This is a genomic window from Mycolicibacterium brisbanense, from assembly GCF_001570425.1.
Classification (GTDB): domain Bacteria; phylum Actinomycetota; class Actinomycetes; order Mycobacteriales; family Mycobacteriaceae; genus Mycobacterium; species Mycobacterium brisbanense.
In genome coordinates this window covers 230,687-315,430 of the sequence record NZ_BCSX01000053.1, presented here as the reverse complement: position 1 = coordinate 315,430, position 84,744 = coordinate 230,687, and the positions used below count along the sequence as shown (strand labels likewise).

Annotated in this window: 69 protein-coding genes and 1 pseudogene (1 of these 70 running past the window's edge); 19 read left to right on the top strand and 51 right to left on the bottom strand. The window is 67.5% G+C overall.

From position 1 onward, the window contains the following. The 3 genes from RMCB_RS37020 to RMCB_RS31605 form a co-directional block, all read right to left on the bottom strand. Positions 1-171, bottom strand: a 171-nt coding sequence (locus RMCB_RS37020) for a hypothetical protein (RefSeq protein WP_407662163.1), incomplete at its 3' end; no start/stop codon positions are given. A gap of 5 nt (positions 172-176) precedes the next feature. Continuing rightward, entirely contained in the window at positions 177-4,910 is a 4,734-nt protein-coding gene (locus RMCB_RS31610) for a type I polyketide synthase (RefSeq protein ID WP_062831886.1), read from the bottom strand. Further along, complete coding sequence (locus RMCB_RS31605; protein WP_062831885.1) at positions 4,907-6,649, bottom strand: AMP-binding protein; 1,743 nt, start codon at positions 6,647-6,649, stop codon at positions 4,907-4,909. The genes RMCB_RS31610 and RMCB_RS31605 overlap by 4 nt, the downstream gene beginning before the upstream one ends. Positions 6,650-7,434: 785 nt before the next feature. Between RMCB_RS31605 and RMCB_RS31600 the strand changes: the two genes are divergently transcribed. After that, a complete protein-coding gene (locus RMCB_RS31600; protein WP_234792305.1) occupies positions 7,435-8,223 on the top strand; it encodes a thioesterase II family protein in 789 nt (262 codons plus the stop codon). A gap of 109 nt (positions 8,224-8,332) precedes the next feature. Beyond that, entirely contained in the window at positions 8,333-9,217 is an 885-nt protein-coding gene (locus RMCB_RS31595; protein WP_062831884.1) for an SDR family oxidoreductase, read from the top strand. Here the strand turns inward: RMCB_RS31595 and RMCB_RS31590 are convergent. From RMCB_RS31590 to lspA, 5 genes are read right to left on the bottom strand one after another with little or no spacing between them, the layout of a single operon-like run. Further along, the gene (locus RMCB_RS31590; protein WP_407662162.1) at positions 9,210-10,391 is read right to left on the bottom strand and encodes an RNA polymerase sigma factor; all 1,182 of its coding nucleotides are present in this window, start codon (positions 10,389-10,391) and stop codon (positions 9,210-9,212) included. The two genes, RMCB_RS31595 and RMCB_RS31590, sit on opposite strands and share 8 nt — an antisense overlap. A gap of 26 nt (positions 10,392-10,417) precedes the next feature. Beyond that, complete coding sequence (locus RMCB_RS31585; RefSeq protein ID WP_062831883.1) at positions 10,418-10,795, bottom strand: YciI family protein; 378 nt, start codon at positions 10,793-10,795, stop codon at positions 10,418-10,420. Between the two features lie 32 nt (positions 10,796-10,827). Continuing rightward, positions 10,828-11,778, bottom strand: coding sequence for an EamA family transporter RarD (rarD, locus tag RMCB_RS31580; protein WP_234792303.1), 951 nt, complete (start codon positions 11,776-11,778; stop codon positions 10,828-10,830). 2 nt (positions 11,779-11,780) lie between these two features. Further along, positions 11,781-12,704, bottom strand: a complete 924-nt coding sequence (locus tag RMCB_RS31575; RefSeq protein ID WP_062831882.1) for an RluA family pseudouridine synthase — start codon at positions 12,702-12,704, stop codon at positions 11,781-11,783. Beyond that, the gene (gene lspA / locus RMCB_RS31570) at positions 12,704-13,417 is read right to left on the bottom strand and encodes a signal peptidase II (protein WP_062831881.1); all 714 of its coding nucleotides are present in this window, start codon (positions 13,415-13,417) and stop codon (positions 12,704-12,706) included. The genes RMCB_RS31575 and lspA overlap by 1 nt, the downstream gene beginning before the upstream one ends. Before the next feature lie 43 nt (positions 13,418-13,460). Between lspA and RMCB_RS31565 the strand changes: the two genes are divergently transcribed. Continuing rightward, complete coding sequence (locus RMCB_RS31565; protein WP_109784486.1) at positions 13,461-14,408, top strand: asparaginase; 948 nt, start codon at positions 13,461-13,463, stop codon at positions 14,406-14,408. Positions 14,409-14,430: 22 nt separating this feature from the next. Next, entirely contained in the window at positions 14,431-14,898 is a 468-nt protein-coding gene (locus RMCB_RS31560; RefSeq protein ID WP_062831908.1) for a hypothetical protein, read from the top strand. Positions 14,899-14,996: 98 nt separating this feature from the next. Here RMCB_RS31560 and RMCB_RS31555 read toward each other — a convergent pair whose 3' ends face one another. Beyond that, positions 14,997-16,361: a DNA polymerase IV gene (locus RMCB_RS31555; protein ID WP_062831880.1), complete on the bottom strand. Its 1,365-nt coding sequence runs from the start codon at positions 16,359-16,361 to the stop codon at positions 14,997-14,999. A gap of 33 nt (positions 16,362-16,394) precedes the next feature. Between RMCB_RS31555 and RMCB_RS31550 the strand changes: the two genes are divergently transcribed. After that, positions 16,395-16,613, top strand: a complete 219-nt coding sequence (locus RMCB_RS31550) for an RNA-binding S4 domain-containing protein (protein WP_062831879.1) — start codon at positions 16,395-16,397, stop codon at positions 16,611-16,613. Between the two features lie 95 nt (positions 16,614-16,708). Here the strand turns inward: RMCB_RS31550 and ileS are convergent, their stop codons facing one another. Both ileS and RMCB_RS31540 read right to left on the bottom strand, forming a co-directional pair. Beyond that, positions 16,709-19,831, bottom strand: coding sequence for an isoleucine--tRNA ligase (gene ileS, locus RMCB_RS31545; protein WP_062831878.1), 3,123 nt, complete (start codon positions 19,829-19,831; stop codon positions 16,709-16,711). 267 nt (positions 19,832-20,098) lie between these two features. Beyond that, complete coding sequence (locus RMCB_RS31540) at positions 20,099-20,653, bottom strand: hypothetical protein (RefSeq protein WP_063979693.1); 555 nt, start codon at positions 20,651-20,653, stop codon at positions 20,099-20,101. A gap of 136 nt (positions 20,654-20,789) precedes the next feature. Here RMCB_RS31540 and RMCB_RS31535 point away from each other — a divergent pair, with 136 nt between their 5' ends. Further along, complete coding sequence (locus tag RMCB_RS31535; RefSeq protein WP_062831907.1) at positions 20,790-21,146, top strand: transcriptional regulator; 357 nt, start codon at positions 20,790-20,792, stop codon at positions 21,144-21,146. A 45-nt stretch (positions 21,147-21,191) separates the two neighbouring features. Further along, positions 21,192-21,929: a hypothetical protein gene (locus RMCB_RS31530; RefSeq protein ID WP_062831876.1), complete on the top strand. Its 738-nt coding sequence runs from the start codon at positions 21,192-21,194 to the stop codon at positions 21,927-21,929. A 5-nt stretch (positions 21,930-21,934) separates the two neighbouring features. Here RMCB_RS31530 and RMCB_RS31525 read toward each other — a convergent pair whose 3' ends face one another. The 11 genes from RMCB_RS31525 to mutA all read right to left on the bottom strand — a co-directional run bounded on the left by RMCB_RS31525 (position 21,935) and on the right by mutA (position 45,203). After that, on the bottom strand, positions 21,935-25,030 hold the full coding sequence (locus RMCB_RS31525) for an MMPL/RND family transporter (RefSeq protein WP_407662160.1): 3,096 nt from the start codon (positions 25,028-25,030) through the stop codon (positions 21,935-21,937). 9 nt (positions 25,031-25,039) lie between these two features. Further along, positions 25,040-26,785 (bottom strand): AMP-binding protein, encoded by a 1,746-nt coding sequence (locus RMCB_RS31520; protein WP_062831875.1) that lies wholly within the window; start codon positions 26,783-26,785, stop codon positions 25,040-25,042. A gap of 15 nt (positions 26,786-26,800) precedes the next feature. Continuing rightward, on the bottom strand, positions 26,801-28,189 hold the full coding sequence (locus RMCB_RS31515) for a WS/DGAT/MGAT family O-acyltransferase (RefSeq protein ID WP_062831874.1): 1,389 nt from the start codon (positions 28,187-28,189) through the stop codon (positions 26,801-26,803). Positions 28,190-28,195: 6 nt separating this feature from the next. After that, entirely contained in the window at positions 28,196-29,536 is a 1,341-nt protein-coding gene (locus RMCB_RS31510) for a wax ester/triacylglycerol synthase domain-containing protein (RefSeq protein ID WP_062831873.1), read from the bottom strand. 2 nt (positions 29,537-29,538) lie between these two features. Next, positions 29,539-30,978 (bottom strand): condensation domain-containing protein, encoded by a 1,440-nt coding sequence (locus RMCB_RS31505; protein WP_165606353.1) that lies wholly within the window; start codon positions 30,976-30,978, stop codon positions 29,539-29,541. Positions 30,979-31,039: 61 nt separating this feature from the next. Continuing rightward, positions 31,040-37,315 carry a sulfolipid-1 biosynthesis phthioceranic/hydroxyphthioceranic acid synthase gene (gene pks2, locus RMCB_RS31500; RefSeq protein ID WP_062831871.1) on the bottom strand — a complete coding sequence of 2,092 codons (6,276 nt, stop codon included), beginning with the start codon at positions 37,313-37,315 and terminating at the stop codon, positions 31,040-31,042. A 1,081-nt stretch (positions 37,316-38,396) separates the two neighbouring features. Next, on the bottom strand, positions 38,397-39,665 hold the full coding sequence (gene lipL, locus RMCB_RS31495; protein WP_062831870.1) for an esterase/beta-lactamase LipL: 1,269 nt from the start codon (positions 39,663-39,665) through the stop codon (positions 38,397-38,399). Between the two features lie 74 nt (positions 39,666-39,739). Beyond that, positions 39,740-40,069 carry a DUF4333 domain-containing protein gene (locus RMCB_RS31490; RefSeq protein ID WP_036422606.1) on the bottom strand — a complete coding sequence of 110 codons (330 nt, stop codon included), beginning with the start codon at positions 40,067-40,069 and terminating at the stop codon, positions 39,740-39,742. A 37-nt stretch (positions 40,070-40,106) separates the two neighbouring features. After that, a complete protein-coding gene (gene meaB / locus RMCB_RS31485) occupies positions 40,107-41,081 on the bottom strand; it encodes a methylmalonyl Co-A mutase-associated GTPase MeaB (protein WP_062831869.1) in 975 nt (324 codons plus the stop codon). Continuing rightward, positions 41,081-43,339, bottom strand: a complete 2,259-nt coding sequence (gene scpA / locus RMCB_RS31480; RefSeq protein ID WP_029367203.1) for a methylmalonyl-CoA mutase — start codon at positions 43,337-43,339, stop codon at positions 41,081-41,083. The genes meaB and scpA overlap by 1 nt, the downstream gene beginning before the upstream one ends. Before the next feature lies 1 nt (position 43,340). Further along, positions 43,341-45,203, bottom strand: coding sequence for a methylmalonyl-CoA mutase small subunit (gene mutA, locus RMCB_RS31475; RefSeq protein WP_109784483.1), 1,863 nt, complete (start codon positions 45,201-45,203; stop codon positions 43,341-43,343). Between the two features lie 132 nt (positions 45,204-45,335). On the opposite strand from mutA, the gene RMCB_RS31470 reads away from it, so the two are divergent. From RMCB_RS31470 to RMCB_RS31460, 3 genes are all read left to right on the top strand, one after another. Then, entirely contained in the window at positions 45,336-46,082 is a 747-nt protein-coding gene (locus tag RMCB_RS31470; RefSeq protein WP_036422609.1) for a TVP38/TMEM64 family protein, read from the top strand. A gap of 71 nt (positions 46,083-46,153) precedes the next feature. Further along, positions 46,154-46,789, top strand: a complete 636-nt coding sequence (locus tag RMCB_RS31465) for a TetR/AcrR family transcriptional regulator (protein WP_062831868.1) — start codon at positions 46,154-46,156, stop codon at positions 46,787-46,789. Between the two features lie 8 nt (positions 46,790-46,797). Then, on the top strand, positions 46,798-47,268 hold the full coding sequence (locus RMCB_RS31460; RefSeq protein WP_201028375.1) for a nitroreductase family deazaflavin-dependent oxidoreductase: 471 nt from the start codon (positions 46,798-46,800) through the stop codon (positions 47,266-47,268). Positions 47,269-47,277: 9 nt separating this feature from the next. On the opposite strand, the gene RMCB_RS31455 is transcribed toward RMCB_RS31460, so the two are convergent. Together RMCB_RS31455 and RMCB_RS31450 are read right to left on the bottom strand one after the other, a co-directional pair. Further along, on the bottom strand, positions 47,278-48,477 hold the full coding sequence (locus tag RMCB_RS31455) for an SPFH domain-containing protein (protein WP_029367206.1): 1,200 nt from the start codon (positions 48,475-48,477) through the stop codon (positions 47,278-47,280). A gap of 21 nt (positions 48,478-48,498) precedes the next feature. Beyond that, complete coding sequence (locus RMCB_RS31450) at positions 48,499-48,933, bottom strand: NfeD family protein (protein WP_062831866.1); 435 nt, start codon at positions 48,931-48,933, stop codon at positions 48,499-48,501. Positions 48,934-48,990: 57 nt separating this feature from the next. On the opposite strand from RMCB_RS31450, the gene RMCB_RS31445 reads away from it, so the two are divergent. Continuing rightward, entirely contained in the window at positions 48,991-49,845 is an 855-nt protein-coding gene (locus RMCB_RS31445; protein ID WP_062831865.1) for an Rv1486c family protein, read from the top strand. Positions 49,846-49,858: 13 nt separating this feature from the next. Here RMCB_RS31445 and RMCB_RS31440 read toward each other — a convergent pair whose 3' ends face one another. The 9 genes from RMCB_RS31440 to RMCB_RS31400 all read right to left on the bottom strand — a co-directional run bounded on the left by RMCB_RS31440 (position 49,859) and on the right by RMCB_RS31400 (position 58,964). After that, complete coding sequence (locus RMCB_RS31440; protein ID WP_062831864.1) at positions 49,859-50,866, bottom strand: ferrochelatase; 1,008 nt, start codon at positions 50,864-50,866, stop codon at positions 49,859-49,861. A 64-nt stretch (positions 50,867-50,930) separates the two neighbouring features. Next, entirely contained in the window at positions 50,931-51,740 is an 810-nt protein-coding gene (gene inhA / locus RMCB_RS31435; protein ID WP_029371262.1) for an NADH-dependent enoyl-ACP reductase InhA, read from the bottom strand. A 62-nt stretch (positions 51,741-51,802) separates the two neighbouring features. Next, positions 51,803-52,555: a 3-oxoacyl-ACP reductase FabG1 gene (gene fabG1, locus RMCB_RS31430; protein WP_165606357.1), complete on the bottom strand. Its 753-nt coding sequence runs from the start codon at positions 52,553-52,555 to the stop codon at positions 51,803-51,805. Between the two features lie 157 nt (positions 52,556-52,712). Then, positions 52,713-53,720, bottom strand: coding sequence for a VWA domain-containing protein (locus RMCB_RS31425; RefSeq protein ID WP_029371260.1), 1,008 nt, complete (start codon positions 53,718-53,720; stop codon positions 52,713-52,715). Positions 53,721-53,765: 45 nt separating this feature from the next. Then, positions 53,766-54,713, bottom strand: coding sequence for a DUF58 domain-containing protein (locus tag RMCB_RS31420; protein ID WP_029371259.1), 948 nt, complete (start codon positions 54,711-54,713; stop codon positions 53,766-53,768). Then, a complete protein-coding gene (moxR1, locus tag RMCB_RS31415) occupies positions 54,710-55,885 on the bottom strand; it encodes a chaperone MoxR1 (RefSeq protein ID WP_062831862.1) in 1,176 nt (391 codons plus the stop codon). Before moxR1 ends, RMCB_RS31420 begins: the two co-directional genes overlap by 4 nt. Before the next feature lie 128 nt (positions 55,886-56,013). Further along, positions 56,014-56,721: an NlpC/P60 family peptidoglycan endopeptidase RipB gene (gene ripB, locus RMCB_RS31410; protein ID WP_062831861.1), complete on the bottom strand. Its 708-nt coding sequence runs from the start codon at positions 56,719-56,721 to the stop codon at positions 56,014-56,016. A gap of 15 nt (positions 56,722-56,736) precedes the next feature. Then, on the bottom strand, positions 56,737-58,155 hold the full coding sequence (gene ripA, locus RMCB_RS31405; RefSeq protein WP_062831860.1) for an NlpC/P60 family peptidoglycan endopeptidase RipA: 1,419 nt from the start codon (positions 58,153-58,155) through the stop codon (positions 56,737-56,739). 200 nt (positions 58,156-58,355) lie between these two features. Next, positions 58,356-58,964, bottom strand: a complete 609-nt coding sequence (locus RMCB_RS31400; RefSeq protein ID WP_029371255.1) for an Rv1476 family membrane protein — start codon at positions 58,962-58,964, stop codon at positions 58,356-58,358. A gap of 219 nt (positions 58,965-59,183) precedes the next feature. Here RMCB_RS31400 and RMCB_RS31395 point away from each other — a divergent pair, with 219 nt between their 5' ends. Both RMCB_RS31395 and RMCB_RS31390 read left to right on the top strand, forming a co-directional pair. Further along, complete coding sequence (locus tag RMCB_RS31395) at positions 59,184-62,012, top strand: aconitate hydratase (RefSeq protein ID WP_029371254.1); 2,829 nt, start codon at positions 59,184-59,186, stop codon at positions 62,010-62,012. Positions 62,013-62,076: 64 nt separating this feature from the next. Beyond that, entirely contained in the window at positions 62,077-62,661 is a 585-nt protein-coding gene (locus RMCB_RS31390; RefSeq protein WP_062831859.1) for a TetR/AcrR family transcriptional regulator, read from the top strand. Between the two features lie 28 nt (positions 62,662-62,689). Here RMCB_RS31390 and RMCB_RS31385 read toward each other — a convergent pair whose 3' ends face one another. The 15 genes from RMCB_RS31385 to RMCB_RS31315 form a co-directional block, all read right to left on the bottom strand. Further along, positions 62,690-62,884: a helix-turn-helix domain-containing protein gene (locus tag RMCB_RS31385; protein WP_029371250.1), complete on the bottom strand. Its 195-nt coding sequence runs from the start codon at positions 62,882-62,884 to the stop codon at positions 62,690-62,692. A 125-nt stretch (positions 62,885-63,009) separates the two neighbouring features. Then, a complete protein-coding gene (locus RMCB_RS31380) occupies positions 63,010-64,638 on the bottom strand; it encodes an ABC-F family ATP-binding cassette domain-containing protein (RefSeq protein WP_062831858.1) in 1,629 nt (542 codons plus the stop codon). 77 nt (positions 64,639-64,715) lie between these two features. Then, complete coding sequence (locus RMCB_RS31375) at positions 64,716-65,546, bottom strand: enoyl-CoA hydratase (protein WP_062831857.1); 831 nt, start codon at positions 65,544-65,546, stop codon at positions 64,716-64,718. Positions 65,547-65,598: 52 nt separating this feature from the next. Next, positions 65,599-65,964 carry a thioredoxin gene (gene trxA / locus RMCB_RS31370; protein ID WP_029371246.1) on the bottom strand — a complete coding sequence of 122 codons (366 nt, stop codon included), beginning with the start codon at positions 65,962-65,964 and terminating at the stop codon, positions 65,599-65,601. A 45-nt stretch (positions 65,965-66,009) separates the two neighbouring features. Further along, the gene (locus RMCB_RS31365) at positions 66,010-67,107 is read right to left on the bottom strand and encodes an oxidoreductase (RefSeq protein WP_407662159.1); all 1,098 of its coding nucleotides are present in this window, start codon (positions 67,105-67,107) and stop codon (positions 66,010-66,012) included. A 39-nt stretch (positions 67,108-67,146) separates the two neighbouring features. Next, positions 67,147-68,046 carry a bifunctional helix-turn-helix transcriptional regulator/GNAT family N-acetyltransferase gene (locus tag RMCB_RS31360; RefSeq protein WP_062831855.1) on the bottom strand — a complete coding sequence of 300 codons (900 nt, stop codon included), beginning with the start codon at positions 68,044-68,046 and terminating at the stop codon, positions 67,147-67,149. Between the two features lie 59 nt (positions 68,047-68,105). Then, on the bottom strand, positions 68,106-68,804 hold the full coding sequence (locus RMCB_RS31355; protein WP_062831854.1) for a DUF8548 family protein: 699 nt from the start codon (positions 68,802-68,804) through the stop codon (positions 68,106-68,108). A gap of 92 nt (positions 68,805-68,896) precedes the next feature. Continuing rightward, on the bottom strand, positions 68,897-69,424 hold the full coding sequence (locus tag RMCB_RS31350) for a hypothetical protein (RefSeq protein ID WP_062831853.1): 528 nt from the start codon (positions 69,422-69,424) through the stop codon (positions 68,897-68,899). A 27-nt stretch (positions 69,425-69,451) separates the two neighbouring features. After that, complete coding sequence (locus RMCB_RS31345; RefSeq protein ID WP_029371236.1) at positions 69,452-69,793, bottom strand: metal-sulfur cluster assembly factor; 342 nt, start codon at positions 69,791-69,793, stop codon at positions 69,452-69,454. Then, a complete protein-coding gene (gene sufU, locus RMCB_RS31340) occupies positions 69,790-70,248 on the bottom strand; it encodes a Fe-S cluster assembly sulfur transfer protein SufU (RefSeq protein WP_062831852.1) in 459 nt (152 codons plus the stop codon). Before sufU ends, RMCB_RS31345 begins: the two co-directional genes overlap by 4 nt. Beyond that, entirely contained in the window at positions 70,245-71,492 is a 1,248-nt protein-coding gene (locus tag RMCB_RS31335; protein WP_062831851.1) for a cysteine desulfurase, read from the bottom strand. Before RMCB_RS31335 ends, sufU begins: the two co-directional genes overlap by 4 nt. 28 nt (positions 71,493-71,520) lie before the next feature. Further along, positions 71,521-72,288, bottom strand: a complete 768-nt coding sequence (gene sufC, locus RMCB_RS31330) for a Fe-S cluster assembly ATPase SufC (RefSeq protein ID WP_029371230.1) — start codon at positions 72,286-72,288, stop codon at positions 71,521-71,523. Continuing rightward, complete coding sequence (sufD, locus tag RMCB_RS31325) at positions 72,285-73,457, bottom strand: Fe-S cluster assembly protein SufD (protein ID WP_062831850.1); 1,173 nt, start codon at positions 73,455-73,457, stop codon at positions 72,285-72,287. Before sufD ends, sufC begins: the two co-directional genes overlap by 4 nt. Next, a complete protein-coding gene (gene sufB / locus RMCB_RS31320; protein WP_029371227.1) occupies positions 73,457-74,887 on the bottom strand; it encodes a Fe-S cluster assembly protein SufB in 1,431 nt (476 codons plus the stop codon). The genes sufD and sufB overlap by 1 nt, the downstream gene beginning before the upstream one ends. After that, the gene (locus tag RMCB_RS31315) at positions 74,884-75,630 is read right to left on the bottom strand and encodes a helix-turn-helix transcriptional regulator (protein ID WP_234792310.1); all 747 of its coding nucleotides are present in this window, start codon (positions 75,628-75,630) and stop codon (positions 74,884-74,886) included. Before RMCB_RS31315 ends, sufB begins: the two co-directional genes overlap by 4 nt. 189 nt (positions 75,631-75,819) lie before the next feature. On the opposite strand from RMCB_RS31315, the gene mptB reads away from it, so the two are divergent. The 4 genes and pseudogenes from mptB to RMCB_RS31295 form a co-directional block, all read left to right on the top strand. Continuing rightward, positions 75,820-77,604, top strand: coding sequence for a polyprenol phosphomannose-dependent alpha 1,6 mannosyltransferase MptB (gene mptB, locus RMCB_RS31310; protein WP_062831849.1), 1,785 nt, complete (start codon positions 75,820-75,822; stop codon positions 77,602-77,604). Further along, positions 77,601-78,548 carry an ABC transporter ATP-binding protein gene (locus RMCB_RS31305; protein WP_062831848.1) on the top strand — a complete coding sequence of 316 codons (948 nt, stop codon included), beginning with the start codon at positions 77,601-77,603 and terminating at the stop codon, positions 78,546-78,548. The genes mptB and RMCB_RS31305 overlap by 4 nt, the downstream gene beginning before the upstream one ends. 9 nt (positions 78,549-78,557) lie before the next feature. Continuing rightward, positions 78,558-79,352: an ABC transporter permease gene (locus RMCB_RS31300; RefSeq protein WP_084388656.1), complete on the top strand. Its 795-nt coding sequence runs from the start codon at positions 78,558-78,560 to the stop codon at positions 79,350-79,352. Between the two features lie 55 nt (positions 79,353-79,407). Beyond that, a pseudogene (locus RMCB_RS31295) lies at positions 79,408-80,361 on the top strand (COX15/CtaA family protein); the annotation flags it as partial. Here the strand turns inward: RMCB_RS31295 and RMCB_RS31290 are convergent. Next, entirely contained in the window at positions 80,314-81,273 is a 960-nt protein-coding gene (locus RMCB_RS31290) for an ATP-grasp domain-containing protein (RefSeq protein WP_062831846.1), read from the bottom strand. The pseudogene RMCB_RS31295 and the gene RMCB_RS31290 sit on opposite strands and share 48 nt — an antisense overlap. A gap of 105 nt (positions 81,274-81,378) precedes the next feature. Here RMCB_RS31290 and RMCB_RS31285 point away from each other — a divergent pair, with 105 nt between their 5' ends. Beyond that, positions 81,379-82,353 (top strand): quinone oxidoreductase family protein, encoded by a 975-nt coding sequence (locus RMCB_RS31285; protein WP_029371216.1) that lies wholly within the window; start codon positions 81,379-81,381, stop codon positions 82,351-82,353. A gap of 12 nt (positions 82,354-82,365) precedes the next feature. Here the strand turns inward: RMCB_RS31285 and RMCB_RS31280 are convergent, their stop codons facing one another. Both RMCB_RS31280 and RMCB_RS31275 read right to left on the bottom strand, forming a co-directional pair. After that, the gene (locus RMCB_RS31280) at positions 82,366-83,301 is read right to left on the bottom strand and encodes a DUF1254 domain-containing protein (RefSeq protein WP_062831845.1); all 936 of its coding nucleotides are present in this window, start codon (positions 83,299-83,301) and stop codon (positions 82,366-82,368) included. A 9-nt stretch (positions 83,302-83,310) separates the two neighbouring features. After that, positions 83,311-84,243 carry a heme o synthase gene (locus RMCB_RS31275; RefSeq protein WP_062831844.1) on the bottom strand — a complete coding sequence of 311 codons (933 nt, stop codon included), beginning with the start codon at positions 84,241-84,243 and terminating at the stop codon, positions 83,311-83,313. Between the two features lie 234 nt (positions 84,244-84,477). Here RMCB_RS31275 and tkt point away from each other — a divergent pair, with 234 nt between their 5' ends. Beyond that, positions 84,478-84,744: the 5' portion of a transketolase gene (tkt, locus tag RMCB_RS31270; protein WP_062831843.1), read on the top strand. The gene runs 1,827 nt beyond the window's last position; the window shows 267 of its 2,094 coding nt (coding positions 1-267); it begins with the start codon at positions 84,478-84,480; the stop codon falls past the right edge of the window.

Sequence of the window (84,744 nt, the reverse complement as noted above, 5' to 3'; positions counted from 1 at the left end):
CCAAAACTGATCCGCAGAACCCACCCCACCCGGCAACCGACAACCCAACCCCACCACAGCTACCGGCTCAACATCAGCACGCTCAGCCACCGCCAACCGCGCCGTCAACTCATCAATCCGATGCAACGCCTCAGCAATAATCGCCCGACGATCCGCCCCAGCACCAACCATAAAAATCAACCCAGCCTCTGCGAGAGTTGTTGCAGGAGTTCGTCTTCGCTGAACTCACCATAGGTGTCGACCTCGGCGTCGTCGGCGACCTCGATCAACTCGGGCAGGATGGTGGTCAGGTACTCGGTGAGCGCGTCGACAGTCGGGTAGTCAAAGATCACCGAGGCCGGTACCGCCTGCCCGAGGCTTTCCGCCAGCGCCCGCTGAAGGGTCACGCTCATCAGCGAGTCCATCCCGAACTGGAAGAACCCCTCCGACCGGTCGAGAAGTTGCGGCGAAGCCAGGCCCATCACCCGTGCGACCAATGTGCTGACGTGCTCGGCGAGCTGGTCATAGCGCTGTTCGGGTGCGCACTCGCGCAGTGCTTTCCGGAATTGGGTGGTGGGCACCGCGGGCGCGTCGGCCGCGGCGGGCTCGTCGTTGTCCACCGGCAGGAGGTCGTCGACGATATGCAATGGCGCCCTGGTGCGGTAGGCGGCCGCCAGACGGGTCCAGTCGGCCGCCACGACAGTCGAGCGCACCGGAGCACGCGATCCGCACAGCGACCACAGCGCCTGGATCGCGACCTCGTCGGGCATCGGTTCGAGCCCGGACCCGAGGGTGATGTTCCGCTCGTGCTCGATCTGGCTGTTGGCCAACGATTTCCACAGCCCCCAGTTGACGGTCGCGGCAGGCAGGCCGGCGGCGCGCCGCGCATAGGCGAAGGTGTCCAGGAAGGTCGTCGTCGCCGCATAGTGCGCCAGCCATCGCGAACCCAGCAGTCCCGATATCGAGCTGAAGAGGACGAATTGCCGCAGCGGCGTGTCCAGCGACAGCTTGTGCAGTACGGCGATCGCATCGAGCTTGGGCCGGAACATCGCCGCGACGTCGGCGTCGGTCATATCCGTCACGGTGACCGGACCACCGCCGAAGGCAGCCAGGTAGATCCCGGCCAACGGGGGCAGATCGCCCCCGAACCGGCCGAAGAGCTCTGTCATGGCCGCTTCGTCGGCGGCATCCGCAGCGACCGGCACCAGCGTCGTTCCTTGACCGGCCAGTGTCGCGGCCAACGCGTCCAACCGGGCACCGGGATTCCGTGACACCGCCACGACGGTCCCGGCGCCCATGTCGGCCAACTGTTGGATCAGCTGTGGACCGATGTTGCCGGTCGCGCCCACCACCAGATAGCTGCCGTTGCCGTCCAGCCCATCCCCCGACGTGGTGGGCGGCAGCGCCCGGCGTAGCCGGGCTACCCGGCGGACACCCGCCCGGTAGACGATTTGATCTTCCTCATCACCGGCGTGAGCCTCCGTGACCGCGTACTGGGCGACCAGACCGGCGGGCACCGACTCGTCGACATCGATCACCGCGCCCCAGATGTCGGGGCATTCCAACGCCAGCGTGCGGCCCAGGCCCCACAGCACCGCGTGGGACGGATTGGCGCGATCCCCGTCGGAGATGGGCTGCGCGTTGCGGGTCAGCAGGATCACGCGCGTCGGCAATCCGGCGTCGGCCAGCACGACTGCCACTCGGCGCGCGGCGGTGAACACGCGGTAGCCGGAGGCCGCGTCGAACGCCGGACACACAGGTGGCGCGTAGAGCACGTAGTCGGCATCGGCCGCGGCAGCCCGCAATGTGCTGGCATCCGCGTCCTCATCCAACTCGGTGACCCGGTTGTGCCCGGCACGAGCGATTTCTGCCGTGAGGCGGTGGTCGCCGATCACCACCCACGAGCCCGTCGCGGGCACCGGTTCGGCTTCGACGGGCCGTTCGGGCCAGGTCAGCTCGCAATACCACTCAGCGGGGACCACGCCGGACGTCGCGGACGGGGTACCGCCGCGGGATCGCCTGCTCATCGGCATGAAGTCCGCCCAATGGCTCGTGTGCAGCCACGGCGTCGTCGGCAGGTCCGGATGCGGGCCGGCGGGGTGTGGTGTGACCGGCGGCTGCGCCGTGTGCATGGCGTTGAGGTTGGTGTGGAAACTGACCGTGTCGTCGCCGTCGCGCGTCAGGGTGCCGATGCTGTGGTGGTGGATGTCCCCCAGGGTTTCCGAGATCGCGGTTGCCAGCATCGGATGCGCGCTGATCTCGACGTAGCTCGTATAGGTTTCGCCGGCAGCGGTGACCGCCTGGTGCAGCCGTACCGGCTGGCGGACGTTGGCCGCCCAGTAGTCGGCGTCGAGCACAGGGTCCGTGGCGCAGTCGCGAACCGTGGAGAGGAACGGAATCACGGGTCGCCGAGGCGAGAGATCGGCCAGCGCGGCGCGCAGGTCCGGCAGGATCGGATCCATCAGGGCGTTGTGGGACGCCACCTCCATGTTGACCCGCCGGGCGAACCGGCCGAGGCGCTGCACCTCCGAGATCAAGCTGTCGACCGCGGCCGGCGGCCCGGCGATCACCGTCTGGCGCGGCGAGGTGTACACCGCCAGGCTCACCTCAGGATGTCCGGCGATGAGTTCCGTTGTCGCCTCGGCGTTCAGAGCCAACAGCGCGACGGCGCCCTGGCCGGCCAGTCTCGACATCAGGCGGGATCGGGTGGCGATCACCCGCAGCCCCTCCTGAGCCGTCAGCGCCCCGGCCACCACGGCTGCCGAGACTTCGCCCATCGAGTGGCCGATGACCGCATCCGGCGTCACGCCGTGATGGCGCCACAGCTGGGTCAGCGCCAGCTGCAGCCCCACGGTTACGGGTTGCACCTGGGCATCGCCGCGCATCGGCAATCCGTCTGCAAGCACCTGCCGCAGGGAGAACCCGACCTCCTCGACAAATATCGGTTCCAGTTCGGCAACCGCTGCGGCGAACGCCGGTTCGTCGATGAGCAGTTGCCGTCCCATGCCCGCCCACTGCGAACCCTGACCGGAGTACACGAACACCGTTCCCGCGCCGCAGGAGCCCTCGTGCGGGCCGACGACGCCAGTAGCGGGCTGCCGCTGCGCCAACGCGATCAAACCCGCGACAGCCTGCTCGTGATCGCGGGCACACACGGTGGCAAAAACCGGGTGATTGGTGCGGTGATGGTTGAGCGTATGGGCAACATCGGCCAACGCGATCCCCGCGCTTGCGCCGGTCATCCACCCGGCCAAGGTCTCGGCGGTGCGTTCGATCCGCTCGCGATCCTTGCCCGAAATCACCAGCGTTGTGACAGCCGCATCCTGTCGGGGCGACACCGGGGCCGCATCGGGGGCCTGTTCGAGCACCACGTGCGCATTGGTGCCGCCGAATCCGAACGACGAGACGCCGGCCCGCCGCACCCGCCCCACCGACGGCCAATCCTGGTTCTCGGCAACTACTTTCAGCCGCAGCGCGCCGAACGGGATGTGCGGATTGGGTGTCTCGAACCCGACGTTTCCCGGGATCCGGGCCTGCTGCACCGCGAGCACCGCCTTGAGGAAGCCCGCGATACCGGCCGCAGCCTCGAGGTGACCCAGATTCGACTTGACCGCGCCGATCAGCAGTGGGGACTGCTCGGGGCGTCCGCGGCCCAGTGCGGTTCCCAGTGCGCGCGCCTCGATCGGATCCCCGAGGAAGGTTCCCGTCCCGTGGGCTTCCACGTAGTCGACGTCGTGCGGCGTCAGGCCGGCATTGGTGTACGCGGACTTCAACACCGCCATCTGGGCGGCCGGGTTCGGCGCCATCAACCCGTTGGACCGGCCGTCCTGGTTGACCGCTGATCCGCGGACCACGGCAAAGATGCGATTCTCGTCACGCACGGCGTCGCCGAGACGCTTCAGCACGACCGCCCCACAACCCTCACCGCGCACGAAACCGTCTGCCGCAGCGTCGAATGCGTGGCACCGGCCACTCGGTGACAGCGCACCCGCCTGGTCGAAACCGTGGAAAACCGCGGGCGACAGCAGCATGTTCACCCCGGCGGCCAGCGCCGTGTCGCAGTCGCGCATCCGCAGGCTCTGGCACGCCAGATGGATCGCGACCAGTGACGACGAGCAGGCGGTGTCGATCGTCACCGAGGGTCCGCGCAGGTCGAGGAAATATGACAACCGGTTGGCGATGATGCTCAGTGCCCCACCGGTATTGCTCCAGGCATCGACTGTCGGAAGATACGTCGACCCCAGGTAGCCGTACTCACTGAAGCACGCTCCCGCGAACACCCCGGTCTGCGAACGGCGCAGTGAACTCGCCGGAATTCCCGCGTGTTCGAAAGCCTCCCAGGCGACTTCGAGCAGCAAACGCTGTTGCGGGTCCATCTTCGCGGCCTCACGCAGGGAGATCTCGAAGAAATCCGCGTCGAAGGCGTCGATATCCCCCAGGAACGAACCCCAGCGGGTGGTGGCCGCGAGAGCCTCCGCAACTTCGGGTGACCCGTCGTCGAAGGGCTGCCAACGCTGCGGCGGAACTTCGCTGACCGCACAGCGGCCATCCCACAGGAAGTCCCACAGAGCCTCCGGGCCGGCGATCCCGCCAGGGAACCGGCATCCCAGGCCGACGACGGCGATGGGTTCGTCGAGCGACCCGCGGTCGAATCCGGGCGCCGGGTCCCCAGCGGATTCCGACTCACCGTCTACCAGAAAACCGACGAGCGAGTTGATGGTCGGGTGCTGCCAGAAGTCGACCGGTGACACCGGCCGGTCCAGGAGTTCGGCCAATTCACCGGAGAGCACCACGGCGTCCTTGGATCCGACGCCGAGGTCGTTGAGCGACAGATCGAGGTCGATCTCTTCGGGCTTGCAGCCGACGGTCGTGACCAGGTAGTCGATGAGCCAGCGCCGGAGTCCGGCGTCGTCTCCGATGGTGGCAGTCATCGTGGTCCGTCCAATCGCTCGAACCCGTCGTGTCGATAGCTCTCGGCGCAGGCCGACCGGCGCACCTTCCCACTGGTCGTGATCGGAATCGAACCTGGCGCCACGAACACCAGATCGGCGGCTCGTACCCGGTGTGTCGTCGAAATGGCGGCTGTCAGTTCGCGTTTCAACACCCGCAGCCGCTCTGCCCAGTCCTCGTCGGATTCGCGGCGGCGTTTGACCTCCACGATGGCCACCAGCTTCTCGGACTCGCCGTCGGGCACCGATATGGCTGCCGCGCGGCCGTTGCTCAGCTCCTGGATGGTGGCCTCGATATCGTCCGGATAGTGGTTCGAGCCGTCGACGATCAGGAGGTCCTTGATCCGGCCGATGATGAACAGCTCACCGTCGGATATGACACCGAGATCACCGGTCTTCAGCCACGGCCCGGTTGGCGTGCCGGGTGAGGCGTTGACCAGGTTTCCGTCGAAGACGCGTTGTGTCTCTTCGGATTTGTGCCAGTATCCCGCGGCGACGTTATCCCCGTGCACCCAGATCTCGCCGACCGTGCCGGCCGGGTTCTCGGTGCGCGCGGCGGGATCGACGATCCTCAGCATGGTGGACCGGCCGGTGCCGTGCCCGATCAGCTCCGTGCTTCCGCTCGCGTCGGCGTCGCACCGCCTCGCGTGACCGTTCGACAGCTTCTCGTAATCGAACCGGACCCGTGACGGGGCTGTGCCGAGGTCGGAGGTGGCGACATAGACGGTTGCCTCGGCGAGGCCGTAGGACGGTCGAATAGCGCTCGGCTTCAGGTGAAACGGCGTGAACCGGTCGATGAATCGGTTCAAGGTGGCGGCGTGCACCCGCTCGCTGCCGCTGAGTATCGATCGCACATCGCCGAGGTCCAGGCCGGCCATGTCGTCGTCGGTGGTTCGCCGGGCGGCCAGCTCGAAGGCGAAGTTCGGGGCCGCTGACAAGGCCGCCGGACTGGTGGCCAGCAACTGCATCCACCTGGCCGGACGCTGCAGGAACGACAACGGACTCATCAACGCCGCGCTACGGCCACAGACCAAGGGGGCGCAGATGCCTTTGATCAGCCCCATGTCGTGGTAGAACGGCAGCCACGATACGAAGGTGGTGTCGGACGGGATCTCGCCGCCGAAGTAGTCACTGAGCGCCTGATCGACGTTTGTCACGACGTTCTTGTGGGTGACCACGACGCCGGCAGGTAGCCGCGTCGAGCCCGAGGTGTACTGCAGGTAGGCGATCGGCGGCATGCCCGGCCGCATCGTGTCGGGTTCGCGCGGCGAATCAAGGTCAAGCGAGTCGATTTCGATGATCGCCGGCGGACGGGTGGTTCCCGTGCCTTCGGCGTAGCCCGCAACCTCGGCGGCCGAGGCGGTCGTGGTGAGGATGACCGAGGGAGTGCAATCCCGCAGGACCGACACGACTCGCTCGTCGTGTACGCCCGGCTGCGGGACCGACAGCGGGACCGCGACGAAACCAGCCTGCATGGCACCGAGGAAACCGACGATGTACTCGAGTCCTTGTGGTGCCAGCACGGCGGCACGATCACCTGGCGCGCCGCACAACCTGATTTCCTCGGCGACGACGCGGGCTCGCCGGTACACCTCGGCCCAGGTGAGTGTCTCGGGATACCCATTGGGGTCGACATCGAAGTCGAGATAGGTGTAGGCAGTGGCGTCGCCCTGCCTACTGGCTCGCTCATGGAGAAGCGCTGTCAGGGAATGTTCGACCATGGGTGTTCCTTCCACTCACTCCCGCTCAGACTTCGTCGCTCATGCCGATCGCACGCGAACAGCACACAATCTGCGTGTTTGTTTGCTATGCGCCGCTGTCGTCGGCGACGCACGCCGCATCTTGCGCTGGCCGTCGGTGCCCAGCGCAAGCCCGTCCCCGACTGGTTCTGACAGCGGGCGTCATCTCTCCGTCAGCCGCACATCCGTTGTGCGGGCTAGCGAAGATGGCTCCCGTGGCGTCTTTGCGGAAATTTACGCCGGTGTTGGCAAACTGTCATCGGTTTTCCCACTCGAGAGTGGCGACCTCGCCAACTTGTTTGCCGGTGCAAATTAGCTAACTGGCGCGAATCGAGTCTTTCCTCGAGATGTCACACGGTTTGACTCCTCGCACGCCGTTTGCCCGATCATCACCACGCGTTTTCTCGGTCCGACGCGTCTCCATCTAAATAGATTGGCGCACAACCATATTCGTGTCGCATGCCCGGTTTGTATCCAACCGATCATGATTGCCGATCTTGTTATCGCAAAGTTTTGCCCCAATGGGCAGCCGATCGTGCACAAACCGAAAACACGATCCGTGGCCGACGCGCTCCGCCTCGTACGCAGAGGCGAAGGTCGCGTGTCGCCGCCGGCGGCAGGGCGGCTGGACACCTACTGATGAGTTGAGCAATCGCCTAGCTCGTCTAGCAGGATTCTGTTCTGTCATTTGCCGATTGGCATTCTTTCGTCGCTCGCTGATAATGAGCTCGACCCGACGGTGCTGCGCCGACGGGCCCGGGGAGGTAATGGCCGGTGTATTCGTCAACGACAACACACAGCTCGTGGACCGCGGCATGACGGCAGGGGTTCGGGGCGATCACGCGCCGCATACCGTCGAAACCCTGTACATATTTCCGCACGCCGGCGGCTCGGCGCGGTCGTACGTACCGTTCGCGCGTGCGTTCTCCTCGCCGGTTCGGCGCGTCGCCGTGCAGTACCCCGGCCACGCGGACCGGCACGACGTGCCCGACATCGGCAGTATCCCAACGCTTGCCGGTGACGTGTACGACCTGCTCGCAGCGGGAATCACATCGGAGGCGCCGGTCGCGTTCTTCGGCCACAGCATGGGCGGCCTGATCGCCTTCGAAGTGGCGCGCAAGTTCGAAGCCAGCGGGAAAAGCATTGCGGCACTGTTCTTGTCTGCCTCGCCCGCACCCGGACACGGCGGTTATCAAGAGCTGCACCAGAGTACTGACGGTGAGCTGCTGAAGATGGTGGCCGACATGACCGGCACCGACACCGAATTCATCGGAGACCGATTCGGCGCGACGATTCTGCGAACCCTGCGCAATTACGGTGCGATCACCGAATACAACTGCCCGCCGGGCACAACCGTCGCGTGTCCGATCTATGCCTACGCGGCGGCCGACGACACCGCGGTCAGTTACGAGCGGGTGGCGGCCTGGTCGGCATTCACCACCGCCGCTTTCGACATCCGGGTGGTGGCCGGCGACCATTTCTTCGTCACCGAGAAGGTCGGCGAGGTGGTCGACGACATCGAGCGCAGGCTGGCATCACACGGCAACGGTCGATAGCGGCCGACCGGCCCCTCGTGGCTGCCCATGTGGGCATGTGCGCGAAAATCAGCTACCAGTCGTGCAATTCGGTCAGTACCCCTGCTGCGCCGGGGGTACCTTTCGGCACATGGTGTCATTGAGTTCGCAAGTCGTGGTCATCACCGGTGGCGCTCGCGGCATCGGCGCCGCGGTGGCTCGCCTGCTGCACAAGCGCGGCGCCACACTGGTGCTCATCGACGTCGACGCGCAGCCCTTGGCTGCCCTGGCCGCCGAACTCGCCGATGATGCGAAGGTCATGACGATGACCGCCGATGTGCGTGACCTGTCAGCGATGCAGAACGTCGTCGACAAGGCCGTCGAACGTTTCGGCGGCATCGATGTTGTCGTGGCCAACGCGGGCGTGGCCAGTTACGGCTCCCTGCTCCAAGTCGACCCGGAGGCGTTCAGGCGGGTCATGGACGTCAACGTGCTCGGCGTCTTCAACACCGTGCGCGCCGCCCTGCCGTCGGTGATCGACCGCCAGGGTTATGTGCTGATCGTCTCGTCGATGGCGGCGTTCGCCGCCGCTCCGGGTATGGCGCCGTACAGCACGTCCAAGGCGGGTGCCGAACATCTCGCCAACGCGCTGCGGTTGGAGGTCGCCTACCGCGGCGTGAAGGTGGGCTCGGCTCACATGTCGTGGATCGACACCGACCTGATCCGCGACACCAAAGCCGATCTGCCCGTGTTCGGCGAGATGCTGGCCATGGCTCCGTGGTGGCCGGTGAACTGGACCACCTCGGCGGACAAGTGCGCCAAGGCTTTCGTCAAGGGCATCGAAGGCCGCAAGACCCGCGTGTACTGCCCCGGTTGGGTCGGGCTGTTCCGGTGGCTCAAGCCGGTGCTGACCAGTTACGTCGGCGAGACCGCGATGCGGCAATCCGCCCCCGCGCTGCTGCCGAGGATGGACGCCGAGGTGGCGGCGCTGGGCCGCTCGGTCAGCGCGCGCACCGAGGCGACCGACGCTAGGTGAGCGCGTCGAGTTTTCGGCGTAGATATGAGGCCACGTCGGCTTGCGGGGTCAGTTCGATCGCACGGCGGTAGGCCCGCACGGCATCGTCGCTGCGGCCCGCACGGGACAACAGGTGTGCCCGGGTCACCCACGCGGGCTGGAAGCGGGTCACGGCCGGATTGTCGATCGCGTCGAGACTGCGCAAACCTGCCCGCGGACCGTCGATCTCGCCGTCGAGGGCCGCCAGGGCCACCAGAGCCCCCAGCGTCGGCGCGATCTGCACAAGCGCGCGGTGCAGCTTACGCAACGCCGCCTGGTCCACCGGTCGCGCGCAATGCGCGGACTGGATCGCCGCCTCGTACTGGAACCGCCCGGGTGAGCCGAACCCGTGCGCACGCGTCAGCATCCGCTCGCCGCGTTCGATCAGCGCCCTGTCCCAGCGAGACGGGTCCTGTGCGTCGAGCGGGACGAATCGGCCGTCGGGACCATGCCGGGCTGCCCGGCGTGCTTCGCACAGCGACAAGAGCGCCGCCAGCCCGAGCACCTCAGGTTCGTCGGGCAAGAGTTCGGTCAGAATCAGGGCCAGGTGCAGCGCCTCGGTGGACAGCGAGTCCACCACGGCGCCCTGGGTGCTCTGCCAGTCGATGGCATAGGCCCCGTAGACGGCCTCCAGCACGCCGGGAAGCCGCGCGGCCAAGTCGGCCCGTTCCGGTAGGACAAACGGAATGCGGGCGTCCCGCACACGCTTCTTCGCGCGCACCAACCGCTGTGCCATGGTCGCAGGCGCGACCGCGAACGCTCCTGCGATGGCCGCCGCGTCCACACCGAGCACGGTCTGCAGCATCAGCGGGGTGCGGGCATCGGGCGCGATGGCCGGGTGCGCACACACCAGCATGAGTTCGAGCCGCCGATCCGGTATCTCGGCTGGTTCATCCGCGGCTTCGGCGGGATCGTGATCCGCGGGCAGCGGCCGGGTGAGTCGATAGGCCGACGATTTCCACAGGTCGCGCAATCTGTTCCGGGCCACGGTCAGGATCCATGCCTCGGCATTGCCGGGCACGCCGTCGCGCGGCCATCGCTCCAACGCTCGCTCGAAGGCTTCCGACAACGCATCCTCGGCCGACGCGATGTCCCCTGTGGGCGCGGCCAGCAGCGCGAGCAACCGGCCGTAGGAGTCGCGGGTGATCGCCGCCACCCGCGACTGCGCCGACGATGACTCGGTCAGGGCGTGTACCAGCCGGTTCCGCGGGCATAGGTGACCGCAACGGGGCGGATCTCGACCGAACCCCACTGTGCGGCGGGGCACCGCCCAGCCCACTGCAGCGCTGCGTCCAGATCCGGCACGTCGATGACGAATACCCCGCCGAGCCGCTCGCGGGTCTCGGCGAACGGACCGTCCTGAATCTCGGGCTTACCGTTTCGGGCGGTGTATGTGGTTGTGGCAGAGGCAGATTGGAGTACCTGGGTGCCGATCAGCACACCCGCCGCGTCGAGATCGTCGGCGTAGCGGGCGAACGCCGCACGCGCGGGCGCCATGTCCTCGTCGGATAGGCCGGCCTCGGGCCCTTCCTGGTAGTGCATGAGCAGGCAGTACTGCATGGTGTCCTCCCGGTGTCGTGGTTTTCAGCCTGTCACCGTGATGACGATTCCGGCTCCACTCGATCGACAGTTCCGGCAACCGAATCTTGAGATCTTTTGCCGAGCGCCCCCGCGGTCATGATGATCAGCGCCAGCCAGATCAGCGCGAACCCGATCCACCGGCCCAGCGGCATCGGCTCGTGTCCGATGAACACGCCCCACGCCATCTGCAGACCCGGGTTGAGGTAGAACAGCATTCCCAGGGTGACCATCGGGAGGCGTTGCGCGGCGGCGGCGAACAGCAGCAGCGGAATCGCCGTGACGGGGCCGGCCAGCACCAACAGGGCGGCATGCGGGACGCCGTTGTTGAGGAAATGCCCCTGCCCCAGCACACCGAGGGTGATCAGGTATCCGGCGGCCAGCGGCAGCGCCAGCAGCGTCTCGACGGCAACACTGACCCGTGGATCGGCCGCGACCACCTTCTTGACCAATCCGTAGACGCCGAACGACACGGCCAGCACGACCGCGATGTAAGGCGGGGCACCGACCTGAACGGTCAGCACCGCGACGGCTACCACGGCGATGGCCAGGGCCACCGCCTGCCAGCGGTTGATGCGCTCCCGGAACACCACGACCCCGAGCGCCACACTCACCAGCGGGTTGATGAAGTACCCGAGTGCGGCGTCGACGACGTGGCCGTTGGTGACCGCGTAGATGTAGGTGCCCCAGTTGACGGAGATGAGCGCGGCCGCGGCCAGCAGTTGCAGCCAGGTGCGGGCGCGCAGCCGGCGCAGATCGCCGAGCCGACGCGCGACGGCCAGCACCACCAGCAGGAACACCGCGCTCCAGACGATGCGGTGGGCGAGCACCTCCAGAGGTCCGGCAGGCAGGAGGAGCAGAAAGAAACCGGGGCACAGACCCCACCAGATGTATGCAGCGGCCCCGTAGAGCGCCCCGGTCCGGAGCGCGATCTGCTCCTCACGTCCGCGATGGGCCTGACCCACGATCAGTGCCGGCGGAGCACGTCGAGCGCGTGCTGCAGGTCTGCCGGATACGGACTGGTGATCTCGATGCGGCGGCCGTCGGCCGGGTGCGCGAAGGCCAGTGAGCGGGCGTGCAGCCACTGGCGCTCGAGCCCGAGCCGTTTCGCCAGAGTCGGATCGGCGCCGTAGGTGAGGTCACCGCAGCACGGGTGGTGCAGTGCGGCGAAATGCACCCGGATCTGATGGGTACGGCCGGTTTCCAGTGCGATGTCGACCAGGCTGGCAGCCTGGAAGGCCTCGATCGTGTCGTAGTGCGTGACGCTGTGGCGGCCGTCCTCGACCACCGCGAATTTCCAGTCATGGCCCCGGTGCCTGCCGATCGGAGCGTCGATGGTGCCGCTCGACGGGTCGGGGTGTCCCTGCACCAGAGCGTGGTAACGCTTGTCGACGGTGCGCTGCTTGAACGCTCGTTTGAGCGCGGTGTATGCCCGCTCCGAACGCGCAACCACCATGACCCCGGAGGTGCCGACGTCGAGGCGCTGCACGATGCCCTGCCGCTCGTGGATACCTGACGTGCTGATCCGGAAGCCCGCGGCCGCCAACCCCCCGAGCACCGTCGGACCGTGCCAGCCGACTGTGGCATGCGCGGCGACACCCGGCGGCTTGTCCACTGCGACAAGGTCGTCGTCGGAGTAGAGGATGGCCATGCCCTCGATGTCGACCGGGGTGTTCTCCACCGGCGCGGGAGCCTCGGGCAGCCGAACCTCCAGCCAGGCCCCGGCGACGAGCTTGTCGGATTTGGTGGCGGGCGCTCCGTCGAGGTCGACGCCACCGTCCTCGGTCAGCGCCGCCACGGCGGTCCGGGACAACCCCAGCAGCCGCGCCAAACCGGCGTCGACCCTCATACCGGCCAGCCCTTCGGGGACCGGCATCGATCGCGTGGCCACTATGACTGATCGGCCTGGCGGCCGACCGGGCTCGACTCGTCGGCCGGCTCCTGAACGTCCTGGTCGCCGGCTTTCTCGGTGGTGGCGGTGTCTGCCTCGGCAGTATCAGTCGTCGCTTGCTCTGTCTTCGGCTTCGCCACGTCACGCTGCGAGTCCGGCTGGCGCCGGCCGACGGTATCGAAGTCGAACCCGAACAACGACAACGCCACCAGCAGGATCGCGCCACCCACCACGGATGGATCGGCCACGTTGAAAACCGGCCACCAGCCGACGGAGAAGAAATCGACGACGTGGCCACGCAGCGGACCCGGCGAACGGAAGAAGCGGTCCACCAGGTTGCCCATCGCGCCGCCGAGGATCATGCCAAGGCCGATCGCCCACCAGGGCGAGACCAGCCGGCGACCCATCCAGACGATGCCGATGACCACGCCGGTGGCGATGAGCGTCAGCACCCACGTGTAGCTGGTCGCCATGGAGAACGCTGCACCCGAGTTGCGGACCAGCGTCCAGGTCACCGTGTCGCCGATGATCGACACCGGCTGACCAGGCGTCAACAGCCGCACCGCGAGCACCTTGGTCACGACGTCGAGGAACAGCACCACCCCGGCAACTGTGAGCAGCAGGGGCAGCCGGCGTCGGGGCGGGGCGGGGGATTTCGCATCCCCAGAAGCCTCGGTCACCGGCTCCGCCGGGGTGGGGGTTTCCTCAGTCACTCCCCCATCATCCCAAAGTGTCGATGCGCGACAATCTAGAGCCGTGCACAAGCCCGTGAGTCTGACCGTCATAACAACTGGCGGCACCATCGCCACCAGCACCGACGGCGCCGGGGTGCGACACCCGACGCGCACGGGCACCGACCTGACCGCCGGTCTCGACGTCGCCGCCGACATCGAGATCGTCGATCTGATGTCCACCGACAGCGCCATGATGACGCCGGCCGACTGGGACCGGATCCGGAATGCGGTCGAGACCGCGGCCGACGGGTCTGACGGGGTGGTGATCACCCACGGCACCGACACCATGGAGGAAACCGCCCTGTGGCTGGAGTTGACCTATGCGGGAGCCGCCCCGGTGGTGCTCACCGGGGCCCAACGCAGCTCTGATTCGCCAGATTCGGACGGGCCGGCCAACCTGCACGACGCGCTGATCGTGGCGGGCAGCCCAGCCGCCCGTGACCTGGGCGTCCTCGTCACGTTCGCCGGTACGGTGTGGCAACCGCTGGGGCTGCGCAAGGACTCGACCATCAAGCTGGCGGGCTTCACCGGAACCCCGGTCGGTGCGGTGACCGCCGGTGTATTCGAGCCCGGTGCCGCCAAGCCGCGGCCCCAGTTGAGCGGATTGACCGCGGGCTGCGCGCCCCGCGTCGACATCGTCGCGGTCTATCCGGGCAGCGACGCAGCCGCCATGGAGGCGTGCGCGGCCGCCGGGGCCCGCGGGATCGTGCTGGAGGCGATGGGGTCGGGCAACGCAGGTGAACCCGTGATCGAAGGAGTTCGCAGGCTCACCGCCGAGGGGGTGACCGTCACAGTGTCCACCCGGGTGCCCGACGGACCGGTCAGCCCCGACTACGGACCGGGGCAACGCCTCCTCGACGCAGGCGCGGTTCTGGCGCGACGGTTGCGGCCCGGGCAGGCCCGGGTGTTGCTGATGGCGGCGCTGGCCTCGGGGCAACCGGTGAGCGGCATCATCGGCCAGTGGGGTTGACCGCTTCGGTTCAATGGAAGGCATGCTGTACCGCTTAGCTATGGCGCTCGCGGCCGCGGCACTGGCCCTGGCGGCCGCGCCGTCCGCAGGCGCCCAGCCGCCACCCGGTGCCGACGACATCGACAGCTATCCGAGTGCCCGCGGCTCGTTCTCGTCGGCCGCACCCGGCGACTTCTACTGGATCTTCTTCAAGACCCCGGACGGTAGGCACTGCGGCATCGGCCCCAACGGCGGCCCGGTGGGCTGTGACGCCGTGCCCACCGATGCGCCTGCCGGAACCAACCAGACCGTGGTCAACAGCGCAGGACCCGCCGAGTACCAGCACTCCGACAACGCCAGATTCACCCGCGATGTGGATGTCCTGCCCGAAGGGCAGAGGCTCGAGAACTGGGGCGCCAGCTGCGGCGTCGGGCATCAGGGCACCGTGACATGCAAGACCTACGGGCAGCACGGCTTCGTGCTGTCGTCGACCTACGGCGTGCTCTGGTAGTCGGCTGCCGTTTTTGCTCCTCACGTCCGCCGCGCCCTTTTGCTCCTCACGTCCGCCGCGCCCTTTTGCTCCTCACGTCCGCCGCGCGCTTTTGCTCCTCACGTCCGCCCGAGCCCCTCGAGGTAGTCCTCCCAGGCCAGGCTGTCGATCGGATTGGCCCGGCTCAGACCGGGCGTGTCCGCCGCGAACGTGCGGGTGGGCCCCGGCCCTGACGCCCGCGTTTCGAATCGAACGGTCATCACACCGTGGCCGGCACCCTGGATCCAGCCGAAGCCGTGCTCCGGGTGCATGACGTCGTCCCCGATGCGCCACACAGTCGCAGCCGCGGGACCCGCATCGACGTGAGGCTGGGTGTCCCAGACCTCTTCTGGCTGCTCCAGATCCGGGAACAGGGACTCCTGCCGGGTGTCTGATAAGCCCGAAAAGCCCACGCCGACAAGACGAATCGGGCCGACCTCGACCGGGTCGAGCAGCAGTCGGCGCGCGGTGCCGATGAGAGTGGCGGCCTCGGTGGTGGCATAGCCCAGCGTGGCCGACCGGGTCAGCGTGCTCATGTCAGACCGCTTGAGCTTGACCGTGACGGTTCGCGCGCCGCGGCCGTCCTTCTCCAGGCGCCGGTGCGCGTGCTCACCGATGGGGCCGATGGCGTCCTGAAGCTGGGCGAGGGTGACAAGGTCCTCGGGAAACGTCGACTCGGCGCTGATCTGCTTGGCCTCGGCCCGTTCGGTCACCGGCCGGTCATCGATCCCCCGGGCCAGCTGATGCAGCGCAGGACCGACCGTCGCGCCGAGCACGCTCGCCACCTCGGTCTCGGACAAGGCTGCGAAGGCGCCGACGGTCTCGATGCCCAACCGGTGCAGTTTCTCCTCCGCGACCGGGCCGATCCCCCACAACCTCCGGACCGGCAACCCGTCGAGCAGGACCCGTTCCTCGTCGCGGCTGACCACCCGCACCCCGTCCGGTTTCGCCAGGCCTGATGCGATCTTGGCGATCTGCTTACCCGAACCGGCCCCGACGGAGGCCACCAGCCCGGTGTGCTCGCGCACCTTGGCGCGCAACCGCTGACAGAACTCCTCGACCTCGGCGGCCGAAGCACCCGCAAGCTCGGCCGGCTCGCCGAACGCCTCGTCGAACGACAGCTGCTCGACGACCGGAACCACACTGCGGACCGTGTCGAGTGCCCGGCGGCTGGCCACGCTGTACACCGCACCACGCGGCGGGAGTACCACCGCGGGGGCACCGACCAAACGGCGCGCCTGGTGCATCGGCATCGCGGACCGAGCGCCGTACCGCCTGGCCTCGTAGCTGGCGCCTGCGACGACGCCGCGCCCGCCGAGACCGCCCACCAGCACAGGGCGCCCGCGCAGCGTCGGCCGGGTGAGCTGCTCGACGGACGCGAAAAATGCGTCCATGTCGAGATGCAGGACCCAGCGTCCGCCCGTGTGGAACCTGCTGCCCGCCATACCTGTCGATGCTATGGCGCTAACCTGACCGGCATGGCATCCGATGAGGTCCCGATCCGTGACGCGTCGATCCGCCTCGGCCAGTTCCTCAAACTGGCGTCGCTGATCGACACCGGCGCCGATGCCAAAGCGGTGATCGCCGACGGGCTCGTCACCGTCAACGGCGACGTCGAGTTGCGGCGCGGCCGCCAGCTACACCCGGGCGACACGGTGTCGCTCGAAGGCCGTACGGCGCGGGTCGTCCACGGCTGACTCGCGTCTCGTACGCCGAGTGTGAACTTATGTGTCAAAAAGTCGGAAAATCTCGCACACAAGCTCACTTTCGGCGCGGCGCACCAGGCTGACACTCACGCCTTCGCGATCGCCACCCGCACGCCATCGCCGATCTCGGAACCATCGACGGCGTCGGCGAATTCGAAACTCGTGGCCAAGATCTCGCCGGCGATGAGGTCGCGGTGGGTGTCTGCCCATGCGGCGAACTCCGCGGGCACCGCCATCCGCACCGCGATCCGGTCGGAGACCTCCAGTCCCGTCGTCTTGCGCAGTTCCTGAAGCTCGCGGATGCGGTCCTTGGCCCAGCCTTCGGCTTCGAGTTCCTCGGTCACCGTGCCGTCGAGCACCACCAGCCCGGCCCCGTCGGGTAGCGCCGATGTCCATTCCGGGTCCGCCGCAACGAGTTTGGAGGTGTATTCGGCCGGCTGCAGCACCACAGGGCCCGCGGTCAGCGTGCCGTCGGGATTGACCGCACCCTCGCCCGCCTTGACGGCCTTGATGGCGGCCTGTACGTCCTTGCCGATCCGGGGTCCGGCGACCCTGGCGTTGACCGCGAGCTCGAACTTGCCGTAGGCATCGATGTTGTCGGTCAGGTCGACCGCCTTGACGTTCAGTTCGTCGGCGATCAGATCACCGAACGGCGCGAGCGCCTGCGGATTCTCCACGGCCACAGTCAATTTCGGCAGCGGCAGCCGCACCCGCAGCTTCTTGGCCTTGCGCAGCGATGAGCCCACCGAGCACACCTCACGCACCTGGTCCATCGCCGCGACCAGATCGGGATCCTTGGGCAGCACGTCGGCCTCCGGCCAGTCGGTCAGGTGCACCGACCGCCCGTCGGTCAGCCCGCGCCAGATCACCTCGGTGGCCAGCGGCAGCAGCGGAGCGGCGAGCCTGCTGGTCACCTCCAGCACGGTGTGCAGGGTGTCGATGGCGTCGGCGTCCTCCTCCCAGAAGCGCGAACGTGACCGGCGCACATACCAGTTCGTCAACGCTTCGGTGAACTGCCGCAACTCGTCGCACGCCCCGGAGATGTCGCAGACGTCCAGCGATGCGGTCAGATCATCGCGCAACTGCGCGAGCTTGGCCAGGATGTAGCGGTCGAGGACGTTGGTGGAATCGGTGCGCCATGTCCCTCGCTCCGGCGCGTAGAGCGCCAGGAAACTGTAGGCGTTCCACAGCGGCAGCAGCACCTGACGCACGCCCTCGCGGATACCCTGTTCGGTGACGATGAGGTTGCCGCCCCGCAGGATCGGCGAGGCCATCAGGAACCACCGCATGGCGTCGGACCCGTCGCGGTCGAACACCTCGCTGACATCGGGATAGTTGCGCAGCGACTTGCTCATCTTCTGGCCGTCGTTGCCGAGCACGATCCCATGTGCCACACAGGTTTTGAATGCGGGCTTGTCGAACAGCGCGGTGGCCAGCACGTGCATGGTGTAGAACCAGCCGCGGGTCTGCCCGATGTACTCGACGATGAAGTCGCCCGGGAAGTGAGCCTCAGCACCGCCGACGCCATCGAACCAGGCCTGGTTCTCGAACGGATAGTGCACCTGCGCATACGGCATGGATCCTGAGTCGAACCACACGTCGAAGACGTCCTCGATGCGGCGCATGGTGGACTTGCCGGTCGGGTCGTCGGGGTTGGGCCGGGTCAGCTCGTCGATGTACGGCCGGTGCAGATTCGTCGGGCGCACCCCGAAGTCGCGCTCGAGCTCGTCGAGGCTGCCGTACACGTCGATGCGCGGATACGCCGGGTCATCGGACTTCCACACCGGAATGGGGCTGCCCCAGTACCGGTTTCGCGATACCGACCAGTCACGCGCGTTGGACAGCCACTTGCCGAACTGACCGTCCTTGACGTGCTCGGGGTACCAGGTGATCTCCTTGTTGAGCTCGACCATCCGGTCGCGGAACTCGGTCACCTTGATGAACCATGACGATACGGCGCGGTAGATCAGCGGGTTACGGCACCGCCAGCAGTGCGGGTAGGAGTGCTCGTAGGTCTCGTGCCGCAGGAGGATCGCGCCGTTGGCGCCTGCCGATCCGTCACCGTTCTTCAGATCCCGGATGATCTGCGAATTGGCTTCGAACACATGCTGACCCGCGTAGTCGGGAACCGATGCGTCGAACCGGCCCTTGGAGTCCACGGGTGTGACGGCGACGATGTCGGCGGTATCGGCCGTGGCCTTGTCGTCCTCGCCGTACGCCGGCGCCATGTGCACGATGCCCGTACCGTCCTCGGTGCTGACGAAGTCGGCCGCGAGCACGCGAAAAGCGTTGGGCGAGTCCATGAAATACGGGAATGGCGGCAGGTACTGCGTGCCCAGCAGCTCCCGGCCGGGGTAGGTGCCGAGCACCTCCGGCTCATCCCCCAGCTCGCGGGCGTAGGCGGCCAGCCGGGCCTCCGCGAGCACATAACGCCGTCCTTCGGAGCCCTGCACCACCACGTAGGTGATGTCAGGGTTGACGGCGACGGCCTGGTTGGACGGCAAGGTCCACGGCGTCGTCGTCCAGATCAGCAGATGGGCGCCCTTGAGCGGGCCGTCGGTCACCGCGAACCCGACGGTGACCGCGGGATCCTGGCGGCTCTGGTAGACGTCGTCGTCCATGCGCAGCTCGTGGTTGGACAGCGGGGTCTCGTCGTTCCAGCAGTACGGCAGCACCCGGTTGCCCTCGTAGGCCAGGCCCTTGTCCCACAACTGCTTGAAGGCCCAGATCACCGACTCCATGAAGGTGGGATCCAAGGTCTTGTAGTCGTTGTCGAAGTCGACCCAGCGGGCCTGCCTGGTGACGTAGGCGCGCCATTCGTCGGTGTACTTGAGCACCGAGGCCCGGCAGGCGTCGTTGAACTTCTCGATACCCATCGCCTCGATCTGCGCCTTGTCGGCGATGCCCAGCTGCCGCTGGACCTCGAGCTCGGCGGGCAGGCCGTGGGTGTCCCAGCCGAACCTGCGCTCGACCTTGTAGCCGCGCATCGTGCGGTAGCGGGGCACGATGTCCTTGACGTAGCCGGTCAGCAGGTGGCCGTAGTGCGGCAGGCCGTTCGCGAACGGCGGCCCGTCGTAGAAGACGTACTCCGGTGCGTCGTCGCGGCGGGCGATGCTGGCCCGGAACGTGTCATCGCCGGCCCAGTAGTCCAGCACCTCAAGTTCGCGCTCCGGAAAATTCGGTGCGACGGGCTTGGGATAGGCGCTCACGTCTTCGTCTCCTGTGCCTGTGTTGCGCCCGCAGGCCCAACTGTGTTCAAGGCACGGGGACGACGTCGCGCAGGTGCGCGAGCGCCGCGGTACCACCCCGCTTGCACGCGAAAAACGCGCGCCGCTCAACTATCGGGCGATGACGGGCCCACCCGCCCGGTTCTACTGAGCTGCGTCGCAGCCGTTCTTCCGGAGGCTCCCCGGTGATGGCCGGATCGACGCCGTTTTGATCAGTCTAATGAGCGGTGCAAATCGCGCAGGCGGCAACTAGCCGGAGGTCACCTCGATGAGTGCGAACGGGAACTGCTCGGTCAGTTCCGCGACCGTAGCCGGATCGAAAGCACGCGTGTCATACGTCCATTCGAGTTGCACCCCGGTCCCGGAATCAGGGTGCACGTGTAGCGAGAGCAAATATCCGGTGCGTGTCGTGGACCCTCGGTCTGCCTCGTCGTAACTGAACTGGACGTCGGCGCACGAGCGCTCGTGGGACGGGGCCGCACGGCTGACCGTCGTCAGCAGGTCGTACCCGGACAGGCTCCGGTGCGCACTGCAGGCCACCGAGGCCCGGTGCACCGTCGCACCGTCGACGTCGACGTCGAGCACGCCCTCACCGATGGTGCGGGCTACAGTGCGCCCCAGTGCGGCCAGCAGCATCGCCTCGGCACTGCTGCCCATGGCCGCGCTGGCGCCGGCCAGTTCTGCGCCGAGTACATAGTCGAGCGCACTTGTCATCGTCGCCAAATCGGATTCCCGCGACGGCGTCGCGGTGGGGTAATCGGAAAACCAGCTCGTGGTACCGGGGTGCAGCAGCGGAGCGACCATGAGGATCACGTTAGCCACACTGTCCCAATTTTGGGAGAGTAGTGCCAAAAGTCTGACATGCGTGTCAATAAAGAAATAGCTGTGAGCAAACCGATTCAGTCTGCCCAAACTCGATGATCGGGTCTATGGTGTGGTGATGCCCCGCACCGATGAGAACGGCAGGCAACTCAAGGCACTGCTGGACTACCTGCTCGACGGCGAGATAGACGCGAAGGCCATCTACACCGCGCTCGGCACGTCCAGCAGCACCTACTATCGGCGCATCAAAGAGTCCGACTACCCCAATGCCGAGGAGCTCAGGCAGGTCGCGGACCGTTTTGGACTCAGTTATCCCGACCTCCAGATCAGGTTCGGACTGATGAGTCGCCAGGAAGTCTGGCACTACATGGAGTCGGCGCCGGTGACCGTCGCGCCGTCGGACACCAGGACGCGCACGGCGCGTCCGGCAAAGTTGTCCGAATTAGCGCCTCGCGCCGACGCACCGCCGCTTTAGCAATACAATCAGCTATCCGTTGAATCTCGTCGAAACGACTGTCCGATGTCAGTAGCCGTGCTCATAACGATCACCCTCGGGTGCATTGCCTGGAGCTTGTGGATCCGGCGCGTCACGTGGTCGTGCCGGTGGGAGGTCGCGGCCACCCTCAACATCGCCCTTCAGGGCTTGGCGGTGCTGCTGATGTCGCCGCTCGCCTCGGAAACCCTCGGCCACGTGCTCCATGAGCTGACCGGGAAGTGGAACGTCGAGGATTACATCGGCCACGACTGCTACATCGTGGCCGCGTCGGCCATCGTCTACAACACCCTCGGCCGGTTGCAGGACGACGATGCGATGCAGCGGTCGTTCAAGCAGTACGTCGAGCGGCCCGCGACCCTGTGCATCCCGCTGCTGCTCGCGACGTTCTCGCTGGGCAACGGCGCCAAGGTCTATCGCGCCGACTTCTTCACGGTGCCCACCGACTTCTGGCTCAGCGCGTACTGGATTCTGCTGTGCGGCACGCTGACCTACCTGTTGCTCTACGGCGCCCGGGCCATGATGGTGCTGCGCAGGGACCCGCGGTCCCGGCGGATCGCGAACATCTACCTCATCGCCTCCGTCAGCGGCATCCTGGCCTGCGCGGTGCGGATCACCACCGCGTGCTTCCCCGTGCTGCAGCCATGGGAGAACGGCAAATTCGTCTGGCTGTTCGCCTGCATGTGCGGTGCGGTGTTCGCGCTGGCCTCGGCACATTCGTGGCGCATCAAGACGCGCTGGCTCTCGATGCACGGTCAGCGCTGAGCGGCTCAGCGTCCGCCTGCCGCGTCGGCCAACTCCCGTTCATCGTCGGCCGCTGACTCTGCGTCGTCGTTCTCGTGCCCGACCGCGTGACCGTGGGCATGCCTGCCTTTCGACGGCCACCAGTTGAATTTCCCGATCAGCACCGCCGCGGCGGGCACCGTGATGGTCCGGACCAGGAATGTGTCGAGCAGCAGACCGACGCCGATGATGAACCCGATCTGCACGATGCTCGCGATGTGGCTGACCGTCAGCGCGAGCATCGACGCGGCGAAGATGAGACCGGCGGAGGTGATCACGCCCCCCGTCGCGCCCACCGTGCGGATGACGCCGGAGGGGATCCCCAGTTTGGACTCGTCGCGTATTCGGGAGATGAGCAGCAGGTTGTAATCGGCGCCTACCGCCACGAGAACCAGGAAGGCCATTCCAGGAACTGTCCATGACAGTTCCTGGCCCAGGATGAACTGGAAGAACACGACGCCGATGCCCAGCGCCGAAAGATAGGACAGCACAACCGAAATCACGAGGTACAGCGGTGCCACGATCGCGCGCAGCAGGGCGACCAGGATCAGGAACACCACGATCAGCGTGACGCACACGATGTAGCGGATGTCAGCGTTGTAGTAGCCGCGGACGTCGCGGTTGACGGCCGAGAACCCGACCATCGAGATCTTCGCATCGGACAACGTCGTATTCGGTTTGGCACTCTCGGCTGCTGCCAGGATCTGTTCGATCTGGTCCATCGCCGAGCTGCCGAACGGGTTGAGGGCCGTCTGAACCAGATAGCGCACGGTGTGGCCGTCGTCGGAGACGAACAGCTTGGCGGCCTTCTCGAATTCGGCCTGCGTCAGGATCTCCGGCGGGATGTAGAACCCCGACATCGGCGGGCTGGCTGCATCGCGCTTCATGCCGAGCAGGAAGGCCGAGCCCTGGTCCAAGCCGGTACCCATGCCTTTCGTCTGATCGACCAGCAGTTGGACCCCGTCGGCGAGCTGGCGGCTGGAATCCGCCAGGAGGTTGGCGCCGTCGATCGCGGACGAGATCTTCTGCTGCAGGCCGCTGGGATCGCTCATCCCCAATTGCTGCAGGGCATTGGTCACCTTGGTCACCGTCGTCCCCAATCCGCGGATGGAGTCGTCGAGGGTGTCGCTGCCGTCGGTGGCCTCCAGCTGCTTGCCCAGATCGGTGAGGGTGTTGACGCTGCTGTCGTCGTAGGCGGCGACGACGCGTTGCAGATCGGCGCGCGAGGACACACACGCCGGGTCGATGTTGCATGCCGGGCTGGCGTTCAGAGCCGTGACCGCAGGCATCGCCCAGTTGTAGAGGTCTTTGACTTGCGCGACATTCTTATTCAGCGCTCCACCCAGCGAACGCATATTGGCCACGAGTGTGGCCTTCTTGTCGATGTCGGCGAGCGTCTTGGACCCACCGAACTGGGTCTGCAGGTCGGTGAGTGCACCCACGAGTCCGCGAACCGAGCCGACCGCGGTGAGCACCTGCGTGCGGATCTCCCCCAGCCCGTCGGCCAGTTGATGCGCACCACCGGCCAGTTTGTCGAGGTTGGCGTTGTTGCTCTCGATGAGGTCGGAGGCGTCGCGTAGCTTGGCCCCGACCTCGCCGGCCTGATAGGTGGCCTTGGCTTGTTCGAGGACTTCACCGGTGGGCCTGGTGATGCCGCGGACCTTGTCGATGTCGGGGACCTGGCTGACGCGCTGGGCCATCTGTTCCAGATCGGCAAGAGCTTTCGGGCTGCGCAGATCCTGCGGTGACTCGATCAGGAGGAACTGCTGCAACGTGCTGCTGACCGGGAAGTGCTTGTCCATGGCCTCGTAGCCGCGGTTGCTCGACGAGTCGGCGGGCAGCAGCTTGCGGTCGTCGTAATTGAACTTGACCATCGCCGCGCAGCCGGCCAACGCCACGAGGATGACGAGGCTCGACACCAGGTGCAGCACCGGCCGCCGCACCACATGCACGCCGGAGCGTCGCCAGAATCTGCCCGTCACATCCTTGCGGGGCTTCACCCAACCCCGCCGCCCGGCCAGCACCATCAGCGCCGGAAGCATGGTGATCGACGCCAGGAAGCCGAACGCGATGGTGACGGCCAGCGCGGGCCCGACCGTCGCGAAGGCACCCAGGTGCGCGAAGCTCAGGCCCAGGAACGTGACCGCGACCGTTGCTGCCGAGCCTGCGATCACCTCACCGATCGACTTGAGGGCGGTCGCGACGGCGATGTCCGAGCTGACGCCGTCGCGCAGACACTCCTGGTAGCGACTGAAGAGGAAGACCGCGTAGTCGGTCCCGGCGCCCATCAGCATCGCCGTCATCAAGACGATGGTCTGGGGGCCGAGCCCCAGACCCACCTCGCCCAGGGCCGCCACCACTTGTTGGGCCACCACCATCGAGACGCCGATGGTGAGCAGCGGCATCAGCATCGCGACCAGATTGCGGTAGACCACGATGAGGATGGTCAGCACCAGCACCACGGTCGAGATCTCGATGAGGTGCTGATCGCGCGCCCCGACCTTGTCGATGTCGTCGAACGTGGCAGCCGCACCCACGACGTTGACCGTCAGCGCTGAGTCGCGCGTCGAGTCGTGCACGGTGTCGATGGCGCTGCGGTAGGCCGCCTGACCGGGCCCGGTGCCCATCGTTCCGGACAGGCTGATGGGCAGCGTCCACGCCTTCTTGTCCTCGCTGGTCATCACCTGACGCAGCTCGGGGATGTCGATGAAGTTCTGCGTCGAGGTCACGCTCGAGTTGCCCTTGAGCTTGTCGACCAGATCCCGGTAGGTGTCCTCGTCGGCCGGTGACAGGCCGTTCTCGTCGGTCAGGACGACGACGGCGAAGTTGCCCGCGGCAGCTTCGTGAAAGGCGTTCTGCATGTGTTGGCTGGCCACCAGGACCGGCGAGTCGGCCGGCAGCAGATCCGGTGGGTTCTTCTGGGCAACCACGGCCAGGGGCGGCACCGCCAGCAGCAGTGTCACGGCGAGGGCCACCCAGGCCACGATGATCAGCACGGGCCGCCGGACGACCAGCCGACCGAGGACAGCGAAGAACCCGTCGGCGAATACGCCGCGGGTTCTCAGGCCGCTCAGGAAAGCCAACAAGTTCTGCTACGCGATCCTCTCGTCGAGGCGGTCGAACTGGTCGTTGCGGTACTGCTCGACACACGACGCGCGCCGGATCTTGCCACTGGTGGTGATCGGGATGGCACCCCTCGGCACCAGCACGAGGTCCGCGGCACTGAGCCCGTACGCCTGCGAAATGGCCGAGGCCACATCGCGTTTGATGTTCAGCAGGTTCTCCGCTGCCGCTTCTTCGGTGTCGCCGCGCTTCTTGACCTCGATGATGGCGACGAGCTGTTCGGTGCGGTCCTCTTCGACCGCGATCGCCGCCACCCGTCCGCCGGTGATCTCACCGATCGTGGCCTCGATGTCGTCGGGGTAATGGTTGCGGCCCCGCACGATCAGCAGATCCTTGATGCGCCCGATGATGAACAGTTCGCCGTCGGAGATAAAGCCGAGATCCCCCGTGCGCAGCCACGGTCCTTCCGGCGTGCCCGCCGACGGATCGGCCAGGGTGGCCCGGAACGTGTGCTCGGTCTGCTCGGGCTTCTCCCAGTAGCCGATGCAGTTGTTCTCGCCGTGCGACCAGATCTCACCGATGGCCCCGGCCTGGACCTCAAGGCGCGTATCGGGATCGACGATGCGGACCACCGGCGATTCCGGAGTGCCGTACCCGACCAGCTGCGTGCCGGGTCCGGTACCGGTGCGCTCGGCGTGGCCGACCGAGAGCTTCTCGGGTTCGAAGGTGACGACGCTGGGCGGCCCCGGCTCGCCGGTCGCGACGTAGAGCGTCGCCTCGGCCAGACCGTAGGACGGCCGCAGCACCTCTTCGCGGAAACCGAATTTCGCGAACCGCTGCGCGAAGCGCCGCAGGGTGGCCTCGTGAACGCGTTCGCTACCGCTCATCACCGCGAGCACGTCACCCATGTCCAGACCGGCCATGTCCTCGTCGGCGGTGCGGGCTGCGGCGAGCTCGAAGGCGAAGTTGGGGCCGGCCGTCAGCGCACGGGGATAACGCGCCATCAGCTGAGGCCAGCGGGCGGGCTTGGCCAGGAACTGCAGCGGTGTGGTGAACACCGTGTGCCAGCCGCCGAGGATGGGGGCGACCACCCCGAGCATCAGCCCCATATCGTGATAGAAGGGCAGCCAGGAGACCACGGTGGTACCGGGCGGCGGGACCTTGCCGAAGTGCGGGAAGAAGTCGCACATCATCTGTTCGAAGTTGGCGGTCAGATTGCGGTTGGTGACCATCACCCCGGCAGGCGTGCGGGTCGATCCCGACGTGTACTGCAGGTAGGCGGTCGCCGGGCGGGCTTCGCGGTCGCTGATCGCCTTCACCCGGGCGTCAAGATCGAGCGTGTCGACCACGATGACCGCGGGTTCAGCGCAATCTCCTTGCCGCACCGCATATTCGGCGACCTCGGCGGTGGACGGCGAAGTGGTCAGGATCACTGACGGACGGCAATCGGCGAGCACCGCCGATACCCGCTCGTCGTGTACGCCGCCCATCGGGACCGACAACGGGACGGCGATGAAGCCGGCCTGCAGCGCGGCCAGGAACGAGATGACGTATTCGAGGCCCTGCGGAGCCAGGATCACCGCACGGTCCCCGACCGAGCCGTTCTGGCGCAGAACGTGCGCCAGTCCCCGAACCTTGCGGTAGAGCTGCGCCCAGGTCAGCGGGACGGGCACGCCCTCGGAATCGTGGTCGTAATCCAGATACGTGTAGGCAACGTCGTCGGGCTGCAGGCTGGCGCGTTCCCGCAGCACACCAATCAGCGTCGTATCGGTCATCGAATTCAGCCTTTCTCAGCTGTTCCAGTCGATTTCGGCGGTGAGATCGAACTCGGCAAGGGTCTTCGCCGCCAGTTCGGCCAGTCGGGCCTTCGAATTATGTTCTCCCACTTGGTATCCCGTGATCCCGATGGAGACTTTGCCTGCCACGCGGGCGGACACCAGCACCAGCTGCCCGTCGGCGTCCGCCAACTCCTGGCGGGTGATGCCCTGGTCGACACCGCGGAACACGATGTACTCGGCCTCGGTGCCGTCCACCCGGGTCACCTCGGCCGGGAGGTCGCCGAGATTGGAGCACGACACCGGCAGATCACCGGATGCGAGGAAGCCGTCGGCCACCCGTTTCAGCAACCGCTTGGGCACCAGCGGGGTCAGCGGCAGGAGCTTGAGAGTTTCGTCAGGCGTGTCGCGCATGGTCGTGAACGCCTGCCGGATGACGCCGCGGGCGCGAGCCTGGTCGGTGGTGACCGTCAGGGGGTCGATTCGCGCTGTGGCCAGCGACATCGCGTTGGCCCGGGTATCGCCTTCGGTGCGATCGTTGACGGCGATCAGCAGCGTGACGTTGCCGTCGGCGCCGCAGCGTCCCATCCGCTCTCCGAGCCTCGCCGCGAAACCGGCGAGCATCGAATAGCTGTTGCCGCCAACGGCTTGCGCTCGGGCGTTCCAGTCGTCCAGGTCGACGAACACCGAGATCATCGGCGGCACAATCGGTTTGTCGCCGTCGGGCACCGCCGCTTTGGCGGCCGCCGGCGCGGCTTCGCGGTGATTTTGTCCACGCAGCTGCTTGACCGCGTCGGCAATGGTGCGCGCGACCTCCGGCATGCTCGACGCGGTCTCCCTGATGTCGCGCGCTATCGCCCGCCACCGGGAGCGGGAGTTCGGTGGCAGGTAGCCGAGATCCGGCCGCCGGCCCGCGATCGCGTCGGCGATCACCATCACTCCCCCGACGCCGTCGCCGAGGCAGTGCGAGGCCACCACCGTGACCGCAGTCGAGCCGTCGGTCACCGGCAGCACACCGAGGTGCCAGCCAGGTCCGTTCTCGGGGTCGATCGGCAGCTGGGCCCGCTCGTCGAGCCAGTCGCCGATCTGTGCCCGCGGGCGCGGCTCGGCAACATCGAGCGGAGCCTGGGGCCCCAGCGCGGAGACCCACCGGTACCGGCCGAAGGGCAAGGGGGAACGCTCGATTCGGCGGCCGAAGAGTCCGCCGCCGAAGTTCGCATGGAACCGGCGCAATCCGTCGAAGTCGATCGGATGGTCGTACACCCACGTGCACTGCATGACCTGGACCCGGCCGGTGGCGCGCATGGTGCGCACGGCGGCCTCGTCCCACAGTGCCAGGCGATGCTCCCGCAGAGCATCATCCGGTAACGTCGACACCCTTGTCGGGGAATGAGATTGAGTCATCAGGACCTACTCGATCTTGCCGGTGAGTTCGAACGCCGCCAGGGTTTTGCCGACCAGGCTGTGCAGCCACGGCGTGGAGTTCTCCGCGCCCGGTTGGTAACCGACGATGCTGAGCGAGATGGTGCCGCCCACCCCGCAGGCCACCACCGTGAGCAGGCCACAGCGCTGCTCGATCGCCTGGCGGGTGGCGTACCGGTCCACACCGCGGAAGTACACGTAGTCGGCCTCGGTGCCGTCGGCCATCGCCAGCGCGGACGGGACATCGCCCATATTGGAGCAGGACACGGGCAGGTCGGCCGCGAACCCGAACACGACATCGGCCATCTTGCGCACCACCCGCTTCGGGATGAACGGGGTCAGCGGCAGCAGCACAAGCGTTTCGTCCGGTGTGTCGCGGGCGGTGTTGATCGCCTGCTTGATGGCGGCGCGGGCCCCGGTGAGATCGGCAGTCACCCCGGTCGGATCGACCGCGACATTGACGAGTCGGACCGCGTTGGCGCGCGTGTCCCGGTCGAGGGTGCGATCGTTCTGCGGGATGTTGAGCGTCACCAGACCGTCGTCGGCACGCACCCGCCCCATCGACTCCGCGAGCTTCGCCGCGAACCCCGCGACCAGCGAATAACTGTTGCCACCAAGCATTTTCGCGCGGAGATTCCAATCCTCGCGATTGACGTAGGCCGTGACAGCAGGCATGTACACCCGGTCGTCCGAACCCGTGAGCACGCGGGGGCGCGCCGCGCCGGACCGGGCGATATCGTCGCGCCTGCGCCGGGCGAGCGAAACTGCTGCCCGCACCGTGCGGACCACCTCGGGCACGCCGCGCAGCGTGCCGCGCAGGTCCGCCCCGATAGCCCGCCGCCGGCTGCGAGAGCCGGGCAGCGGATGACCGAAGTCGGTCTTGTTGCCGTACACCGCGTCCAAGATCGTGAGGATTCCGCCGCCGCCATCACCCAGGCAATGCGATCCCACCAGGCTGATCGCGGTCGCGCCGTCAGTCATGGGCAGCACACCCATGTGCCACCCGGGACCGTGCTCGGGGTCCAGCGGCAGCGCCGCCCGCTCGTCCACCCAGCGGCCCAGTTCCGCGCGGTCACGCGGTTCGGCGATGTCCAACCGCGCCTGGGGACCCGGCATGCAGACCCAGCGGTGCCTGCCGAAAGGCAAAGGCGAGCGCTCAATCCGCCTGCCGAACAGCCCATAACCCATACCCGCGTGGAACCGCCGGAGGCCGTCGTAGTCGACCGGTCGTTCGTAGATCCACACGCACTGCATGACGGCTTCCTGGCCGGTGGCGCGCAAGCCCAGAAACATCGCCTGGTCGGTGAATTCGAGCCGGTCGTCTGCCATGCTCACGCTGTTTTCAGGTCGAGGTCGTCGACGTCGGCGAACGGTCGTACCGTGTCGTGGCCCTCGATCACCCGCAGGTACGCCGCCTTCATCGCGTCGAGGTAGCGCAGCACCGATTCCCGGGCGATCGGGTTGCTCGGGAACGCCGCGGTCACCGTGGTCCGGTCTTCGACCCGGTTGACCCACATGCCGACCTGGTACGCCGAGCGGGAGTCGCTGTAGATGGTGCCGCCCAGGCGCTGCCACTCGCCGATCACGCCGGGCGAGAGCAGACCGGCATCCAGATACGACAGCATGGGGACGCCGGGATCGGGAGGCCGGATGCCGCTCTGCGGGTCGGCCAATTCGAGCACCCGCTCGAACGGGACGTGCGCCAGATCCATGCCGCCGTCGAACGACAGCTGCGCGGCACGGGCCGTCGCCGCGAACGACGCCGTCGACACCGGCACCGTGATGGGCACCAGCCCGGTGAACCAGCCCGTCGTCATGAACTCGGTTTCGGTGCGGCGAGTGGTCGTCGGCGTGATGACGCTGTAGGTCTCGGCACCGGTCAACGCGTACTGCGCCAGTGCCCCGCAGGCGAAGACCCCACCGCTGAACCGCGCGCCTGCCGCCATGCAGGCCGACTCGAACCGGTCCCCCTGCTCCTTGTCGAGCAACTCCACGGTGACGACGTCCCCGGTGTACGGCACCGACGGATCTCCCAGGGGCAACGGAAAGCGCGGCAGCGTCCCGTCATTGGCCTCCAGGAAGCTCATCCAGTCGCGGATCTCCGGGGAATCCCCGTCGAGGCCTGCGGTGAATTCCCGTTGCTGCACGCAGTACCGGTCATAGCTGCCGGCCTCCGGCAGCTGCAGCGGCGCCGCCCCATGGACCAGCGCGTGGTACATCATGTGGATCTCGACGAACGCCAAACCCATGAACATGGCATCGGTGTGGACGTGGTCGACGCTGATGTACATCGTGAAATGCCCAGGGCGCTGGATGATTCCGAAGTGAAAGCAGTCCCATTGCCACGGATCGGGGGTGGCGAGGATGTGGTCGCGCCACTGGCTCGCCGACATCTCACCGTGCTGGGTGGGCACGAACTTGATGTCGCGCGGGTTGGCCACCGTGTGCCGGAGGATGCGATGGTCGTCGGTGTACTCGAACCAGCTGTGGAACGTGTCATGCCTGCGCAGGTACGCGTTGATGACATGCGTCATCGCGCGGATGTCGCAGCGGCCGGGTATGTCCCACGCCGGGATGTTGAGCCGGGCCATGTCGGTACCGTGCGCCCGGTGCTTGCGGTATGCGAGCAGGTGTTGTTCCTGCTGGTAGCTCACGGGCACGTCGCTGACCGGCGCCTCGCGCACCTTGGCCACCGAGGCGCGCGACGGGTGCCACGACACCAGCTCGCCGGGTTCACCGGCCCAGTCGTGGATCGGCTTCATCGCAACCACTGGACATCTCCTGCCTCGACGACAGCGCTGGACGGTGTGCGGGCCCCTGCGGCATCCGCCATCACGACGGAACCGCTACGGGCGACTCGGGGGCCAAGGCGTCGCACAGACGCTCGGCGAGCACCCGGACGGTGCTGATATCCGTTGCCCCGATGCGGATTCCGGTTTCCGCCTCGATCCGGGTGCGCACCTCGAGCGTGCCCAGCGAGTCGAGGCCGTACTCGGCCAGCGGCCGATCCGGATCGACCGCCCGGCGCAGGATCAGACCGATCTGCTCGGCGATCATCCGGCGCATCCGGGCCTGCCATTCCTCCTGGGGCAGCGCGTGCAACTCGGTGAGGAAGGCGCTGCCGCCGGCCCGGCTGCCACCCGCGGAGCGGAACGCCTCGGCGAACCGGCTGTTCTGTGCGAACGCGGCAAGCCATGGGGTCCCCACCACCGGCGCGTAGCCGCTGTAGGCGCGGTCGTGGCGCAGCAGCGTCGTGAACGCGTGAGCACCCTCGTTGGGCGAGATCGCGGTTCCCGAGTTCTCGGCCAGGCCTGTGCCGCGACCGATCTCCGACCACGGTCCCCACGCGATCGCGAGTGCGGGCAAGCCCTGGCTGCGTCGCCAGTGCGTGAAGGCGTCGAGCCAGCTGTTGGCCGCGGCGTAGGCGCCCTGCCCGGGCGAGCCGACCAGTGCCGCCGCCGACGAGAACGAGCAGAACCAGTCCAGCGACTGTTTGCGGGTGGCCTGATGCAGGTTCCAGGCTCCGTAAACCTTGGGCGCCCAGTCTCTTTCGACGAGTTCGTCGGTGATGTTGGCGAGCACCGCGTCTTCGACGACCGCGGCACCGTGCAGCACCCCGCGCAACGGCAGGCCGGTGGCGCAGGCCGCCTCGACCAGGCGAACGGCGACGGCGGGTTCGGCGATGTCCCCGAGTTCGAGGGCAACCTCGGTGCCGCCCCGGCGGATCCGGTCGACCACGGCCTGCGCTTCGGGTGTCGGTGCGGACCGGCCGTTGAGCACGATCCGGCCGCAGCCGGCGCTCGCGAGGGTCTCGGCGAGGAACAACCCGAGTCCGCCCAGACCGCCCGTGATCACGTAGGCACCGTCACGCTGGAACACCGGCACTTCCTCCGGCGGCACCACGGCCGAGATCTGGCCTCCGTGCGGGATGTCGAGCACCAGCTTGCCGGTGTGCTCGGCCGCGCCCATGACGCGGATGGCGGTGGCGCCATCCTGCAGCGGGTAGTGCGTGGTGTGTGGCAACGGCAGTGTGCCGTCGGCGATCCGGTGGTAGCAGACCTCCAGCAGCCGGCGCACGGTATCGGGCTCGGTCAGCGCCAACAGGGCCAGGTCGACGGCGTAGAACGACAGGTTGCGGCGGAACGGGAACAGCCCCATCCGGGTGTCGCCATAGATGTCGCGCTTGCCGATTTCGACGAACCGGCCGCCGAAGGACAGCAGTTCCAGGCCGGCCCGCTGGGCCGCGCCGGTGAGCGAGTTGAGCACGATGTCCACGCCGTAGCCATCGGTATCCCGGCGGATCTGCTCGGCGAAGTCGATGCTCCGCGAATCGTAGACATGTTCGATACCCATGTCGCGCAGCAGGTTACGACGAGACTCACTGCCCGCGGTGGCGTAGATCTCGGCGCCTGCGGCGCGGGCCATGGCGATGGCGGCGAGCCCGACCCCGCCGGTCGCGGAGTGGATGAGCACCTTGTCCCCGGCTGACATCCTCGCCAGGTCGTGCAGGCCGTACCACGCGGTCGCGTGCGCGCTGGGCACGGCGGCCGCCCGGTTCATCGGCACGCTCGGCGGAAGCGTCACAGCGAGATTGGCATCGCACGTGACGAACGTGGACCACGCACCGTCTGCCGAGATGCCGCCGACGCGGTCGCCGACCCGATGGTTGACGACACCCGCGCCCACCGCGGTGACCACGCCGGAGAAGTCGGCACCGAGCTTCGGCAGGCGACCCTCGAAGCTGGGATACCGGCCGAATGCCACGAGCACGTCGGCGAAGTTCAGATTGGACGCGGTGACCGACACCTCGATCTGCCCCGGGCCCGGCGCCATCCGCTCGAACGCGGCGAGTTCCAGCGACTGGATGTCACCCGGTGTGCGAATCTGCAACCGCATGCCTTCCCGCGCGGGGTTCACCACGGTCGTGCGGCGTTCCTCGGGTCGCAGCGGACCCGGAACCAGCCGTGCCACATACCAATTGCCGCCTCGCCAGGCGGTCTCGTCCTCGTCGGATCCCGACACCAGTTGCGCCACCACCCGGGCGGCGTCGGTGTAGTCGTCGACGTCGATCTGGCTGGCCTTCAACCGCGGATGCTCCATGCCGATCACCCGGATCAGGCCACGCAGGCCCGCCTCTTCCAGGTTGACCCTGTCCTCGGCCAGCACAGTCTGCGCGTTGCGGGTCAGCACGTGCAGACGCGGCGGCTCCCCGTGCACCTCGGGCAGCTCACGCGCGATGTGCACGAGGTGGCGCACGGTGTCGCCGCCACGGATGCCGGACTGTTCGTCGGTGGCGCCGCTGCGTGGCGCCGTCACCACGAGCACGTCGCTGAAGGGTCGGGCCGCGAGGTGTTCGCGCAGCCGTTCGGCGCGGGCCTCGTGATCGGAGTGCTGCGGCCACGCCATGGTGGTGACGTCGACGTCGTGCGTCTTGAGCGCATCGGCCAGCTTGGTCGCCATCAGGTCGGCGGCGTCGGACGTGCTGATCAGCAGCCACCGTCCCGGATCGCTGAAATCCTCGTCGGGCAGCTCTTGGACACGCCATTCGACGGCCAGCAGGCGTTCGTTGAGGGTGCGCTCCCGCAGCCCAGTCGCCGATAGGCCTGTGCCGAGTTGCAGTCCGGCGACCGCCAGCAGCACCGCCCCCTGCTCGTCGAGCAGATCGATGTCGACCGTGACGCCCGTCGGGGTGGTCTCGGTGATCCGGGCGAGGCAATAGCGCACGTTACGGGTCGACCCGTGGGCCTGCAGGCGACGCACGCCGAGCGGCAGCATCAATGTGCCGGTGCGGTCGTCGCGCAGGTGTGGATGTGCTCCCACGGCTTGGAAGCACGCGTCCAACAGCGCGGGGTGGATGCCGTACACGCCCTGCTGCGACCGGATCGAACCCGGCAGCGTCACTTCGGCGAGCACCGTATCACCTTGCGGCGCACCGATATACGCTGCGACAAGACCGGAGAAGGCTGGGCCGTACTGGATGCCCCGCTCGCTGTAGCCCGCCCGCATCTCGGAGCCATCGACCCGCTGCGAGTGGGTGGCGAACAGCGCGTCGACGTCGTAGGACGGCGCACTCGCCGCGCTGTCGGCCAGACGCAGCCGGGCGCCGCAGCGCCGGACGAGCTCGCCCTGCTGCAGGGTGTCCACCACGAAGTCGGCGTTTCCGGCTGCGCTCACGGTGGCGGCCGCCGATACCGGTGTCTGCTCCTCGAGCAGCAGCATCTGGTCGAACGTGATGTCGTGTACCTCGGCGTCGTCGCCGAGCACGGCGCGCCCGGCTGCCAGCGCCATCTCGCAGTAGGCGGCACCGGGAAGCGCCGCGACATTGTGCACCTGGTGATCACCCAGCCACGGTTGCGTCGCGGTGCCGACATCGGCCTGCCACACGTGGCGTTCGGGCTCTTCGGCAAGTCGCACGTGGGCGCCGAGCAGCGGATGCACTGCCAGTACCGCTCCGCCGGGTGCGAGCTCATTGGGGTCGCGGGTGAGGATGAGGTGCCGCCGCGTCCAGGTGGGCAAAGGAGCGTCGACCAGCCGGCCCTGCGGATGCAGCACCGAGAAGTCGACGCGGGCACCGGCGGCATGGACGTCGGCGACCACCGGCAACAGGCCGTGGGGCAGTTCCTGGTCACGGCGCAGAGCGGCCAGGGCCACGTGGCGGATGTCGAGCGCACGGGCGGTCTGGTCCACGGCGTGGGTCAGCAGCGGATGCGGCGCGAGTTCGGTGAACACCCGGAAGCCGTCCTCGAGGGCGGCCTGCACCGCCGCGGCGAACCGGACGGTGTGCCGCAGGTTGTCCACCCAGTAGTCGGCGTCCCAGTCGGCCAGGTCCCTCGGGTCGTACAGGGTGGCCGAGTAGTACGGGATGGCCGGTTCGGCGGGATCGAGATCGGCGAGCTCGTCGGCGAGTTGGTCGAGGATCGGGTCTACCTGCGGCGTATGGGACGCGACGTCGACGGCCACCTCGCGGGCCATGATGTCGCGGCTCTCCCATTCGGCGACGAGCGCCCGGATCGACTCTTTGTCGCCACCAACGACGGTCGACTTGGGTGATGCCACCACGGCCAGGACCACGTCGCTGACACCGCGCGCGGCCAGTTCCGAGAGCACCTGCTGGGCCGGCAGCTCGACCGATGCCATCGCGCCGGCACCGGCGATCGTCGCCATCAATCGGGAGCGCCGGCAGATGACTTTCACACCGTCGTCGAGCGACAGCACCCCGGACACCACGGCGGCGGCGACCTCGCCCATCGAGTGCCCGACGACGGCTCCCGGCTGCACGCCGCGAGCCCGCAGCGTCGCGGCCAGAGCGATCTGGACCGTGAACACCGTGGGCTGCACGCGGTCGATGCCGGTCACCACGTCGGCTGCCGTCATGGCCTCGGTCACGGAGAACCCGGACTCCCGGGCGATGAGGGGTTCGAGCTCGGCGACGGCGGCGGCGAACGCCGGCTCGGATGCCAGAAGTCCGGCGCCCATCCCGGCCCACTGCGAGCCCTGGCCCGAGAACACCCAGACCGGTCCGCGATCACCCTGCGCGACCGCAGCCTCGTAGGGAATCTCGCCGTCGGCGATCTCGCGAAGCCCGGCGATGAGACCGGACCGGTCCTCGGCGAGCACCGCGGTACGCACCGGCCGGTGTGCCCGGCGGCGCGCCAGGGTGTAGGCCAGGTCGGCCATGTCGACGTCAGGCCGGTCGATCAGCCACTCGGCCAGCCGTCCTGCGGTGCGTCGCAGCTCATCGGCAGAGGTCGCCGACAGCGCGAACACCGCAGAACCTGTCGTGTCCCGCGACGCCGCGCCTGCGGTGGCAGGGCCGGTCGGGGCCTGTTCCAGCACGGCGTGCACGTTGGTCCCGGACAACCCGTAGGACGACACCGCCGCACGACGGGGGTGCGCGTCGGAGATCGGCCAGTCGGCCGCCTCCTGCGGCACGAACAGACCCGTCTCGATGCGGGCCATCTCGGCCGGCAGTTCGGTGAAATGCAGGTTGGGCGGAACGGTGCCGTGCTGCAACGCCAGGACCGCCTTGATCAGCCCGACCGCGCCCGAAGCCGACTGGCTGTGGCCGAAGTTGGTTTTCGCGGACCCCAGTGCGCACGCCGCTGACGTGCCGTAAACCGTTGCCAGGCTTGCATATTCAATGGGATCGCCGACCGGGGTGCCGGTGCCGTGGGCCTCGATGAGCCCGACGGTCGCCGGGTCGATACCCGCCACGGTCAACGCCGAACGGTAGACCGCCACCTGCGCGTCGCGCGACGGCGTGGCGATGTTGACCGTGTGACCGTCCTGATTGGCAGCAGTGCCGCGGACGACGGCCAGGATGCGGTCGCCGTCGCGTTCGGCGTCGGCCAGCCTCTTGAGCAGCAGCACCGCGGACGCCTCGCCGGAGACGAATCCGTCGGCCGCGACGTCGAAGGCATGGCAGCGGCCCGTCGGCGACAACATGCCCTGCGCCGAACCCGAAGCGAGCTTTCGCGGCTCGAGCACGATGCACACGCCACCCGCCAGCGCCAGGTCACTCTCGCCGTCGTGCAGGCTGCGGCATGCGTTGTGCACCGCGAGCAGGCCCGACGAGCAGGCCGAGTCGACCGAATAAGCCGGGCCGTGCGCGCCGAGATGGTAGGCGATGCGGCCGGAGGCGAGGCTGAAGTTGTTGCCGGTGAAGCCGTATGGCCCCTCGATGGAGTGGGCGTCGGCCGCGAGCAGCTGGTAGTCGCCGTGGGTCAGGCCCATGAACACACCGGTCAGCGATCCGGCGAGGGTGGCGGGGTCGATACCGGCGTGCTCGACGGCTTCCCACGCGGTTTCCAGCAGGAGCCGGTGCTGCGGATCGATGGCCGTGGCCTCACGGTCGCTGATGCCGAAGAAGTCGGCGTCGAAACCGGCGACGTCGTCGAGAAATGCGCCCCACTTCGACACCGATCGCCCGGGCACACCGGGTTCGGGGTCGTAGTACTCCTCGGCGTCCCAACGATCCGTGGGTACGGTGGTGACAAGGTCGTCGCCGCGTAGCAGGGCCTGCCACATCTGTTCTGGGGAATCGATACCGCCAGGCAGGCGGCAGGCCATTCCGATGACCGCTACCGCAGTGACTGGTGCCTCAACCACCAACTTCAACCTCTTTCAAGACGTCTATGCAGACAAATCGGGCCGGGCGCCAGTGCTGCGACACCGAAGGGCGAAGACGCCTCGCGCTCCTGCCCGGACCTCGCCGCCCGGCGTCCGACCGACGGAATCGTCGGACGAACACTTCCGATCGAGGCGAACCCGGGCAACTGGGCTACCAGTTGCGCGGCCACCTCTCTCGATACCGGCGACGACCGGACCGAGAAGTGCCGAAAAAGAGTGCTCGATGCGTCAACGTCGACGCACGCTACCTGATCCCGCATTCATTCGGAATGTTGCCAATCCGAGTGCGTAGCGTAGCGCTTCACATGTGGGCAATGTTGGAAACAATGGATCGCACAATTGCCGACATTCACCCACAGCGCCTGTCGCCGAAGCCGACGGCCAGTCGCCGATGGACGGCGCGGACGCTGGTACGTCGTCGGCACGCCCTTATGGCGCTAAGCGAAATATCCTGCGCCGCAGGCGATCACCAGATCTTCAGGCAGCGCCCCAACCCTTTGCGGTGCCCCCACTCCACCACGTCGCGAGTGCGCGCGCACGCGTAATTCATGAGCTCTCCGCTGTCAACGACACGACTCCTCGGCATCCGAATAGCCATTGCTAAGCAATACTCAGCGGATTCTAAGGAATGTGACAGAGAGTTTGCTGTTCATCCATTCGCAAACTTCGAATTCCGTGGTGGAGCAAATATGCAACAGATACTGAACGCCCATTTAATACGCCGAGCTAATTGATAGCTGACCATGCAGTCGACAAGTCTTGCCTCCGTCGTTGCGCATGCAATGACCTGTGACAACCACCTCGCCGCGCGGCCGCCCGGGCGAGCCGGCCACCGTCGGCGTTCGCCATGGCGCACATCCCGCCCGGTACCGGATCCAGCGGCCGTCACCCGCAATTAACCCGGAGGGCAAATCCGACCCTCGCACAGGGGCTTCGCTCGTCACACACCCGCCGAACAGCCGTCAAACCTAAAAGTGAGATAGATCACTGGCCGGTGTGTCGCGTTACACCGGCCACCAAAATCGTCAAAACGACGGACAGCGGCCCCGCTGGGTGCGGGTCAACCGGCGGCCGGTTTGGTCAGCTCGAACGGGCCCGACCCGAAGTCGGGCACCGGCTGGTAGCCGCGCCGGCGCGCCGCCCCGACGTCCTTGCGGATGATCGCGTTGAGGGCGACGAACGCGGTCATGTCGAGCACCATCGGGGTCACCAGCCGGTTGTGCACGAAACCGATCGCCAGACCACTGGCCGGGTCGGCCCATCCCACCGAGCCGCCCATACCGACATGCCCGAAGCCGGGCATGACCCCGAACGGCACCGAGTGGTAGCCGAGATGGAAGGGCAGCGGCAGGACGAGGTTGCGATCGGGCCGCAGCGCCGACGGGCCGGTAAGACGGGCGACGGTCTGGGGGGACAGGAATTCGACGCCCTCGAAGCGGCCGGCGTTGGCGATCGCGCCGTACATCCTGGCCAGTCCGCGCGCAGTGGCGACACCGTTGGCGGCAGGTATCTCGCTGTCCAGGAATGGGGTCTCGCCCCGGATCAGTGACATCACGCCCGGTACATACATCGAGCCGAAGGCGCCTGAACGGTCCAGACCCGCCAACTTGGGTGCGAGGAAATCGAACAGGTGGTTGGGCCAGAGCCGCTGGGGCGCGAGGATCTGGGCCGCACGAGTCGGCGCGCCCGCGGGAGGCCGGCCCAGATGCAGGCCGTCGGTGCCCAGGGGCTCTGCCAACTCGGCACGCATCAGATCACGCATGCCCTGGCCCGTCACGGACCGAGCCAATCCCGACAGGAGCCAGCCGTAGGTCAACGCGTGGTAGGCGGGCTTGTCGAACAGCACCGCGCTGACCGGCGAGGCGGCAATCCGCTCCTCCATCAGCCTGGGGTTCAGCAGCTCGGTCAGGCTCACCCCGTTGAGCTGTGACAGCCCGGCGCGATGCGCCATGACCTGCCGGACAGTGATGCCGGCCTTGCCGTTCTCACCGAACTCGGGCCAGTAGGCGCACACCGGGGTGTCGTAGTCCAGCAGGCCGCGGTCGACCAGGCGGTGGATGACCGTCGAGGCCATCCCCTTGGTCGCCGAAAACACCATCGCGCCGGTGTCGGCTGTCCAGAACTCGGTGCCCGCCCGGTCGGAGAATCCGGTCCAGACGTCGACGACGGGCTCACCGTCCTGGAACACCGCCAAAGCGCCGCCGCCGAACCGGCGGCCGGGAAAGAGCTGCGAAAAGGCGCGCACGGTGCAGCCGAAATTGGCGTCCGCAGCACCCTGGACGCCGTGCGGGAGCGCGGCATTGCGTCCCCGACAGTCACTGTCCGACACAACTCCGAATTTACCTGGAACCCCGGCTAACTACTGCCGTGTTACCGATCTGTTAACGCCATTGGGCCCGAACGTCACCCCATCGGCTTGTCGTCGACCTTGAAGTCGATGTTGACCTTGCCGTCCTTCACCGCTTTGACGGTCGCGGTGACGCCGTATTTGGTGCCATTGCCAGCGGTCAGCACGCAATGCTGGGTGTTGCCGACTTTGCCCGCGATGCCGTCGTCGCACGTGACCGACTTGGCCTTCTTCTTGGCCGCGGCTTCCAGCCTGTCCTTGGCCATGGATTGCAGCTCCGACTTCGAGACTGTCGGCTGGCTATCGCTGCTGCACCCGGTGAGCAGCACGCCGAGCACCGCGACGCCCGCGATCAGGAGGCGCAGCGTGGAGTTCACACGTGACATTCGGTTCGACCCGCCCTTCGGTTGCTGTCGATGGCCATCAATTCGCCGCGTCGAGTATCTGCTGCGCCGCCAGCGCCGGTGTCAGTTCGCCTTCGCGCACCTGTCGCTCCACTTCGGCGCGGATGCCCCGCACGTCGGGGTTGGACAGCAGCCGATCGAGCACGGCGTCGCGGACCATCGACCAGGTCCAGTCGACCTGCTGTTCGCGCCGCCGCTTGTCGAACTCCCCCGCCTCGCTGAGCACCTGCCGATGCTTGAGCACCGTGTCCCACAGCTCGGCCAGGCCGTCGCCGGTCAGCGCACTCATCGTGAGAACTGGTGGGCGCCAGAGAGATTCGCGAGGATAGATCAGCCGGATGGCACCGGCGAGCTCACGCGCGGCCTGCTTGGCCTCGACAGCGTGTTCACCGTCGGCCTTGTTCACCACGATGACGTCGGCCAGCTCCAGTACGCCCTTCTTGATGCCCTGCAGCTGATCTCCCGTGCGGGCCAGCGTGAGGAACACGAAGGTGTCGACCATATTGGCCACGGCGACTTCGGACTGCCCCACCCCGACCGTCTCGACCAGGATGACGTCGTAGCCCGCGGCTTCCAGCAGCACGATGGTCTCGCGGGTGGCCCTGGCGACCCCGCCGAGCGTCCCCGACGTCGGCGACGGCCGGATGTAGGCGTCCGGGTGCACCGCCAGCCGCGCCATGCGCGTCTTGTCCCCCAGGATGGAGCCCCCGGTGCGGGTCGAGGACGGATCGACGGCCAGCACCGCCACCCGGTGACCAGCCTCGATGAGGTGCATGCCCAGGGCTTCGATGGTGGTCGACTTGCCGACGCCGGGCACGCCGGTGATCCCGACGTGCATGGCCTTGCCCGCGAACGGCATGAGTTCGAGCAGCAGCTGCTGGGCCTGGTCCCGATGATCGGCGCGGGTCGATTCGACCCGGGTGATGGCCCGCGCCAGCGCGGCGCGGTCACCATCCCGGATCGCGGCAGCGAGATCCTTAACCGAGTCGGCCACTAGCTCAGCTGGTAGCCGAGCCGATCAGCCAGCTTCTGCAGCAGGCCGATGGCCGCGTCGGCGATGACCGTGCCGGGCGGGAAGATCGCGGTGGCACCGGCCTCGTACAACTCGTCGAAGTCGCCGGGCGGGATGACTCCGCCGACCACGATCATGATGTCCGGTCGGCCCACCTCGGCCAGCGCATCCCGCAGTGCAGGCACCAGGGTGAGATGCCCGGCGGCCAGCGACGACACCCCGACGACGTGCACATCGTTGTCGGCGGCCTGGCGGGCCACCTCGTCCGGGGTCGAGAACAGCGAGCCCACGTCGACGTCGAAGCCGATGTCGGCGAACGCCGTGGCGATCACCTTCTGCCCGCGGTCGTGGCCGTCCTGACCCATCTTGGCGACCAGGATGCGGGGCCGGCGCCCGTCGGCCTCGGCGAACTTCTCGACCAATTCCGTTGCCCGGCCTATTGACGTCACGTTGCCACTACTTCCCACTTCGTCGCGGTAGACGCCCGCGATGGTGCGGATCTCGGCCCTGTGCCGGCCGTACACCTTCTCCAGGGCGTCGGAGATCTCGCCGAGGGTGGCTTTGGCACGCGCGGCGTCGATCGCCAGGGCCAGCAGGTTGTTGCCCAGCCCGTCGTCACCGGCCACACCGGATTCGCCTGCGGCACGGGAGAGTTCGGCCAGCGCGGCCTGGGTGGCGGCCTCGTCGCGCTCGGCGCGCAACCGCTCGAGCTTGGCGATCTGCTCGGCCCGGACACGCGAGTTCTCGACCTTGAGGACCTCGATCTCCTGGTCCTCGTCGACCTGGTACTTGTTGACGCCGATCAGGGGCTGGGCACCGGAGTCGATACGGGCCTGGGTGCGTGCCGCGGCCTCCTCGATGCGCAGCTTCGGGATGCCATCGCTGATGGCCTGCGCCATGCCGCCGTGTTCGGCGACCTCCTTGATGTGAGCGCGGGCCTTCTCCGCGAGCTGGTGGGTCAGCCACTCCACGTAGTACGAACCGCCCCACGGGTCGATCGGTCGGGTGGTGCCGGATTCCTGCTGCAGCAGCAGCTGGGTGTTGCGGGCGATGCGGGCCGAGAAGTCGGTGGGCAGCGCCAGTGCCTCATCGAGTGCGTTGGTGTGCAGGGACTGAGTATGCCCCTGGGTCGCGGCCATCGCCTCGATGCAGGTTCTGGCCACGTTGTTGAACACATCCTGCGCCGTGAGCGACCAGCCGGAGGTCTGCGAGTGCGTGCGCAGCGACAGTGACTTGTCGTTCTTGGCGCCGAATTCGGCCACCAGCTCGCTCCACAGCAGGCGGCCCGCGCGCAGCTTGGCCACCTCCATGAAGAAGTTCATCCCGATGCCCCAGAAGAAGCTCAGGCGGGGGGCGAACTTGTCGATGTCCAGGCCGGCGTCCAGGCCGGCCTTGATGTACTCGACACCGTCGGCCAGCGTGTAGGCCAGCTCCAGATCGGCTGTGGCACCTGCCTCCTGGATGTGATAGCCCGAGATCGAGATGCTGTTGAACTTGGGCATTTTCGCGCTGGTGTAGCCGAAGATGTCCGAGATGATCCGCATCGACGGCTTCGGCGGGTAGATGTAGGTGTTGCGGACCATGAACTCTTTGAGGATGTCGTTCTGGATGGTCCCGGCGAGCTTCTCCGGCGGCACCCCCTGCTCCTCGGCGGCCACCACGTACAGCGCGAGGATCGGCAGCACCGCGCCGTTCATGGTCATCGAGACGCTGACGCTGCCCAAGTCGATACCGTCGAACAGCTGCCGCATGTCGAGAATGGAATCGATTGCCACACCGGCCATTCCGACGTCACCCTGGACGCGCGGGTGGTCCGAGTCGTAGCCGCGGTGGGTGGCCAGGTCGAAGGCCACCGACAGGCCCTTCTGTCCGGCCGCGAGGTTGCGCCGGTAGAACGCGTTGGACTCGGCAGCGGTGGAGAAACCCGCGTACTGGCGGATGGTCCACGGCTGGTTGACGTACATCGTCGGGTACGGCCCGCGGACGAACGGCGGGGCGCCCGGGAAGCTGTCCAGCGGGTACCCGGCTTCGACCACCGCGTCCCGGTCGGCGGCGATGTAGACCGGCTTGACGTCGATGCCCTCGGGGGTGGCCCAGGTCAGCTGCTCTGGGGCGTATCCGTGGGCTGCCGCTGCGGCCGCGATGTGTGTTTCGACGGCCTGCGGGGTGGCGGGCTCGCCGGTGCCATCACCGTGCAGTGGTACGTCGGCGAAACTCCCGATTCCTGTTGTCGCAGTCATATCAGGCCCCCAGTCCGGTGAGCAGGTTCGACAAGGCTTGCACCGCGTTGATCTTCGCGGTCAGGTATCCGTCCGGTTTCGAGTCTGCTTCCGCGACAGCCTTTTCCGGCCCGGCCAGCAGAACCTGGCCCACCCCGGCCGCGCGTGCGCCCGCCACCACAGCGGCCGCTTCGGCGCCGTACCGGGCATCGGTGCCGCACAGCACCGCGACGCTGGGCGACCCGGCCTCCGCGACGGCCGAGGCGACGTTCGAGGCCTCGATGGTGCCGGGGTTGATCGCCTCGATGCCGCCCGAGGCCAGCAGGTTGCTCGCGAAGGTGGTGCGGATGTTGTGCTCGGCCAGCGGGCCGAGCGGCAGCAGCAATACCCGGGGCCGAACTCCGTTGGCCGCCAGGAAGGCGTCGGAGCGGTCTCGCAACTCTTCGAAGCCTGCTGCGTAACGCGCCCAGCCCAGCACTGAATCACCTTGCGAGAGTGGTGCTTCGGCGAGGTTCGGGAACTCGTTGACGCCGGTGATCGCGGTGCGGCGATGCGCGATGTCATCGGACCGGCGCCCGGCCACCTCGGCGATCTCGGCCTTGAGGTAATCCTGGCCCGTCACGAATCCGCCGCGGGATTCGATCTGCTGGAAGTGCTTCCAGGCCTGCTCGGCGAGCTGGGCGGTGAGGTCCTCGACGAACCACGATCCGCCGGCCGGGTCGAGCACCTGGCCGAGGTGCGACTCCTCGAGGAGCAGCAGCTGCGTGTTGCGCGCGATCCTCCGGGCGAAAGTGGTTGAGGTGCCGTCCAATCCGCCGGGGATGGCCACATCGAACGGATGCACCGTGATGGTGTCGGCGCCGCCGACACCAGCGGAGAACGCGGCGAGCGTCGTGCGCAGCATGTTCACCCAGGGATCCCGCTGGGTCATCATCGGCAGCGAAGTGACGGCGTGCAGCGTCGCCGCACCGCGGTCGGGCGCACCGACCACCTCGGCGACCCTGGCCCACAGCTGCCGGGCCGCCCGCAGTTTGGCGATCGTCATGAACTGGTCGTCGTCGGCGGCGTACCGGAAACTGATCTGCCGCAACGCATCCTCGGCCGCGATGCCGCCGTCGCCGAGGATGCGCAGATATGCCACGCCCGCCGCGATCGAACCGGCCAACTCCAAGGCCGCACTGGCGCCGACGTTGTGGAAGGCCGGGCCGTCGACGGTGATGGCACGGACCCGGCCCGCGTAGCCGGTCAGCTGCGTTGCGGCGGCGATCACGTCGGCCTCGCCGGCCGCATCGCGCCCGGAGAAGCCTGCGGTCAGCGGATCGGCGCCCAGGTCGACCGACAACCGGGCACGCTGGTCGTCGTCGAAGTCCGCCAGCAGGGCCAGCACCTTTTCGGCGGTCTCGCGATAGTCGGCGCCCGAGGTCTCGAACACGATCGGTACGAGGTCGAGGAACACGCCGTCGAGCACTCGGTCGAGGTCGGCTGCCGCGACGCCGTCCGGGCCGCCGACGCGCAGCAGCAGGGCGCTGACGCCTTCGGTCAGCGCGAGCAGCAGCACGCCGTTGACGGTCTCGACGCCGGACCCGGGGACGATCGGGAACGGCTCGGCGACGCGCCAGCCGGCTTTCACATCGCGACGTGCGTCGCCACCACGAATATAGGGCCAGTGGCCGGGCAACGACGGCTCGGCCACGGTGTCGAGGCTCGTGTAGAGCGGCCGGATGGGAAAACCGTCGTAGGTGGCCGAGTCCAGGAGCCGCTCCGGCTCGGCCGGAATGTCGGCGCTGTCCCCTCGTCGGCTCTTGGCGAGGACGCCGGCAACCGCCTTGCGCCACTGATCACGGTCGGATTCGACCGCACTGGACCCCTGTAACGACACCCGCATCTCCTGTTGTCGCAGCTTGTGACCTAGCCACTCGTTTCTCAGGCTAAATGATCACTATCACGACCCTGCCCGCCGGGCAGCCGACGCATACGGCGGGGACTGCGAGATGTTCGCCTGCGGCCCGTAGTCTTGATGAGCGTGAAACCCGTCGTCAGCACCCTGCGAACCGTGCGTGCCGCGGTGATGACGACCGTGCTGCAGCTGCCGCCGCGCCGCATCGTCGCCATCCTGGCGGCAATTGTGATTCTTGTCGCAGTCGCACTTCTGGTGCCGCTGCCCACTGCGCTGCAGCTGCGCGATTGGGCCGGCTCCGTCGGACCGTGGTTCCCGCTGGCATTTCTGGCCGCCCACATCGTGGTGACGGTGTTTCCGTTTCCCCGCACGGCGTTCACGCTCGCGGCCGGGCTGCTGTTCGGTCCGGCGCTGGGCGTGGCGATCGCCGTGGTGGCCAGCACCGTGAGCGCAGTGATCGCGTTGTTGCTGGTCCGGGCGGCCGGCTGGCAACTCGACCGGCTGGTGTCGCACCCGAAGCTCGACGCGGTCGATGCGCGGCTGCGCCAGCGGGGCTGGCCGGTGGTGATCTCGATGCGGTTGATCCCGGCCGTTCCGTTCTCGGTGCTCAATTACGCCGCCGGGGCCTCGGCCGTCCGCGTGGTGCCCTACACACTGGCCACCGTCGTCGGGCTGCTGCCCGGCACGGCCGCCGTCGTCATCCTCGGTGACGCGCTGACCGGCAACATCAGCCCCGCGTTGTTCCTGGTGTCGCTCAGCACGGCCGCCCTCGGCGTGGCCGGTTTGATCTTCGAGGTGCGCAGCCATCGCCGGGCTGCACACAGCGCCGTGTCCAGCGACGCGGTCGACACCGTGACCGGCGGCTGAAGCGAATCCCCCGCGGATGACCGCGGATTTGGGCACACCACGGATGTAAACAATTGTTTACAATAGTAAACATGAGTTCACTTGTCGCAGATGACCGGACTGCGCGGGCACGCATTCGCGACGAGGCCCTGAAGCTGTTCGCCGAACGCGGCGCCGACGCGGTCACCATGCGCGACATCGCCGGGGCCGCAGGCGTGTCCCCCGCTCTGCTGGTGCGGCACTACGGGTCCAAGGACGGGCTGGTGACAGCCGTCGACGATCACGTCGTGGCCACTTTGGAGGCACTGCTCACCGAAGCGACGGGCCGGCCCTCCGAGGACACCCTCGGACCGTCCGCGGTGCCGACCCTGGTGGATTCCCTGGCCTCGCACCTGCCGCCCGATTCGCCCATTCCGGCGTACCTGAGCAGGCTGCTGACGACGGGCGGCACCGTCGGGTCGGCAGTCTTTGCCCGGCTCTACGGGATCAGCCGAACCGCTCTCGACGCCATGGTCGCCGGCGGTGTCGCCGACGCCGGAGCGGATCCCGCCGTGCGTGCCGCGGTGCTGATGGCCAATGACCTCGCCGTCCTGATGTTGCGACCCCGCCTCACCGAAGTGCTGGGCGTCGACCCGCTGGCACCCGGCGGGATGACGCGTTGGGCGGCAGAGGTTCTCGCGATCTACCGCAACGGACTGCGAGCCGGACCTGAAGGACAAACGCCGTGACCGCCAACATGTTCGCCGATCTCGGCGCCCGCATCCTGCGCAACCGCCGGCTCGTGCGCGCCCCGATCTGGATCTACCGGCTGCGCGCCGGAGCACTGCTCGGCTCGCGGGTACTGATGCTCGAACACATCGGCCGCACATCGGGCCGAGCGCGCTACGTCGTCCTCGAAGTCATCGACCACCCTGCCCCCGACCGCTACGTCGTAGCCTCCGGGTTCGGCGCAAAAGCCCAGTGGTTCCGCAACATTCGCGCCAATGCTGCGGTCCGTGTGTGGATCGGCAGCCACCCGCCCAGGCCCGCGGTGGCACACGTGCTCGATCAGGCGAGCATCGACCAGGTACTCACCGCCTACCGGCTGCGCCGCCCCAAGGCCTGGGAACAGTTCAAGCCGATCCTGGAAGAGACGCTCGGCCAACCGATCACCGACACCGACGCCCCGCTGCCGATGGTCGAGCTGCGCCTGCGGTCCCCGGCCTGACGACCTCGGTCAGGCGCGGTGCGCGCCGCCGGGCAACCCGCCCTGCGGATACGGCCCGTCCAACGACGGTGCCGGTGGGACGGCCGTCGGAGCACCCAGCGGCGGTGTCGTCGCGCGGGCTTCGGCCTCAGCCTTGGCGACCGCCTGCGCGATGGCCGGATCGGTATCGGTCGAGAACCACTCGGCGACCTCGTCGCTGTCGTCCTCGGGCTTCGGCAGATCCTCGTCCACCGGGGTCGGCGTGTACCGGAACACCCCGTCCTCTCCCGGCGCGCCCAGCATCTTGGTGAAACCCTGTAGCGCCGAACCGAAATCGCTCGGCACGATCCACACCTTGTTCGCCTCGCCCTTCGCCATCTGGGGCAGGGTCTGCAGATACTGATACGCCAGCATCTCCGGGGTCGGACGGCCCGCCTTGATGGCCGCGAACGTCTTCTCGATCGCCTTGGCCTGGCCCTGCGCCTGCAGGTACTGGGCGGCGCGCTCGCCCTGGGCCCGCAGCATCCGGGACTGCCGGTCGGCCTCGGCGGCCAGGATCGCGGCCTGCTTGGCACCTTCGGCGGCCAGGATCTGCGACTGCTTCTGGCCCTCGGCCTGCTTGATCGACGACTCCCGCACGCCCTCGGCCGTCAGGATCATGGCCCGCTTGTCGCGGTCGGCCTTCATCTGCTTCTCCATCGACTCCTGGATGGACGGCGGCGGGTCGATGCTGCGCAGCTCGACACGCGCCACCCGCAGACCCCAGCGGCCGGTGGCCTCGTCGAGCACACCGCGCAGCTGCGCGTTGATGGAATCACGCGAGGTCAGCGTCTGCTCCAGCGTCATACCGCCGACCACGTTGCGCAGCGTGGTGGTGGTCAACTGCTCGACACCGACGATGTAGTTGCTGATCTGGTACACCGCGGCCTGCGGATTGGTCACCTGGAAGTAGACGACCGTGTCGATGTTCAGCGTGAGGTTGTCCTCGGTGATCACCGGCTGCGGCGGGAAGGACACGACCCGCTCACGCAGGTCGACACGGGCCCGGATCCGGTCGATGAACGGCACCAGCAGGGTCAGCTGGCCGCTGACCGTGCGGCTGTAGCGACCCAGCCGCTCGATGACCGCCGCCTCGGCCTGTGGAATCAGCGCGACGGACTTCGCCACCACGATGATGGCGAACACCACCAACACCGCCAGGAAGACCAACCCGGCTATAGCACCGTCCATTTGGCAGACCCCTTCGTCGTTTTACAGTGACCTGAACACCACTGCGGTCGCACCGTCGATCTTGACGACGGTCACGTGATCACCCGGTTCGAACACATCGTCGTCGTTGAGTGGCCTGGCCGTCCAGACCTCGCCATCGAGTTTGACCTGGCCTTCGTGCCGCGCCACCCTGTCCAGGACCAGCGCCGACTTGCCTTCCAGCGCCTGAACCGGGTCCGGGAGGCCATGCCCGCTGAGCATCCGCCTGCGCAGCGCGGGCCGTACCAGCGCCAGCAGCAGGACCGAAACCACGAGGAAAACCGCGCCGTCGGCCCATACCGGCCAGTCCAGCAACGCGCTGGAAGCCGTGGCCGCCAGCGCTCCGCCGGCCAGCATGAGCAGGAACATGTCGCCGGTCAGCGCCTCAGCCCCGGCCAGCCCCAGCGCCACGATGAGCCAGATCAGCCACATAGGCATGCATCCACCCTAGCGAATACCGCCGTTACGGCGACCGACTATTACACTGCCAGCATCATGTGGTGTCCAAGTGCAACGCTGTCGGTGTGGGCCAATGCCTGGCTCGCGGGTGCCGCCGCGCCCGACGACGTTCTCGACGCGTTATCCCAATGGGCTCCAACGCATTCTGTGACCGCCTACGACTCGTCGGCGGCGGTCCGCACGGGCCTGCCCTGGCCCGAGTTGGAGGACTCCGGTTCGGTGTCGCTGCTGCAGACGCTGCGCACCGCCGCCGGCCGCTCGGTACGGACCCCCACCATCACGGTTGCCCAGCCGATTCCCGGTGACGTGCGCGGCCTGCCGGCGGGCACCCAGTTCCAACGCGACGCCGTGACCGTCGGCGAGGCCGTCATCGTCAGCCACGACGAATTGCCCGGCGTGGGCCTGGTCCCCGAGTTCGAGTACTTCGAATTCGATGAGACAGAAGACGATTCGATGTTCGACCCGGAGCCGCGCGCGTTGTCCTGGACGGTGTACTCGGTCCCGACGCTGCCGCCGCCCGAGCAGTTCGAGCTGGGCACCGCCGAGTACGAACTGCGTTCCGCCGTGCGCTCGGCCGCCGAGACGCTGGGCGCCCTGCGGTCCGGGGCAGGCATGGAGGTCGAGGATCCGCGCGGCATGGTCGAGCAGATCCTGGACGCCACGCGACTGCACCGCCTCCCCGACCATGCGCCCAGCCGGGCCATCCGGGTCCTGGAAACCGCCGCGCACGTCGACGCGATCGTCACGGTGAGCGCCGGGCTGACGCCGATCGGGCTGCAGACCTCCTCGGAAGTGCAGCTGGCCGGCGACACGCTGCGCCCGCTGAACCAAGTGGTGCGAGCGGCAAGACTGGCGGCACTCGGCGCCATCATGCAGTCCGCGTGGCGCTGAACCCGGAGCGGGCCTAGCCCGCGCTGACGGGGCAGTGCGGCGAACAGGGCACGCCGTCGATGCTCAATCCGTATCCCGGCGCCGGATCAGGCCCAGCCACCCGCAACGGCTCGGTCCCGTCGCGCAGCTCGGCGATCAGCCCCGCAGCCAACTTGGCGTAGCGCCGGTCGGCATTCGGCGTGGCGGCGCGGGCCAGCGCGATGCCCGCAGCCTCGGCCTGCAGCCGCAGTTCGTGGTCGAGATCCCACACCACCTCGATGTGATCGGCGACGAAGCCGATGGGACACACCGCGACGGCCTTGACGCCGCGCTCTTCCAGAGCCGAAAGATGATCGCCGACATCGGGTTCCAGCCACGGCACCTGCGGGGGCCCGGAGCGGGACTGCCACACCAGGTCGTAGGAATCGATGCCTGCCGCGGCCGCGACGAGCCGCGCGGCGTAGGCCACCTGGCTGCTGTAGAGCCGGGGCCCGTACCGTTCGTCAGCGGCGATCGGGATGGAGTGTGCGGTGAATACGACGCGCGCGTCACCGGGCAGCGAGGCCGCAGCCTTCGTGACCGCCTCGGCGTACATCTCCACGAACAGCGGATGATCGAAATACTGTCGCAGCTTCACCAATTGCGGCGCGTCGGGGCCGGCCGCGGCCCGAGCCCGAGCGATGTCCTCGACATACTGCCTGCAGCTCGAGTAGCCGCCCCACGCCGACGTGGTGAACACCGCGGCACGCCGAATACCGTTGTCGCGCATGGTGGCGACGGCGTCCTCGACAAAGGGATGCCAGTTGCGATTGCCGAAATACACCGGCAGATCGGGCATCTCGGCCCGCAGCTGCTCGATCAGCGCACGATTGATCCCGTTGATCGGTGACACGCCACCGAAATGCAAGTAGTGCTCGGCGACCTCATCGAGCCGCTCCGGCGGGATGTTGCGCCCGCGGGTGACATTCTCCAGAAATGGCCGCACCTGCTCAGGGCCCTCGGGCCCGCCGAAGGACAGCAGCAACAGGGCATCAAAATCCATCACAGCTGTCCGTTCTTCGCGCGAGCGCTCATCAATAGCTGTCGGTTCTTCGCGCGAGCGCTCATCACAGCAACTGGGTGTGAGCTCCACCGTCGGCGTAGACCACGGTGCCGGTGGTGGCAGGCAGCCAGTCCGACAGCAGGGCGCACACCGTCTTGGCGACCGGCGTCGGATCCTTCATGTCCCAGCCGACAGGAGCGCGCTGATCCCAGCCCTCTTCCAGCAGCCGCATCTGGTCGCCGGCCTCGGCGCCCAGCGCCCCGCCGACGATGGCGCTCATCGCGAGCGTGCGGATGGGCCCGGCGGCAACGAGATTGGAGCGGACCCCGAACGGGCCGGCCTCGCGGGCGACGAATCGGTTGACCGATTCCAGTGCGCTCTTGGCGACGGTCATCCAGTTGTAGGCGGGCATCGCGCGGGTCGGATCGAAATCCATGCCGACGATGCTGCCGCCGCGATTCATGATCGGCAGCGTCGCCTTGGCCAGCGAGGCGTATGAGTAGGCCGAGATGTGGATGCCCTTGGCGACGTCCTCGTACGGCGCGTCGAAGAACGGGTTGATGCCCATGCCCGACTGGGGCATGAAGCCGATCGAATGCACAACGCCGTCAAGCTTGTTGCCCTCACCGATGACGCCGGTGATCCGCTCGGCGAGGCTGTCGAGGTGCTCGGTGTTCTGCACGTCGAGTTCCAGCAGCGGAGCCGGGTTGGGCAGCCGGTCGGCGATGCGCTGGATCAGCTTCATCCGATCGAAACCGGTCAGCACCAGCTCGGCCCCGGCCTCCTGGGCCGCCTTGGCGATGTGGAACGCGATGGACGAATCGGTGATGATCCCGGTGACCAGGATCCGCTTGCCTTCGAGCAAACCTGCCATGAGTGCGACTCCTTCTTGGGCGAAAAGTTGAGCGAAAGTTCTAGTACGCCAAAGGCTTTGGCTCAGTGGCCCATGCCCATGCCGCCGTCGACCGGGATCACGGCGCCTGCGATGTAGCCGGCGTCCTCGGAGGCCAGGAAGCTGACGGCACCGGCGACATCCTCGGCCGTGCCGACCCGCTTGGCGGGGATGAATTCCAGCGCGCCGGCCTGGATCCGCTCATCGAGGGCGCGGGTCATCTCGGTGTCGATGTAGCCGGGGGCGACGACGTTCGCGGTGACCCCGGCCTTGGACAGTTCACGGGAGATCGAGCGGGCCATGCCGATCAGACCGGCCTTGGCGGCCGCATAGTTGGCCTGGTTGCCGATACCCCACATGCCCGAAACCGAGCCGATGAAGATGATCCGGCCGAAACGCTTGCGCTGCATGCTGCGCGAGGCGCGCTGAGCCACCCGGAACGCACCGGTCAGGTTCGCATCGATGACCTCGGTGAAGCGGTCTTCCGTCATCCGCATGAGGAACGCATCCTTGGAGATGCCCGCGTTGGAGACGAGCACCTCGACCGGGCCCTGATGCTCCTCGACTTCCTTGAAGGCGCGGTCCACGGCGTCGTTGTCGGTGACGTCACACACGACACCGAAAAGCCCGTCCGGCGCGCCCGACCCGCGGTGGGTTACGGCCACCTTGTGCCCGTCGGCGGCCAGTCGCTGCGCGATCGCCAGACCGATGCCGCGGTTGCCACCGGTGACCAGAACCGAGCGGGAAACGAACGCGGGACGGCCTGGGGTGGTCTCGGTGCCGGCTTCAGCGGAAATCTCATCGCTCCTCACGTCCGCAGAAATCTCTTTGCTCCTCACGTCCGCAGAAATCTGATCGCTCCTCACGTCCGCAGTCATGCTGGTCAACTTAACGCCTCGGTCATCGTTCGCCGAAATCGACACCGGAGCCGGTGCACGAGCGTTCGCAGTTCACCTAGCTGGGCAGGCGGCGGTTGATCAGCAGCCCGGCCAGCGCCGCGAGCGCAAGCACCAAAGCCCCCAGCCGCAACCAGCCCAGGCTGGCATCGCCCTTGATGGTCTCGTAGCCGATCTGCTGCTGCAGCGACGTGAAGACCGCCTTGAGCTGTTCCAGGTTGGCCGCATTGAACGCGTCTCCACCGGAGAGCTGCGCGATCTTCTTCAGCGTCTCGTCGTCGACCGGCACCGGCTGGCGCTGATCGTTGATCTCGACATAGCCGTACGGGGTGCCGAAGGACACCGTGGAAATGGGAACGCCCTGATCCTTGGCGGTGCGGGCCGCGGTGTAGGCGCCCTTGGGGTTGTCGGGGTTCGACGGCACCGTTTCCTTACCGTCGGACATCAGCACGATCCGCGCCGGCGGCGGCTCGTCGCCACCGCCGATCACCGCACCCACCGTCGCGATCGCCTGCAGGGCGGTGAAGATGCCCTCGCCGGTCGCGGTCCGGTCGGCGAGCTGCAGCTTGTCCAGCGCGTTCTTGGTCGCGTCGCGGTTGGTGGTCGGCTGGACCAGCACGGTCGCGGTGCCCGCATAGGCGATAAGACCGAGATTGATGCCGGGCGTGAGCTGGTCGGCGAACTGCTTGGCGGCCTCCTGGGCCGCGGCCAGCCTGCTCGGTGCCACGTCGGTGGCCCGCATGGACTGCGAGACGTCGATCACCAGCATCACCACCGCACGGTTGCGCGGGATCCGCACATCGTGGGTCGGGCCCGCCATCGCCACCGTGAACAGCAGCAGCGAGACCACCAGCAGGATCGCGGGCACATGCCGCCAGCGGGTCGGCTGCTTGGGCGCCACGCTCTCCAGCAGCTCCATGTTGGCGAACCGCAGGATCCGCTGCTGACGCGCCCGCTGCACGATGACGTACAGCGCGGCAAGGGCCGCCACCACGAACAGGAACAGGAACCACCACGCGTGCGCGAAGCCTGACAGGCTGATCGGCCCGAGTATCGGTAATGTCATGTGCTAGTTGTCATTTCAGTGTCGATGGTCGTCACCCTGAGTCGCCTACCGGCCGGCCAGCGCGCCCCGGCGGCGGTTCGCCACGAACCGCACCACATCGGCGATCCAGTCTCGGTCGGTGCGCAGGCTCAGCAGCGGGGCATCGCAGCGGCGCAGGGTCCGGGCCACTTCCTCGCGATGTGCCGCGGCGGCTTGTTCGAAATCGCTGCGCAGTTGAGCGTCGATGGTGAACTCCCGCGTGACGCCGGTTTCGGTGTCCTGCAGGATCACGTCCCCGACCTCGGGCAGCTCGACGTCACGTGGATCGAGCACCTCGATGCCCAGTACCTCGTGACGGCCTGCGATGGCGCGCAGCGGGCGCATCCAGTTGATCGGCCCCAGGAAGTCGCTGATGATCACGGCCATGCCGCGTCGCCGTTCCGGCCTGCGCAACGCGTCGATGGCTGCGGCCAGATCGCCCCGCACGCCGGTGGGCGCCTTCGGCATCGTGGCGATGGCGCGCAGCATCTCCTGCTCGTGCATGCGGCCCGACAGCGCCGGGACGCGCCGGACCGTTTCGCCGTTGGCGATGATCGCGCCGATCCGGTTGCCACCACCGCTGTTGAGGAACGTGATGGCCGCAGCCGCGGCGACGGCGAGGTCACGCTTCTCGCAGCCCGCGGTGCCGAAGTCGAGGCTGGCCGACACGTCGACCACCAGCCAGGTCTCCAGCTCGCGGTCCGCGATCATCTGCCGGACGTGGGGCATCGTGGTTCGCGCCGTCACCGACCAGTCCATCCGGCGCACATCGTCGCCGGGTTGGTAGATCCGCGACTCCCCCGGCTCCGAACCTGGGCCGGGGATCAGGCCCAGGTGGTCGCCGTGCAAGACGCCGTCGAGCTTGCGGCGGACCGTCAGCTCGAGCTTGCGCAGGGCCGCCGACAGCGCGGGGTCACGGATCTCGCCGCGCTGCAGCGACGGGAGGTCGACTGAGCGGCGGCCCGGACCCGTCACCGACCCGCGGCCGCGGCGGCAGCGGCGGGCACCGCGGGCTGAACCGAATGCCCTTGCTGCGGAAGGGCATTCACCTGCGGCAGGGCCACCGTCTGCAGGATGCGGTTGACCACGGTCTCCGACGAGATCTCATCGGCGAGCGCGTCGTAGGTGAGCACCAGCCGGTGCCGCAACACATCGGGGATGACCTCGACGACGTCCTGTGGGATGACGTAGTCGCGGCCGCGCACCAGCGCCAGCGCCCGCGCGGCTGCGATGATGCCCAGCGAGGCACGTGGCGAGGCGCCGTAGGCGATCCACGCCTTCGCGTCGGGCATGCCGAACTTCTCCGGCTCACGCGTCGCGGTGACGATGCGCACCACGTAGTCCACCAGCGCGTGATGCACGAACGTGTTGGCCGCGACATCCTGCAGGCGCAGCAGGTCGCCGGTGTTGAGAATCTGCTTGGGCTCCGGGGGCTTGACGCCCATCCGGTAGATGATCTCGCGCTCTTCCTCCGGCGACGGATAGTCGACGTTGAGCTTGAACAGGAAGCGGTCGCGCTGCGCCTCGGGCAGCTGGTACACGCCCTCCTGCTCGATCGGGTTCTGGGTGGCCATGACCAAGAACGGGCTGGGCAGCGGGAAGGTCTTGCCGCCGATGGAGATCTTGCGCTCGGCCATCACCTCGAGCAGTGCCGACTGCACCTTGGCAGGCGCGCGGTTGATCTCGTCGGCGAGCAGGAAGTTGACCACCACGGGGCCGAGCTCGATGTCGAAGTCTTCCTTGCCCTGGCGGTAGATGCGGGTACCGATGATGTCGGTGGGCACCAGGTCGGGGGTGAACTGGATGCGGGCGAACGTGCCGCCGACCACCTTGGCGAACGTCTCCACGGCCAGGGTCTTGGCGACGCCGGGAACACCTTCGAGCAACACATGGCCCTTGGCGAGCAGGCCGACCAGCATGCGCTCGACCAGCTGGTCCTGGCCGACGATGATGCGCTTGACCTCGAAGATTGCCCGCTCGAGGGTATGCACCTCACCCTGCAGGCCGCCGTTGTTCGACGCCGGGGCGGCGTGCGCGCCGGGCTGCGGAGCAGCGGGCGCAGCCGGGGAGCCGGGGGGATAGCCCGGCGCCGGGCTCGAGCCGGGGTAACCTCCGGCGCCCTGCGGCGGTCCACTCGGTGACGTCATCAACTTCCTCCCACGGTGTTCATCTGCAAACGCATCAATGCCAATAGCCGGGCAGCCGGGTGCCCTCGGTCAACTATTCCAGGCACTTCGGAATCCGTCGACGCTGCCCGGAAGAGTTCAGGTTCCGCTCAGGATTCGATGATGCGGGACAGATGGGGCGACATACCCGCGGTCCGCACCGGGCTGACGGTGACCTTCCCTGCGCTGCCGGACGCCTCCAGCATCTTCCCACCACCGAGATAGATGGCGACGTGCTGGCTACCGCCCGGGCCGTAGAAGATCAGATCGCCACGCTTGGCCTGCGACGGCGGGATCGCGCGGCCGGTGTTGAACTGGTCGCCCGAGTACTTGGGGATCTGAACGCCCACGCCGGCGAAGGCGTAGCGGGTCAGGCCCGAGCAGTCGAAGCCGATCTTCCCGGCGTCGTAGTCGACCCCGGGACCGGGCCCGGTCAGCGTGCCACCGCCCCATGAATAGGGCACGCCCATCTGGCTGCCTGCGCGGCGGATGACGTATTCGATGGCCTGCGGGCCCCGCACCGCGCCTGCGGGCAGCGGCGACGCCGCAGCCGTCTTCGGTGCCAGGCCGATGCTCTGCAGGAACTGCTGACCGAGGCTCTGAGTGGTCTGCAGCGCGATCTGGCTGACCTGGAAGGAGGCGTTGGCGATCGCGACCGGGTCGCCGGGGGCGCCGGAGCTGACCACCTTGGGCAGCGTCGGATCCCAGGCGCCGTCGTCGGGTGCGGCCGCGGCAGGCCATGCGCCCCCGACGGCGAGCGCGAGCGCGACCGCCGTCGATGCCAGGATCCTGGTGGGGCGAAATGACTTGGAGCGCAATGCAATCCCTACGTTTCAGTACTCGATGTAGCGGACGACGTACGGCGTCATGCCGCTGGTGCGAACGGGTGAGACTTTGACCGTCGACCCGGTGTACGGCGCTTCGAGCATCTGGCCGTTGCCGAGGTAGAGGGTGACGTGCTGAGCGCCGCCGGGTCCGTAGAAGATGACGTCACCGCGGCGCATCTGCGAGGACGGGATCTTGCGGCCTGCGTTGTACTGCGACCCCGAGTAGTGCGGCAGCTTGATGCCGACGCCGGCGAATGCGTACAGGATCAGACCCGAGCAGTCGAAACCGACGGTGTCGGCACCGGAGTCGATTCCCCGGCTGGGGCCTGCGGCGGTTCCGCCACCCCATGAATAGGGAACGCCCAACTGCGACATCGCGCGCTGGATGACGTACTCGGAGGCCTGCCGCCCATAGACCCGGGGAATGGCGCCGTTGGTGTAGCCCGTCGGCGTGGGCAGAATGCCCAGCTTCTGCAGGAAGCTACGGCCCATGTTCTGGGTGACCTGCGCCGACGTCGACGAGATGCCCAGCACCGTGTTGATGATCGCGATCGGATCGCCCTGCACGAACGCGCTCGGGATCGCGGGCAGCGTGGGGTCCCACTGGCTGTCCCAATTTGCGGGACGCTGCCCCGCCGCCCCGGGGGCGCGGTCCCAGTTGCCCGGATTCGCCTGCGGAAGTGTCGAGGCGGGCGCCCCGCCTGCCGGTGCCGACATGGGCCGCGCCTGGTCGAGTTTGGCCTGGGCTGCGGCGCGTTGCGCCGTGAGCTGCTGCAGCTGGTCGCGCTGGGTGCCGAAGGTCTGCTGAGCGTCCTTGAGCGCTGACACTGCCGAATCCTGGCTGGCCTGGGCGTCGCGGGCAGCCTGGTCGGCCTTCTGCTTGGCCAGCCGTGCGGTCGATTCCCGGTTCACCTGTTCGGTGCGGGCCCGCTGCAGGTCGGCCATGACTTGATCGGAGCTGACGGCCAGAGTCTGGCTGGTGGCGGCCGCGTCGATCATGTCGGCGGGGTCGGTCGCGGTCAGGTACGAGCTCGACGGGCCGTTGACGTAGCTGGCCGCGGCAAAGGTGTCGAAGCGCTTCTGTGCGGCGGCGATGGCGGCGTTGGCGTCGGCGATGCCCTGCTGACTGGCAGACACCTCGCGGTTGGCCGCGTCGGCGGCATCGCGGGCATCCTGCACCGCGACGATCGCCTTGTTGACGGTTTCCTGCTGGGTCTGGATGGCGGCACCCAGCTCTTGCAGTTTCTGGTTCGCATTGGCCACCGCGGCAACGAGAGTCGCTACATCCTCCGGGCCGCCCGGCTCGGCGACCGCCGCCGGGACACCGCCGGCCAGTGCCGTGGCGACCAGCATCCCGGTCGCCAGCAGTACGGCGCAGATGCGGCCGTACAACTGCGACCTAGAGGCGCGAAGGGAGCGTCTCATGCGACTCAAGTCTCCTTGGGCTCAACGACGGCGTACCGGCAGGTTTGCTCGCAGCCTTTGCGCAGAAGTCACACAAAGCACAACTACAACAATGGGTACCGATTGCACCGTACGTCACATGAGAAGCTAAAGAAACTTTAGTCACAAATTACAGATATGTAATTGCGAATAGTGTGACCGTTTAGTGATATTCGAGGAATTTACGAACTAATGTTCGATGGATCGGCGGACTCACGTTCGGGGGCCGTCGGGGCGCCCGACGCCGCGGCGCGTTTGCCACGAACCTGCAGGACGCGGGTGATGACGGCGGCTGCGGCCACCCCTAGCGTCAACACGATCGTCAGGGTTGTCCACGGGAAAATCGGAGTCGTTATCTGATCGACGAAATTCCGTGCCGACTGCACCGGGTTGCCCGTCTTGGCAACGTCTTGTCCCGCCTCCAAAGTGACGCGATCTATCGACTCGCTGTAGGTGCCGGCAAATGACGGACTGATGGCCAGCACTGTCGACCCGGGATTGGCCTGACCGACCTCGGTGGCGATGTCCCGCAGCGGGGTGTCGATGAACGGATTCTTCGGCACCACGATCACCTTGAGGTCGACGCCCGCCTGGCGCGCGTCGCTGACCACCTGGCGAAGCTCCGGCACGTCGGCGGCAGGTGCGCTCACCCCGTCGTCGGCAACGTCGGCCTGCACGGCCGCCATGCATTGCGCAACGCCGTCAGGTTGCGCCGGGCTCATTCCCACGGTGTCGCACACTTCGACCGGGATGAAGGCAGGCAAAAACGGGATGACGTGCGGTCCAGTCACAGGGGCACGGTACGCCGTGTCGCTGAGTCGCCGAGCAGCGACACGGCCGTGGCGCCCGCCGCGGGGACGGATGACCGAATCCGGACGTCCGGGTAGCACCGGGGAAGCAACAAGAGAAGACTGTTACGCGCCCTGCGGCGCATTGCAGGACAAGCGTACTGTTAACATCGGAACGCCGCCGACACAGCCCGTCGGGGCGAGAACAAGCCGGGAGTTGATGTGAGCAGCGAGAATACGGAAAATTCGTCCCTTAACTCATTTGGTGCCCGCGACACGCTGACGGTCGGGGACCAGAGCTACGAGATCTATCGCCTGGACGCGGTACCCGGTACCGAAAAGCTGCCGTACAGCCTCAAGGTGCTCGCCGAGAACCTGTTGCGCACCGAGGACGGCGCCAACATCACCAAGGAGCACATCGAGGCCATCGCCAACTGGGATCCCTCCGCCGAGCCGAGCATCGAGATCCAGTTCACCCCGGCCCGTGTGCTGATGCAGGACTTCACCGGCGTGCCGTGCATCGTCGACCTGGCCACCATGCGCGAGGCGGTGGCCGCGCTCGGCGGCGACCCGAACAAGGTCAATCCGCTCTCCCCCGCCGAGATGGTCATCGACCACTCCGTCATCCTCGATGTCTTCGGCAACGCAGGCGCCTTCGAGCGCAACGTCGAACTCGAATACGAGCGCAACTCCGAGCGCTACCAGTTCCTGCGCTGGGGCCAGGGCGCGTTCGACGACTTCAAGGTCGTCCCCCCGGGCACCGGAATCGTGCACCAGGTCAACATCGAGTACCTGGCCCGCGTCGTCATGGTCCGTGATGGCAAGGCCTACCCCGACACCTGTGTGGGCACCGACAGCCACACCACCATGGAGAACGGCCTGGGCGTGCTGGGCTGGGGCGTCGGCGGTATCGAGGCCGAGGCCGCCATGCTGGGCCAGCCCGTCTCGATGCTCATCCCCCGCGTCGTCGGCTTCAAGCTGACCGGTGAGATCAAGCCCGGTGTCACCGCCACCGACGTCGTGCTCACCGTCACCGACATGCTGCGCAAGCACGGTGTGGTCGGCAAGTTCGTCGAGTTCTACGGCAAGGGCGTGGCCGAGGTGCCGCTGGCCAACCGCGCCACCCTGGGCAACATGAGCCCCGAATTCGGTTCCACCGCAGCGATCTTCCCGATCGACGAGGAGACCATCAACTACCTGCGGCTGACCGGGCGCAGCGAGCAGCAGCTCGCGCTCGTCGAGGCTTATGCCAAGGCCCAGGGCATGTGGCACAACCCCGATCACGAGCCTGCGTTCTCCGAATACCTTGAGCTGGACCTGTCGACCGTCGTGCCGTCGATCTCGGGTCCCAAGCGCCCGCAGGACCGCATCGAGCTGTCGGACGCCAAGAACGCGTTCCGCAAGGACATCCACAACTACGTCGAGGAGAACCTGCCGGTCGAGCACACCAAGCTCGACGAGGCCATCGAGGAGTCGTTCCCGGCCTCCGATCCGGCCAAGCTGACCTTCGCCGACGACGGCGCCGTGGACGTGCGTCCGTCGGCGGCCAACGGTTCCGAGGGCCGGCCCTCCAAGCCGATCACGGTCACGTCCGAAGAGCGCGGCGAGTTCGTGCTCGACCACGGCGCCGTGGTGGTCGCGGGCATCACCTCGTGCACCAACACCTCCAACCCGTCGGTGATGTTGGGTGCGGCCCTGCTCGCCAAGAAGGCCGTCGAGAAGGGCCTGACCACCAAGCCGTGGGTGAAGACCAACATGGCGCCGGGATCCCAGGTGGTCACCGACTACTACAACAAGGCCGGTCTGTGGCCGTACCTGGAGAAGCTCGGTTACTTCCTCGGCGGCTACGGCTGCACCACGTGCATCGGCAACACCGGGCCGCTGCCCGACGAGATCTCCAAGGCCATCAACGACAACGACTTGTCGGTGACCGCGGTGCTCTCCGGTAACCGCAACTTCGAGGGCCGCATCTCCCCCGACGTCAAGATGAACTACCTGGCGTCCCCGCCGCTGGTGATCGCCTACGGCATCGCCGGCACCATGGACTTCGACTTCGAGACCGACCCGCTGGGCCAGGACCAGGACGGAAACGACGTCTTCCTCAAGGACATCTGGCCGTCGGCCCAGGAAATCGAGGAGACCATCGCGTCGTCGATCAACCGGGAAATGTTCACCGACTCCTACGCCGACGTGTTCAAGGGCGACGACCGCTGGCGCTCGCTGGCCACCCCGGAGGGCGACACCTTCGCGTGGGACGACGCTTCGACCTACGTGCGCAAGGCCCCGTACTTCGACGGCATGCCGGCCGAGCCTGAGCCGGTAAGCGACATCAAGGGTGCCAGAGTCCTTGCCCTGCTGGGTGATTCGGTGACCACCGACCACATCAGCCCGGCCGGCTCGATCAAGCCGGGCACCCCGGCGGCCCAGTACCTCGATGCCAATGGCGTTGAGCGCAAGGACTACAACTCGCTGGGCTCCCGACGCGGCAACCACGAGGTGATGATCCGCGGCACCTTCGCCAACATCCGGCTGCGCAACCAGCTGCTCGACGATGTCTCCGGCGGTTACACGCGTGACTTCACCCAGCCGGGTGGCCCGCAGGCGTTCATCTACGACGCGTCGGTCAACTACAAGAACGCCGGCATCCCGCTGGTCGTCTTGGGCGGCAAGGAGTATGGCTCCGGCTCGTCGCGTGACTGGGCGGCCAAGGGCACGGTGCTGCTCGGCGTCAAGGCCGTCATCACCGAATCCTTCGAGCGCATCCACCGCTCCAACCTGATCGGCATGGGCGTCATCCCGCTGCAGTTCCCGGCGGGCGAGTCGGCGGCCAGCCTGAAGCTGGACGGCACCGAGGTCTACGACATCACCGGCATCGAAGCGCTCAACGAGGGCAAGACGCCGAAGACCGTGCACGTGACGGCCACCAAGGACGACGGCTCGAAGGTCGAATTCGACGCCGTCGTGCGCATCGACACGCCCGGTGAGGCGGACTACTACCGCAACGGCGGCATCCTGCAGTACGTGCTGCGCAACATGCTGAAGTCGAAGTAGTCCTGGCCGGGACAACCAAATCAGCTATGGCGCTAGGACAGGCGCCTGTGCGAGGAGTGAACCAGTGCCCCGGGTGACCGACGACCATCTGGCAGCTCGCCGCCGCCAGATTCTCGACGGCGCCCGGCGCTGCTTCGCTCAGTACGGGTACGAGAGTGCGACCGTGCGGCGGCTCGAACAGACCATCGGGCTGTCGCGCGGCGCAATCTTCCATCACTTCAAGGACAAGGACACCTTGTTCTTCGAACTGGCCCGCGAGGACGCCGAGCGGATGGCCGACGTGGCCGCCCGCGAGGGCCTGATCCAGGTGATGCGTAACATGCTGGCCGCGCCCGAGCAGTTCGACTGGCTCGCCACGCGGCTGGAGATCGCCCGAAAGCTACGTAACGACCCGGCATTTCACCAGGGCTGGGCAGAACGGTCGGCCGAGCTGTCCGCCGCCACCACTGAACGGTTGCGGCGGCAGAAGCAAGCCGGACGGCTGCGTGACGACGTCCCGAGCGCGGTTCTGCACATCTACCTGGACCTGGTGCTCGACGGCCTGGTGGCGCGGCTGGCCTCCGGCGAGGACCCCAAAAATCTCAGTGCGGTCCTCGACCTCGTGGAAGCGTCGGTGCGGCAACAACGCCCGCCTTCAGCCGATCACTGAAACCGGCTGCGCCGCAACGGCTCTGCGCTCAGGCCCGGGCTCGGGTGCGGTGATTGGGCCCACCCCTGCTGCGCATGGTGGTGCCCGATTCGCGCAGCAGGCTGTGTATCGAACCGTAAGACCGACCGGTCGTCGCAACCAGCGAGCGGATGCTGGCGCCCCTCTCGTAGGCGCTACGCAACTCGGTCAGCAATTCGTCCCGGGTCTTGTTGGTTTCCTTCATCGACATCTCCCCGCTGTGGATGTCCCGACGGTTACCCAGACTAGAAACAGCTCACACGTCGGCGGGCGAAATTGGCCAACGTCTTAGGATTTGGCGTAAATCCAGTTTTGGCGAGTGCAAGAAACTCACGCCAGCTCGATGAGGTCGCGGTACTCCGCCGACCAGAAATCCTCGGTACCGTCGGGCAGCAGCACCACGCGCTGCGGGTCGAGCGCCTCGGCCGCGCCAGGATCGTGGGTGACCAACACCACCGCGCCCTGATAACTGCGCAACGCATCGAGCACCTGCTCCCGCGACGCCGGGTCGAGGTTGTTGGTCGGCTCATCGAGCAGCAGCACATTGGCGGTCGAGGCGACCAGGCCGGCCAGCGCCAGGCGGGTCTTCTCGCCGCCGGACAGCGTTCCGGCCGGCTGCTCGAGCTGCGGGCCGGTGAACATGAAGGCGCCCAACAGACCTCGCAGATCCTGCTCCCCCGTGTCCGGCGCCGCGTGCCGGATGTTCTCCCACACCGTGGCGTGATCGTCGAGGGTGTCGTGTTCCTGTGCGAAGTAGCCGAGTTTGAGTCCGTGGCCCGGCTCGAGCACGCCCGCATCGGGTGTTTCCGCCCCCGCCAGCAGACGCAGCAGGGTCGTCTTGCCCGCACCGTTGAGTCCGAGCACCACCACCCGCGATCCGCGGTCGATGGCCAGGTCGACACCGGTGAAGATCTCCAGCGACCCGTAGGTCTTGGTCAGCCCCTTGGCCACCAGCGGCGTCTTGCCACACGGCGCCGGGCTCGGAAATTTGATCCGGGCCACCTTGTCGGCAACCCGTTCGGCGTCCAGCTCGGCGATCATCCGCTCGGCTCGACGCAACATGTTCTGCGCGGCAACGGCTTTCGTGGCCTTGGCGCCCATCTTGGCGGCCTGGGCACGCAAAGCGCCTGCCTTCTTCTCCGCGTTGGCACGTTCCCGACGGCGGCGCTGCTCATCGGTCGCGCGGGCGTCGAGGTATTTCTGCCAGCCCATGTTGTAGACATCGGCCTCGCCGCGCACCGCGTCCAGGAACCACACGCGGTTGACGACGTCGGCCAGCAGCTCGACGTTGTGGCTGATGACCACCAGGCCACCGGAATGGTTCTGCAGGAAGGTCCGCAGCCACCCGATCGAGTCGGCGTCGAGGTGGTTGGTGGGTTCGTCCAGCAGCAACGTGGTGGCCGAACCCGAACCCGTGTCAGACGCCGCGAACAGAATGCGGGCCAGCTCCACCCGGCGGCGCTGACCACCCGAGAGAGTCCGCAGCGGCTGGGTCAGGATACGGTCGGGCAACGCCAGGCTCGCGCAGATACGACCCGCTTCGCTCTCGGCCGCATATCCACCGAGTGCGGCGAAGCGCTCTTCCAGCTGACCGTACTTCCGCACCGCCTTGTCCCGGGCGGCGTCGTCGGCCACCTCGGCCATCAGCGCCTGCTGCTTCTCCAGATCGGCCAGCAAGGTGTCCAGGCCACGCGCCGAGAGGACCCGGTCACGCGCCAGTACGTCGAGGTTGCCTTCCCGGGGATCCTGTGGCAGGTACCCGATTTCGCCGGTACGGGTGACGGTGCCGGCATACGGCTCGCCCTCACCGGCGAGAATCCGCATGGTGGTGGTCTTGCCCGCGCCGTTGCGGCCGACCAAACCGATCCGGTCGCCAGGCTGGATCCGCAGCGCCGAACCTTCGATGGACAGCAGTGTGCGCGCGCCGGCGCGGACCTCCAGGTCCGTTGCGGTGATCACGCTACTGCCTCCCTGCCTGTCGTCTCATGTGTCGTCGGTGTTTATCGGTTCCTCGCGCAAGCGCTCGTCCGTGCTCGTCAGCGCTCGTCGGTGAACACCGCAGGGCGACCCTCCACACGCGCAGCCACCGCTTCCTCGAAGTTCGCGGTGAGCAGGCGCACGAAGAGTTGCCCGAGGCCTTCGGCCTGCATATGCCCCTCAAGGCTAGCGGCGTCCAGTCCACTCCAAAGTGTCCGCTTGGTCAACTCGATTCCCGGCCTGGAGAACGCCGCCATGCCCTCGGCCATCGTGTAACAGGCTTCCAGCAGGTCGTCCCCGGGAACCGACCGCGACACCAGACCGATGCGCTGGGCCTCCTCGGCGTCGACGTCGCGGCCGGTCAGCATGATCTCGAAGGCCCGCGAAGCGCCTATGGCCCGGGGCAGCAGATAGGAGAGGCCCAACTCACTGGCAGTCAGCCCGTTGTTGATACCGGCCGCGCGGAAGTACGCGCCCTCGGCGGCCACTCGGATGTCGCAGGCCAGCGCCAGACACAGACCCCCACCGATCGCAGCCCCGTTCACCGCCGCGATGACGGGCTGATGCAGCCGCCGCAGCCCGAGAATGACCTCGTCGAGTACTTCCATCGACCGCAGCGCGAACGTAGGCCTGGTCAGGCCTTCCACGTGCGGTACCGACCCGGCGGACTTGTGGTCAGCACCCGAAGAGAACCCCCGCCCGGCGCCGGTCAGGACCACGACCCGCACCGAGTTGTCATAGCGGAGCTCTTCGAGCGTCTGCCTGAGCGGAACCATGACGTCGAACGCCATCGAGTTCATCCGCTCGGGCCGGTTCAAGGTCACCAGGGCGACACCCGGCCGCGGATGGTCGATAAGGACGAACTGATTGGGCTCTGTCACGCACAGCACGCTATCGCGTGCCCGGCCGCCTGGGCGCGCAGCAACCCCGGATCAGATCGGGTCAGACCTGCTTGCCGTCGCCTTGCGCGGCGATCGCAGCGTCGACGTCGAAATCCTTGACCTTCTGTACCAGGTCCTCGAGTGCTGCGGGCGGCAGAGCGCCGGCCTGGTTGAACACCAGCTTGCCCTTCTTGAAGGCCATCAGCGTCGGGATGGACCGGATCTCGGCAGCGGCCGCCAGTGATTGCTCGGCCTCGGTGTCGACCTTGGCGAATACCACGTCGGGGTGCTTCTCCGATGCGGCCTTGAAGGTCGGCGCGAACGCACGACACGGCCCGCACCACGACGCCCAGAAGTCCACCAGCACGATCTCGTTGTCGGCAATGGTGGCGTTGAACTGTTCTGCGGTGATGTCTTGCGTGCTCACGACTTTCCTAACGTTGCGGTGCGGCGGGCTGTTCCCAGCCTATGGTCAATGCAAGCCGGCCAGTGCGGTTTCAGCGTGGTAGCCGCCGAAGCCGTCGAGCGTGTCGTCGCGCAACCGGTTCACCCAGCCCGGGTCGGCCAGCAACGCCCGCCCGATGGCCACGATGTCGAACTCGCCTGCGGCGAACTGCTCGAGCACCCGGTCCACCGGAGCCGGGGTGATCACATCTCCATCGGCCCGGCCTGGCTTGAATTCGGTGGCCAGCCCCACGGAGCCTACGCCGATGACCGGGATGCCGGTGATCTGCTTGACCCAGCCCGCGAGGCTGCGCGTGGAGCCCGGGAACGCCGGCACGTAATGCCTGCGGGTCGACGGGTGCAGGATGTCCACGCCCGCGTTCACCAGCGGTGTCAACACCGCCTCCAACTCAGCCGGGTCGGCGGCAATGTGTGCGTCGTAGGCGTTGGCCTTCCACTGCGAGAACCGATAGATGATCGGGAACTCCGGACCGACAGCGTCGCGTACCGCGGTGATCACCTCGACCGGGAACCGGGTGCGCGCGACGATCGAGCCGCCGTACCCGTCGGTGCGCTGATTTGTTCTCTCCCACAGGAATTCGTCGAGAAGATAGCCGTGCGCACCGTGCAGCTCGACGGCGTCGAACCCGGCATTCTTCGCGTTGCGGGCCGCCTCGGCGAAACCGGCGGCCACGCCGGCCAGTTCGTCGGCGCGCAAGGCGCGCCCTTTGGCCTCGCCGAGGGAGTTGATGCCTGACGGACTGACCGGGACGAGCCCGTCACGGTCATCGCGCTCAGCGCCTTGATGCCACAGCTGGGCGGCGATGGTTGAGCCGTGAGCGTGTACGGCGTCGGTGACCGCTCGCCAGCCGGCCAGCACCTCCGGACCGGCCAGGGTCGGGATGTTGAACGGCCAGCCGGCCACGGGATCGGGCAACCGCACGCCCTCGGTGATGATCAAGCCGACCCCGCCGGCGGCGCGGCGCGCGTAGTACGCCGCGACGTCGGGCCCCGGGACGCCTTCCGGCGACGCGCGACGGGTCATCGGGGCCATGGCAAACCGGTTGGGGACGGTCAGGGACCCGACGGTGATCGGGCTGAACAACTCTGGGTGTGGCTGATTCACATGCCGAACCAACATCGGGTGGCGCGCGGGGATTCCGTTTTACTCACCGCGAGCCTGGGTGGGTAGCGGCTTCTCGAACCAGTGATCGGCGTAGACCTCGCCGCTGAACGGTTCGACTTCCCGATATCCGCAGCTGCGGTACATCCGCTGCGCCTCGATCAACACCGCGTTGGTGTCCAGCCGCATGAGCCGGGCGCCGTGAGCCTGGGCGTGTGACTCCAGGGCCGTGAGGATGCGCCGGCCCAAGCCCAGGCCGCGGGCGCTCGGAGCGACCCACATCCGCTTGACCAGCGCGACCGCGTCCGGATACCAGATCACCGCACCGCACCCCACCGGCCTGCCGTGCAGCGAGGCGACGAGCAGCAACCCCGCCGGCGGCGTCATCTCGGCGTCGGCGACCGGACTGACCGCCGGGTCGTAGCCGCCGGTGAACCGCTCGGCCAGTTCGGCGTAATAGGTCGCCAGACAGTACCGAGCGTCGGGATGCCCCGGGTCGCACACGTCGACCTGGACCGCTGACAGCGTGAGTAGCCTCTCGACCTGGGCCATCGCCGTCACCAGCCGGTCCTGCTGACTGTCGGTCAGTGTCCGCAGCACGGCGGCTGCCGCATCGTCGGAGTGCTCGTTGAGCCTGTCGAGCTCCCGGCGCCCGGCGTCGGTGAGCTGCGCGGTACGCACGCGCCCGTCTGCGTCACTGGGCGCAACCGTGACAAGCCCTTCCCGCTGCAGAGCCCGCAGGAGCCGGCTCAGGTAACCCGAATCCAACCCGAGCCGCTCCCGCAGGTCCCGCACGTCGCATCCGCCCGTCCCGATCTCCCACAGCAGCCGGTCTTGTCCGAGGGATCGCCCGCTGGCCAGGAAGTTCTCGTTGAGCACTCCCGCGCTGCGGGTGACGACCCGGTTGAACCTACGGACCTGCGCGACCATCTCCACGGACATATCTCTGACTTTAGTCAGACAACTGCCGCGCACGACGAACTTTCGCCAGGACGAACGGCCTAAGCGGTGGACGGCAGCTCGCGCCGGCCCGGGCGTGCCGACTCGAACCGCCAGATCGCATGGTGCAACGCCGTGGCATCCCAGCCGGCTTCGTCAGCTACGGCCTGCAGGAGCGCAGCCACGTCATCGCCGTGCGCCGCACCGAGTTCGCGATACACGTAACCGGCGACGCCCGGATCCGCGGTGACCCCGGGCTGTTGCGCGAGGAGCACGAGATAACGCCACGTGAAACCTGACCGCTGCCCCGGCACCGCACACCACGCCGCCTTGGCCTGAGCGCCACGCCCATCGTCCTCGACGACGGCACGTAGATCCGCGGTGGTGCGAACCCCTAGGTCGACGAGCGCCTGTGAGACCTCGACGAGCGCTGCTGACCGCAGCGGCGCTCCCTTGGCCGTCGACGTCGGACGGCGATTGCCGATCGCGGCTGCCCACTGCAGCGGACCGCCGAGCTCCTCGACATTCGCGAGGAGTTCCGGCGCGCCATCGGTGTCGGCGTTGCCGCCCTGGGCCGCCCGGTAGGCGCGGTAGCGCTCAACCACCTTCTCGACTGTCAGGTGGCGCGTCCCGGTCACGTAGATCGCGTCAATGATGCACAGCGCCAACGCATCTGGATATCCGAATGGACCCGGCCAATCGGCCGGATCGCCGAGATCGCGTTCGCACGCAGCCCGCAACCGCTCGACGTCAGTGTTCATTTCGATGCCTTCCAAACCTGTGGGCCCGCCATCGGACCCGTCTGGCCGAAAGCTAACGAGGACAGCCGACAAGAACGGCTCAGGATCAGAAGTTATCCACAGGCGCGGTCGACATTGGCGAGCAATTGTTGCCTGCGCTTCGGCCACCAGAACATTTCGACCAGCAAGGCCACGAGATAGATCACCGAGGCCACGGCGTTGCCCCACGAACCGAACACCGCATCCCAGGCCGCGGTGGCCGCCGCGACGACAAGGACCACCGGAAGCAGCCACCTCAGCGGCCGTGTGTCTTCGGCTGCGGCATGCATACCGCTGCGATAGTCGAGCGCAACGGGCATCAGTCGGGGATCGCCGATCCGCTCACCGTTCCGGGCCGCAGTCGCCACCGCAACCCGGTCGGCACCGCCGAGTTGCTTGGCGGCCGGCCAGTACCGCGCCATGCGCCGCGGCATCCATATCCCGAAGAAGATGCCCATGATCACGAACACGGCGACGCCTGCGATCCAGAATCCGGAGTCGAGCAAGGCCAGGACGGCAAGGCACAGCCCGACACTGCCTCCGATGATCGCGGCGCGGTAGAGGAAACCACCTCGCCATACGAAGGCCGGGACCGTCAGCACACCGTCATTGTGACGGGGCCAGGGCGGCTAGACGGTGAAACCGAGAGCCCGCAGTTGTTCGCGACCGTCGTCGGTGATCTTGTCCGGGCCCCACGGCGGATTCCACACCCAGTTGATGCGGAGTTCGTCGACCAGCCCGGCGCCGACGAGCGCGGTCCGCGACTGATCCTCGATCACATCGGTCAGCGGGCACGCCGCCGATGTCAGGGTCATGTCGATCAGTGCCACGGTGCCGGAATCCGCCTTTTCGACGTTCAATCCATACACCAGACCGAGGTCGACGACGTTGATTCCCAGCTCGGGATCGACCACGTCGCGCATGGCCTCTTCGAGATCGGCGAGGAATTCCTCATTGGTGGTGTCGGTCATGCCGTCTCCCTGTGCGAATCGTTGGCCTCGGCAAGCGCGGCCTTGAAAGCTGTCCAACCCAGCAACGCGCATTTCACCCGTGCCGGGTATTTGGCGACCCCGGCGAACGCGATGCCGTCACCGATCACATCCTCGTCCCCCTCGACATTGCCGCGGGAGGAGATCATCTCGGTGAACGCCGCGACCGTGTCGAGGGCATCGCCGACGCTCTGCCCGATCACCTGATCGGTGAGCACCGAAGTGGACGCCTGACTGATCGAGCAGCCCTGCCCGTCATACGAGATATCGGCGATGGTGTCACCGTCGTCGGACAGGGCCACCCGCAGCGTCACCTCGTCCCCGCACGTCGGGTTGACGTGATGCACCTCGGCCGCGAACGGCTCGCGCAGTCCGCGGTGGTGCGGATGTTTGTAGTGGTCCAGGATGACATCCTGGTACATCTGTTCCATTCTCATGCGAAGAACTCCACAGCACGTCTGACCCCTGCCACCAGGCGGTCCACCTCGTCGAGCGTGTTGTACACCGCGAACGAGGCGCGTGCGGTCGCGGCGATGCCGAACCGCCGGTGCAACGGCCACGCGCAGTGATGCCCGACGCGCACGGCGACGCCGTCGTCATCGAGGAACTGACCGACATCGTGGGCATGGATGCCGTCGACGACGAAGCTCACCGGCGACCCACGGTGCTGCATGGTCGTCGGCCCGATCACGCGGATATTGGGTAGCCCCGCCAAGCCTTCCAAGGCGGCGGCCACCAGTTCGGCCTCGTGCGCCTCGACGGCGGGCATCCCGATGGCCGTCAGATACCGTGCGGCAGCGGCCAATCCGACAACCTGGGAGGTCATCGGCGTGCCGGCCTCGAACCGCTGTGGCGCAGGCGCGTAGGTGGTCTTCTCCATCGTGACGGTCTCGATCATCGAACCGCCGGTGATGAAGGGCGGCATCGCGTTCAACAGTTCCGAGCGGCCGTAGAGCACACCGATTCCGGTGGGCCCCAGCATCTTGTGCCCGGAGAACGCGGCGAAGTCGACGTCGAGCGCATGGAAGTCGACAGGCTGGTGCGGCGCCGACTGGCAGGCATCGAGCACCGTCAGGGCCCCGACCGCCTTGGCCCGCGACACCAGTTCGGCCACCGGGGCGATGGCCCCCGTCACATTCGAATGATGGCTGAACGCCACCACTTTCACGCGCTCGTCGAGTTCGAGCGAGTCCAGGTCGATACGGCCGTCATCGGTGACCGAGTACCACTTCAGGGTCGCTCCGGTGCGCTGCGCGAGCTCCTGCCACGGAATCAGGTTGGCGTGGTGCTCCAGTTCGGTCGTGACGATCACGTCGCCCGGGCCGACAGCGCGGTCGAACCGCTTGTCCCCCAGCACATACGCCACCAGGTTGAGGGACTCGGTCGCGTTCTTGGTGAAGACCAGTTCGTCGGGCTCGGCTCCGACGAAGGCCGCGATGTCGGCGCGGCCCTGCTCGTAGGCGTCGGTCGACTCTTCCATCAACTGGTGCGCACCGCGGTGCACGGCCCCGTTGGAGGTGATCAGGAAGTCCCGTTCGGCGTCGAGCACCTGCAACGGCTTCTGCGACGTCGCCCCGGAATCCAGGTAGGCCAACTGGCTCCCACCGCGCATCACCCGAGACAGGATCGGGAAATCCGCACGGATCCGGGTGACGTCCAAGTCGACCGAGGCGGCAGTCATAGTCCTGCTCCTCACGTCCGCGCCATGATCAGGCGCCTACGGCTTGGGTGAAGCGCACGTATCCGTTCTCTTCCAGTTCGTCGGCAAGTTCGGGCCCACCGGATTCCACGATGCGCCCGCCGACGAACACGTGCACGAACTGCGGCTGGATGTAGCGCAGGATCCGGGTGTAGTGGGTGATGAGCAGGATGCCGCCGTGGGTTTCCTCGGCGTAGCGGTTGACGCCCTCGCTGACGACCCGCAGCGCGTCGACGTCGAGGCCCGAATCGGTCTCGTCGAGGATCGCGATCTTGGGCTTGAGCAGGCTCAGCTGCAGGATCTCGTGCCGCTTCTTCTCACCACCCGAGAAGCCCTCGTTGACGCTGCGTTCGCCGAACGCCGGATCGATCTCCAGGTCGCTCATCGCGGACTTGACTTCCTTGACCCAGTGCCGCAGCTTCGGCGCCTCGCCGCGAACGGCGGTCGCTGCGGTGCGCAGGAAGTTCGACATGGACACCCCGGGCACCTCGACCGGGTACTGCATCGCCAAAAACAGACCCGCACGCGCTCTTTCGTCGATGCTCATCTCGAGCACGTCCTGGCCGTCGAGGGTAATCGACCCGGACGTCACGACGTACTTCGGATGCCCCGCGATGGCGTAGGACAGCGTCGACTTACCCGAACCGTTGGGACCCATCACCGCGTGGGTCTCCCCCGATTTCACGGTGAGGTCGACGCCCTTGAGGATGGGGATCTCCTCGGCGGCGTCGGTCGCGGCCACACTGACGTGGAGGTCCTTGATTTCCAGAGTGCTCATGCGTGCGTGATTCCTTCGGTTAGCTCAAGTTCGTGTTCGATGGCTGCGGTGAGGCGCTCCCGGACCGCGGGGACGGAGATCTTCTGGATCAGCTCGCCGAAGAAGCCGCGCACCACCAGGCGACGGGCCTGGTCCTCGGGGATACCGCGGGCCTGCAGGTAGAACAGCTGCTCGTCGTCGAATCTGCCGGTGGCACTTGCGTGCCCGGCGCCGACGATCTCGCCGGTCTCGATCTCCAGGTTGGGCACCGAGTCGGCGCGTGCGCCGTCGGTGAGCACCAGGTTCCGGTTCACCTCGTAGGTGTCGGTGCCGGTGGCTTCGGCGCGGATCAGCACGTCCCCGATCCACACGGTGTGGGTGTCCGGCTTGTCCGACTGCGGATCCCCTTGCAGCGCACCCTTGTACGTGACGTGCGACCGGCAGTTGGGCTGGGCGTGGTCGACGAGCAGCCGCGATTCGAAGTGCTGACCGTCGTCGGCGAAGTACAGGCCGAGCAGTTCGGCGTCGCCGCCCGGCGCGGTGAACCGCACCCGGCCGGTCAGCCGCGCGACGTCGCCACCGAGGGTCACCGCGAAATGCCGCAGTACCGCGTCCTTGCCCAGCGTCGCGTGGTGCGTGCTGACGTGGACGGTGTCGTCGTCCCAGTCGGCGATGGACACGACCTTCAGCTGCGCGGCGTCGCCGACCACGAATTCGACGTTGTCGGCGTAGGTTCCGCCACCGCGGTGGTCGAGCACCACGACCGCCTCGGCGAGCTCGTCCAGCCGCACCTGCAGGTGGCCATAGGCCGTCGAGCCCTCGCCGGGGCCGGTGACGGTGATCTCGATGGGCTCCGCGACCTGGGTGTTGCGCCCCACCGTGACGACCGTGGCGTGACCGAACGACGAGAATGCTTGCGCCGCAACCCGGTCCGCGGGCACACCACCCTGGCCGAGCCGCTCATCGCCACGCTCGACGGTCTCGACGGTGACGCCGGGACGCTCGGAAACCTCGATCAGCGCACTGCCGGTGACCGGTGCGGATCCGTTGTGCAGACCGCGAAGTCGCTTGAGCGGCGTGAACCGCCAGATCTCGTCGCGACCGTGCGGTACCTCGAAGGCATCGACGTCGAAGGACGTGAATATCTCGCCCTTGTTGGTGCCCTCAACAGCTTGAGTAAGCCCTGCCACTAGCCGACCGCGCCTTCCATTTGCAGCTCGATGAGCCGGTTGAGCTCAAGTGCATATTCCATCGGGAGTTCCTTGGCGATGGGCTCGACGAAGCCACGCACCACCATTGCCATTGCCTCGTCCTCGGTCAGACCGCGGCTCATCAGGTAGAACAGCTGGTCCTCGCTGACCTTGGACACCGTGGCCTCGTGGCCCATGGTCACGTCGTCCTCGCGGATGTCGACGTACGGGTAGGTGTCCGAACGGCTGATGGTGTCGACCAGCAGCGCATCGCATTTCACGCTGGAGCGCGATCCGTGCGCACCCTTGTTCACCTGGACCAGGCCGCGGTAGGACGCGCGGCCACCGCCGCGGGCCACCGACTTGGACACGATGTTGGACGACGTGTTGGGCGCCAGGTGCAGCATCTTGGCACCGGTGTCCTGGTGCTGTCCCTCGCCCGCGAACGCCACCGAGAGCACCTCGCCCTTGGCGTGCTCACCGGTCATCCACACCGCCGGGTACTTCATGGTGACCTTGGAGCCGATGTTGCCGTCGATCCACTCCATGGTGGCGCCCGCTTCGGCCCGGGCCCGCTTGGTGACCAGGTTGTAGACGTTGTTCGACCAGTTCTGGATCGTGGTGTAGCGAACCCGCGCACCGGGCTTCACGACGATCTCGACCACCGCCGAGTGCAGCGAATCCGACTTGTAGATCGGCGCGGTGCAGCCCTCGACGTAGTGCACGTAGGAGCCCTCGTCGGCGATGATCAGCGTCCGCTCGAACTGGCCCATGTTCTCGGTGTTGATCCGGAAGTACGCCTGCAGCGGGATGTCGACGTGCACGCCCGGCGGCACGTAGATGAACGATCCGCCCGACCACACCGCGGTGTTCAGCGCGGAGAACTTGTTGTCCCCGGCCGGGATCACGGTGCCGAAGTACTGCTTGAAGATCTCCGGGTGCTCCCGCAGGCCCGAGTCGGTGTCCAGGAAGATGACGCCTTGTGCCTCAAGGTCTTCGCGGATCTGGTGGTAGACGACCTCGGACTCGTACTGCGCCGCCACACCGGCAACGAGCCGCTGCTTCTCCGCCTCCGGGATGCCGAGGCGGTCGTAGGTGTTGCGGATGTCCTCGGGCAGTTCCTCCCAGGACGCGGCCTGCTTCTCGGTGGACCGCACGAAGTACTTGATGTTGTCGAAGTCGATGCCGTCAAGGTTCGAACCCCAGTGCGGCATGGGCTTCTTGTCGAACGTGCGCAGCGCCTTCAGCCGGCTCTCCAGCATCCATTCCGGCTCGTTCTTCTTCGCCGAGATGTCACGCACGACGGCCTCGGACAGGCCGCGTTGCGCACTGGCACCCGCGGCATCGGAATCCGACCAGCCGTAGCCGTACTTCCCCAGCGACGCGATGGCCTCTTCCTGGGTCAGTGGCGTATCGGGCGTGATGGTCATGTCGACGCTCCTTGATTGTTGGTGATGGCGGTTCGGGCGTGGGCCGCGCTCCGAACATCGGACGAATTGTCGGTGTCGAGTGGAACGTGGGTGGTGCAGGCGCAGTCACCGTTGACGATGGTGGCCAGCCGCTGGACATGGGTGCCCAGGATTTCGGCGAACGCCTCGCGCTCGGTCTCGCACAGTTCGGGAAATTCCTCCGCGACGTGCGACACCGGGCAGTGGTGCTGGCAGATCTGCACGCCCCGCACCGGCCCACTCACCGGATTGGTCGTGGTCGCATAGCCGGCCTTGGTCATCGCTGCGGCCACGCGGTCGGCGGTTTCGGCCACATCGCCGGAGCTTGCGCCGACCCCGGCAAGGATGGTGTCGATGCGGCGCCGGGCGAACGTCCGGACCGCGTCCTTGCCACCGATCTCGCGCAGCTGCCGGATGGCGGCGACCGCCAGATCGTCGTAGGTGTGTCCGAGCTTGGCCCGCCCGGCCGACGTCAGCTGGTAACGCTTGGCGGGCCTGCCCCTGCCGTTGTGCTGCCACGGCGCCGCGGCGCTGGCCTGCGCATCACCGGCGTCGATGAGAGCGTCGAGGTGGCGGCGCACCCCTGCAGCCGAGATGCCGAGCCGCTCGCCGATCTGGCCCGCGGTGGTGGGACCCTGGAGTAGCAGCTGGATGATGGCGCGGCGGGTCTGGCCGTCGGACACGGGCACGACGTCAGCGGCGGCCAGACTGTCCGCAGCGGTCACACCGGCAACACCGACAGGGGCCGGCGAACCGACCCCAGCCTTGCGCGCAGCGTCCGAGCGGATTTTCACAACACCATTGTGACGGAATTCGGCCAGCGGTTCTAGCAAGGGTAGCCTTACGTGATTTGGGCCACCCCGGTGTGCGCTCACCGACCCGGACCACTCGATCCCGGCGGTTACTCTGCTCTGATGGCCAGCCGCCTGTCGTCCTTCAGCTCGTCGATCGCCCGGTGGCACGGCGACGAACGTGCGGTCGGCTCCCCACTGAACGATGCCGAGGTCGTGGCACTGCGCCGGACCAGGCTGTTCGGCGCCACCGGGACGGTCCTGATGGCCATCGGGGCGCTGGGCGCAGGTGCCCGCCCCGTGGTGCAGGACCCGACTTTCGGGGTGCGGTTGCTCAACCTGCCGTCCCGCATCCAGACGGTGTCGCTGACCATGACCACCACCGGCGCCGTGATGATGGCGCTCGCCTGGCTGATGCTGGGCAGGTTCGCGCTGGGTCCGCGCCGCATGTCCCGCAGCCAGCTCGACCGCACGCTGCTGCTGTGGGCGCTGCCGCTGCTGATCGCCCCGCCGATGTACAGCAAGGACGTCTACTCCTACCTGGCCCAGAGCGAGATCGCGCTGCTCGGGCTCGACCCGTACCGGGTGGGCCCGGCCACGGGCCTCGGCCTCGACCACGTGTTCACGCTGTCGGTACCCAGCCTGTGGCGTGAGACCCCCGCGCCCTACGGTCCGCTCTTTCTGTGGATCGGTCAGACCATCTCCGGCGTGACCGGCGAGAACATCGTCGCCGCCGTGCTGTGCCACCGCCTGGTCGTGTTGTTCGGCGTCGGCCTCATCGTGTGGGCCACCCCGCGGCTGGCTCACCGCTGCGGCGTCGCGGAAGTCAGCGCGCTGTGGCTGGGCCCCTGCAACCCGCTGCTGTTCATGCATCTCGTCGCGGGCATCCACAACGAGGCGCTGATGCTCGGCCTCATGCTCGCCGGCACCGAATTCGCACTGCGCGGGATCGATTCGAGTCACCCCCTGCTGCCCGCGCACGTGAGGAGCACAAAAGGCCCTGCGCACGTGAGGAGCACAAATGGCCCCGCGCACGTGAGGAGCACAAATGGCCCCGCGCACGTGAGGAGCACAAATCCCCTGGGTCCACTGGCCTGGCCGCGCGGTTCGGCCGAGTGGGCCCGCTGGCGACCGATGGCGATGCTTCTCCTCGGCGCCGTGCTCATCACGATGTCCTCGCAGGTCAAACTGCCGTCCCTGCTAGCGCTCGGGTTCGTCGCGATGGCCCTGGCATGGCGCTGGGGCGGCACCGTGAAGGCGTTCTTCCTCGCGAGCTTTTCGCTGGGCACGGTATCGCTGGTGGTGATGGCGATCATCGGCTGGGCCAGTGGCCTCGGCTTCGGCTGGCTGTTCACCCTCGGCACCGCGAACGTCGTACGGAGCTGGATGTCACCGCCGACGCTGCTCGCCCTGGGCACCGGCCAGGTCGGCATCCTGCTCGGGCTCGGCGACCACACCACCGCGGTTCTCGCGCTCACCCGTGCGATCGGTGTCTCGATCATCGCGGTCGTCGTCACATGGCTGCTGCTCGCGGTGATGCGCGGGCGGTTGCATCCGGTCGGCGGCCTCGGCGTCGCCCTCGGCGCGACCGTCCTGCTGTTCCCGGTGGTGCAGCCGTGGTACCTGCTGTGGGCCATCGTGCCGCTCGCGGCCTGGGCCACCCGGCCCGGCTTCCGCGGCGCCACCATCGTGCTGACGCTCGTCGTCGGCATCTTCGGTCCCACCGCCAACGGCGACCGGTTCGCGCTGTTCCAGATCGTGATGGCGACGCTGGCGAGCACGGTGATCGTCCTGATCCTGATCGGGTTGACCTGGCGCCGGTTGCCCTGGCGCAAGCTGTCCGACACCACCACCAGCCCACCGGCGGCACCGGTCACCACCTCCGACGCCTACGCTGAGTCCCCGTGAACTCGCGTTCCGACGCTTCGCCCACCGAAACACCCGTGCTGCTGCGCGGCGTCACCAAGCAGTACGGCACGACGACAGCGGTATCCGGCCTCGACCTCGAAGTGCACAAGGCCGAGGTGCTGGCCTTGCTCGGCCCCAACGGGGCGGGCAAGACCACCACCGTCGAGATGTGCGAGGGTTTCATCCGGCCCGACGGCGGCACCATCGAGATCCTGGGCCTCGACCCCGTCGGCGACAACGCGCGGCTACGTGAGCGCATCGGCGTGATGCTGCAGGGCGGCGGTGGCTACCCGGCAGCCCGGGCCGGCGAGATGCTCAACCTCGTGGCGTCGTACGCGGCCAACCCGCTCGACCCGGCCTGGCTGATGGACACCCTCGGCCTCACCGAATCCGCCCGCACCACCTACCGGCGGCTCTCCGGCGGTCAGCAGCAGCGGCTGGCGCTGGCATGCGCCGTGGTCGGGCGTCCCGAGCTGGTCTTCCTCGACGAGCCGACGGCAGGCATGGACGCGCACGCACGAATCGTGGTGTGGGAGTTGATCGATGCGCTGCGTCGCGACGGCGTGACGGTGGTGTTGACGACGCATCAGCTGACCGAGGCCGAGGAACTCGCCGACCGCATCGTGATCATCGACCACGGCGTTGCGGTGGCCACCGGCACGCCCGCCGAACTGATGCGCACCGGCGCCGAGAACCAGCTGCGGTTCACCGCGCCCCGCAAGCTCGATCTGTCGCTGCTCGTCGCAGCATTGCCAGAGAACTACAAGGCCAGTGAGACCGCGCCGGGCGAATACCTGGTCGAGGGGTTCATCGATCCGCAGGTGCTGGCGACGGTGACGGGGTGGTGTGCCCGGCTGGACGTGCTGGCCACCGATATGCGGGTGGAGCAGCGCAGCCTGGAGGACGTGTTCCTGGACCTCACCGGACGCGAGCTGCGGGGCTGACGAGACGACATGACGGACAACGAGATGACCACGACGAACCGCTTCGAACCCGGGACGTTCTCCCCCGATCCGCGGCCGGCAGGCGTGCCGACGATGTTGGCCGCGCAGTACGGGCTCGAGCTCAAACTGCTGCTGCGCAACGGCGAGCAGTTGCTGCTGACCATGTTCATCCCCATCACGCTGCTGATCGGCCTGACTCTTCTGCCACTCGGGTCGTTCGGTGAGCATCGCGCCGCGGCGTTCACGCCGCCGATCATGGCGCTGGCCGTGATCTCCACAGCCTTCACCGGGCAGGCCATCGCCGTGGCGTTCGACCGCCGGTACGGCGCGCTCAAACGGCTCGGCGCGACGGCACTACCGGTCTGGGGCATCATCGCGGGCAAGGCGCTGGCCGTGGTCACGGTCGTGTTCCTGCAGGCGATCCTGCTGGGCGCCATCGGTGTCGCTCTGGGCTGGCGCCCGCCGGTCGCCGGTCTGGCGCTGGGTGCGGTGATCATCGCGCTCGGGACCGCCGGGTTCGCGGCGTTGGGCCTGCTGCTCGGCGGCACGCTCAAGGCCGAGATCGTGCTGGCATTGGCGAACCTGTTGTGGTTCGTGTTCGCCGGGTTGGGCGCGCTGACGCTGGAAGGCGGCCTGGTGCCGTCGGCCCTGCGGTGGGCAGCCCGGCTCACCCCGTCGGGGGCCCTCACCGAGGCGCTGACCCGCGCGATGTCGCTGTCGGTGGACTGGTTCGGCATCCTGGTGCTGGTGGCGTGGGGCGGCGTCGCGGCCGTGTGCGCCATGCGCTGGTTCCGCTTCACCTGATGAGCCCGGCGGCCCCTACTACGAGCTGTAGTTCCGGTTCATCTACGATCAGCCCGTGACCGTCGGACGTCTTTTTCTGCGACTGGTCGATCTGCTGCCACTGCCGAGCCTGCGGGTCCAGCGCATCATCGCGTTCCTGGTGATCCTCACCCAGGGCGGCATCGCGGTGACCGGCGCGATCGTGCGGGTGACCGCATCGGGTCTCGGCTGCCCGACCTGGCCGCAGTGCTTCCCCGGCAGTTTCACCCCGGTGCCGCACGCCGAGGTCGCCGTGGTGCATCAGGCCGTCGAATTCGGTAACCGGATGATCACCTTCCTGGTGGTGTTCACCGCGGTGGCAGCCGTGCTCGCCGTCACCCGGGCCCGGCGCCGCCGCGAAGTGCTGATCTACGCCTGGCTCATGCCCGCCTCGACGGTGGTGCAGGCCGTCATCGGCGGCATCACCGTGCGGACCGGCCTGCTGTGGTGGACCGTGGCCATCCACTTGGTGGCCTCGATGACCATGGTGTGGCTGTCGGTGCTGCTGTACGTGAAAGTCGGCCAGCCCGACGACGGCACCCCCACCGTGCTGGTGGCAAGACCCTTGCGGCAGTTGACCGCGCTGAGCGCCGTCATCCTCGCCGCCATCCTGGTGACCGGAACCCTGGTCACCGGCGCGGGCCCGCACGCAGGCGACAAGAGCCTCGACCGCGTGGTGCCACGCCTGCAGGTGGAGATCACCACATTGGTACACGCCCACTCGTCGCTCCTGGTCGCCTATCTGTCGATGATCATCGCGCTCGGGTTCGCCCTCGCCGCAGTGCACGCGGCTCGGCCGATCATGGTCCGACTGGGTGTGCTGCTGGCTCTGGTGTGCGCGCAGGGGCTGGTCGGGACCGTGCAGTTCTATACCGGCGTGCCCGCCGCGCTGGTCGCCGTGCACGTCGCCGGGGCGGTGGCATGTACGGCCGCCACCGCGGCGCTATGGGCGTCGATGCGAGAGCGGACCGAGGCCGAGGCGCTCCAGGGCTGACTCGACCCCCAGCGCGAACTGTCGTTCGGCTTCGGCGCGGTTGCCTGCGCTGAGCTGACGGAAACCCAGCGACGGTTCGACGAGTTCGAGTTCCAGCAGCCGCGGATCGTCGGGCCCACTCCCCGTAGCTGCGGCCCCGCCGATCACGTCCACCCGGGCGTACAGCAGGTCGCGCGCGGCGATGTCGAACATCCGGGTCACGGCCGCGATTGCCAGCCGCCCGACCTCCCAGATCTCGTCGTCAGGCTCGGCCGCTGACAGGCTTTCGGTGGCGTAGGTCCCGGTTTCCTCGAACTCCGGCGCGCTGCCCGCAGCCGGAAGTATAGGCCCCTTGGTGAACGCGTGGGACCCCTCGCCGTTGAGGAAGACCAGGGCCGTCTCCCCGTCGACGATGCGCGGGTCGTAGGGCTGCACCAACACCGCGCGACCTTGCGCGTGCAGTTGGGCCGCGTGTGCGGCGGCCGCGTCGGCGTCGACGAACCGTTGCGCTCCTTGCGAACCCGCCCCGACGGCCGGTTTCACCACGACCTCTCCCGCGGGGATGCGCACGGCTTGGCCGACCGGGAAATGCTGGGTGGGAACCACCGGCACCCCGAGCCGATCGAGGTCGATCAGGTAGTGCTTGTCGATGTTCCACTCGACGAGCGCGGGCGGATTGATCAGGTTGCGCACCGAGCGTGTCCATGACAGATATTCGTCGAGCCGTTCGGGGTAATCCCACGTTGCCCTGAGGACCACCAGATCCGCGTCCAGGGTCGCCGGGTCGTCCCAGGACAGCCACCGCGCGTGCAGGCCCCGGGTGCGCAGCGCGGCGACCAGACCTGCATCGTCACCGTCGCCGTCGGGCAGTGTCGGGCAACCGGCGAACACGATGCGTGGATGGAAGATGTCCGGGCGGGCGAGCTTCACACGATCCTCCGGGGTCGGTGGCGACGGGTTCTCTCAAGGGTGTCATGGGATCCGGCCGGGTGTTGCGGCACACGCGAACGGCCGAGGCTTGGCAGGATGGTCACCATGCACGCGATCGAAGTCGCCGAGACCGGTGGACCCGAGGTCCTCAATTTCATCGAACAGCCCGAGCCCACCCCGGGCCCCGGCGAAATATTGATCAAGGCCGAAGCGATCGGCGTGAATTTCATCGACACCTACTTCCGCTCCGGGCTCTACCCGCGGGAGCTGCCGTTCGTCGTCGGCACCGAGGTGTGCGGCACCGTCGCCGCCGTCGGTGACGATGTGGCGGCACTGGCGGTCGGCGACCGGGTGGTGACCGCAAACGCCACCGGCGCATACGCCGAATACTGTGTCGCGCCAGCCGATTTCAGCGCCTACGTGCCGGACGGCGTGGCACCGGACGCCGTGGCCTCCGCCCTGCTCAAGGGCATGACCGCGCACTACCTCATCAAGTCCACCTATCCGGTGCAACCGTCGGACACCGTGCTGCTGCACGCCGGCGCAGGCGGCGTGGGGCTGATCCTCACGCAGTGGGCCACCAGCATCGGCACCCGGGTGATCACCACGGCGTCCACGCCGCAGAAGGCCGAGCTGTCCCGGCAGGCCGGTGCCGTCGAGGTGCTCGACTACCCCGACGACCCGGCCGAGTTCGCCGAGAAGATCCGCGACCTCACCGGCGGTCTCGGGGTCGCCGCGGTCTACGACGGGGTGGGCAAGTCGACGTTCGACGCGAGCCTGGCCAGTTTGGCCGTGCGTGGCACGCTGGCGCTGTTCGGCGCCGCCAGTGGTCCGGTCCCGCCGGTGGACCCGCAGCGCCTCAACTCGTCGGGTTCGGTGTTCCTGACCCGGCCGACACTGGCGCACTACACTCGCACACCCGACGAATTCTCTTGGCGGGCAGGAGAACTGATCAACGCCATTGCCGACGGGACCATCAACATCACCGTGGGCGGACGCTATCCGCTCGCCGAGGCCGCCCAGGCCCACACCGATCTGCAGGGCCGCAAGACCGTCGGCTCGATCGTCTTGGTGCCCTAGCGCCGGACGCCGTCAGATGGGCTCGGCCACCGGGAACGTCCATGATCCGTCGAGGATCTCCGGACGGGGCCGGTAGAGCCGCACGATGTAGTTCCAGCCGTCGGTGATCGGCAGCAGATTCACAGCGTCCGCACCGCCGAACTGGATGGTGGTCGCACCGTCGGCGCCGGGCACGGCGGTGATGTTGTTCAGCGAGTAGGCGTTCTGGGCGTTGGGCGTGAAGTACCCGTCCCTGTTGTAGACGGTCACCGACCAGAACCCGTCCACCGGGACGTCTTCGACGGTGAGCCGGTGCACGGTGGTGCCGTCATTGGCGGCCGGGAAGACCGACAGGTACAGCGCGTCACGTTCCGGGTTGCCACCCCAGGCGTACGCCGAACCGATCAGGTGCCGCACCGGATCGACGGAGTCTCGTGGTCCGAACGTGGCCTTGCTGTCCGGAAGTGTCGTCGACAACGTGATCAGGGCGTCGCGCACGGTCTTCTGACTCACCGGATCCCATTGCGGCACTTCGAAGCTGCCCGCCTCGGCCTGGCTGATCGAGATCGCGTCCTGCAGGGCGTGCACCGCTTGCACGTCGGCGGGATCGTTCGGGTCGACGAGGGTACGGACCGCCGCTGCGACATACCGGGTGCCGATATCCGCCCGGGTGAGGGTGAGTGACGCCGGGGCGTACACGACCGTCGGAACGTAGTGGTCCTCGGTGATGATCTGCAGGGCCATGAAGCGCCCGGCGCTGTCGGGCAGGGTCAGGGTGACCGGCCCGGCGTCGAGATCGAAAACCCCTGCCGAGTAGAGGGTGTCGCGGTTCTGCCGGATCACCAGTTGGTTGTCGAGCGGACTGAGTTCGCGGATGTGGTGCAGCGCCGCGAAGCCGCCGTCCTTGACGATGTTGCCGAAATAGAGGTCGGATTCCGCGCGGGCGAAATTGTCAGGGGTGACCAGCACCCCCGCAGATTACCGCCCGAACAGCGTCGGCAGTGCCAGAGCCGAATCCACGGCGAGCGCGCAGAACACCACGGCCAGGTAGTTGTTGGACTGCAGGAACAGTCGCAGGGGCTTGACCGGCTCGCCACGCTTCACCCCGGAGTACAGCTGGTGTGCCATCACCAGGAACCACGCCCCCGCCAGCAGCGCGACCGACGCGTAGAGCCAGCCGGTGGCCAGCGCGAGCACCAGCGTGGTCAGCACGGTGAGCCACGTGTAGATCAGGATCTGCTTGGTGACGTGACGTTCGGTGGCGACGGCGGGCAGCATCGGCACGCCGGCCGCCTTGTAGTCGTCCTTGTAGCGCATCGCCAGCGCCCAGGTGTGCGGCGGTGTCCAGAAGAAAATGACCAGAAACATCACCAGCGCGGGCCATTGAACGGTCCCGGTGACCGCCGACCAGCCGATCATCACGGGCATACAGCCTGCCGCCCCGCCCCACACCACGTTCTGCGACGTACGCCGCTTGAGCAGCAGTGTGTAGACGAACACGTAGAACGCGATGGTCACCAGGCCGAGCACGCCCGAGAGCAGGTTGGTGGTCCACCACAGCCACGCGAACGACGCGACCGTCAGGGCGAGCCCGAAGATCAGCGCGTGCCGGGTCGGCACCGACGCCTTCGCCAGCGGCCTGCGGGCGGTACGTTTCATGACCTTGTCGATGTCGGCGTCGGCCACGCAGTTGAGGGTGTTGGCACCCGCCGCCGCCATCATGCCGCCGACCAGCGTGTTGAGGATCAGCAGCGGATCAACGACACCGCGATGCGCCAGCAGCATGGCTGGGATCGCCGTCACCAGCAACAGCTCGATGACACGCGGTTTGGTGAGTGCCAAATACGCCAGGAAAGTGGTGCGTATTCGGCTCGGCGCCCCACCGAGGGAACGGCGCTCGCGAATGCTCACGCAAATAACTCCTCGGGTGACTGCACGCGACTTCTACTACAGACGATGGTAGACCGCATGGCTGAGTGCACCACACCGCAGGGTCCGATTTGCGAACCCCGCCGAGGTGAACGGCGGCGTAATCGTGCCCCAACCAACCGCCCTCGATGACGCGGTGGCACTAGGGTGTTGGATGGGGTTGTGGGCCGGCCGCGCACAGCTCAGCACAAGCAATCAGAACTTAGGAGCGAGGTAGTGACCACCGTCGAAGAGATCTCCGCCCTCACCCGCCCGAACCATCCGGACGACTGGACGGACCTCGATTCGGCCGCGGTCGACACGGTCCGTGTGCTCGCCGCCGACGCGGTACAGAAGGTGGGCAACGGCCATCCCGGTACCGCCATGAGCCTGGCGCCGCTGGCCTACACGCTGTTCCAGCGGCAGATGCGCCACGACCCCAGCGACACCCACTGGATCGGCCGCGACCGGTTCGTGCTGTCCTGCGGACATTCCAGCCTCACG

Bases quoted from the DNA above. Each gene is read 5' to 3' on its own strand.
- RMCB_RS31385 (WP_029371250.1), bottom strand. From the start codon at position 62,884: ATGAAGGAAACCAACAAGACCCGGGACGAATTGCTGACCGAGTTGCGT.
- RMCB_RS31360 (WP_062831855.1), bottom strand. From the start codon at position 68,046: ATGTCCGTGGAGATGGTCGCGCAGGTCCGTAGGTTCAACCGGGTCGTC.
- RMCB_RS31540 (WP_063979693.1), bottom strand. From the start codon at position 20,653: ATGGTCGCTCCGCTGCTGCACCCCGGTACCACGAGCTGGTTTTCCGAT.
- scpA (WP_029367203.1), bottom strand. From the start codon at position 43,339: ATGACTGCGACAACAGGAATCGGGAGTTTCGCCGACGTACCACTGCAC.
- RMCB_RS31530 (WP_062831876.1), top strand. From the start codon at position 21,192: ATGTCAGTAGCCGTGCTCATAACGATCACCCTCGGGTGCATTGCCTGG.
- RMCB_RS31445 (WP_062831865.1), top strand. From the start codon at position 48,991: ATGTGGTGTCCAAGTGCAACGCTGTCGGTGTGGGCCAATGCCTGGCTC.
- mptB (WP_062831849.1), top strand. From the start codon at position 75,820: ATGGCCAGCCGCCTGTCGTCCTTCAGCTCGTCGATCGCCCGGTGGCAC.
- RMCB_RS31605 (WP_062831885.1), bottom strand. From the start codon at position 6,649: ATGGTCGAACATTCCCTGACAGCGCTTCTCCATGAGCGAGCCAGTAGG.
- mutA (WP_109784483.1), bottom strand. From the start codon at position 45,203: ATGCGGGTGTCGTTACAGGGGTCCAGTGCGGTCGAATCCGACCGTGAT.
- RMCB_RS31455 (WP_029367206.1), bottom strand. From the start codon at position 48,477: ATGGACGGTGCTATAGCCGGGTTGGTCTTCCTGGCGGTGTTGGTGGTG.
- RMCB_RS31585 (WP_062831883.1), bottom strand. From the start codon at position 10,795: ATGCAGTACTGCCTGCTCATGCACTACCAGGAAGGGCCCGAGGCCGGC.
- ripA (WP_062831860.1), bottom strand. From the start codon at position 58,155: ATGAGACGCTCCCTTCGCGCCTCTAGGTCGCAGTTGTACGGCCGCATC.
- RMCB_RS31490 (WP_036422606.1), bottom strand. From the start codon at position 40,069: ATGTCACGTGTGAACTCCACGCTGCGCCTCCTGATCGCGGGCGTCGCG.
- RMCB_RS31560 (WP_062831908.1), top strand. From the start codon at position 14,431: ATGCTGTACCGCTTAGCTATGGCGCTCGCGGCCGCGGCACTGGCCCTG.
- sufC (WP_029371230.1), bottom strand. From the start codon at position 72,288: ATGAGCACTCTGGAAATCAAGGACCTCCACGTCAGTGTGGCCGCGACC.
- RMCB_RS31355 (WP_062831854.1), bottom strand. From the start codon at position 68,804: ATGAACACTGACGTCGAGCGGTTGCGGGCTGCGTGCGAACGCGATCTC.
- RMCB_RS31600 (WP_234792305.1), top strand. From the start codon at position 7,435: ATGGCCGGTGTATTCGTCAACGACAACACACAGCTCGTGGACCGCGGC.
- RMCB_RS31300 (WP_084388656.1), top strand. From the start codon at position 78,558: ATGACGGACAACGAGATGACCACGACGAACCGCTTCGAACCCGGGACG.
- RMCB_RS31440 (WP_062831864.1), bottom strand. From the start codon at position 50,866: ATGGATTTTGATGCCCTGTTGCTGCTGTCCTTCGGCGGGCCCGAGGGC.
- RMCB_RS31335 (WP_062831851.1), bottom strand. From the start codon at position 71,492: ATGACTGCCGCCTCGGTCGACTTGGACGTCACCCGGATCCGTGCGGAT.
- sufU (WP_062831852.1), bottom strand. From the start codon at position 70,248: ATGAGAATGGAACAGATGTACCAGGATGTCATCCTGGACCACTACAAA.
- RMCB_RS31450 (WP_062831866.1), bottom strand. From the start codon at position 48,933: ATGCCTATGTGGCTGATCTGGCTCATCGTGGCGCTGGGGCTGGCCGGG.
- RMCB_RS31425 (WP_029371260.1), bottom strand. From the start codon at position 53,720: ATGACATTACCGATACTCGGGCCGATCAGCCTGTCAGGCTTCGCGCAC.
- RMCB_RS31520 (WP_062831875.1), bottom strand. From the start codon at position 26,785: ATGACCGATACGACGCTGATTGGTGTGCTGCGGGAACGCGCCAGCCTG.
- RMCB_RS31515 (WP_062831874.1), bottom strand. From the start codon at position 28,189: ATGACTCAATCTCATTCCCCGACAAGGGTGTCGACGTTACCGGATGAT.
- sufB (WP_029371227.1), bottom strand. From the start codon at position 74,887: ATGACCATCACGCCCGATACGCCACTGACCCAGGAAGAGGCCATCGCG.
- RMCB_RS31535 (WP_062831907.1), top strand. From the start codon at position 20,790: ATGCCCCGCACCGATGAGAACGGCAGGCAACTCAAGGCACTGCTGGAC.
- RMCB_RS31460 (WP_201028375.1), top strand. From the start codon at position 46,798: ATGTTCGCCGATCTCGGCGCCCGCATCCTGCGCAACCGCCGGCTCGTG.
- RMCB_RS31470 (WP_036422609.1), top strand. From the start codon at position 45,336: ATGAGCGTGAAACCCGTCGTCAGCACCCTGCGAACCGTGCGTGCCGCG.
- RMCB_RS31345 (WP_029371236.1), bottom strand. From the start codon at position 69,793: ATGACCGACACCACCAATGAGGAATTCCTCGCCGATCTCGAAGAGGCC.
- RMCB_RS31555 (WP_062831880.1), bottom strand. From the start codon at position 16,361: ATGGCGGGCAGCAGGTTCCACACGGGCGGACGCTGGGTCCTGCATCTC.
- RMCB_RS31595 (WP_062831884.1), top strand. From the start codon at position 8,333: ATGGTGTCATTGAGTTCGCAAGTCGTGGTCATCACCGGTGGCGCTCGC.
- inhA (WP_029371262.1), bottom strand. From the start codon at position 51,740: ATGGCAGGTTTGCTCGAAGGCAAGCGGATCCTGGTCACCGGGATCATC.
- RMCB_RS31610 (WP_062831886.1), bottom strand. From the start codon at position 4,910: ATGACTGCCACCATCGGAGACGACGCCGGACTCCGGCGCTGGCTCATC.
- RMCB_RS31550 (WP_062831879.1), top strand. From the start codon at position 16,395: ATGGCATCCGATGAGGTCCCGATCCGTGACGCGTCGATCCGCCTCGGC.
- moxR1 (WP_062831862.1), bottom strand. From the start codon at position 55,885: ATGACGTCACCGAGTGGACCGCCGCAGGGCGCCGGAGGTTACCCCGGC.
- RMCB_RS31465 (WP_062831868.1), top strand. From the start codon at position 46,154: ATGAGTTCACTTGTCGCAGATGACCGGACTGCGCGGGCACGCATTCGC.
- RMCB_RS31285 (WP_029371216.1), top strand. From the start codon at position 81,379: ATGCACGCGATCGAAGTCGCCGAGACCGGTGGACCCGAGGTCCTCAAT.
- RMCB_RS31510 (WP_062831873.1), bottom strand. From the start codon at position 29,536: ATGGCAGACGACCGGCTCGAATTCACCGACCAGGCGATGTTTCTGGGC.